92 protein-coding genes and 4 pseudogenes (2 of these 96 cut by a window edge) are annotated in these 115,343 nt (G+C 42.4%); 37 read left to right on the top strand and 59 right to left on the bottom strand.

The annotated features are described in order from the left end of the window. Together B1L02_RS22605 and B1L02_RS22600 are read right to left on the bottom strand one after the other, a co-directional pair. Positions 1 to 853, bottom strand: the start of a protein-coding gene (locus tag B1L02_RS22605; RefSeq protein WP_088532969.1) for an alkaline phosphatase D family protein. It extends 854 nt beyond the left edge of the window; 853 of the gene's 1,707 nt are visible here — the first part of the coding sequence; the start codon lies at positions 851 to 853; the stop codon falls past the left edge of the window. Positions 854 to 1,021: 168 nt separating this feature from the next. Then, positions 1,022 to 1,924, bottom strand: a complete 903-nt coding sequence (locus tag B1L02_RS22600) for a LysR substrate-binding domain-containing protein (RefSeq protein WP_088532968.1) — start codon at positions 1,922 to 1,924, stop codon at positions 1,022 to 1,024. 497 nt (positions 1,925 to 2,421) lie between these two features. Here B1L02_RS22600 and B1L02_RS22595 point away from each other — a divergent pair, with 497 nt between their 5' ends. Continuing rightward, on the top strand, positions 2,422 to 5,010 hold the full coding sequence (locus B1L02_RS22595) for a M1 family metallopeptidase (protein ID WP_088532967.1): 2,589 nt from the start codon (positions 2,422 to 2,424) through the stop codon (positions 5,008 to 5,010). A gap of 63 nt (positions 5,011 to 5,073) precedes the next feature. Beyond that, positions 5,074 to 5,820 (top strand): alpha/beta hydrolase, encoded by a 747-nt coding sequence (locus B1L02_RS22590; protein ID WP_088532966.1) that lies wholly within the window; start codon positions 5,074 to 5,076, stop codon positions 5,818 to 5,820. Between the two features lie 256 nt (positions 5,821 to 6,076). On the opposite strand, the gene B1L02_RS22585 is transcribed toward B1L02_RS22590, so the two are convergent. Beyond that, positions 6,077 to 8,842, bottom strand: a complete 2,766-nt coding sequence (locus tag B1L02_RS22585) for a methyl-accepting chemotaxis protein (protein ID WP_088532965.1) — start codon at positions 8,840 to 8,842, stop codon at positions 6,077 to 6,079. A 229-nt stretch (positions 8,843 to 9,071) separates the two neighbouring features. On the opposite strand from B1L02_RS22585, the gene B1L02_RS22580 reads away from it, so the two are divergent. The 4 genes from B1L02_RS22580 to B1L02_RS22565 all read left to right on the top strand — a co-directional run bounded on the left by B1L02_RS22580 (position 9,072) and on the right by B1L02_RS22565 (position 12,567). After that, positions 9,072 to 10,184 (top strand): sensor histidine kinase, encoded by a 1,113-nt coding sequence (locus B1L02_RS22580; protein ID WP_088532964.1) that lies wholly within the window; start codon positions 9,072 to 9,074, stop codon positions 10,182 to 10,184. Continuing rightward, positions 10,177 to 10,803, top strand: coding sequence for a response regulator (locus B1L02_RS22575; protein ID WP_088532963.1), 627 nt, complete (start codon positions 10,177 to 10,179; stop codon positions 10,801 to 10,803). The genes B1L02_RS22580 and B1L02_RS22575 overlap by 8 nt, the downstream gene beginning before the upstream one ends. Positions 10,804 to 10,842: 39 nt before the next feature. Continuing rightward, a complete protein-coding gene (locus tag B1L02_RS22570) occupies positions 10,843 to 11,748 on the top strand; it encodes a histone deacetylase (RefSeq protein WP_088532962.1) in 906 nt (301 codons plus the stop codon). Between the two features lie 234 nt (positions 11,749 to 11,982). Next, positions 11,983 to 12,567, top strand: a complete 585-nt coding sequence (locus B1L02_RS22565) for a hypothetical protein (protein WP_088532961.1) — start codon at positions 11,983 to 11,985, stop codon at positions 12,565 to 12,567. A 45-nt stretch (positions 12,568 to 12,612) separates the two neighbouring features. On the opposite strand, the gene B1L02_RS22560 is transcribed toward B1L02_RS22565, so the two are convergent. After that, positions 12,613 to 13,350, bottom strand: a complete 738-nt coding sequence (locus tag B1L02_RS22560) for a substrate-binding periplasmic protein (protein ID WP_223192141.1) — start codon at positions 13,348 to 13,350, stop codon at positions 12,613 to 12,615. A gap of 77 nt (positions 13,351 to 13,427) precedes the next feature. Here B1L02_RS22560 and B1L02_RS22555 point away from each other — a divergent pair, with 77 nt between their 5' ends. Continuing rightward, complete coding sequence (locus B1L02_RS22555) at positions 13,428 to 14,306, top strand: TPR end-of-group domain-containing protein (RefSeq protein WP_088532960.1); 879 nt, start codon at positions 13,428 to 13,430, stop codon at positions 14,304 to 14,306. Here B1L02_RS22555 and B1L02_RS22550 read toward each other — a convergent pair. The 5 genes from B1L02_RS22550 to B1L02_RS22530 all read right to left on the bottom strand — a co-directional run bounded on the left by B1L02_RS22550 (position 14,284) and on the right by B1L02_RS22530 (position 19,088). After that, positions 14,284 to 15,246 carry a hypothetical protein gene (locus B1L02_RS22550; protein ID WP_187305601.1) on the bottom strand — a complete coding sequence of 321 codons (963 nt, stop codon included), beginning with the start codon at positions 15,244 to 15,246 and terminating at the stop codon, positions 14,284 to 14,286. The genes B1L02_RS22555 and B1L02_RS22550 overlap by 23 nt on opposite strands. Continuing rightward, a complete protein-coding gene (locus B1L02_RS22545; protein WP_088532958.1) occupies positions 15,191 to 15,931 on the bottom strand; it encodes a ferredoxin--NADP reductase in 741 nt (246 codons plus the stop codon). Before B1L02_RS22545 ends, B1L02_RS22550 begins: the two co-directional genes overlap by 56 nt. Before the next feature lie 69 nt (positions 15,932 to 16,000). Then, positions 16,001 to 16,966, bottom strand: a complete 966-nt coding sequence (locus B1L02_RS22540) for a hypothetical protein (protein ID WP_088532957.1) — start codon at positions 16,964 to 16,966, stop codon at positions 16,001 to 16,003. Positions 16,967 to 17,160: 194 nt separating this feature from the next. Next, positions 17,161 to 17,862 carry a purine-nucleoside phosphorylase gene (deoD, locus tag B1L02_RS22535; protein WP_088532956.1) on the bottom strand — a complete coding sequence of 234 codons (702 nt, stop codon included), beginning with the start codon at positions 17,860 to 17,862 and terminating at the stop codon, positions 17,161 to 17,163. Between the two features lie 14 nt (positions 17,863 to 17,876). Beyond that, positions 17,877 to 19,088, bottom strand: a complete 1,212-nt coding sequence (locus B1L02_RS22530; RefSeq protein WP_088532955.1) for a phosphopentomutase — start codon at positions 19,086 to 19,088, stop codon at positions 17,877 to 17,879. A 308-nt stretch (positions 19,089 to 19,396) separates the two neighbouring features. Between B1L02_RS22530 and udk the strand changes: the two genes are divergently transcribed. Next, on the top strand, positions 19,397 to 20,026 hold the full coding sequence (gene udk / locus B1L02_RS22525) for a uridine kinase (RefSeq protein WP_010603723.1): 630 nt from the start codon (positions 19,397 to 19,399) through the stop codon (positions 20,024 to 20,026). 12 nt (positions 20,027 to 20,038) lie between these two features. After that, the gene (locus B1L02_RS22520; protein WP_010369948.1) at positions 20,039 to 21,262 is read left to right on the top strand and encodes a NupC/NupG family nucleoside CNT transporter; all 1,224 of its coding nucleotides are present in this window, start codon (positions 20,039 to 20,041) and stop codon (positions 21,260 to 21,262) included. Between the two features lie 172 nt (positions 21,263 to 21,434). Here B1L02_RS22520 and B1L02_RS22515 read toward each other — a convergent pair. Next, positions 21,435 to 22,318: pseudogene (locus tag B1L02_RS22515) on the bottom strand (DMT family transporter). Between the two features lie 140 nt (positions 22,319 to 22,458). Here B1L02_RS22515 and B1L02_RS22510 point away from each other — a divergent pair. Together B1L02_RS22510 and B1L02_RS22505 are read left to right on the top strand one after the other, a co-directional pair. Beyond that, entirely contained in the window at positions 22,459 to 23,448 is a 990-nt protein-coding gene (locus tag B1L02_RS22510) for a WD40 repeat domain-containing protein (protein WP_088532954.1), read from the top strand. 50 nt (positions 23,449 to 23,498) lie between these two features. Then, positions 23,499 to 24,257 (top strand): DUF3667 domain-containing protein, encoded by a 759-nt coding sequence (locus B1L02_RS22505; RefSeq protein WP_232003196.1) that lies wholly within the window; start codon positions 23,499 to 23,501, stop codon positions 24,255 to 24,257. 67 nt (positions 24,258 to 24,324) lie between these two features. Here the strand turns inward: B1L02_RS22505 and B1L02_RS22500 are convergent, their stop codons facing one another. The 8 genes and pseudogenes from B1L02_RS22500 to B1L02_RS22465 all read right to left on the bottom strand — a co-directional run bounded on the left by B1L02_RS22500 (position 24,325) and on the right by B1L02_RS22465 (position 34,570). Further along, positions 24,325 to 24,576 (bottom strand): DUF2999 family protein, encoded by a 252-nt coding sequence (locus B1L02_RS22500; RefSeq protein ID WP_039496508.1) that lies wholly within the window; start codon positions 24,574 to 24,576, stop codon positions 24,325 to 24,327. A gap of 8 nt (positions 24,577 to 24,584) precedes the next feature. Then, the gene (locus B1L02_RS22495) at positions 24,585 to 25,784 is read right to left on the bottom strand and encodes an RsmB/NOP family class I SAM-dependent RNA methyltransferase (RefSeq protein WP_223192142.1); all 1,200 of its coding nucleotides are present in this window, start codon (positions 25,782 to 25,784) and stop codon (positions 24,585 to 24,587) included. Between the two features lie 154 nt (positions 25,785 to 25,938). Next, entirely contained in the window at positions 25,939 to 27,492 is a 1,554-nt protein-coding gene (locus B1L02_RS22490) for a hypothetical protein (RefSeq protein ID WP_088532953.1), read from the bottom strand. Between the two features lie 160 nt (positions 27,493 to 27,652). After that, the gene (locus B1L02_RS22485) at positions 27,653 to 29,119 is read right to left on the bottom strand and encodes a hypothetical protein (RefSeq protein WP_088532952.1); all 1,467 of its coding nucleotides are present in this window, start codon (positions 29,117 to 29,119) and stop codon (positions 27,653 to 27,655) included. 58 nt (positions 29,120 to 29,177) lie between these two features. Further along, complete coding sequence (locus B1L02_RS22480; protein ID WP_088532951.1) at positions 29,178 to 29,960, bottom strand: hypothetical protein; 783 nt, start codon at positions 29,958 to 29,960, stop codon at positions 29,178 to 29,180. 347 nt (positions 29,961 to 30,307) lie between these two features. Beyond that, positions 30,308 to 31,087 (bottom strand): Hint domain-containing protein, encoded by a 780-nt coding sequence (locus B1L02_RS22475; protein WP_088532950.1) that lies wholly within the window; start codon positions 31,085 to 31,087, stop codon positions 30,308 to 30,310. A 35-nt stretch (positions 31,088 to 31,122) separates the two neighbouring features. Then, positions 31,123 to 32,634, bottom strand: a complete 1,512-nt coding sequence (locus tag B1L02_RS22470; RefSeq protein ID WP_088532949.1) for a S8 family peptidase — start codon at positions 32,632 to 32,634, stop codon at positions 31,123 to 31,125. Positions 32,635 to 33,131: 497 nt separating this feature from the next. Next, positions 33,132 to 34,570: pseudogene (locus B1L02_RS22465) on the bottom strand (chitinase). Positions 34,571 to 34,784: 214 nt separating this feature from the next. Here B1L02_RS22465 and B1L02_RS22460 point away from each other — a divergent pair. Both B1L02_RS22460 and B1L02_RS22455 read left to right on the top strand, forming a co-directional pair. Further along, positions 34,785 to 35,342 carry a GNAT family N-acetyltransferase gene (locus B1L02_RS22460; RefSeq protein WP_088532948.1) on the top strand — a complete coding sequence of 186 codons (558 nt, stop codon included), beginning with the start codon at positions 34,785 to 34,787 and terminating at the stop codon, positions 35,340 to 35,342. A 1-nt stretch (position 35,343) separates the two neighbouring features. Beyond that, positions 35,344 to 36,677: pseudogene (locus B1L02_RS22455) on the top strand (NAD(P)/FAD-dependent oxidoreductase). Positions 36,678 to 36,782: 105 nt separating this feature from the next. On the opposite strand, the gene B1L02_RS24830 reads toward B1L02_RS22455, so the two are convergent. The 9 genes and pseudogenes from B1L02_RS24830 to B1L02_RS22405 form a co-directional block, all read right to left on the bottom strand. Further along, the gene (locus B1L02_RS24830) at positions 36,783 to 37,469 is read right to left on the bottom strand and encodes a porin (protein ID WP_223192143.1); all 687 of its coding nucleotides are present in this window, start codon (positions 37,467 to 37,469) and stop codon (positions 36,783 to 36,785) included. Between the two features lie 318 nt (positions 37,470 to 37,787). Further along, a complete protein-coding gene (locus B1L02_RS22440; protein WP_223192144.1) occupies positions 37,788 to 38,483 on the bottom strand; it encodes a hypothetical protein in 696 nt (231 codons plus the stop codon). A gap of 162 nt (positions 38,484 to 38,645) precedes the next feature. Then, a pseudogene (locus B1L02_RS22435) lies at positions 38,646 to 39,628 on the bottom strand (response regulator). Then, a complete protein-coding gene (locus B1L02_RS22430) occupies positions 39,628 to 42,906 on the bottom strand; it encodes an MHYT domain-containing protein (protein WP_088532946.1) in 3,279 nt (1,092 codons plus the stop codon). The pseudogene B1L02_RS22435 and the gene B1L02_RS22430 overlap by 1 nt, the downstream one beginning before the upstream one ends. Before the next feature lie 178 nt (positions 42,907 to 43,084). Beyond that, positions 43,085 to 44,152, bottom strand: coding sequence for a lipocalin-like domain-containing protein (locus tag B1L02_RS22425; protein ID WP_088532945.1), 1,068 nt, complete (start codon positions 44,150 to 44,152; stop codon positions 43,085 to 43,087). Continuing rightward, on the bottom strand, positions 44,142 to 46,607 hold the full coding sequence (locus B1L02_RS22420) for an ABC transporter permease (protein ID WP_088532944.1): 2,466 nt from the start codon (positions 46,605 to 46,607) through the stop codon (positions 44,142 to 44,144). Before B1L02_RS22420 ends, B1L02_RS22425 begins: the two co-directional genes overlap by 11 nt. Next, the gene (locus tag B1L02_RS22415) at positions 46,600 to 47,256 is read right to left on the bottom strand and encodes an ABC transporter ATP-binding protein (protein ID WP_088532943.1); all 657 of its coding nucleotides are present in this window, start codon (positions 47,254 to 47,256) and stop codon (positions 46,600 to 46,602) included. Before B1L02_RS22415 ends, B1L02_RS22420 begins: the two co-directional genes overlap by 8 nt. A gap of 100 nt (positions 47,257 to 47,356) precedes the next feature. Continuing rightward, the gene (locus B1L02_RS22410) at positions 47,357 to 48,049 is read right to left on the bottom strand and encodes an SDR family oxidoreductase (protein ID WP_088532942.1); all 693 of its coding nucleotides are present in this window, start codon (positions 48,047 to 48,049) and stop codon (positions 47,357 to 47,359) included. A gap of 142 nt (positions 48,050 to 48,191) precedes the next feature. After that, positions 48,192 to 48,578 (bottom strand): STAS/SEC14 domain-containing protein, encoded by a 387-nt coding sequence (locus B1L02_RS22405; RefSeq protein WP_088532941.1) that lies wholly within the window; start codon positions 48,576 to 48,578, stop codon positions 48,192 to 48,194. Positions 48,579 to 48,748: 170 nt separating this feature from the next. Here B1L02_RS22405 and B1L02_RS22400 point away from each other — a divergent pair, with 170 nt between their 5' ends. The 5 genes from B1L02_RS22400 (at position 48,749) to B1L02_RS22380 (ending at position 57,391) form a co-directional block, all read left to right on the top strand. Further along, complete coding sequence (locus B1L02_RS22400; protein WP_088532940.1) at positions 48,749 to 49,552, top strand: putative porin; 804 nt, start codon at positions 48,749 to 48,751, stop codon at positions 49,550 to 49,552. Positions 49,553 to 49,696: 144 nt separating this feature from the next. Next, positions 49,697 to 52,948 carry a S41 family peptidase gene (locus B1L02_RS22395; protein WP_174694590.1) on the top strand — a complete coding sequence of 1,084 codons (3,252 nt, stop codon included), beginning with the start codon at positions 49,697 to 49,699 and terminating at the stop codon, positions 52,946 to 52,948. A gap of 297 nt (positions 52,949 to 53,245) precedes the next feature. Continuing rightward, positions 53,246 to 55,564 carry a ferritin-like domain-containing protein gene (locus B1L02_RS22390; protein WP_088532938.1) on the top strand — a complete coding sequence of 773 codons (2,319 nt, stop codon included), beginning with the start codon at positions 53,246 to 53,248 and terminating at the stop codon, positions 55,562 to 55,564. A 13-nt stretch (positions 55,565 to 55,577) separates the two neighbouring features. Next, positions 55,578 to 56,528: a DUF692 domain-containing protein gene (locus tag B1L02_RS22385; RefSeq protein WP_088532937.1), complete on the top strand. Its 951-nt coding sequence runs from the start codon at positions 55,578 to 55,580 to the stop codon at positions 56,526 to 56,528. Next, positions 56,528 to 57,391: a DNA-binding domain-containing protein gene (locus tag B1L02_RS22380; RefSeq protein ID WP_088532936.1), complete on the top strand. Its 864-nt coding sequence runs from the start codon at positions 56,528 to 56,530 to the stop codon at positions 57,389 to 57,391. The genes B1L02_RS22385 and B1L02_RS22380 overlap by 1 nt, the downstream gene beginning before the upstream one ends. A 25-nt stretch (positions 57,392 to 57,416) precedes the next feature. Here B1L02_RS22380 and B1L02_RS22375 read toward each other — a convergent pair whose 3' ends face one another. The 3 genes from B1L02_RS22375 to B1L02_RS22365 all read right to left on the bottom strand — a co-directional run bounded on the left by B1L02_RS22375 (position 57,417) and on the right by B1L02_RS22365 (position 61,004). Next, positions 57,417 to 57,818, bottom strand: a complete 402-nt coding sequence (locus tag B1L02_RS22375; RefSeq protein ID WP_088532935.1) for a hypothetical protein — start codon at positions 57,816 to 57,818, stop codon at positions 57,417 to 57,419. 368 nt (positions 57,819 to 58,186) lie between these two features. Then, positions 58,187 to 60,091, bottom strand: a complete 1,905-nt coding sequence (locus B1L02_RS22370) for an alpha/beta hydrolase family protein (RefSeq protein WP_088532934.1) — start codon at positions 60,089 to 60,091, stop codon at positions 58,187 to 58,189. A gap of 121 nt (positions 60,092 to 60,212) precedes the next feature. Then, positions 60,213 to 61,004, bottom strand: a complete 792-nt coding sequence (locus B1L02_RS22365; RefSeq protein ID WP_088532933.1) for a helix-turn-helix transcriptional regulator — start codon at positions 61,002 to 61,004, stop codon at positions 60,213 to 60,215. 98 nt (positions 61,005 to 61,102) lie between these two features. Here B1L02_RS22365 and B1L02_RS22360 point away from each other — a divergent pair, with 98 nt between their 5' ends. Continuing rightward, complete coding sequence (locus tag B1L02_RS22360) at positions 61,103 to 61,819, top strand: type 1 glutamine amidotransferase (protein ID WP_088532932.1); 717 nt, start codon at positions 61,103 to 61,105, stop codon at positions 61,817 to 61,819. 172 nt (positions 61,820 to 61,991) lie between these two features. On the opposite strand, the gene B1L02_RS22355 is transcribed toward B1L02_RS22360, so the two are convergent. The 3 genes from B1L02_RS22355 to B1L02_RS22340 form a co-directional block, all read right to left on the bottom strand. Further along, positions 61,992 to 63,158 (bottom strand): DUF1624 domain-containing protein, encoded by a 1,167-nt coding sequence (locus B1L02_RS22355; RefSeq protein WP_088532931.1) that lies wholly within the window; start codon positions 63,156 to 63,158, stop codon positions 61,992 to 61,994. A gap of 117 nt (positions 63,159 to 63,275) precedes the next feature. Next, positions 63,276 to 65,387 (bottom strand): TonB-dependent siderophore receptor, encoded by a 2,112-nt coding sequence (locus B1L02_RS22350; RefSeq protein WP_088532930.1) that lies wholly within the window; start codon positions 65,385 to 65,387, stop codon positions 63,276 to 63,278. A gap of 673 nt (positions 65,388 to 66,060) precedes the next feature. Next, positions 66,061 to 66,744, bottom strand: coding sequence for a complement resistance protein TraT (locus B1L02_RS22340; RefSeq protein ID WP_088533145.1), 684 nt, complete (start codon positions 66,742 to 66,744; stop codon positions 66,061 to 66,063). Between the two features lie 250 nt (positions 66,745 to 66,994). Here B1L02_RS22340 and B1L02_RS22335 point away from each other — a divergent pair, with 250 nt between their 5' ends. Then, positions 66,995 to 71,095 (top strand): PKD domain-containing protein, encoded by a 4,101-nt coding sequence (locus tag B1L02_RS22335; protein WP_167651285.1) that lies wholly within the window; start codon positions 66,995 to 66,997, stop codon positions 71,093 to 71,095. A gap of 250 nt (positions 71,096 to 71,345) precedes the next feature. Here B1L02_RS22335 and B1L02_RS22330 read toward each other — a convergent pair whose 3' ends face one another. The 10 genes from B1L02_RS22330 to B1L02_RS22285 form a co-directional block, all read right to left on the bottom strand. Beyond that, the gene (locus B1L02_RS22330) at positions 71,346 to 72,368 is read right to left on the bottom strand and encodes an AAA family ATPase (RefSeq protein ID WP_088532927.1); all 1,023 of its coding nucleotides are present in this window, start codon (positions 72,366 to 72,368) and stop codon (positions 71,346 to 71,348) included. Then, positions 72,353 to 73,918, bottom strand: coding sequence for an ATP-dependent nuclease (locus B1L02_RS22325; RefSeq protein ID WP_088532926.1), 1,566 nt, complete (start codon positions 73,916 to 73,918; stop codon positions 72,353 to 72,355). Before B1L02_RS22325 ends, B1L02_RS22330 begins: the two co-directional genes overlap by 16 nt. 333 nt (positions 73,919 to 74,251) lie before the next feature. Beyond that, the gene (locus B1L02_RS22320; protein ID WP_088532925.1) at positions 74,252 to 74,998 is read right to left on the bottom strand and encodes an autoinducer binding domain-containing protein; all 747 of its coding nucleotides are present in this window, start codon (positions 74,996 to 74,998) and stop codon (positions 74,252 to 74,254) included. Between the two features lie 10 nt (positions 74,999 to 75,008). Continuing rightward, on the bottom strand, positions 75,009 to 76,247 hold the full coding sequence (locus B1L02_RS22315; RefSeq protein WP_088532924.1) for a class I SAM-dependent methyltransferase: 1,239 nt from the start codon (positions 76,245 to 76,247) through the stop codon (positions 75,009 to 75,011). 569 nt (positions 76,248 to 76,816) lie between these two features. After that, positions 76,817 to 77,803: a Calx-beta domain-containing protein gene (locus B1L02_RS22310; RefSeq protein WP_088532923.1), complete on the bottom strand. Its 987-nt coding sequence runs from the start codon at positions 77,801 to 77,803 to the stop codon at positions 76,817 to 76,819. Positions 77,804 to 77,812: 9 nt separating this feature from the next. Beyond that, complete coding sequence (locus B1L02_RS22305) at positions 77,813 to 78,301, bottom strand: hypothetical protein (protein ID WP_088532922.1); 489 nt, start codon at positions 78,299 to 78,301, stop codon at positions 77,813 to 77,815. Continuing rightward, positions 78,301 to 78,939, bottom strand: a complete 639-nt coding sequence (locus B1L02_RS22300) for a glycine zipper domain-containing protein (RefSeq protein ID WP_157757277.1) — start codon at positions 78,937 to 78,939, stop codon at positions 78,301 to 78,303. Before B1L02_RS22300 ends, B1L02_RS22305 begins: the two co-directional genes overlap by 1 nt. A 13-nt stretch (positions 78,940 to 78,952) precedes the next feature. Beyond that, entirely contained in the window at positions 78,953 to 81,064 is a 2,112-nt protein-coding gene (locus tag B1L02_RS22295; protein WP_088532920.1) for a hypothetical protein, read from the bottom strand. Next, positions 81,057 to 83,258, bottom strand: coding sequence for a hypothetical protein (locus B1L02_RS22290; RefSeq protein ID WP_088532919.1), 2,202 nt, complete (start codon positions 83,256 to 83,258; stop codon positions 81,057 to 81,059). The genes B1L02_RS22295 and B1L02_RS22290 overlap by 8 nt, the downstream gene beginning before the upstream one ends. Before the next feature lie 139 nt (positions 83,259 to 83,397). Then, the gene (locus B1L02_RS22285) at positions 83,398 to 83,826 is read right to left on the bottom strand and encodes a hypothetical protein (protein ID WP_088532918.1); all 429 of its coding nucleotides are present in this window, start codon (positions 83,824 to 83,826) and stop codon (positions 83,398 to 83,400) included. Between the two features lie 385 nt (positions 83,827 to 84,211). Between B1L02_RS22285 and B1L02_RS22280 the strand changes: the two genes are divergently transcribed. Next, positions 84,212 to 85,288 carry a hypothetical protein gene (locus B1L02_RS22280; protein ID WP_088532917.1) on the top strand — a complete coding sequence of 359 codons (1,077 nt, stop codon included), beginning with the start codon at positions 84,212 to 84,214 and terminating at the stop codon, positions 85,286 to 85,288. A gap of 490 nt (positions 85,289 to 85,778) precedes the next feature. Continuing rightward, positions 85,779 to 86,555: a 2OG-Fe dioxygenase family protein gene (locus B1L02_RS22275; RefSeq protein ID WP_157757276.1), complete on the top strand. Its 777-nt coding sequence runs from the start codon at positions 85,779 to 85,781 to the stop codon at positions 86,553 to 86,555. A gap of 46 nt (positions 86,556 to 86,601) precedes the next feature. On the opposite strand, the gene B1L02_RS22270 is transcribed toward B1L02_RS22275, so the two are convergent. The 5 genes from B1L02_RS22270 to B1L02_RS22250 form a co-directional block, all read right to left on the bottom strand. After that, positions 86,602 to 87,669, bottom strand: coding sequence for a ChuX/HutX family heme-like substrate-binding protein (locus tag B1L02_RS22270; protein ID WP_088532915.1), 1,068 nt, complete (start codon positions 87,667 to 87,669; stop codon positions 86,602 to 86,604). Between the two features lie 9 nt (positions 87,670 to 87,678). Beyond that, entirely contained in the window at positions 87,679 to 89,796 is a 2,118-nt protein-coding gene (locus B1L02_RS22265) for a TonB-dependent receptor domain-containing protein (RefSeq protein ID WP_088532914.1), read from the bottom strand. Between the two features lie 150 nt (positions 89,797 to 89,946). Then, positions 89,947 to 90,354 (bottom strand): biopolymer transporter ExbD, encoded by a 408-nt coding sequence (locus tag B1L02_RS22260; protein WP_088532913.1) that lies wholly within the window; start codon positions 90,352 to 90,354, stop codon positions 89,947 to 89,949. Then, positions 90,347 to 90,850 (bottom strand): MotA/TolQ/ExbB proton channel family protein, encoded by a 504-nt coding sequence (locus tag B1L02_RS22255; protein WP_088532912.1) that lies wholly within the window; start codon positions 90,848 to 90,850, stop codon positions 90,347 to 90,349. Before B1L02_RS22255 ends, B1L02_RS22260 begins: the two co-directional genes overlap by 8 nt. A gap of 14 nt (positions 90,851 to 90,864) precedes the next feature. Beyond that, positions 90,865 to 91,605 (bottom strand): energy transducer TonB, encoded by a 741-nt coding sequence (locus B1L02_RS22250; protein ID WP_088532911.1) that lies wholly within the window; start codon positions 91,603 to 91,605, stop codon positions 90,865 to 90,867. A gap of 63 nt (positions 91,606 to 91,668) precedes the next feature. On the opposite strand from B1L02_RS22250, the gene B1L02_RS22245 reads away from it, so the two are divergent. The 3 genes from B1L02_RS22245 to B1L02_RS22235 are packed head-to-tail and all read left to right on the top strand — an operon-like array spanning position 91,669 to position 94,449. After that, positions 91,669 to 92,586, top strand: coding sequence for a heme/hemin ABC transporter substrate-binding protein (locus tag B1L02_RS22245; protein WP_088532910.1), 918 nt, complete (start codon positions 91,669 to 91,671; stop codon positions 92,584 to 92,586). Further along, positions 92,586 to 93,641: a FecCD family ABC transporter permease gene (locus B1L02_RS22240; RefSeq protein WP_088532909.1), complete on the top strand. Its 1,056-nt coding sequence runs from the start codon at positions 92,586 to 92,588 to the stop codon at positions 93,639 to 93,641. Before B1L02_RS22245 ends, B1L02_RS22240 begins: the two co-directional genes overlap by 1 nt. A 1-nt stretch (position 93,642) precedes the next feature. Continuing rightward, positions 93,643 to 94,449, top strand: a complete 807-nt coding sequence (locus B1L02_RS22235; RefSeq protein WP_088532908.1) for a heme ABC transporter ATP-binding protein — start codon at positions 93,643 to 93,645, stop codon at positions 94,447 to 94,449. A gap of 711 nt (positions 94,450 to 95,160) precedes the next feature. Here B1L02_RS22235 and B1L02_RS22230 read toward each other — a convergent pair. The 5 genes from B1L02_RS22230 to B1L02_RS22205 form a co-directional block, all read right to left on the bottom strand. Continuing rightward, positions 95,161 to 95,820 (bottom strand): YoaK family protein, encoded by a 660-nt coding sequence (locus B1L02_RS22230; RefSeq protein ID WP_088532907.1) that lies wholly within the window; start codon positions 95,818 to 95,820, stop codon positions 95,161 to 95,163. After that, the gene (locus B1L02_RS22225; RefSeq protein ID WP_017217706.1) at positions 95,817 to 96,233 is read right to left on the bottom strand and encodes a VOC family protein; all 417 of its coding nucleotides are present in this window, start codon (positions 96,231 to 96,233) and stop codon (positions 95,817 to 95,819) included. Before B1L02_RS22225 ends, B1L02_RS22230 begins: the two co-directional genes overlap by 4 nt. Then, positions 96,230 to 96,670, bottom strand: a complete 441-nt coding sequence (locus B1L02_RS22220) for a DUF2214 family protein (protein ID WP_088532906.1) — start codon at positions 96,668 to 96,670, stop codon at positions 96,230 to 96,232. Before B1L02_RS22220 ends, B1L02_RS22225 begins: the two co-directional genes overlap by 4 nt. A 20-nt stretch (positions 96,671 to 96,690) precedes the next feature. After that, positions 96,691 to 97,101 (bottom strand): nucleotide triphosphate diphosphatase NUDT15, encoded by a 411-nt coding sequence (locus tag B1L02_RS22215; RefSeq protein ID WP_088532905.1) that lies wholly within the window; start codon positions 97,099 to 97,101, stop codon positions 96,691 to 96,693. A 548-nt stretch (positions 97,102 to 97,649) separates the two neighbouring features. Further along, complete coding sequence (locus tag B1L02_RS22205; RefSeq protein ID WP_088532904.1) at positions 97,650 to 98,642, bottom strand: LLM class flavin-dependent oxidoreductase; 993 nt, start codon at positions 98,640 to 98,642, stop codon at positions 97,650 to 97,652. Positions 98,643 to 98,929: 287 nt separating this feature from the next. On the opposite strand from B1L02_RS22205, the gene B1L02_RS22200 reads away from it, so the two are divergent. Next, positions 98,930 to 99,394 carry a hypothetical protein gene (locus B1L02_RS22200; protein ID WP_088532903.1) on the top strand — a complete coding sequence of 155 codons (465 nt, stop codon included), beginning with the start codon at positions 98,930 to 98,932 and terminating at the stop codon, positions 99,392 to 99,394. A gap of 27 nt (positions 99,395 to 99,421) precedes the next feature. Beyond that, on the top strand, positions 99,422 to 100,297 hold the full coding sequence (locus B1L02_RS22195; protein ID WP_088532902.1) for a LysR family transcriptional regulator: 876 nt from the start codon (positions 99,422 to 99,424) through the stop codon (positions 100,295 to 100,297). Positions 100,298 to 100,314: 17 nt separating this feature from the next. On the opposite strand, the gene B1L02_RS22190 is transcribed toward B1L02_RS22195, so the two are convergent. The 3 genes from B1L02_RS22190 to B1L02_RS22180 form a co-directional block, all read right to left on the bottom strand. Beyond that, entirely contained in the window at positions 100,315 to 100,800 is a 486-nt protein-coding gene (locus tag B1L02_RS22190; protein ID WP_088532901.1) for a GNAT family N-acetyltransferase, read from the bottom strand. 77 nt (positions 100,801 to 100,877) lie between these two features. Then, positions 100,878 to 101,243: a DUF7674 family protein gene (locus tag B1L02_RS22185; protein ID WP_167651284.1), complete on the bottom strand. Its 366-nt coding sequence runs from the start codon at positions 101,241 to 101,243 to the stop codon at positions 100,878 to 100,880. Positions 101,244 to 101,318: 75 nt separating this feature from the next. Then, positions 101,319 to 102,128 (bottom strand): sulfite exporter TauE/SafE family protein, encoded by an 810-nt coding sequence (locus B1L02_RS22180; RefSeq protein WP_088532900.1) that lies wholly within the window; start codon positions 102,126 to 102,128, stop codon positions 101,319 to 101,321. Between the two features lie 465 nt (positions 102,129 to 102,593). On the opposite strand from B1L02_RS22180, the gene B1L02_RS22175 reads away from it, so the two are divergent. The 10 genes from B1L02_RS22175 (at position 102,594) to B1L02_RS22130 (ending at position 113,420) form a co-directional block, all read left to right on the top strand. Next, the gene (locus tag B1L02_RS22175; protein WP_088532899.1) at positions 102,594 to 103,571 is read left to right on the top strand and encodes a DUF1852 domain-containing protein; all 978 of its coding nucleotides are present in this window, start codon (positions 102,594 to 102,596) and stop codon (positions 103,569 to 103,571) included. Positions 103,572 to 103,599: 28 nt separating this feature from the next. Next, the gene (locus tag B1L02_RS22170; protein WP_088532898.1) at positions 103,600 to 104,640 is read left to right on the top strand and encodes a methionine synthase; all 1,041 of its coding nucleotides are present in this window, start codon (positions 103,600 to 103,602) and stop codon (positions 104,638 to 104,640) included. A gap of 167 nt (positions 104,641 to 104,807) precedes the next feature. Then, positions 104,808 to 105,779, top strand: coding sequence for a hypothetical protein (locus tag B1L02_RS22165; RefSeq protein ID WP_088532897.1), 972 nt, complete (start codon positions 104,808 to 104,810; stop codon positions 105,777 to 105,779). A 47-nt stretch (positions 105,780 to 105,826) separates the two neighbouring features. Further along, a complete protein-coding gene (locus B1L02_RS22160) occupies positions 105,827 to 106,012 on the top strand; it encodes a hypothetical protein (RefSeq protein WP_088532896.1) in 186 nt (61 codons plus the stop codon). Between the two features lie 48 nt (positions 106,013 to 106,060). Continuing rightward, entirely contained in the window at positions 106,061 to 107,137 is a 1,077-nt protein-coding gene (locus tag B1L02_RS22155) for a hypothetical protein (protein WP_088532895.1), read from the top strand. Between the two features lie 171 nt (positions 107,138 to 107,308). Continuing rightward, positions 107,309 to 109,342 (top strand): S9 family peptidase, encoded by a 2,034-nt coding sequence (locus B1L02_RS22150; RefSeq protein ID WP_088533143.1) that lies wholly within the window; start codon positions 107,309 to 107,311, stop codon positions 109,340 to 109,342. A 352-nt stretch (positions 109,343 to 109,694) separates the two neighbouring features. Further along, complete coding sequence (locus B1L02_RS22145) at positions 109,695 to 110,780, top strand: 5-methyltetrahydropteroyltriglutamate--homocysteine methyltransferase (RefSeq protein ID WP_088532894.1); 1,086 nt, start codon at positions 109,695 to 109,697, stop codon at positions 110,778 to 110,780. 28 nt (positions 110,781 to 110,808) lie between these two features. Then, positions 110,809 to 111,798 carry a sensor domain-containing diguanylate cyclase gene (locus B1L02_RS22140; protein ID WP_088532893.1) on the top strand — a complete coding sequence of 330 codons (990 nt, stop codon included), beginning with the start codon at positions 110,809 to 110,811 and terminating at the stop codon, positions 111,796 to 111,798. A 148-nt stretch (positions 111,799 to 111,946) separates the two neighbouring features. After that, positions 111,947 to 112,774: an AraC family transcriptional regulator gene (locus B1L02_RS22135; protein ID WP_088532892.1), complete on the top strand. Its 828-nt coding sequence runs from the start codon at positions 111,947 to 111,949 to the stop codon at positions 112,772 to 112,774. Positions 112,775 to 112,811: 37 nt separating this feature from the next. After that, positions 112,812 to 113,420, top strand: coding sequence for a LysE family translocator (locus tag B1L02_RS22130; RefSeq protein WP_088532891.1), 609 nt, complete (start codon positions 112,812 to 112,814; stop codon positions 113,418 to 113,420). Between the two features lie 98 nt (positions 113,421 to 113,518). Here B1L02_RS22130 and B1L02_RS22125 read toward each other — a convergent pair whose 3' ends face one another. From B1L02_RS22125 to B1L02_RS22115, 3 genes are all read right to left on the bottom strand, one after another. After that, the gene (locus B1L02_RS22125) at positions 113,519 to 113,830 is read right to left on the bottom strand and encodes a hypothetical protein (protein WP_088532890.1); all 312 of its coding nucleotides are present in this window, start codon (positions 113,828 to 113,830) and stop codon (positions 113,519 to 113,521) included. Positions 113,831 to 113,992: 162 nt separating this feature from the next. Beyond that, the gene (locus B1L02_RS22120; protein WP_088532889.1) at positions 113,993 to 115,249 is read right to left on the bottom strand and encodes a sensor histidine kinase; all 1,257 of its coding nucleotides are present in this window, start codon (positions 115,247 to 115,249) and stop codon (positions 113,993 to 113,995) included. A gap of 13 nt (positions 115,250 to 115,262) precedes the next feature. Then, positions 115,263 to 115,343, bottom strand: partial view of a sigma-54-dependent transcriptional regulator gene (locus B1L02_RS22115; protein ID WP_088532888.1) — the end only. The gene runs 1,302 nt beyond the window's last position; only the last 81 of its 1,383 coding nucleotides appear in the window; its start codon lies beyond the right edge, outside the window; it ends in the stop codon at positions 115,263 to 115,265.

Below are 115,343 nucleotides of genomic sequence, written 5' to 3'. Positions count from 1 at the left end.
TTGAAAAAGTGGGAGAGCGGAAGTAACGGGCATCCAATGTTATCACATGCGTGGTTTCGCCCGAGCCACCCAGCATTTTGGCTTCGTAAATACCAGCTTGACCATTTTGTCTTGGATCAGCCTTATCGACATCAAAGTGACGCAAGTATTCTTTCTGTGCATTTACTTTCTGTGGGTAATGTTTGCCTTCATTGTTCCAACCAAAATCATGGTCATCCCAAGTCGCCATCACTGGGATCTTAGCCTCTAAAAACTTGCGATACTCACTATTGTTCTTTTTATCATCGTACTTCTGGCGCATCACTGCCATATCGGTGGTATCTGCGTAAATATTGTCCCCTAACCAAAGAAACAGGTCCGGTTGTTGGCCAATAAGCTTAGCGAGCGCTTCGGGCATATCTCCTTTGGTTTTGAAACATGAGCCTAGCGCAACTCTATCTAATCGCTTACTTTGTAAGGGTTGAGTGTGAGCTAATAGCGCAGGCGGAGCTTCTGGTTGACACTCTTCCCAGCCGCCGTCCTCAACATAACACCAAGGTGCGGTGTGATTTCGGGTTGTACAGCCATAAAACTTTTCACCCTGATACTCCGATGGCGTTTTACACGCTTTTCCGGTTACCGTTTTGAACTCTGGGATGGTTTCTGTTCTGACATGACCCCATGTTGCACCTTCAATGCTTTGTTTTAAATAGCACCACTGTGAACCTGAATTATTTTTATCCGTCGTCCCTTGATACTGTGCGGCTAGATAGTTAAAAGTGGACTTACAAGACTCGTAGTGAACTTCGGGCTGCGCCTTGGCGACGCTGCTCATGAGCATCAACACAGCTGGCGTGAGAGTATAGGTTTTCATCGTTTCCTCGGTATTTGAATGTTGGCATCCTTGCTAGTTTTCCTTGCGGGAACGGAGTCTAATTCAGCAATGTTAAATTTTAGTTTAATATTTATTTCAGGTTCACATTTACTCCCGCATTAATGAAATAATACGAAAGTGGCTCAATGAATGAGCCATAACTAGGCTTTATGGCAAGTGGTTAATAAGCCAATCAATAAATACTTGGATCCGAACTCTTTTTGGTGAATAGGGATCAAATAACACATAGCGTTGCCATACCACAGGGTGAGGGATATCAAAAAGCTGCACAATAAGCCCAGCTTGTTGAAAGTCTAAAAATAGCTCTTTGGAAACGATTGCCACACCTTGGCCTTTAAGCGCTGCACTCAGTGCCATATCGTTAGAAGAGACTCGAGTGTGTGGGCCTTTGGCGCAAATACTTGAACCGCATATCCCTTGAGACTCAAACCATTGCTCCCAGCTTACTTTGTCATCGTCATGGTGAATAAGATTGCACCTTGCTAAATCATTCGGAGAGTTAATTTGCAGCGCTGCTTTGTAGCTTGGTGAGCAAACTGGATAGTTGCTATCTTCCCCCAGATATAACTGTTCAAGTCCGGCGGGGCACGCTAAACCTTGTTTGGTAGAAAACCGGATCGCAATATCAATATGGTTTAAACGAATGTCTTCAAAGTGATTCGAGCCAAGCACACGAATTTGGATATCTTCATGGGACTCGTAAAATGAGCATAGGTTAGGCATTAGCCATAAAGAACAAAATGACTGGGTTGACGTGATAGTTAAGCTACCGGCCAATTCTTGGGTTTGAATTTGATTTAATCCCCCAATAATGCGCTTAAACGCACTTTGAGTAGACATTAACAACACGTCTCCTGCCTCAGTTAAGTGCATATTACGGCCTTTTCTTACAAAAAGCTTAACTGCAAGTGCATTTTCCAGTTGCCGCATTTGTTGACTTACTGCCGCTTGCGTAATGTTCAATTCGAGTGCAGCTTGGGTGTAACTTTGGAGTCGAGCAGCACTCTCAAAACAGCGTAGTGCACTTAAGTGCCTTAACCTCTTATCCATAAGCTCAACTTATATTAATTGTAATTAACTATCGTTGGTATCCTGCCATATTTTGACCCAAGATACAGTCATAAATTACTAAACCTAAACTCAGGTTACTTAAAACCTCAGCAGGAGCGGCAATGAACGATTGCAAACCAAAACCAAAGTCACGGTTATTTCACTGGTTAACTATAATAGGGGCTTATCTGAAACTAGAGCACGCAGTAAAACATAAGTAGTTTCAATATGTGTGAACATAATCAAGTACGGTGGAGCCTGTTACAATTTTTGTTACACAAAAAGTCGACTAGCCCACCGCTACAATTTATTGATATTACTTAATATTTTAAATATTGATCGGATAGTAAACCTTTACCCACACTCTTTTTGCAACAAGTTTTGTTAAAGTAAATGGAACATTGCACTCATTATGTTTTGTTCACACCTAGTGACAACATACAGCACATTGATTAGCAATATAAACCAACAATAACAAATATGGATAAAGGATTTTTATGCTATCTAAATCTCTGATATGCAGTGCTATTTTACTAGCTACTAGCGCTTCTGTTGATGCCCAATCTAATGCTGAACTTCATCGTTTAGCCACCGTAGCTAAACCGATAGAACAAGCAGTCACATTTAACTTAGACCCATCTAAGGAGCGTTTTTCAGGACACACGACTATAAAACTTGAGGTGCTCAAAGCCACTCAGTTTATTGAGCTCAACGGATTAGACTATGCAATCAACACTGCAGAGTTAGTCGGAAAAGCGTCGTGTGAGCTCAGAGATAAAATGCTCGAAACCGGTAAAGTGAGATTGAGTTGCGAAAAAACACTGCAACCGGGTCGCTACACGCTTACTATTGACTATACCGCCCCATACAATCGTAATAGCGTCGGTCTATATAAAACCATAGACAATGGCGTGCCTTACTTATTTACCCAGTTTCAGATGAGTGATGCAAGAAGAGCAATACCAACGTTCGATGAACCTGAGTATAAAATTCCATTCCAACTCACTATTACCGCCCCTGACGATCAAAAAGTATTCGCTAACACGCCAGTTTTAGAGACCAAAAAGTCAAATGGCATGACCACCCACTATTTCGACAAGACGCCGCCCCTTCCTTCTTATTTAGTTGCCTTGTCCGTTGGTCCATTCGAAGTACTTGATGTTAAAGGGATGTCGGTTCCGGGTAACATTATTACCCCACAAAAGAAATCAAATCTTGCCGCTTATTCCATCGAAAACACGCCAAAGATACTCAAAGCACTTGAAGACTATTTTGACTTACCCTATGTCTATAAAAAACTAGACCAAGTCGCAGTCCCTGAATTTCCGTTTGGTGCAATGGAGAATGCAGGCCTTGTGACTTACCGAGAAGACATATTACTTATCGATCCAGCAACGTCGACAAGACAAGCCCAAACTTCGCATGTGAACGTTATTGCTCATGAACTTGCACACCAATGGTATGGTAATCTAGTTACGATGAAATGGTGGAATGACCTTTGGTTAAACGAAGCATTTGCCACTTGGATGGCTGCAAAGATCACACTACAGCTGTTTCCTAAGCTAGAGACAAATTTATCCTTATCTCAACACAATGCAATGCCCTATGACGCTCAGGCAACTACCTCACCGATCCGCAAACCGGTTATTACAGAGTCTGATGTAACAGACGGCTTGGGACTTGCGTACAGCAAAGGTAGCTCGGTACTTTACATGGTTGAGCAGTGGCTTGGGGAAGCGGTATTCAAGGAAGGCATGCGCAATTATATCCGTAAATTTGCTTATAAAAATGCAGAAGCCAAAGATCTGTGGAATGAGCTGGGTAAAGTGTCTAATAAAGATGTTGCGACAGTGCTAGACTCATTTGTATCACAAGCTTCATTTCCACTTTTGACGATTAAGTTAGATGGTCAGAATGCCACCGTATCCCAACAGCGTTTTGTAATAAAAGGACAAGAAGCGGCAGCACAAACTTGGCATATCCCCATCACGTTGCGCTATGGTAAAGGTGACAAAACGGCCACTAAGACAATACTTCTAGACTCGAAGAAACAACAGATTAAATTAGACTTTGAGCCAGAGTGGATCTTACCAAACGACAATGCGACAGGTTATTACCGCTGGGATCTTTCTGAATCTCAACTCGCAAGCCTAATATCACATGCCCCAAACAAGCTAAACGAGCGGGAGAGATTAGACCTACTAAGCAATGTTGATGCGCTGATGGAGTCTGGAAAAATAAACGCCAACGCGTTGATGTTAACGCTCAGTGAGTTTATTAATGACAATCACCCCAAGGTAGCAAAGGCTGCTCTTACTCAATTACTATCACAACATAAACAGTATGAAGACGATTCAAATAAGTTACTTTGGAAGAAGCTTTTTACGACTTATGTTGAGCCTGCATTTTCTCGATATGGACTTGAGGCAAATGCAAATGAACCAGCTGCCACATCTGAAATACGTGCAGCATTGGTTAGAGCACTGGCTTTCGAGACAAAGCATCAAACCATTATTACGCATGCAAAAAAACAAGCGAGTTTGTATTTAACGACACCTGATAAAGTTGACCCCTACTTGGCGAGAAGTTTCCTGCAAATTGCCGCTTACTACGGTGATGCTGAGCTGTTGAAGTCGTACAAAAAAGTATTTGAAACTACCAATAACCCAACTCAACGTACTAATCTATTGCTTGCAATGGGTTATTTTGGCCCACAAGAATTGCAACAACAAGTACTAGATTATGCCCTAAGCGAGCACGTAACTGCCTCCGACTTTAATTACATATTAAGCGGGAATGGTAAAGGCGATGAGCGAAAAGCGCTTTATCAAAAGTGGTTTTATCAGCACTTTGAGCGCTTAAAGGAACGCTTCCCTCCTTTTGCAAAACCACAGCTACCTTTTTACTTATTTTCGTACTGTGACGCAGATGCGCTAAAACAAGCGCAGCAGTTTTTTGGACCAATGCAAAACGAGATAGAAGGCCTGAGTAAATCACTCAAGCAGCTGGAACTGGCAACAAATACCTGCATTATGCAAAAGCAAAGAGAGCTGGCTTCAGTTAACCAATTTTTGAATAACTTGTAAAAGACTCCAACCAGTTGTGGCGCTTTTGGCTTTTGCTGAGCGCCACTATTTTTTAGGATAAATATGTTACGTTCATTTTTATTATTGCTATGTCTGCCATTCGCCTTGGCCGCTGAAACCGTGATTGATCCCGCTCGTGATAGAGCAATTCCTATAGAAACTCATCAACCATCCAATACCGATAACTGCTCAACTACAGCGCTTTGCCCCGTTGCACTGCTAAGCGCCGGCTATGGTGTCTCTCATACCGAATATCAATTTTTGGTCAAAACGCTAAACCAAGCAGGATATTTGGTTATTACTGTAGGCCATGAGCTTGCAACTGACCCTCCTCTTTCCGTCGAGGGAAACCTATACGAAACACGCGCAGAAAACTGGCAACGCGGCGCCGATACGCTAGTGTTTATTCGCGATTACTTTAAGCCAAAGTTCACCACCTTTGATTTTGAGCATATCCTTTTGGTTGGCCATTCTAATGGCGGTGATATTTCAGCATGGTTAATCAATCACGGCGCTAAATTTGTAAGTCAGATCATTACGCTAGACCATCGCAGAGTGCCATTACCGAGAAGCCTTGATGTAGCGGTATTGTCGATACGAGCAAGTGACTTTCCAGCGGACAAAGGGGTATTGCCAAGTCGTGCTGAAAAGCAAAAATATCACGATTGTGTTGTCACGATCGCGAACGCAAAACACAACGACATGACTGACGAAGGTCCGAGCTGGCTAACAGACAAAATAGCACAAATTTTGGCTGATCATTTAGCTGGAAAACCTTGCTTAGGGAATGAAAAAGTAAACGACCAATAAAAAAGAATATAAAGTGATACCGAAACCCCAACAGGCAAGCGATGTTGTCTCTATCTGCACGTCTCTTATCTTTGACTAGGTGATACCGAGTAATAACGGGTGGCAAAGTAACAGTATAATGATGATTGGTGTAACCATGGTTTATGCCATATCCCTAAACATTGTTAGCGGTTAAAAAGCCATCTAATTACTCTAACCTGTCACGTGATGTTCCTAAAAGCAATAAAGATCAACAGGCCGCAGATTTTGCTGACCTTTAGCTCACCACTTTCATCAACTCTGCTTTAGTCTTGCCGATATCAAACTGCTCAACCATCTCTCGCAATTCATTGGCTTTACTCAACAATGATAGCCCTGATGCGTTTGTCATCTCTACCAAGGTATTGTTTTGCTGAGTAATACCATCAATTTGTTTAATGGCTAGATTAATTTGCTCAATACCACTCGATTGCGTGTTGCAAGCCTCAGCGATAGTTTGCACTTGCGATGCAAGCCCATACACACTTTCCACGATGGTTTTTAGCGTCTCACCGGATTCTGAGGCCAGTTTAGACCCTTGCTTCACTTTGACGTTACTGGTTCCTAAAAGCTCAGAGATATCTTTTGATGCGCTTGCGCTGCGCAGCGCTAAATTTCTCACCTCAGAGGCGACGACCGCAAAGCCTTTGCCTTTTTCTCCCGCTCTAGCGGCTTCGACAGAGGCGTTCAGCGCCAATAAGTTAGTTTGAAACGCGATAGAATCAATCACCTCAATGACGGTAAGTATTTCTTTAGCACTCTTACTAATTTCGGTCATTGCCTCAATCGTTGACTCAACCACCTTTCCACCTTGCTGTGCTTGCTGGTTTACTTCAATTGCCAACTGATTGGCCGATTGCGCATTACTGGCGTTTGAGTGCACGGTTTCGGTGATTTCACCGACTGATACCCTTGTTTCTTCAATAGATGCAGCTTGAGAAGAGGAGCGTTCGCTTAACTCTTCAATGCCTGTGGTGATCTGCTGTACCGAGACTGTGATGGATTCCGCCATGGCTAGTAGCTTTTGCATCATATTAGCTAAGTTGCCAACACTGGTATTCACCGATTGTTTCAACAGCGCAAAATCACCCGCATAACTTTTTTCAACTTGACGCGTTAAATTGCCTTGAGACAGCCCATCCATCACATTCATGCATTCCTTGAGCGGCGCTTCAATTGAGTCCAACGTTCCATTCATCGCACTGATTATGCTGGCATATGCACCATGGTGTTTGCTGGCATCAGCTCTATGATGCAAATCTCCCTCACTGGCCGCTTCTGCAAGCTCTTCGGCATCTATTAGCATTAATTTAATCGCACTAACACACGCTGAGAGGCTTTGATAAATGCTATCAAATTCTCCCTTATAACCATCATTCGTTAAGGCCGGTAGCTCTCCTTTTGCGATACTTTCTAGATATCCGCTAGTGAGTGCAACAGGTTTAGAGACGGCATCAAGCGTTTCATTGACACCACGAATGATTTTACGAAACTCGCCCTGATGTTTGGCTTCATCCGCCCGAGTAGAGAGCTCCCCTTCTCCTGCGGCAGCAACTAAACTGTAAGTATCATCAATAAGCAATGAAAGCGATGACGTAGCGCGTTGTAAGGCCATATGAATTTGCGCAAATTCGCCTTTGAACTCGCCATTAATCTGCTCAGGAATTTCTCCTTTTGAAAGTGAAATAAGATATTGTTTTGTTTGACTAATGGGTTGCTCAACGGTATCGAGTAGTTTGTTAAGTCCACTGGCTATTAATTGCATGGAGCCAACGTATCCTTCAAGGTTTAGACGTTCACTTAATTTACCATCAGAAGCAGACTTGATAAGCTGTTCAACCTGCTGCTCTGCACGCCTTGTCTGGCTTAAATCTTTAAATTCAAAAACAGTGCCTAACACCTTAGCATTTTGAGCGGAAACCGGGTTTGCGGTTGCCGCTATGATAATGTCACCTTCACACCACTCCCACTCTAGCTGCCGTATTAATTGACCTGCGGCCTGATGCAGTGCTTTAGAGCTATGAAGTAAAGCTTCGGGAATAGGGTGATCGACGATTTCGGCTGGCACGTTTAACGCGGCGCGGTAACGCTCAAATAAAGACTCACATTGCGCATTTACATAGATCACTCGATTATTGTCATCGCATAAAAGCACGGGTACGGCCACGTTATTTAGCGCATAACGGATCCGTAAGTTTTCTTTTGCTTGCGCCTCTAGTTTTTGAGTTGCATCAAGTAAGCTACTTTGCATTTTACGCAAATTTGCCAGCAGGTTACCAATTTCATCGTCGCTGTGTACAACAACGTTGTTGTCTAAGCGGCCACTCGCAATCGCCTTTGCCACATCGGATGCTTGGCGAATTGGACGGGTGATTAAATGCTGCATATACCAAGTCAATAATCCCAAAGTGACAACGGCAACAATGATGAGTCCTAGGGTACTGAAAAAGACAAGTTGATTTTTTGTCGCAACAATTTCGCGGGTTCGCGCTTTAACTAACGCATTAATTTGATCATTAATTTCAAGTAAGTATGTGCTAGCTTGACGATCTATTCCGCTTACAGCTCCATCGGCAAGGTCGACATCAAAGCCAGAGCTTTTAAGTAATTCCACCGCTTCACGGTATTTTTGTCCTAACGTGAGATGCGCTTGTTGGTAATCACGTAACTTACTTTCTAGGGTAGTTGGTAACGCATAGGCAGAAACAATTGAACTGAGCTGCTTTTGCACGTCAGCTTCTTTGCTTTCAAATCTCGACCAATATTTATTTAGCTGGGCAGGATCTCTTCCTCTAATGAGTACATTTTTCCACTCTTGTACTTGGGTTTTAAAGTCTTCAAGCACCATGTTTATTTGCTCGCGAGCAGCCAGTTCATTGGCTATCATGCCATCATATTGCTCCGCTACACGTTTCATCACCAAAACGGTAATCATCGCGCCGATGAGTATTACCACTAAGCCTGCTGTTACCGCTGAAATAAGTTTTGCCTTAACACTTTTCATTCTGAGTATCCCTAATTATGAAAAGATTGTTACATAAAGATAGAACAGGAATGGTGGCGTCACAAATTAACGCACTGCCAAGATTGAAAAGCCTTTATTGCACTTTGATTTATAATGTAAAACTCATGACATTCGTCATCATCACAGAGTCACAAATATCTGTTAGGATAGGTTCGCAAGAGAATAAAGGAATAATACCTGCGTAGCAGGTTTTTAGCGGAGTAAGTAGATGTCGGCGTTTTTTCGCTATCCGACGGCTTGGTTAGTAACAACCATTTTCACTTGGTTAGCCGTTGCAATACCAAGTTTGATTTATGCTCAGCAAAAAGCACAATGGCTGCCCTGGGTACAGCATATCGGTGTTTTGATCCTCGTACTTTTATGTATCAATGAATCCGAAAAATACTATGGCTACAAGGTTAGATATTCAATGCTGTTTTTGCTGGCGCTTTTGATCCAATCAATTAACCTTACCTCCCCCGCCGCAATTCATCTCATTTACAACGTAAAACTCGTTGGGATCCTTGCTTTTTATGTTCCTTTAAGTTTTGCGCTTGGGTATATCCTAGTTACCTCCTGCTTATATGTTGCGTCGCAATACTTTTTTTGGGGACATGGTTTTGAATATCTCAACGCTGTGTTATTTGCTTGTTTTCAGTTGTTTGCGTACGTGGTGTGTAAAAGAATGCAAAAAGAACAAGAAGCCAAAGAAGCGCTACAACTCGCCCACAGTGAGCTATCTGCAACGCAGTCTCTGCTAAGCCAAAGTATTGCTAAACAAGAGCGACTTCAGTTAGCACGAGAATTACATGACGATGTTGGACATCAAATAACCAGCCTTATCGTAAATTTAGACGTCGCAAGGCGAACTGCGGCTGCACCATTAACCGAGCTATTGGATAGCTGCTATTTGCAAGCCAAAGACACGCTAAAGTGTATTCGCGATCTCGTCAGCGACAAGCGTAGCAACGAGCATATCGATCTCCATGATGCATTACTAAGGCTTACTGAATCTATCCCTCGTCTTAATATTGAGCTCGATTATGAACATCATCCGTTACTCGAAAAATTAAGTTATGCCAATTGCATTTTGAAGTGCTGCCAAGAGGCCATCACCAATACCTTAAAACATGCCAAGGCGGATAAAATGCAAGTACGAGTGTATTGTCAACAAGGGTTAAAAGTACAAATAAGTGATAACGGCATTACCTTAAATAGTATTCGATTTGGAAATGGTCTAGCGGGAATGCAGGAACGGATCCAGGAACTTGGCGGCAGTCTTGATGTGTCAACTCATCAAGGTGTGACATTAACTATCCATTTTGGGACTACAAATGGCTAAAATATCGGTTTACCTAGTCGATGATCAGGCGCTTGTGCGCCAGGGTATGCAAGCACTCCTTTCGCTGAGTGGTGACATTATTTGTTCTGGAAGTTGTGGCAGCGGCAGCGAGTTTATCCAACAGGTTCAATTAAACCAAATCACTGCGGACATTGTGCTTTTAGATATGCGTATGCCTGAGCTAGATGGTGTCGATGTACTCACCGAGCTTCTACCTTTGGCAATAAACTTTAAAGTCATTATCCTCACTACCTTCAACGATACTGCAAAGCTAAAATTAGCTTTAGAGCTGGGTGCCAAGGGTTGCCTTCTCAAGGACGTTGAATTAGAAGAGTTAATTGATGCCGTTCGACAAGTTCATCAAGGTGAACTCATCATCCAAGAAGAGCTTGCAGAGACCTTACTGAAACCTGACCCCACTTTAGATAAGCTCACCACACGAGAGAAAGATATTTTGAAACTAATCGCGAAAGGATATTCCAATAAGGAAATCGCCAATACGCTTTACAAAGCGGAAGGTACCATCCGTAACTCAGTCTCTTGCCTGCTTGCAAAACTACAAGTACGGGACAGAACACAAGCAACACTGAAAGCTAAAGCGCTCGGCTTCGGGGATTGATATTGCTACACTGCCATATCGCCACTTCCGGAGCCGTTTTTGAACAACCCAAATTTACCACTAGTTTATCACTCTAATTACTCATTCAATTTTGACCCAAAGCACCGCTTCGTGATGAGTAAGTTTGCACGTCTCTACCAAGAAGTAGATGCATTAGGGCTCATTAACAACAATATTTATAGCCCTAAACCCGGCGACCCATCGCCACTTGAAAGCGTGCACTGCGAGCAATATATTTGGGGCTTATGGCGTAATCAACTCGACGCTAAAATGATGCGTCGTATCGGCTTGCCTTGGTCAGAGCAGCTTATGGCACGTACTTTTACTGCGCCTCTTGGAACGCTTAAAACTGCAGAACTTGCGCTTAAACACGGTATTGCATGCCATTTAGCCGGTGGTACGCACCACGCACACTATGATTTTGGTTCTGGTTTTTGTATGGTTAACGATCTCGCCTTTACAGCCTCGCGTTTGCTCGACAGCAATCAAATCACCAATGCCTTAATCTTTGATTTGGATGTTCATCAAGGCGACGGTACCGCCGCCATGTTAAGGCACAACCCGTATGTCTACACTTGCTCAATCCACTGTGAGAAAAATTTCCCCTTTCGTAAACATGCTAGCGATTTAGATATTGGCTTAGAAGTAGGGATCAGTGACACACACTACCTCGAAATTGTTGCACATACGCTTGAGTCATTATTGGTTGCTCTAAATCCGGATATTGTGCTGTACGACGCTGGTGTCGATGTTTGGCAAGGTGATAACTTAGGTAAATTGGATATCTCATGGCTTGGCATTGCAAAACGCGATGCACTGGTGCTGACGTTATGTCAAAAGCATGGTGTCCCTGTCGCGACCGTGATCGGTGGCGGATACGATAAAGATCACCAAAGATTAGCAAAGCGCCACGCGATTGTGGTGCAACAAGCTGCAAAACTGTAAAAAATGATGATCTTTTTATTTTGCGCATTCGTTTATCATTATGAAGGGTTCAATTGGTGTAACACCTTTAGTTTACTTCCCCTTCACCATGGCACTGATTAGGCGCACCGTTTGGTGCGCTTTTCCCCTTACTCTCCTGAAAACACTTTCATTAATATTTAAAAAACATTTTATTTACGTAAATATCACACCCTGTTAATTTACCCACTTCGCTAACTAAAACAAGGAATTAGTATGAAAACCAAACTGGCGATTATCGCTTCATTGTTCGCAGCAAACTCAGCATACGCTACTGTGGAATTGTACTCAGGTGCAAATAACTGTGCTTTGGACACTAAACTAGAGGCTGCCGCTTTTACTAAGCATGCAAATGCGGTTGGTAACTTAGAAGCGTTAACACAAAAACACAGCGAGCAAGCGGGTGCCACGGGAAATGGCTACTTTATTTTCAACCCTGCCTACTTAAGAACTGAGCGTTACTTCAACTGTAGCGTGCCGCTAAATGCCAATATTGGTCAATTTACGCTAACTGTTCATGGTACAACGAAGGGATTATCAGGCACTAATGCCTTTTGCTTAATTTCAAAGATCCGTAAAGTGAGCGACGGTGGTATAGATAAATGGTTCAAGTTTAGAGAAACAGGCAAGGGATTTGATTGGGCAGACCTGTCAGATCCAACCGTAACAGGCGAGCAATTTGTTACCTACACCACAACGTTAGACAATAACTACGAAAGTAGTGCGGTTTTGGACTTCAAGTGCAGAACAACGTGGGATAAAGGTAGTGTGGCAGTTGGTCAAATTGAGCTTAGTTACTAATTAGTACCTTATCACTATGGGCAATCTTTCCCTGAGGATTGTCCATTATGGTCCAACAAATTTTTGATTATGCTTTGCCAGTGCACGCCTAATTCGGTCTATTAACATAGGTTCTGTATCCTTGCTAAATGCCATACATCCGCGCTGCTGACTTGCCTTAGTGACTTCTAAAAGCGGTGTAACTTCGTCATCGTTAAGTCCAGCCGCCTTAAGTTCTTCACTCATGATATACTCCGTTGACATGACAAGGTCTATCCGCCCTTTGAAAAAGAGTTTGTAAAAGCTTTTTGAATCTGCGGCAACAACCAAGTGCTCTCCCTGAGCGAAGCCATGTTGGATTAAGAAATCATAATAGAGATTCCCCTTCACAACAGCGGACGTGTACTGCTTAGCATCTTCCAATGAAGCAACTTGAATATCCTTACGCGTTTTCAGTTTGAAGAAATAGACGCCTACAGGGCGTATCAAAGGGCATGCCCATTCATAGTCAGCTTCACGCTCAGCCGTACGATAAATCGAATAAATCATTGTATTTGGACGCTCTTTTGCAATTTTCATAGCACGTATCCAAGGGTAGACTTTTATCTCGTAGTCAATCTCAGCTTCTGCTAGCACCTCCCTCACCTTTTTTGTAGCTCTCCCAACAACCTCTCCTTTATCATTGGTGAAGTTGTACGGTTTCCACTCTTCGGTTACCACCAGTAGATCTTTTGCAAAGGCACTCAACCCCATTGAAGAGAGTATGATTAGGCTATAAGCGGCTAATTTAATTACATAAACCAATATTTCCTCCCCGCTTTTTGCAATTCCACCTTAACTCATGCACCATATTACAAATCTAAAGTTTCAAGAACATCAATATGAAAAGCATAGTACTATTTATCCTTCTCGTCGCTTGTAGTTTTACTAGCTTGGCAAATGAACAAGTTACGCAAAAAAAGCCGACTGAAAACCAACAACAACAGGCTTTGTCACAATTACAAGAGCCGATGTATAGACCCTTAATTGAGCGCTATATTCTGGATGAGTTAAGAGCGGTAAGAGAAGATCAAATGCGCTTAAGAGCAGATATAGAGAAAAAAATCAGCCACTCCCAGCTCGATACTGCAGATCGCGCGATTACCTACACCACAGATACCATTAATAATGTGCTCTTTTTGATCACCGCTGCTGCGTCCATCTTAGTTGTCGTTGGTTGGACTTCTTTTAGAGATATTAAGAGTAAAGTTGAAGATATAGTGAGTTTACGCGTTGGCACAATCACCGATGAATATGAAAAGCGCCTTCAGGTTATAGAAGAGAAATTACGCGAACGTTCTGAAGAAATCCTCAATAACCAAAAGAAAATCTCTATAACGAATGAAGTACACTCTCTGTGGATGCGGGCAAATCTTGAAAGTGACATGAATTCTAAAATTGAAATTTACGATGAGATCCTAAATCGCAAACCTGAAGACGTAGAAGCAATTGCCTATAAAGCCGATGCTTTATTAGAACTAGGTCAAACCAACACGGCGATTGCTTTGTGTAATCAAGCGCTAGAAATAGACAGTGATTATGGTTATGCCTATTGGCAACGAGCTTGTGCCTACTCCATGCTTTACAAGCACGCAGATGCAATGGCCGACATCCGTATGGCATTGGAATATGCGCCTAACTTAAAGAACGAGCTACAGCACGAGCCTGCCTTTGCGAGTCTTGCTGACAACCAAAGCTTTAACGAGCTGGTGAATAGTTAAGTTGTTTTAGCAGTTCGATTTGTAATTGAGTGATAATGTCGAGCTGCTTCTTAGAGATAATCAACGGATTTTCAATTTGATGGATCGTAGCTCCTTGCAAATTAAAGTGCTTTTTCAACTCAAGCATCATATTACTGTCATAGAAAAGTGCGGCCAAAGAGCCATCTTCAAGTGCTTGTGTTAAACCATACTCCAGACGTTTATGAAGCTTAATATCATCTTTACGGACATAGAAGTACAGCATTGAGGGGTAGAGCAACAAGTTTTTCTCACAATAAGTAACTTGCTTATTATCAAAAGCATTGAGTTCAGGCACTAACTCGATAATACCTCGTGGAAAAATCTTACCGGCACTATTTGCAAGCACGCGATAACCCGCTAAACCATCGACATATTTTTCTACCGTAAAACCCGCCTTTTCAAAAATAGCAACATCGGGCCAGTCTTTTCCCAAGACAACGTTGAACTGTTGTAGCTCTGCTAACGATAAATGCACATTTAGCTTACCGCTGTCGGCAACATTCATTACCAGTGCTCTTATACCAAAGCTTCCAAATGCAATGGGAATAGCCACAGGCTTCGCCTGAACGTCTCTAGCGGCTGTTGAAACTGTCCAGAACACATCTACATTATGTTTTAGTAATTCCTTAAATTGTCGTGATTGGTTGATGGGTAAATCAATCGGTTCTATCCAATACTCGCCATATCGTTCGCGTGACTTATCTAATGCTAAACGCAAGACTGACAAAAAGTATTGGTTCTGCGGCGTGCCGTTTTCTTTTGCCGCATCCACTACTCTAATGACCTTTGATGCTGCAAAAACAGTATCAGCAGTTACCAGAAGCAACAAGTACAGGACATAGATAACATGAGCCCGCATAATATCACCAATATTGCTCGACTGTGATCTGTCCGGGTTTTGCACGTCTATGACGTTCAAATCCCATACCTTGCAGCTGAGCACTTAGCTCCTTTACCATTTCAGGGTTACCACAGAGCATAAAATGGCTATTATCCGGTAACTGCTCATAGCCAAGGTGAATTAATAACTGCTTGTTTTCTATCAATTCAGTAACTCGCCCTTGGCAACCCAGCTCTGGCTTTTCACGTGTTACGAGCGGTACATAGGTAAAGTCGTCTCTTTGCTGTTGCAACTGTTCAAGCATTTCGCGATAACACAAATCTGCATTTAGTCGCACACCATGAATAAGGATCACCTGTTTAACCTGTTGCCACACTTTGCCTTCTTTGAGCATAGACAAAAATGGGCCTATCGCTGTACCTGTACTTATCATCCAAAGCGTATCGCAGGGTGGTAGTTCATCTAATACAAAAAATCCGTTTGCTTGGTAAGTAACATCAAACTCATCACCGACTTGTAGCTGATGTAAGGGCACAGAAAGGTTGCCGTCGGGTACCTCGACTAACAAGACTTCATGAATTGGCTCTGATGGCGGGTTTACAAAGGAATATGCTCGCGCAATACGCTTATCCCCTTGTTGCAAACTCAATTTAGTATATTGGCCAGCCTTGAAAGGTGCGATGTCCGCATTAAATTTGATACTGAATAATGTTGGCGTCCAATGTGTTATTTCGACGATCTCTCCTTTTACCCACTGCGACATTATTTCTCCGAAACTCACAAGCCGTATTTATTTTACGATAACATAAACATGGCAAAAAACTCGGCTTTGTCAAAGTTTCGGGCACCAGATTTTACCCAATTCAACAGGGAGTGGATCTCTAACGGCGATCTGTGGCGCTACCTTTGGCAGCGACAAATTAAATTTATCGATATGGGCATTCACCATGGACGCATATCCTGTTTTAGCAGCACCAAGTGAATACGCTTTCATAGTTGTAGAAACAGTTACAGCTTGTTTGCCCTGCTCTAGCTGTTGCACCAGTGCTCGCAGCCAACCAAGATAATGCTGATTATCATCTAGCAAAGAGGGCTCTGTTGCGATTTCAGCAAGCGCTTTACGATAGCTAGAAAAATCTGAGTTGAGTACGTATATCCCAAGGCTATTGATTGAGACTTGCTTCACGGCTCTATAGTTTTCGTCTTTTTCGTACTGTGTCGCCGCCTTAATAAAATAGTTAAGTGCCTCATCAGCCTCCCCTTTTGCAAATGTTACATTGCCAAGTGCGGTTAACAGCCCTGCTTGCATAAAATTTGGCAGCCGTCCTTTATCAACACTTTTTAAAAGATTGTATCCGACAGCGGGCTGACCAAGCTGGGTATAGGCAATTGCTATATTCACTTTTAATGCGGACTTATGTTGGGAGCTGACCGAAGCGTTCATTGCACATCGATAGTGCCAAATCGCTTGCTCATTTTGGTTACGACGACGATAACCAACACCTATATTAGTCAAGATTTTTGCTTTATCTTCATCTGCTAGCGCCTGAAAGCGTGGTTCTTTAAGCGTATCTAGTGCCTTAATAAAAATGGCATTATTGAATGTGCTAGCACTTGCTTTAATCGCTTGATAGTGGAGTTGATATAAATCTCGAACCGAAAGGTCCTGCCTAGCAATCTCGTATTGATATACCTTAAGTGCTTCGTCAGGCGCGTTTTTGACCAGTGACTCAAACGCATCTAAGTCAACTTCAGCATTCGCCATCAACGCTAAAAAGCCTATAACAAGAATCGTCATCACCCAACACCAGCACTTTACTATTAGAAAAACTCTACCACCTTTATGCAGTTTAAACTAGTCAAGGTTATTTAAGACGGGGCCAGATCAAAAAAAAAGCCGCTTAAAGCGGCTTTTTTGGGTGTGATTCGCGTTGTTTTAGGCGTGTCTCCAAAACTCTGCGATTACGTTACCAAGGAACTTTTTAAATCGTATTAAATTGACTCTAGTGCAATTTTAACCATCTCATTAAACGTGCTTTGACGCTCTTCTGGTGGTGTTGCTTCACCAGTAATAACATGGTCACTTACTGTGAATAATGCCATCGCTTTTGCACCATACTCAGCCGCTACGCCGTATAAACCTGCTGTTTCCATATCAACAGCCATTACGCCTAGCTTGTCTAATTCTTTATAAAATTCGCCATCGGCTTGATAGAAAGTATCTGTCGTGAAAACATTACCAACTTTTGCATCAATGCCTAGACGGCGAGCAGCGTTTACGCCGCTTTCTAATAAACCAAAATCAGCAATCGCAGCGAAGTCATAACCACGTACACGAGCACGATTAACATTTGAGTCTGTGCTTGCGCCTTGGGCAAAGATCACATCGCGGATCTTGATGTCTTGGCTGATGCCTCCACATGTACCGATGCGGATCAGGTTCTTAACGCCAAAGCTAACAATAAGCTCACGAGCGTAGATTGACATAGATGGAATACCCATGCCTGAACCCATGATGCTAACTGGGTTACCATTGTAAGTACCAGTGAAACCAAACATGTTGCGAACGTCAGTTACTTGACGAGCATCTTCCAGAAAGTTTTCTGCAATGTATTTTGCTCTTAGTGGATCGCCCGGCATTAATACCGTTTCTGCAAAATCACCTGGCTTTGCGCTAATGTGTGGAGTGCTCATATTGTTTCCTTTAGTTAGGCTTTTATCTCGGCCTTAAAGCCTTCACCGTACTGCGTTGCATCTAAATCAAACCACTGGGCAAGCGTTTGACCTATGTCAGCAAAACTTTGTCTTTCTCCTAACGGAGTATTGTTCATACCCGGTGTATATGCCAATACGGGCACGTACTCTCGCGTATGATCTGTACCTTCTGCGGTTGGGTCACAACCATGGTCGGCAGTCACTAAAAGTAAGTCATCAGCTTTTAGTTTGGCAATAATTTCCGGCAAAAATGCGTCAAACTCAGCAAGTGCTTCTGCATATCCCACTGCATTTCTGCGGTGACCAAACTTTTCGTCGAAGTCGACTAAGTTGGTGAAGATAAGGCTGTGGTCCGGCGCTGTGTCCATCACTTCGCTTGTCTTCGCTAGCAGATTCAAAAGACCCGGTGCTTTGTGCTTTTGTGTGATCCCTTGATGCGCATAGATATCTGCAATTTTACCAATACTAATTACTTCGCCACCGTCATTGGCTAGCTTATCTAGCACAGTCGGCGAAGGCGGTAATACCGAATAGTCTCGGCGATTACCTGTACGAATAAAGTCGGCACTTGAAGTGCCTATAAATGGCCGCGCAATCACTCGTCCTATATTCATTTCATCAAGCAGTGCCCGTGCGATTTCACATACTTGATAAAGCTTGTCAAGTCCAAACGATTGTTCATGAGCGGCTATTTGAAAGACGCTATCAACTGAGGTGTAGCAAATCGGCTTACCGCTTTGTACGTGTTCTTCACCCAGCTGTTCTAAAATCGTTGTGCCCGACGCATAACAGTTACCCAAAATGCCAGGTATGTCTGCACGTTTGCACAATTCATCTATAAATTCTTGTGGGAAACAGGGGGTTGTATTTGGGAAGTAACCCCAATCAAACAATACTGGCACCCCTGCCATTTCCCAGTGGCCAGACGGCGTGTCTTTACCACTCGATAATTCTTTTGCAAATCCCCAAGCAGCACTTGGTTCTATAGTTTGCGCCACGGCGCAAGTTTCTTTACCTGCAGCTTCACATGCTGCAATAAGGCCTAGTTTAGAAAGATTCGGTAAGTCTAACGCTTGCCCTTTTTCTTCTTTATACGCCTGCAATAAGTGTGCGAGAGTATTAGCGCCAACATCACCAAACTTTTCTGCGTCCGGTGCTGCGCCAATGCCTAGGCTATCCGCCATTAAAATGATTGCTCTTGCCATAGATACCTCTCTATACTGCTCAGGCTGTTATTTATTCTTAAATACATGGTTACCTGAAGCGATGGTTACTTTATGTTTGGTTAAAAAAATCGTACAGGACATAAGTCCGCTGTCATAAAATAGTCACAAAATTCACGAAAAGCTGCGATCTTGCTAATTTAGCTCTGTCGCACTCAAGCGGACATAAGTCCTGTTTTGAGTCCGCCAAACCCGTTAAATTTGCTCATTAAGCGAGGCAAAAGAGATTAATCGTGTCTTTTTTGCTATTGTGATCTTCCAACATAAACAACTGCTGGGTGTGAACTTTAGTGACACGAACTATTATAGCCATAGCTGGCGCATCTGCGTCTGGTAAGTCTCTTTTTAGTCAAACGATCTACAACGAATTAGTGAATGAGCTTGCCTCAGGCACTATCGCGGTAATCGAAGAGGACGCCTATTATAAAGATCAATCGCATTTACCTATAGAGCATCGTACTCAAACGAATTATGATCATCCTGATGCGTTTGAACACGAGCTGTTACGCGAGCATTTAACTAAGCTTCGCCTAGGTGAATCCGTAGAGGTTCCTACCTACGATTACGGACAGCATACACGTAGTGATAAAACCCGAATAGTAAATCCTGCTAAGATACTAATCGTCGAGGGTATATTACTACTGAGCGATCCTGCATTAAGTGAAGAGTTTGATATCAAGGTGTTTATTGATACACCTTTGGATATTTGTTTGCTGCGTCGCATGCAAAGAGATATAGAGCACAGAGGAAGAAGTCTGTCATCTGTGGTAGAACAATATCAGGCGACGGTAAGACCGATGTTTTATCAGTTTATCGAGCCATCCAAGCATAATGCCGACTTGGTTGTGACCCGTGGCGGTATGAATCGCGTTGCGATTGATATTATTAAAAGTAAAATAAAATATTTGCTACAAGAATAACGGGAAATTGGCATGACAACAATTATGAGCTTAGTGGGCATGATGATGCTCCTAGGCGTAGCATTTGCGTGTTCGACAAATCGCAGTGCTATTAATAAGCGTACCGTAGGCGTTGCATTTTTATTGCAAGTCCTTATTGGTGGCTTTGTACTCTTTATTGAAGCAGGCAAAAATGTATTAGCTTCAATGTCTAGCGCGGTTGCCAAAGTGATTAGCTATGCTAATGACGGTATCGGTTTCTTGTTCGGGCCATTAGCCAAACAAGACTCGCTAGGGTTTATCTTTGCGATTCAGGTATTACCAGTGATCGTGTTCTTCTCGGCACTCGTTGCTGTGTTGTATCACCTTGGTATCATGAACTGGATCATTAAAATTTTAGGTGGTGGCTTGCAAAAGCTGCTGCAAACGTCACGACCAGAGTCGCTTTCAGCTACGGCAAATATTTTTGTCGGCCAAACGGAAGCCCCTTTGATCGTAAAACCGTTTATTCCAAAAATGACGCAATCAGAGTTGTTTGCAGTTATGGTGGGCGGTTTGGCGACGGTAGCAGGTTCCGTTATGGCGGGCTATGTGGCGATTGGTGTTGAGCTTAAATACCTCATTGCCGCGAGCTTTATGGCAGCTCCTGGTGGTTTCTTAATGGCAAAAATGATTGTGCCAGAAACCGAGAAGCCACACGAAAACCTATCTGATGTAGATAGTGGTGATGATAAACCAGTAAACGTAATTGACGCAGCAGCATCAGGTGCATCAAGCGGTATGCACTTAGCACTGAACGTAGGTGCGATGCTACTTGCGTTTGTGGCACTTATTGCGCTACTAAACGGTTTACTAGGCAGTATTGGTGGAATTTTTGATTACCCAACACTGACGCTACAAGAAATTTTAGGCTACGTCTTTGCCCCTGTTGCTTGGCTACTTGGGGTACCTTGGTCGGAAGCCGTGACGGCAGGTAGTTTTATCGGCCAAAAATTGGTAGTTAACGAGTTTGTTGCCTACCTAGATTATATGAATTATCGCGATACGTTGAGCACGCACACTCAAGCGATTGTCACATTTGCTTTATGTGGATTTGCTAACTTATCGTCGATTGCCATCTTACTAGGCGGACTTGGTGGTATGGCCCCAAGTCGTAGAAAGGATATCGCTCGCCTAGGGCTCAGAGCAGTGTTAGCAGGGTCTATGGCTAACCTCATGAGTGCAGCAATTGCAGGTTTCTTCCTCTCGCTAGCTTAGAAACTTATTGAGATAAGCCGCAGTTGCAAAACAATTGGTTGGTTGCTTTAAGGGGTTAAAGTGACCACACTAACTTGAACGATACTTCACCAAAGGGCCTTTAGGCCCTTTTATCGTTTCTGAGGAGCGCTTTTTTGGCCGCACCATGTTAAAGGGCCACCACTTTTCTCACCTACAATTTCTTTATCGCTTTTGGCGGGAATATCTTTTCATGTAGTCCAGTTACTAGGCTGACTCCAAGCAAGACTAAAATACTGCCAAGGATTGTGTTAGCACCTATTTGCTCTTGTAAAAAGAGATGTCCCCATAAAATCCCAAACACGGGAATTAAAAAGGTAACGGATAAAGCAGACGCAGCGCCAAGATCTTCAACTAACTTAAAATAGAGAATATAGGCAACGCCCGTGCATAATACGCCAAGACCGACTACCGCACTTATCACTGTAGAGTCAGGCATTTCCCTCATTGGCATAAACCAAATAAACGGCAACACCAATAGCGCAGAGCCCATAAGTTACCATGGGCATGATTAAATGCGCTCATTTTTGGTGCCGTTTTGGTGTAATGAGAGGCCACCGCATAGCTCAAAGTCGCACACAAGGTTGCAATAATAGGCAGCCATACGCCCTCATCCAGTACGGTGCTATCCAACCCGACTAGCGTGATAACACCTGCAATCCCAAACCCACAACCTAGCCACACCGACTTTTGAGTCGGCACTTTTAGCCAAAACACACTGATTAGCACACCCCAAAATGGTGCAGTTGAATTTAAAATTGAGAGCATAGAAGCATCAAGCGTTTGCACGGCATAAGCGAATAGCATAAAAGGTAACGCTGAGTTAAACAGTCCAAGGATTAAAAAGTGCTTTTTATATTGCCAAAAATGTAAATTGCGCTTTAATACTAAAGCAACCGCGGCGAGCGTTAGCGCACCAAATAAGACTCTAAATTCAATGAGTACAGCTGGGCCAAGGACACCGGCAGCCACCTTCATAAATAAAAATGAGCCACCCCAAATTGCGGCAAGTAACATTAAACCAAGAAACCCTTTCATTCCCTACTCCAAGGTTAATATTAATGGAGCTTTACCTTACGCCGATATATAAATACAGCACAAGCCATTTTTGGTACTGTCATTAGAATGTGTTTAACTTTCTTTAAGAAAGAGGGAAAGGCTAAAACTTAAGGTATAGAATGAGACTCGCTTTTTACGCAATGATAGTCGCTTTGCTTATCCTCACAGGATGTAGCAAAAGGCAAACTCTAGAGCCAACAGAGCAAATACAATTGACTCAGTTGCCGGTTAGCCTCGCCCAACTTTCTAGTGACGCGGCGCTAACCTTGTTACTCATTGACGATCATTTACTACAAGTATGGGATAACCAAAGCCAACAGCTCATTAAACAAATCGAAGGAAGTAAATACCAACTTACTTTTCGTGACGCTTTAATAGCGCCGAGCAAGCGCAGTATTCTGAGTATTTCGGACACCCAACTCAACATCTGGCAATTGCACTCAAACGAAGTTGTCAGTTATCCATTACCTGAGTTTGACTCGTTTATCCGCGTTACCAAGGCCCAGTGGTCCAGCGACGAGCAGTTTATCGCCCTTGGCTACAATGACGGCAGCGTACTACTTTTGAGTTTAGATGAGCAAATCATCACCACAATAAACCTTCACGAAAGTAGCATTACACATTTGATTTTTAATCGTAACTTGACCTCGCTCTACTCGGCCTCTTTAGATGGCCACGCTAAAAGGCTTGAGTTAACTAGTAAAGAAGTCACTGTAGACTATGAGCTGCCTCATCGTATTACCAGTTTGGCATTATCACAAAATGAAAACTGGCTGTTCGTATCTGACGCCCTGCAAGACCAAAAATTCATTGATACGCGCACAGGTCAAGCAGTGTTATCTCTATCCTATCCTCAGCGCTTCAAGTTTTTCCGAAGTGCACAATTCGTAGCTGACGACAAGTTTCTGCTAACCACCTCTTCCAAGGAATATATTTCGCTATGGGAATTAACGTCGGGAAAAGAGATTGTCAGTTGGCCAATTGCACAACTGAATTTGGGCAGCACCGTTTATGATGTGCACATCTCCGATAACAATGTGCTCACTACGATAAGTTCAGATGGGGTACTGGAAAAGTGGGCCTTAACAGCTATTTTGTTTGATTATTAGAGACAAAAAAAGGTAGCATTCATCGATATTAAAAAATAATAAATGCATCTATGGATCACGCAAATTTTGACAATCAATCGCACTGTTTAAATTGTCACACTCAACTTGTTGGCGAGTACTGCTCAGGTTGCGGACAGAAAAAAGCGTCGAGATTGACCTTTAAACACTTACGCATTTTGCTTCAAAGCGCACTGCTTGAACTCGAATCCCCTTTTTTTAAATTACTTTTTGGATTATTGCTTCGACCTTTTAAGACCATTCTTGGATATCTGAATGGACAGAGAAGTCGCTTTGGTAATCCCTTCAAGTTTAGTTTTATTCTACTCACAGTGATCGTGCTTGCCTCGCATCTACTTGAAATCAGTTTCATGCCCAGCAGTCAACTTTTGGAATCGAAAGATCAGCTCAAATGGCAATCTGAAATCGCACTTTATGAGGCAACTCATGTTTATCGCGTCTTTATTCTGGCATTTTTACTCGGATTAGCCTCTAAGCTAGTATATCGTTCTGCGCCCTACACAATGCTGGAGTACACGATAGGACACCTACTCATTTTAACCCTAAGCGTCCTGCTATTCTCAATTCCACTAATGTTGGGTATATTCGGCGAGCAGCTGTTCGCAATTCTTTCGCTCTTATTTTCTGGTTTGTACAGCATAGTACTTAACTATAAAATGGCGGAACATGGGCTTGTAAAGTGGAAAAATTGGGGTAAGGCAGCACTTGCCTACGCGATAGGCTCGTCACTATTTTCTGTTATTTTCGCATTTTTGTTTGGGGTATACAGTGGTTTTACTCACAAAATTTGATCTGTATGTGAGCTATTTAGCTAGACCCTAGACAAGGCTGAGCTTGTCTAGGGCCTAGCCATTAATGCTACTGTTTTAGCTGTGCTTTTGCAGCCTCAACCTTTTCAAAATCAAGACCTAATTCGTTAACTGCTTCTTTGATCAATGCAGGATTTTGCATTACCAAAGCCATCAACTGTTGAAGCTTTTCGGGTGGAATACCTAGTTGCTGAATAGTCGCCATCGCCATCATTGGATTTTCAGTCAGCTGGGTAAATACCGCTTGGATCTGTTCATCCGAAATATTGTGCTCTTTAAGTAATGCAATGATTGGATTCATCTTGTTTCCTAACTATTTTTTACTAATCGTGCGGCATAAAAACCGTCAAATTCCGAATTTACTCCTGGAAGTAAACGTAGAGAATCTTCTAACTGCCAATTGGGGTTATTTGCCAAAAAGCGTTCAACCTGCTGCTCATTTTCAGAAGGTAGAATTGAGCAAGTTGCATACACCAGTTTGCCGCCCACCTTACACATTTGGCTGTAACGCGCTAGCACATCGGTTTGCAAAGCAATAAGTGTGTCCAAATTTTGCGAATTCAAGTGCCACTTTGCATCTGGATTACGCTTTAATACGCCAAGACCTGAGCACGGCACATCCAGTAGCACCCGATCAAACTTCTCTTTTTGGCGCTTAATAGTTTTATTGTTTTGAATAACGCGTGTTTCAGCCACATGCACGCCCGCACGTTTCGCTCGTTGTTTCAGTGTTTCAAGCTTATGTTCATGGATATCCATAGATAACAAGCGCCCTTTATTCTCCATCAGCGCAGCAATATGCAAACTCTTGCCACCGGCGCCTGCACAGGCATCAACCACCTTATGACCAGGCTGTATTTCTAAAAAAGGCACGATTTGCTGAGAGCCTGCATCTTGCATTTCAAACCAACCAGACTGAAATGCTTGAGAGCGGAACAGATGGCTATTGGACTCAACTTTTAGCGCGATATGAGAATCAAGCGCAACGTGTGAAACCTTGATCCCTTCTTTTGCCAGAGACTCTGTCACTGTCGCAATATCGCTTTTTAGGCTATTGACTCGCAAATATTGCTGAGCACTCTGATTTAGCGCGGATGCAACCGCAGGCCACTGCTCGCCCAGTTGTTCAGATGCAACCTCATGCAACCAATCAGGTAAAGATAGACGAACGGCCTGAGGTGCCTGCTCAATTAAGCTTTGTAGCTGTTCCTGATTATAACGCTCAGTATCCACCCACTCCGGCAGCGGCTGCCCTGTAACAACTTGGCAAGTTAACCAGTAGCCAAAACCATCTAGCGGCATTTCTTCATGCTCAAGTAGGTAAGCCAGTAACCGTTTAAAACGGAAAATATGATAATAGTTGCTCACCACATACTGCCTTTCATCAAGGTTCCACTGAGGGTTATTCTGGAGCAGTTGAGTTAATGCTTTATCGGCATGAAGAGAAGTATCTAGCACATGTTCAATGCACTCAGACAGAGTTTGGACTAACGAGCGAGTTACAGACACAATATGGTCTCGATTATTGCTAAAACACTATTTTAGCGCGCATATAGAAGAGCATCAATTGAAGTTTATGATCTTCAGCGGAAATAAGGTAATGAATCGAAGCACACAACAACATGCGACTTCGATTCATTTTTACATTATTACAGCGGGTCGATTACCGGCTCAAATATCCGATACGATTCAGCTCATCAGCTCGGTGACGCAATGGGTCCTGAATACGACACATCCCCTGCCCTTGCTCAATAAACTTAGCGAGCGCCTCATTTCCTTGATAGCCGCCAGAATCATTACAAGAGTCTGGTAGTAGTCTTGTTTTTAACACCTGAGGGTTAAAGGTACTCACACCCGTTTCAGTAGCAAGCTTTACCTGCTCATTTATCGCGTATGATGTTGCAACTGGTGTTGTCCAAGAGGAGCCATACAAGGCTTGCTCTACACCATAGCGCATACCAAGCACATCAGGTTCCATTTTAGGCGTACTATTTTTTTCCGTGCTGTCGTATGGGTCATAACCAACATTAATATACAAATCGATGCTTTCATTGCCGACAAAACTGTCTGGCTGCTCGACATAAACCTGTTGCCACTCAGACTTTCCAAATGGCTGAATTGTCGTGTTTTTTGCTGAAGTAGAATACTGATAAACCCGAACTCGATTGCTAAATGGCATGAGATCCAATTCATCATTGCTTGTCACAGCATCAATATTGCCTGCATGAAATGCAAGCGCTCTGGGTGAGCCAAATATTGCCTCATAAACAGGCTTTAAAGCATATAAAAATTCAGTAGCTTTTGCGTTATTCAGCTCTCCCGCACACGCATTTTGCTCCCATGCGATATACACATCTTGTAGCGTAAAGCCGCCCGAATAGTTAATAAATTCAACTTCGTTCGCTTCAATAATATCTGCAGTTAACGAGCTTGCTGCACTTGTCATGAAACGAGAAAATTCACTGACATCTTGCGCACAGAGCGCGTTTTTATGCTGAATAAAAGGTGAGAAAGACTCAGTATCAATAGCAACAAACTCTGCCTCAGGGTTATGCTGAGCAAGATAACCAAATACCTTAGTGCCATGACTATTAAAATTGCGCTTCGTGACTCTATCTGCTTTATCAGCAGGCACTACCGCCCTATATTTAATAGCGAGATCAGATAACCACGCGGCGGGTAGAAATGCTGGCTGCGGAGAGTCAAATTTTTCATTCGTAAAGGTAAACTGATTGACCTCTGTTAAAAGTTTAACTCCCAGCTTTGAAAGGTTTACCTCTGGGTTATCCGCGATAAAAGTTTTGGATTGAGGGTCATATTTAAACGCAGCTTTAACTCGAGATCGGTATCTAAGCGCCGTATGAAAGTCCATTCCGTAATCTAAAACTAGCAATGTTTGCGATGGTTTTGTCCGAGATTGGTCAAACACCCCATCGTTAAACTTTACGTTAACGATATCGCACATCTCATGAGTCGCTGTCGTATTTGCACAGTTTATGCCTTCCGACGTTATTACTTCAATTGCATCAGCGACATACTGCTTTCCCTGCAGCTCAATTGCGTCCATAAACACGCTGGGATCGGGCTCAACTATAACTGGATCTGGCGGCGGTTTAATCGGATCCGGTACAGGGTCATTTGAATCACTCCCACCACCGCAACCAGAAACAAATAACAAAGACGAAACGGCAAATAAAGTACCTGTTATTTTAACCATAAAACCTATCCTTAGAATGGTGCTCGATACATTATATTTTGCCTACTAAGCAAAATATTCAAACACAACAAATTAACAAAAAATTTTCTTAGAGACTATATCATGGATTGTCAAACAGGCACCATAAAGTAACAAATTAGTACAAAGTCCTAATTAGCTACTAGTTTAGATACTTTTGACGATTAAGTTCATCAATACGATGCTTCAACGGATCTTGAATTCTACACACTCCTTCACCATTTTGAATGAATTGAGATAACTTAAAGTTGATGAAGTAGCCACCATTGTCAAAACACTGAGTTGGTAACAAAGTCTGTTTTAACAGCACAGGGTCAAACCAAGTTATTTGCCTATCATGCTCAAGTTGAGTTTGTGTCGAAATCGCATAAGAAGTGGCAATCGGCGCAGCCCAAGAGGATGATGGAAACTCCCAATCAGCTCCGTAGCGCATTCCATAAACATCGGAAGCCATTTTCGGCGTACTATTTTGTTCCCAGAAGTCGCTTCTACCATAGCCAAAGTTTATATACAGATCGATATACTTATCTCCATTAAACTCAGAAGTGTGATCTACAAACACCTTTTGCCAATTTAAATCGCCTGTAGCCGTTATATTGGTGTCCACCGAGCCGGTGGTGTAGGACATTACACGTACCCGGTTAGGGTAATCAGTTACATCTAAGGGGTTCTCACTGCTACTAGCACCAATCGCACCGGCATGAAGGCCTAGTACTCCGTGGGTGTTAAACAGAACATCATAAATAGGCTGGATACTCTTAACAAATTCGGTAGCGGTACTATTGCTCAATTGACCATTACATGAGCTAGCAGACCAAGCATTACGGACATCGGTTCTTTCAAAACCGCCTGAATAGTTTATATACTCAACACCATGCTGCTCAATAACATCGGCCCGTAAGGAATTTGCAGCCTTTTGCATTTTGGTATGTAGCTCTTCTATATTACGGCTACAAAGTGCATCTTTATGGTTGATAAATGGAGAAAAGCTCTCAGTATCAACAATGACAAACTCGGCATCGGGATTGTGTTGTGCTAAGTAACCAAAAACCTTAGTTCCATGACTAAAGTGCGGCTTTCCAGTTATATGATCGTATTTATCGTGTTTCGCTATCGAAACATATTTAGCCGCTAATTCTCCAAGCCAAGCCGCAGGCAAAAAGCCACTTTCGGTATACCCTGTCTCGCCATTGAGATAAGTAAATCCGTCAAGCTCAGTTAACAACTTTTTCCCTAATTTTGAGATAGTCACCGATGGATTATCAGCCACAAAAGACTGGCTCTGATGATCATATTTATACGTCGCGATGACTCGGCTTCGATAACGCAATACCGTTTGCAAATCCATACCGTAATCTAATACCAATACAGTCTGCTGCGATTTAGTCCTTTGCGGATCATAATTACCGTCATTAAAATGAACAGTGACAGAATCACACATCGGGTGTGATTGTTCGGCCAAATCACAGGCAATATTTTGCTCCGTCATCCAGTTAATTGAATCTGAAATATATTGCTGAGCAAATGGTTTAACAGGGTGCATACTGGCATGACTTGATGCTACATATAAAGCACTCAATAAAAAAACAGCTTTTGTGGAGTTACCCATTACAAAGTCCTTCTTTTAAATCTCTTGATTTTTGATGATGTAAGTTAAAACACTATTTTTATGACTGCTTTTTAAATAACTTCTGTACTATTAATATTGTTTCATCTACGCTTTTCTTACGATTGATAATTGCACCAAATTGATTGGCATAAATCTTCCTGATGTCAGTATGAAAGTCGTCATAATATCCGAGTTCCATCATTACAGTCTCTGGAGAGTCAATCACTTGTTTATCTCCATAGGTAGCAATGGAAGCATAAACCAAATCTTCAAGATCTAGGTCTCTGCGCTTTTCAATCGTCTCACCGTTTACCAATTTCGCATTTAATGCGTGTGCAACTTGGCCAGTAGCCTCATACAAAGGCCCCGGCTCTCCCGCTTTGGCAAGTTCGTCTAACAAACGAATTGAAAACACTCTAACCAGCGCTTGTTGTTCCCCAAATGTTTTTTCAGCGTGCTCATAATCCACAAGGCTTTGTTTTGCAATTTCAATCATCTTGGCGTCATGCAATAAGTCTTGCATCTCTTCGCTAATAAAAGAGGCAGAATTAAACTTACCCACTGACAATTGCATTCTCTCAAAAGCCGTTAATAATCGAACCTCAGGGGTGGCAAGTTTAGGATCGGCTTTAGGTAACTTAGTATTGATTTCATTGATAAGCTTTTTATCTAACTCATCGAGTTTACTTAATTCCACTTCCTCACTTTTAGTGAGCGCTGTTGTTGAATTATTTCCTACCTCATTTCCCGCCCCAACTTCTGCAACAGAAAACAAGTTAAACTTAAAAGCTGCCAGTGCTATCACAGCGACCACAACTGTGATCAAAATACTTTTTTTCATAAAAATAAAACCTAAAAATTAAACCGATAGATAATTTGAAGATAAAAACCTGCTCGTGTTCGAACTGGAAAATAGTGCCAACTTCATTATAAAAAATAGTTACAGCAGCTTTTCAAAAGCCTATGCAGTATCAGGGCTGCGCTACTCATAATGGCAACTTTACTCATTGCTACCCCAGCGCTTCAAGCATCCTATAAACACCACCGATATTTGCAGCGTTTGCGACTGAACGACTCAACTGATTAAAATACAATCACGAGTAAAGACTGCTGTCTCAAATAACAACCCAACTTCAAATCAAACAGATAGAAAAAGGGAAGGAATAACCTTCCCGATTGAAGAATTATTTACTGGCGTACTACAACTTGGCCTAATTCAGCTTGTAGCTGATTCTGCCAAGTCAAATCACCAACTAAAATGTCGTTTGCAATAATGATGTGATTTACTACTTCCGCACCATTGGTTTCAAAGTTGTATACATCCAGCTCGGTAGCCTCACGAGTGATTGAAGCAACTGAAAGCTCAACGCCATCTGCACGCAACATCGTTTGGCCTAACTCAACATCTTTAGCAGCAACCATCGCGCCATTGCCTAAAAGCATACCGTGGTGCTGAGTCACTTTAAGTTCAGAGCCATCTTCTAAAGTAAACACGTAAAGATCTGATTCTTCAGCACCTTTAGTACGCGCTCTCATTTCAAACGTGTTTGTCGATAGCAAGCTCAAAGAAGCATCCTTTGCCAGGCCAACCAAACCATAGCTATCATCTATATGTTTTGCTGCTACATCGACAATATCACCACCTTTGGTGACACGGATTAATGTATTGGCTTCAAAACAACCACACTTACATACTGCACCAACCGTTCTGTCATAAAAGTCAACAACTGGATAGAAACCATTTGCTTTACCCCACTCACCAGCTCTAGCAGTGATATAGCCTTCACGAACAGCCCAATCTATACGTTTAACACACTCAGTCGCTGAAATAGCCTTTTTCGCACAGCGTCCATGAGCGGCATTATCGGTAGTCGCTTGACTTTGGTAAGCAGCAATATCCATTGTTGCTTCTGATTTGAATGCGACAAGTGCAAACAACGTAGTGAATAAAATCATCAAAGATCTCATAGAAAAATTTCCTTGTAATTAATGTAAATTGAAGTTTATTTCACAGCTTCAGCTTTAAGGGTGACATTATTAAAAGCGCTATACCCATAGGCTGATAGGTACCAAGTGCCATTTGCAGGGTTAGTGATGACACATGATTCGTTTGAAGTATCTGGATTTTCTGAAGCGCAGTCGTTATCGATAGGATAAGGTTCTTGACCATGCTTGATATAAAGATCAGCATCACCCGTTCCACCGGATAAACTAACTACCAATTTGGTCGTACCTGAAGCAACATTGAAAGGGAATACTTTAGATTGGCCTTTGTTACCACTGACTATTTCAACTAAGCCATCCCCTGGTTGGTCTTCAAATTTGGCATAGACCAATTTGTTTGGCGAACCAACGACATCCGAAATTTTGTTTTTTGAGGCGTTATTACTCATTGCCGTAGTCACCTGAGCTGGATTTAGGTTTGGTGATTTAGACAAATGTAGCGCAGCTACACCAGCAACGTGAGGCGATGCCATTGATGTACCGCTAATCGTTTTCGTTGCACTATTAGAACCAATCCATGCAGACGTTATTGAAGATCCAGGTGCGAATACGTCGACACACTTCCCGTAGTTAGAAAAACCCGATCTTGCGTCATTAATATCCGAAGAGGCAACTGTGATTGCAGAAGGCTCGCTTGCTGGTGATTTAGAACAAGCATCACCACGGTCATTGCCCGCAGCCACAACAAAAGTAATGCCACGATTTACCGCATTTGCTACTGCGTTATTAACAGCTTGAGATTTACCGCCTCCCAAACTCATATTTGCAACAGATGGTCCAGAAGCATTACCTGCTACCCAGTCGATCCCTGCGATTACGCCAGCATACGATCCCGAACCACTACAGTTAAGAACTCGCACACCAACTAAATCTACGGCTTTGGCAACCCCATATTGCGAACCACCGATCGTACCTGCAACGTGTGTACCGTGACCATTACAATCCTGAGAAACAGCGTCGTTATCAACGAAATCATATCCATTTCTTGCACGGCCACCGAAATCATTATGGCTGTTTAACACCCCAGTATCGATTATGTAAGCAGTTACACCTTGACCGTTGTTCGCACCTACATATTTCTTATCTAATGGACGATCTCTTTGATCGATGCGATCCAAACCCCATGTAGGGTTATTTTGTAACGCGTGGAAATCAGAGAACTGTGGATCAATGCTAAAAGTCGCATTTTGCTCAATGAACTTAATATCTGGATGAGAGAGCAGCTTCAATAATTGCTCGGAGCTTGCTTTAACAGCAACACCGGCTAAGTTATCATATTGATACTCAACATCTAAGCCAAACTCAGCGCTTAACTTCGTCGTTAACGATTCCGTAAATGCCGCTTTGGTGGTGATATCCGCATTAATTAGAGCAGCCGGTGTGTTGTACACAATAATATAGCTGTCTTTAATCGCCTGTGATCCCGACGAGTTACTGTAAAACTCAGCTGCTTGAACTGTAGACCCAAGCATAAGGCTCAATAACAAGGGAGTTATTTTCCTTTTTTTCATGATTTTTCCTTTTTTATTTTAAAAATCAAAGTAAATTCTGATTTATACCGACTAAAAAAGTAATGCAAACTACAACTTAAACTACAGATATACATATAAACACATTTTAGACACAGCAAATTTACACATAAAAAACAAAAAAACAACAAAGCAAAAATCAGATGAAAAATTCAAGAAAACGAAACAAAAAAATACAAATTAGCAATATTTTCATTAAGTTAAAAAAACCTCTCCCAAAACCATCGGAAAACAAAACAAAATAAAAAACACAACAAGCAGCTTTTTTAAATATTAAAAAAATAAAAATAAACTAAAAACCACCATAAAAATGATAAACAAGCGTTTAAAACCCTTAAATAAATAACTATAAAATAAGATTACAATTGTAATAAAGTGGGGTATTTTGAAAAAATCAATAGAACTAAAAGTAATACAAGGCGAGTTTTAGGAGAAAATAAATCTAATAAGAATAGAGGCGGGAAACCCGCCAACACTATTTAGTTAACAGCCAACCAAGGACTGGAGCCATCGGCAGTAGGTATATTACCTTTGGTCCACCATTTTGCTTCGTAGATCACGCCGTTATAACTCGCTCTATCACCCTTTAGGTAAACCTTGTCCGCATCCCAAGCAGGCACTCCATCCACTGGCGGTTCAGTAGGGTTGGTTGGTAAGTCATCAACGACTCGAACTTCGGGCCAACTTGCGTGTGATTGATAAAAGTTTGTCACGCATTTCTCGTAATCTCCCGGAACCAGCGCTGAATAAGCTGTTTGATACCCCACGAGTTTACACTCAAATGAATACCCTCCGGGACGATCTGCATAATAAGCCCAATCCCCTTCCCAGTTGGTGTAAAGGACGTCAGTCGCCCCATCGAGGTTTAAGCTACCGTATGGTGTTTGCTGCCAACAGGTATTTTCTTCATCAGCTTCAATGGTGATGTTGTAATAATGCGAGAGCCCTTCCCAATAACGAATGCGGTTAACGGGCTGACCTTTGTCTTTATTTTGCGCGCCACACTCAATCCCACCGTTAATAATATTAATGGTGGTACCAAAGCCATAACCAATCCCTGCCTCACTCTCACGTTGTGACGGCGTCCAAGTCCTATCAATAACGTGTAACATTGCAGGTTTTGGCGCTTGCGGAGTTAAGAAAAACCAAATTGCAGACGCTAAATTTAGCCAAGAGTCTGCCACTAAACCAGGGTTATTTAATAGCACCGTTGCATCACCATTAAACATGACTTCACTAAATGCGCCATAGTTGAAGTGATATGAGAGCTGCTTAGCGCCTCGGCCAAAATATCCTTGTCCAGTTCCACATGGCCAACGGCGATTCTGCCAGTCATTTTGTCCACACCCCGTGGTATAGCCAACTTGCCCTTCTGACCAATCCATTTCGCGCACATGAACCAAGGCTTGTTGCCATTCTTCTAACCCGAGAGGGTTATCAGAAGTATTGTCTTTGGCAATATGCCCCCCGTTTCTTGAGCAAAATGCGCAAATGCAGTCACGATTGAGCGTTTACAGATTGCGTCGGCGTCTCTGCCATCAGTATAGTCGCCACAAAATGCGGGAAACTTGCCAATAGCACGCAAAAAGCGCGTATAGGTGTATTCAGGTGCCGCCATTTGCGTCAGAAATTGCCACTGGGTTTGACCAAATACCCGTTCAGCTCTTTTTACATTATCAGGATTACTGGCAAGGCCCGGCGCAATTGCTTCTACAACTGTATTGTCTCTTGTTTCGAGTGCTTTAGACCAAATAGCATACATCGGGTTGTTGGTTTTCGCGCTTTCGGCATTATTCAATTCTATTCGAGAAACAATATAACCATTGGGGTTTTGTGGATCGGGTTGCGGACTCATGGCCATCACCTGACTTGCAGTTATGGCAAGCGAAACTGCGGTCGCTAATTTTAGACTGTTCATACTTTTCCTTTACATGTTGTTGTTAATAGTAAAACCCATCAATTCAACAATTATTAACAAAATGACATCGCTGTCAAATTTTGTTCACTTTTTATTCTTACAACATATGTAGTAACGTCCTCCAAAATCGATGAGTCTTAGCGTTTTTAGTACATGATCCAACGTGGTATGCTAGTCAAAATGCCTCACAGTAAATAACAACAACAGAGAGCCTATGAAAATTATTCCTTTACAACCAGAACATTTCGAACGTGTTATCGCACTTGGCAATCTCGTTCATGGTGATAATTATCTTGATTACGCAGGCATTGAACAAATGCGCCAAAAAGGCTGTAAAGATGGTATAAATGCTTCCTTTGTTGCCTTAAGCGATGACGATGAGTTACTCGGTTTTAGAACATCATATAGTGCCGGACAATGGGCTATAGATAAGTGGAGTTCACCGTCTTTGTGGCCTGTCGATCAAAATGACATGGCCTATTTTAAATGTATCGCGGTGTCACCGAACGCACAGGGCCAAGGTATTGGGCCCCAATTACTAAAACACGCAATAACAGCACTAAAACAACAAGGCGCAAGAGCTGGCGTTGCTCATCTTTGGAAACAAAGCCCAGGTAACGGTGCCGTTAAATACTTCACCAAAGCCGGTGGCAAACTGATCAAAGTCCATGATGATAAGTGGCTAGATGACTGTATCTATCACGGCTATGTTTGTACTATTTGTGGGTCTGAATGCCACTGCCAAGCAGCAGAAATGGTATTGGAGTTTTAAGATGTCAGGGTTTGATCCACTCACTCAGCCACATTGCCAAGGCCAAGCTTTTGCCAACAGCTACTGGGCTGCAACCTGCCCTTTAGGTCCCCTAACCCTTCTCTAGATAAACCATTACAGGTAGATATCGCAGTGATCGGTGGTGGCTTTACGGGCTTACTTACCGCCTACCATTTGGCAGCCACTCATCATCAAAGCGTTGCCCTATTTGAAGCAAATCAAGTTGGCTTTGGCGCGAGCGCGAGAAATGCGGGTTTTGTGCTACCAAGTACGGGCCGGCTTGGTTATGCGCAACTGGCTAAAAAGTATGGTTTGGATGTCAGTAAAGCCATATATCAAGAGTACAATAACGCCGTTGCTTTAGTACGAGAACATATTGACGCTAATTACATTGACTGCAACGTGCAGGGATCCGGGTATTTAAAAGTTGCACACAATCAGCAAGCATTTTCGCAACTAAAGGCACAGTCAGAATTTCTCACTGCAACCATGGGTAGCAAGAGCCATCAGTTACTATCTCAGCAACAACTAACCGAAACCTATATGCACAATCAGCAAGGGTTTGGCGCATTGCGATTTGACAACGCGTTTGGTGTTCACCCTTTGAAGCTGTTGCTAGGTTACAAGGCATTAGCTCAGCAAGCTGGCGTACAAATTTATGAAAACAGTTTGGTCACCCACCACCAGAATCAAAATGGCAACCACCAGCTAGAAGTGAATGGCCACAAAGTCTCGGCGAACAAAGTCGTGATCGCAGCAAATGCCTACAGCCAACGACAATTTTCTCCGTTAACTCAAGGGCGTTATCTACCGATTTTAAGTAGTATCATCGTAACTGAGCCACTCAGCGATGAACAACTTGCTGTCAGTGGCTTAATGACGGAGCAAGTCGTCATGGATACTAGGCGGCTTAAGTATTACTATCGTCGTCTTCCCGATAATCGCATTCTGTTTGGTGGGCGAGGCGCAGTGTTTGGATACGATCAAGACAATCCAAAATATCAACAAAACCTACGCTCAGCGCTTAACGATTGCTTTTTTAACCTCGATGTTAAAGTTGATTACTTTTGGAGTGGCTATATTGCTGCCGCGCTTGATGACCTTCCCCATATCTACAGTGAAAACAACATCGGATATGTGCTTGGATATTGTGGCTCGGGAGTGGCGTTTAGTGCACAGGCAAGTATCCGACTTGCTGAAAAATTAATGGGCTTTAAAGTGCCTGATTTACCCATCTATACCAAGCCACTGCCCAAATTTCCAATGCCACAATTAAGAAGAATGGGGCAACTAGCTTATTACCAATATGCGCAGTTGATGGATAAATACGCTTAGCAAACAAACTAAGCATCTGAGAATTAACGCCTTTCTATCAGAAAGGTTAGCTCTTACCCTTGGGTAAATAAAAAGGTGCGCCCATCAAGCACCTTTTTTCAACGACTAATAGCTATAGCGCAGATTAAAACCAACGTTGTTGTACACATCAGCATTTCTATAATTTAGATTTGCCGAAATATGATCAGTAAAATGATAGCCAATCTCAGCCAGGTACACAAAACTACTTTCTCCTTCCTCACCATTGATGCGTTCAAAACCTATACCCGCCCTCGCATCAAATGAGTCTACCGAGAATGCATAAGCCAATTCGAGATGATAAAGATCGGCATCATTATTAGCTGAGACGTCAACTTCATTTCTATAACGATATTTGCCATTGATAATATATTCCACTTCCGCAATTGCATCCATTTGCAACTTGAGTCGAGAGTAACCACCATATAGATCTAGCCATGATTGCTCTGATAGTTGAAATTCGTGACCCACTAGCACAGTAAATTGTTTCCAGTCCGTATCAACTTTCGTTTCAATGATTCGGGCGCCAACGCCACTAGCGATATCATTTTGCTGACTGTTTTTATCACTCGATATTATATAGGTACCTTGCAGGTAAAATTGCTCGAAGGATTTTTTTGCGCTCAGCGCCACCCCAGTTGGTTTTATTTCGCTCAGCTCTTTGATTGAGATTTTCCCATAACCTATCTCAACATAGTCTTTTGATTGTGCGCAGCAACTTGAGCTTACCAAAGCTACTGAAAGGCAAGCAGCTAACTTAACTGTAGAATCCATGATCATCTCCTTATCCATCTACATATTGAAGGTGAAAGCATAACAAGGTTTTGTTACACGTTTAAGTGTTTCTAGAATAAAAACACTTTTAATATCAGTTTGTTTAATTAACAATTAAATTTCGGATGCGATACAGAAAACTCAATTTGGCAGGAAAGTTCAAAGAGGTGAACACGAATGCCAGAAGAACTGTTACTTGAGTATGTAGAGCAAAGTTTAGTTTAAAAATCAGGTAGGTATACATTCCGTTGTAGATACGATTTCTATTTTAAGAAATCGTATCTTGCCTAGGGCCTGCCGACCTTAGCAACTGTGATATCAGAAGCTATACCTCAAATTCAGACTGAGGGTATTGTAGACCTCAGCATTTCTATAGCTCACATTTGCGGAAATATTATTGGTAAAACGATATCCAACCTCAGCCAGATACACTAAATTATTCTCACTTTCATCATCCTGGATCCGCTCAAAGCCAACACCTACCCTAAAATTAAGGTCTACATGTGTATAGTCATAAGCAGCTTCTAAATGATAATGATCACTTGACTCATTTTCCCCTTGGTCAAGAAATAATATAAGCTCTTTATTGGTGTAACCATCATAGTACGTCGTATTGACTAAGCCTGAATAAGCTACCTCCAATCTATGCCTAGAATAACCGCCATAAATATCAATAAGGCTATTATCATTCAAATCAAACTGCTTACCGGCCAATAGGGTATAAGCTCTAGAGTCAACATCGAAATCTAATGTAGTTAATACGTCTTCTTCTGCACCATAAACTACTCCGGTAACCGCGACGTCATCAGCCATCAGAGCAGAAGAACCTTCTAGGTAAAGCCCACCGAACTCTATATTTGCTGTAATGACAAAGCCTTTAGGCTCAATTTCACTAACTCTATCGAACGCTAACCGACCAAATCCAAGCTCCATAAAATTTGTTGAGCTGGCGATGCTAGGTAGTGACGCTAACATGGCGGTAAGACTTATTGCCATAGTTGAAACTGAATTCACAATCGTATCCTTGTTGATAGTTCCATGGTTAGAACCCAATATAGATACAAATTATTCGTATAGCAAATGCTTTACAATATGAGAACTTAAAAATGCCTTACTACTCCCTCTCTCTACGCTCACAAGCATTAATCTTCAATTAGCCAGCGAAGATCAACTCCCTCAGTCATACTGCGCTTTAATCTTTAGGATTTCTGGTAGGTTTTCATCGAGTAATTCAACTAATTTTGGGTCAAAGTGCTTACCACTTTCAGAATGAATGAAGGCTAATGCCTTTTCAATAGGCCAAGCCTCTTTGTATGGGCGCTTTGAAGTAAGTGCATCAAACACGTCCGCAAGCGCACAGATCCTCCCTTCAAGTGAGATTTCTTCCCCCTTTAATCCTTTTGGATAACCGCTTCCATCAAATTTTTCGTGGTGCTCCATGGCCATTAAATATGCAAGCTTGACGAGTTTTGAATCAGAGTCCGCGAGTATATTTGCACCCAGCTCAGCGTGTTGTTTCATCACCTCATACTCTTCGGCATCTAAACGGCCGGGTTTCAGCAAAATGCTGTCGGCAATACCAACCTTACCAATATCATGCATCGGGCGGCGAGCATCAAATCTTCCGCATACGCTTCCGGTAAACTACAAGCTTTAGCAAGCACAAAGCAGTAGCGGCTCATTCTTGCAATATGTTGGCCTGTTTCATTGTCTTTGTATTCCGCTGCCTGACCGAGCCGCTGCATCAATTCAACGTATGCACTTTTAAGCTCAGTAGCACTAACTAAAGACAAGTGCGTCTTCACTCGGGCTCTAGTTATCGCAGGGCTGATAGGCTTTGTGATGTAATCAACACCACCTAACTCAAAGCCTCGAGCTTCGTCAAACTCTTCACTCAAGGCGGTCACAAAAATCACCGGGATCCTCGCCGTGGTAGGGTCTTCTTTTAATTTGGAGCAGACTTCAAAACCTGTCATTTCTGGCATCATAACATCGAGTAAAATTAAGTTAGGTAGTTCTTTATCTACTAGCTCCAGCGCCAACTTTCCTGACTTTGCAAACTTCATACGATATTGATTGCCCAGCGTTTGCTTTAGAATTTGCAAATTTGTCGCTTCATCGTCAACAGCTAGGATCAGAGGCTTGTGGTCATTTATCATTACACATCAGTACTCATTAATTGTGCGAGAATTTCCTCCGCACGTTCAAATTCAAAATCATCCAATGCATGTTTCAACGCCTCTACCTGGCTTCGGTAAGTAAGGGGCGCACTCTCTAACAATGCGTCAAGCACATCATCCTCGACTTGCGCCTCATCTATCATTTCTTTTACTTGTGGCAAGTTTTGCTTAAACAAAAAAACGTCGCCCTCACTCAACGCGTTGGTCACGACTTCTTCATCACTCAGTCCAACCACGTCGTCTAGTTTTTCAATAATGAGCGCCATTTTGGCTCTCAGCCGCTCGTCAACTTCCTTTTTACGCTCTATTTGCTCTAGCAGAGCAAATAGCGTCTCTAACGCCAAGTTTCCGGCAACGCCTTTGATAGTATGAATACTCTGTAGCACATCATTCGTAAACTGACCTTCGTGAGCAAAGAGCGCTACCACTTCCTCTCTTTTACCATCCCAAAAACGCGCCAACTCTTTTAAAAACCGAGCCTCACTGCCCCACAGGTTGATTGCTCTAGCTCTATTTATAAGCTGTTTGTTGCTGGTTTGCCTTACTTCAATCGCCGTATGAGTAATATTGATATTGAGTGTTTCAGCAATAGTGCGGGTTAAGTCTTCTATCACCACCGGTTTTGAGGCAAATGCAGCCATTCCAGCTGCTTTTGCAGCCGCTCTATCCTCGCCTAACACACTCGCGGTGAGTGCTATTACCGGTGTCTCTTGTTGCCTATTTTCTCGTTCATATGCTTTGATAGCGCGCGTCGCCTCAAGTCCATCACAACCCGGCATATGAATATCCATTAGAATAAGATCGTATTGTTGCGCTTTTGCTTTTTCGATGGCCTCAAGCCCATCTCCCGCGACCTCTATACTATGACCTTGCTTTTCAAGTAATAAGCTCAACAATTCGGTATTTTGTTGAATATCATCAGCAACCAAGATATTTAACGGGGGAAGCTCGACATGAACATCTTGCGCTATTGTGAATGCCGCTATTTTCTTAAGTGGCACAGTAAAGTAGAAAGTAGACCCTTTTCCAAGCTCACTGTGAGCCCATATTTTTCCACCCATTAACTCGACTAACTGGCGACTAATGGTCGTCCCAAGGCCTGTGCCACCAAAGCGGCGACTCATACTCTCATCGGCCTGCTCAAAGGGGTTGAAAATAGAGTCTAGTCTATCGTTGGCAATCCCTATCCCTGTGTCCGCAATTTTAAACAGTACATAATCGTCTTGATATGACTCAACGCTAAGCTCCACACCGCCCTGCGCCGTAAACTTAATGGCATTACCCAATAAATTAACTAATACCTGCCGTAACCGATCAGAAGCACCATGATAAGTTTGATGCAAACTGTGGCTCATCGTGAGCTCAAGTTTTAAGCCCTTTTTCTTTGCTTGATACCAAAACGTCGATACCACATTGTCGAGTAACTCAGAAATACAGAAATCATTTTCAATTAGGTCGAGCTTGCCTTGGTCTAGCTTAGCCGAGTCTAAAATATCGTTAAGTAAGTGCAGCAGCGCCTTTGCACTGGTAAGTATAGTATTTACATGCTTACTTTGATCTTGCTTCAGCTCAGACTCTCTAAGTACTTCACTAAATCCTAAAATGGCATTCATCGGGGTACGAATTTCATGACTCATGTTCGCCAAAAACGCCTGCTTGGAAGCCGCCGCACTCTCAGCAACGCTTTTCGCGGTACGTAGTTCGTCTTCCATGTTCTTGCGTTCGCTAATATCGAGTAATACGCCTGCAATGCCCTCAACTTTACCCGCTTGATCGTATTCAAATGAGCCTTTATCGAGTACCCACTTGGTATGCCCAGATTTGTGTAATATTCGATATTCCTGTGAATAACTCGCTTTGCCGCATTGCAGTGCTTGTTCAACCACATCGTGCGTTAAGCTTTTGTCATCTTCAATAATCAAGCTGGCAAAATGAACTTGCCCAGACATAAATTCTTCTGCTCGATAGCCAGTAAGCTGCTCGACAATGGGGCTTACGAACGACATTGTCCATTCGCTATCAATCCGGCAACGAAACGCCACGCCAGGCATGTTATTTAATAGTGTCCGATAACGCGTTTCCTGCTCAATCAGCGCTTTTTCCATTTGCTTTTGGGCAGTTAAATCAGTAATAAAACCCACATAAAACCCACTTTGATCTTTTAACTCAACCTCTCCTATTCCCAACCGGATAGGCACCAAGTGCCCTTGCTTGTGTAGCGCCTTGATTTCACGGCCAACCCCTTTAAATTGTTCAAGGTAAGCGCTGTCGAATGATACTTTCGTTTGCGTTTCTTTAGGTAAAAACACAGCTACATTGCGACCAAGTGTCTCTCGCTCAGGCCATCCTAAAATTCGTTCAACTAACGGGTTACAGCTCTTGATAATACCGTCACCATTGATAGTGATGATCCCATCAACGGCTGTTTCTAGAATTGCCGCCAGCCTAGATTCATTCGCGGCTTTATCTGCTGCTACCGAACGGTACTTGCTCGCGGTATGAATAAGCGCAGATAAAGCGCTAATGATCATACTGACAGCAGCAATAAACAATGCGAGTGACTGTGTGTGCTGATCTTGCATTTCTTGGCTGATAACGGGTGAGTCAGATACAAATTTTGCTGCCTGCATGCCCGTGTAATGCATTCCCGACACTGATGCCCCGAGCGCCAAAGCACCTAGCCACCTAACGACACTGATATTGTTGTCGCTGACATAATCGCGTAGTTTACTTCTCGTTTGAATTGCAATGAAGGCGAGTGACACTGCAACAACAATTGATAAACCAAAAAGTGCAGGGTCATAACCCAGCATAGGGCCAAGCTGCATGGCTTCCATACCGCTATAGTGCATGGTGCCAATGCCCGCACCCAAAATGACGGCAGCGAGTCCCTTGACTGCGAGTGTGGCATTTGCTCGAGTTATCAAATCAAATGCAGCCCAACAGCCTAAGAAAGCGGGGAAGATGGACGCCGCAGTAAGCCAAGGATCGTAATCCACCTCTACACAGAGTGAGAACGCCAGCATGCCAATAAAGTGCATACTCCAAATACCACCAGCCATGGCCACAGCACCGCCAAATTTTGCGAGTCGATTTATACGGCTATTTTGATTTTGCTCAGCAAAGTCGATCTGGATAAGCGTAAAAAATGAGGCAATAACAGCCACAAGCACAGATAACGCCACAAGCGTAGCATCATAAGTTCCGTTGAGTAGTAACTCTGGTGCGGGATCGGTTACAAAAAACGTATTTAACATAGCAACACAGATAGTAAGATATTCTTAGAGTCTAGCTTTCTAGGACTGAGTTTGACAGAAAAAAGCGCTGTCAAAACAAGATTTCAGGATAAATTCATGTTTATTGTGGGCTAGTACTATCTCACTAGGAAGTTTAAAGACAATATAGGTACAAGTTAATCGGTATAGCCAATGCGGGCTATTCATATCCGACTAGCTCAGCGTACCCTTCACCGGTATAGCCGCCGGACACTTTTACTCTTCCTTCCCAATACGGGAGCATCAGCTGATTTCTCGCATCACGATTGATACTTTCTATCAGAATAACAGGATTGTGCTTTAGTCGTAGTTGCCATTTAAATGGATAGCTTACTCCGTCTAACGAAACCTGCTCCAAAACACTTAATTGAATATCTTTATGCGCTATTTCTGTCGCTCTACCCTCAGCTGTAATCTCAGTGCCTCGGCAATCTTTGTAGACTTGTTGGCTATCACGAATGCAAAATACCATTAGTGCACCATTCGACCTGTCTTGACCCCGAATGCTAAACCAGTCCCAGCCGCGTTGTGATTTACTGATAAACGACGAAGACCATTCTCTATCGAGCCACGCGTCACCGCTGACTTGATGTGTTGCACCTTGAAAAGTAAGCTCACCCGAGACGCTTAAAAAAGGATAGCTGTAGTACATGGAGGCATGGCCGTCGGACGTTTTTTCACTGTAGCCATTCTTCCCATGTAGCACCATTGGGCTTGTGTTAAATGCTAAACTAACACGGCTGTTTTCTTCCTCAGCATGAAGCGTTAACGGAAAAAATGTTTCCGTCTCACTGCGCAAATACCAATTATCTAATTGCGTGACAAATGGGTCAGCTTGAATTTTTACTTGCCCTGCTCTGCCATAACGTTCGAAGGCTTGGTGCCTTGTATTATCTTGAATTGCAAAATGCGCAAAGTATAACTCACCATCCCACCATGGACTGGCATATTGACCGCTGACAACTGAGGTTCTAAATAACGTCCATTGAACACCAAACTCTTGTCCCGAATCACTTTTTAAGTTTGCAGTAACATACCACCATTCAATACCTTGGTCCGGATGACTGCCGTGATCAAGTGGAAAACTTAACTGATATGAGGGAGAGACCGGATCGCCCAACTGAAGGTTGAAAAAATCATTTTTTGAATTAGGGACTTCTGATAGCTCCGGTGTGCAGCCGACTCCCACAATTAATAGTAATAAAACGATAAAATAATTAGTCTTCATACAACAGATCCGCAGTATCGTAACGACTCAGTTTGAGTAGAGGAAGTACACTAACCAGCAAAGCTAAACCAAAAATTAGGGTGATAAAGACTGCGATCTCAAGATAAGGTAATAGAAAAGGGATCGTCCAACCGAAGCCAATTGGCATCACAAATTTAAGCAAGATCCACCCGAGCATTCCCCCAAGTATTGTCGCCAGCACTAAACTCACAAGCAGAATAACGGCGCTTTGCCCTAATTTAATGGCAAATGCTTGCCAAGTTGTAACGCCTAGTGTTTTTAAGATGGCCAATGGTTGAATTTGCTTAGCGCCGAGTGTCAGTAATGATACCCATAGCCCAAATAACGCGATAGCAACTATCATTAAATTTAACGCGTGTGTTGCGTAAAACGTATGTTCAAACAAACGCGTAGCGTATTGTTTAAAACGCTGATTTTGAACCACTTGAGAGTCGTTTAAATGGAATTGCTGCATGACCTTTTGCTTAAATAAAGCGGTATCAATATCTGGCTTCAAAACAATTGAAAAACCATATGCTTCATAGTTAAACCCAGCGTTTTCAATTGCGTCATTCACGGCGACGAATACCGCACGCTGCTCGCCATAATCGTAATAAAAACCCGTTATCTCACAGTTAATATGCTTTTTGCCTTGCTGCAACCGAATACGCTGACCCAACTTTACGCCATACAATAATTTGCTTGGCTCGTTTGCAAGGCACCCAATCACGTTCTTATTCACATCATAGTAAAGCACTTCATTATTAGGAGGCGATCTCGAAAGTAGCGTAAGATTGTAGTGATGTTCACCAGAGCGACCGAAGCTAATCAAACTCGCAGGTTGGGGATCTCGTTGATGTGAGCTCAGACCGTAACTTATCTCTGCACGCCAGAATACACCGACCTTGTCGATATCCTGTTGGCTTAAAAGCCATTGATATTGCACATCAGAAACTTCACTAGGCCTCACATATAGATCTGCGCTAAGGCGGCCATCTAAATGGATCTGCAAAGCTGAACTAAAACTACTCACCATAATTTGTAACCCTACGGAAGTACCAACCGCAAGCAATACGGCATAAACACTGATTGCAAGTACTCTGATCTGCTCGCCACTATCTGCTTTCATCCATTTAACTAATGGATGCTGAGTTGGAATACCTTTAAACGCGGCTCGTAGTACCACTGGTGTTATCATAAAAAAGAGCAACAGTAAGCAAACGCACAACCCAAGCGCATGAAATGGCGCTTCGCTACCAAGATAAAAATACCCAGCGGCCACAGCCAGTAGACTTCCACTCACTATTTTACTCTGCCAAGATTTATAAAAAGTAAGAGGCTTTACTTGGCAATAGGCCACACTGGCAAGTACCAAAAGGTTTAACACAAATGCTTGCAGCACGACCAACCAACTGAAATGAACCGGTAAACGCCTATCTAACGCGAACAAGCTCTCTAACGCCATAGAGATCTCGCTCACCAATAAGTTCGCCCCCAAGAAAGCCACACCTGCGCCCACCAGTGCAGCAATCAAGCTTAAGACGAGCACCTCAATAATTACCGCTGCGATCACATTTGCTTGAATACATCCAAGTAGTGTAAGTTGCTGATGTAGTTTTGTTCTCGCATGCAGACAAAGCTTTATGGCATTAAAACTTAAAAAAGCGCCAACCACGTAGCCTAGAAATGCGAGTGCTTGCAGGTTGAAGAAAAACGCTTTCGACAACGAGTCGAATGACTGCGCTTGTGCACTTTGCAACTGTCCGTTGTCACCAATAATCTGCCTAACTTTTGCCTCGTCTAATGCTGCATTTGAGATCTCTATATAACTTATTCGACCCACTGAATTCAGTAAATGGTCAACTAATGCAATATCTGCTAATGCGGTATCACCAGTCAGTTCCGATAAAACAACGAAGTGTACATCCGTATCTAGAAGCTTGGTCACTTCATGCCTTCTGAGCGACAACTGTTGAGCCATCGTGTCTGATACGTAAATTGTGCTAAATCCAAATTGTAATGATGCAGTTTGGTTGCCTGACTTGTCACCCTGTGATTGCACTTTAGGCACAGACAGCCATTGCAAAGTATTAACCCCTTTGATGCGAAGACTATTCCCGCTCGGCAGGGTCAGCACGCCTTCCAAAACCGGCTCTGCTGATACCACTCCTGCGCTTCGAAGCGCAGTCCACACATCGGCAGTTAACATCTCGCGGCCTACGCTTGGCCGAACAAAATGACTAATTGGATTGTTAATAAGCGCGCTGGTTTGCTGATAGCGATCTGTTGCTTCTTGATTTAGTCCTCGAATTGAGCCAAGCAAAGCGCTACCCAAGGACAAGCCAAAAACGAATAGCAAAAACAACCAAAGATGCCTTTTGTAGAACTGGATAAAAACAGTAAGTATCAGCCTAATTTCTGATAACGCGCTCAGCCGTTCCATTGCTTTAGCCATAGGCACGGTTATTTTGAATGGTGATTTTTCTATCGAGGCTGTCAGCAAGGTGTTGGCTGTGCGTAACCATAAGCAAGTTAACGCCTTGCTCTTCGCACAGCTCACGCAGAAGCGATACCACTTCTTCGCTTTTCGCAGCATCTAAGTTGCCCGTCGGCTCATCGGCCAGCAATAACTTAGGCTTGTTGATCATGGCACGTGCGATACCAACTCGCTGCTGCTCACCACCTGACAATTGCTGAGGCAAGGCTGTTAATTTATGCAAAATCCCCAAGCGTTCTGCCAGCGCATTGACGTCGCTTTGCTTGGGATTCATTTGATTTAGCTGTGCTTGAAAGACAATATTGTCGTAGACAGATAGAGGTGCAAGTAATTGATAGTGCTGAAATATCATCCCCAAACCGCGACGATAGAGCGCCAGCTCGGTATCATTAAATTGCGTAATGTTTTGGCCATCAATAACAATGCTGCCGCTATCGGGCTTTAACAAACCACCAATAAGATGGATCAATGTGGTTTTACCCGATCCACTATCTCCAACAATCGCGACCTGCTCTTTAGCAGCAATACTGAGACTAAGCTTATCTAATACAGCTCGATTCACCTCACCATCACGACGCGTGAAGACCAAGTTTTGAACTTCTACCACTGTATGCACATTCCTATGTGGGCGCTACTCAATTTATCAGTTTCATTAAGTAGCCAGAGTATCTTATTTCTCGTGTCAGCGCAGATTAGCTATCTGTTTATTACCATGGAATAGCATCGCCGCTATAGTCGTAAAAGCCTCCGCTTTGTGCATCCACGAAATGAGATAACACGGAATAGATCCCACTTGCAGACTCATCTGGGGAAATTAAGGCGTTAGGGCCACCCATTTCCGTTTGAACCCAGCCAGGGTGAAGCGCAACGGTGCGGATCCCTTCACCCAGTAAATCATTTGATAGGCTTTTTACCACTGAGTTTAGCGCTGCCTTGGAGCTGCGATAGATATAACCGCCACCTTTGGTATTCATGGTGTGGCTGCCTACCTTAGAGGAAATGGCCGCAAAAATCTTTTCGTTGCCATTACAAAGGTGGGTGTAAAACAGCTCTGCGAGTCGCATGGTGGAAAATACATTAACCTCCATCACTTCTCGCCACGCTTCTATATCGGTTTCACCAAATGCATAGTCTTTCGGCCCATAAATACCCGCATTGTTGATAACAATATCGATGGCAACAGGGGCCAGCTTCTCGCTTAATTCTTCCATCTGGTCGTAATTGGTCACATCTAGGGCAAATACTTGGAGCTCAGGAAAAGTTGGCGCAAGAGAATTTAATTCTGAAGCAATAAGCGGGTCTCGACACGTTGCTAACACGTGCCAACCAGCCTGCAGATAGGTTTTAGTTAACGCAAGTCCAATACCGCGGTTTGCACCAGTGATCAGTATTTTTTTCACAGTTGGAGCTCCTAAGCCGTTATGACAAAAGCCAATGGTGTTACTTCACTATACTGATGATAGGTTGAATAATCCACTTTTTGCACACGTAGCTAGCGCTTTAAGCCATACAGCATAGGTCATGAATTTAATTCAACTTTGATCAATCTCGTTCATTAAGCCAATTCAGCGCATCTCCTTTATCATCAAAATACTTCACTTTCCCAGTAACAAACCAATTACCTATTGTTGCAGCAAGTCGATGCCAATTTTTGCCACCATATATTGCTACTTTGGCAAATTCAGTGCTATGCTCAAAGGCGAGTCGGAAGTCATCCCACATGGCCCTTGGCTCCCAGCCTTCAAAATCAGTCGCATCAAGAAATGCATAGATTTTAGGCGTTGTTACGGCTTTCAGTGCACTCTCGATTATTGGTGTAATAACAACATAATCTTCATGAGTGAGTTTACCTGTAGGCTTAAGTGTGAGATAAATATCATCTCCAAAGCGCTCAGTGCCTATTGATATACCATGGAATGAATTCGTCATGTTCTCTTCCTTTATGTTTATCTCATAGACAAAAAGCATAATTAAGTCTCAGCTTTTTTGCCAATATCCAAACTTTTTTCATTATTGTCAGCTTCCGTTCAGATTTCTAATACTACCATGCGCGCCGTTGAGTCGATGTAGCTCAATATATGGAAATTAAAGGGATGACTATGAAAAAACTACTATCTATCGCAGCTGTTTCACTACTTGTTTCAGCAGCAGCTCAGGCTAACACTGGTAACGTACAAAAAGAGTGGTTCAACACCGCTAGTTACACAGATTATGACTATGATGGCTCTGACAACCGCGCACTGATGCTTTCTTCTCGCTATTTCTTCGCACCTCAAGAATCAGTAGGCGTATGGGATGACTTTGGCTACCTTGATACGGACAGCAATGTAGGCGTAAGTTACTTTAACGATGATTATTCAAATGCTTTCTCAGCTCGTGGTGAAGGCTTTATCACTAAAGAATGGTTTGTAACTGCTAGCATCGCAGATCTTGGCGAAGCTGACGACCATTACTCTTTCGGTTTTGGTTACCTTTACAACGACAATCTAAAGCTAAGCATTCGCCAAGAAGAGTTTGAAAACGGTGATACTACTTGGTTCAAAGCTGAGTACAACCACGAACTCAATTCTACAGATTACATCGGTTTCACAGTTGAAACTGAAGACGAATTTGATTACCTAAACCTAAGTGCACGTTACTTCATGCATGTAGGTGGTGAAAGCTACTTCACAATCGATGTAGAGCACAACCGCATTGATACAGATTTTGCAGACGACTCTGTAACAAACGTGCTTGCAAATTACTATTTCACTCGCAACTTTGCGCTTGGTCTAGGTTCATATGATTCAGACTTAGCGGTAGAAGCTAAATACTTCTTCAACGACACTTACTACCTTAAAGGCAGTGTAGTTGACACAGACGGCGGTGAAACAAGCAACCTAACTTTTGTTGCTCAGTTCTAAATCAACACATGATTGAGGTACATCTGTACCTCCCCCAACTACTCAACACCTCTTCGCGACCACACTCCGCGTTGGGGTGTTTTTTCACATTTTGAAACAAGCTACTCATCTAAATTGGGTGCATTTCACTTATCAATCGTTATTATGTATCAAAATAATAACGGAAATACCTATATTATGATGAAGATAAAAACACTCGTGCTCGCCATTGCTGCGGCGGCCGCGCCTTTTGTTTCAGCGTATCAGACAGAAGATACTCGCCTACTCCGCTTTCCAGATATTCACAAAGATAAAGTCACTTTTGTGTATGCTGGCGACATTTATATTGCCAATACCAACACAGGTAAAAGTCAGCGTCTGACTGACCATATTGGTTTTGAGACCTTCCCTAAGTTCTCTCCAGATGGCAGCAAAATCGCTTTTGCCGCCGAGTATAATGGCAGCCGCCAAATCTATGTGATCAATGCTGACGGCTCGGGATTAAAGCAACTCACTTATTACAACGATGTTGGGCAAATGCCACCACGTGGTGGGTTCGACTATCGAGTGATGGACTGGACACCAGACGGTAAACATATCGTGTTTAGAGCAAATCGCACACCATGGGGTAAACGTATGGGTCGTCCATATATGGTACCGGTAGAAGGTGGACTTGAACAGCCGATGGCTATCCCTGAAACTGGCGGTGGTATGCTTTCCCCTGATGGTAGCAAGTATGTTTACACGCCAATCGACAGAGAGTTTAGAACCTGGAAGCGCTCCCGTGGTGGTCGAGCACAGGATGTTTGGATTTACGACCTTAAAAACAATACGTCCAAACAACTCACCACTGACAAAGCCACCGATCAACAACCAACTTGGGTGAATGACAGTATTTACTTTGTGTCTGACCGTGAATACACGCTCAACCTTTATAAATATCGCGATGGTAAGTCACCGATAAAAATGACTGACCACAAAGACTTTGACGTGCTTTGGCCATCAGCTGGGCCAGATGCCATTGTCTACGAAAATGGCGGTTACTTATATCGCTTTGAGGAAGCGACAAAGACCGCTAAGAAGCTACAAATCGATGTAGCAGGTGTGCGTCAATATGCCATGCCATATAGTAAAAACGTTAGCGACTTTATTGATTCTATGGATATATCACACGATGGTAAGCGTGCATTGTTTACTGCCCGTGGTGAGTTATTCTCAGTCCCAGTAAAACAGGGCCCAACTCGCAACCTTTCTTACACGCCAGAAGGCCGTGAAATTGAAGCTAGCTGGTCACCGAATGGCCGTTATATTGCCTACATGAGCGATAAAACAGGTGAATATGAGATCTATCTCAAAGATAGAGCAAATAACAACAAAACCATCCAGTTAACCGACAATGGTACCATCTGGCGCTTTACACCAATTTGGTCCGCTGATAACAGCAAACTACTCTTCGCAGATAAAAACCACACGCTATGGTGGGTTGATGCGAAATCTGGCGATATGCATAAAATTGACACCGCCAAATACGACGAAGATGGTCTAACTGAATATACTTGGTCGCCAAACAGTGAAGATATTGTTTTTGTTAAAAACAATGAAAACCGCTACGCCTCGCTTTGGCACTATAACACTGAGGATAAAAAGGTCACTCGACTGACTGACAACATGACCAGTGAGCGTAACCCGACTTTCTCTCCTGACGGTAACTACATTTATTTCACTTCTGAGCGCGACTATAACCTTACCTTTAGCAGCTATGAATTTGATTATATGTTTAATAATGCCACGCGCATTTATAGCGTTGCGGTGAATAGTCAGATCAAGCCGCTTAATGCCTTTGAAAGTGATGAGTTAAGCATTCAATCAGACGAAGAAACGAAAAAGGACAGCGACAAACAAGAAAATCACATTGAGGCCAACGGCTTTATGTCACGGGTTGTATCACTCTCAGCCCCAGCTGGTAACTACAGTTCACTCACAGGTGTTGAAGGCGGCGTACTGACCTTAACTGGCGGTGCGTTAAAGCTCCTCGGCACCGAGCCAGATAGCAAACTAGAAACCGTCGCCGAAGGCGTAAGCAGCTATAAAGTTGCCGCAGGCGGTAAACACCTGATCGCTCGCGCTGGTAACAACTTCAGTGTCATTGCACCAAAGCCAAAGCAAGATTTAAAAGCCAGTCAGCTTGATTTATCTAAGATGACACTGAAAATCGACCCGCAAGTTGAGTGGCAACAAATGTATGTAGAAGGCTGGCGTACCTTACGCGACTGGTTCTACGACGAGCATCACCACGGTCAAGATTGGGATGCTATCTTGGAGAAGTATCAACCACTTGCCAGCGCTGTCGCACACCGTAGCGACTTAGACTATGTACTTAGCGAAATTGCAGGTGAAATCAACGCAGGTCACATTTACGTACAATCTGGTGATGCCCCAACAGCCGAGCGCAAAAAGCATGGTTTACTTGGCGCAGAAATAAGCGCTCATCAGTCTGGCTACGTAAAAATTGAGCGTATCTACAAAGGTGAGAACTGGCATGAAGACTACCGTTCACCACTCGATGAAACTGGCGTGAATGCCAATGCGGGTGATTACATCATCTCGGTAAATGGCCGCTCGGTAAAAGACGTGGTTAACTTTTACGAGCTACTTGAAAACACCCTAGGCGAGCAAGTTGAGCTGGTATTGAGTAAATCACCAAGCGCTGATGATAGCTGGAAAACCACGGTAAAACCTGTCGCCAGCGAGCAAGGCTTACGTTACATGGCATGGGTTCAATCACGCGCAGACTACGTGGATAAACTATCAAACGGTAAGATTGGCTATGTTCACCTGCCAAATACTCATTATGATGGTAACCGTTCATTATTTAAGAACTTTATGCCACAAACGAGCAAAGATGCGCTGATCATCGACGACCGTTATAACGGCGGCGGCTTTATCCCTGAGCACATGATCACTTGGCTTGCTCGTAAGCCACTTAACTATTGGAAACGCCGTGGTGTTGAACCAACAAAAACACCTTCGTTTGCACACGATGGTCCAAAAGCCATGCTTATCAATGGTTATTCAAGTTCCGGTGGTGATGCTCTACCTTACTACTTCCGTCAGGCGGGTCTTGGCAAACTGATTGGTACTCGCACTTGGGGTGGTCTAATTGGTATCTCAGGTAACCCGAGTCTAGTTGACGGTGGTCAGGTGATCGCAGCGACCTTCCGAATTCTAGATAACGATGGTAATTGGATAATCGAGAACGAAGGCGTAAGCCCTGATATCGAAGTGATCGATAGACCTGAGCTTGTTCATGCAGGTAAAGATCCTTCAGTCGAGCGTGCGGTGCAAGAGCTATTGCAAGAGTTAAAAGATAGCCCGAAGAAAACACTGACTGTGCCTCCTGCACCATCTAAGTTCTGAGCGCGTAACTAGCTCCTCAAAGTGGTTTAAGGCTCTGGACTTTAAACCACTTCTTTTATCCTTTCAGCTTATTCGCTTTGTGCCCCTTAAATAGGTTATAAAAAAGTTACCAGCATGTAATATCTCGTAATCGATCTTATCTCTTTTTACGACTACTTTGTATAACGAGTGTTCATCGCTCACCTACATCAACTTGCTTAAATTTTGAGTTGCCTTGGATAAATAACCTAAATCCTAACTTATTTTTATTTAAGCCAGTGGTATTGCATAACGTTCACCGTCACAAAGGAGCAAACCATGAATGTGCAGAACAAAACAGGCCCATCGGTAGAAGTAGATAAAGAGATTGATGCCAACATCCTCTTAAGCAGTGCACAAAAACAACAAATTAAAGCGCGCAGTAGCGAGTATAAGGCTGCTGATTTATCTTGTCTGAAAGCAATTGCACAAGCTGCGATTAACGTGGAGTTATTCACAATCCCACTTTATATGACCGGCCTCTACTCAATTCAAGGCACACACCAGATTGCGGACTCTTCAAATCTCTATCCTGGCCGTTACTGGCCAGGGCTTGGTCCGACTGCGGGATACATTCCTTCAGAACGACTGTCTCCTTACGACAACGATTTAAAAGACAGGTTTATTGGTATTAGTAATTCTGAACTTAATGTCAATGAACAGGTTTTTAACGGCGTTTATAGCGTATTTATTGAAGAGATGCTGCATCTGCAACTCGCTTCAAATATGGCGAGTAAACTAGGGCTCACACCGAGCTTTACCAGTCAGGCGTTAATTGACGAAAAATTTGGTTGGAAGTGCTACAACAATCAAAGTGGTATTCCACATATTTTAGACTTTGCAGACTGTACTACAGACTTATCTAAGCTAAGCCCAGAAGTTCAAGCTTATTTCGAACAAATTTTTCCTGGTAAAACATTACAAGACCTGCGCGTTAATGCGACAGAGCTAAATAAAGAACAGACTTTACTCTTTATGCTAATAGAAGAGACTGAAGAAAACGCTAAAAAAATTATTCAGCCGCAGTTTTTAGAGCCAGACGCAAAAACAAAACAGCCAAAATATTTTGAACAAGCCCCATACGACTGGTGGAAACCGGATTACACCGAAAGTGATTTGCCACTATTTGGCTCAATTGGACATATGTACTTGAGTTATTGGGACTATATTCAAATTGAATACGATGATAACACGAGTCTACTAGACTATGCGCTCTCAAAGGCTGAAGCAAACGATGCTAGAGCGCAAAGAAACTACTTTAATGAACGTCCCGGTGATACTTCATATGATGCCCAATTTCCTAAAATAAAAGGTTCTCTTGAGAAATATAATGAACATAATTTGTTAAAAAAAGCACTCATAAATAATGTCAATGCAATCACAGATCAAGGTGAAGGTGACGGCGTTGCAAAAATGATATGTTTACGCTGGGCAGAAGAGCCTTGGGCCCAAAGTGTCTTGGGTAAATTACAAAGTGCGGCTAAGCCTGCTCACCCGAGCACTGTAGATGCACGTTTTCAACCAGATGAACCTGCCTTAGAGCATGACTATCCGAGCACAGATGACAAACCGTTATCCGGTTCAGCCTGTGCCCGAATAGCCAACAAATATAAAGACCACTTTCAAATTTTCACCGATACGATGAAGCTCATTGTTAGTTATGAAAAACCAACAACGGCTCATAAAGAACGCTACCTGACTTGGCCAACTTGGTTTGCTGAGGGTAATAGTTGGACTGAGGCATTATTGGATCCCAACGGCGGTGATGAAGCACACGGACGTCACCCACAACTTCCACCAGTGGATAGCGTAGTGCACGCACTCAATAATCTTAGGGAAACAGACAAAAAAACGCAGGAAACAAACAAGCTATTTAGTCAATCTGCAGTAGGCACAATTAAAGGTCTAACTTCAGCACTTGATCGTTACTGGTCAGGTAAAACCACTGAATTTCCGGGCCCTGCAATGGGTGGCTCTGGCGATAGGATCTCGATTTGCTGGGCAACTACGGGAATTGCGCCAGATTTAGTAACGGGTATCGCCCCACAAAATCCGAACACCCTTTATCATGCCTGCCAAGGAATGAGCTATACCAACATCGGCTCGGATGACTTACCACCTCCTGAGGTCTATCACAGCTGTAAGGGTAGTAACGACTGTAAAGCACAAGGTGGCTGTGGTTTTGTTCATAGTACAACGCCAGGTGGTAGCTGTGGTGGTAGTGTATCAACAGGGCCAAAGAGTGCCCCTGCTGATAATAAGTGTAATAACTTGGGTGGGTGTGCAGTGCCTATCTCAGCCTCTCAACTCTTCCCAAAACTTTCCGGTGAAGACAAAAAATGCTTTATGCAATTATTTAAGTTTAATCTTAAAGATAACAGCTTCTCTGCTATTGATTACACTTATCCGAAAGATCAAGAAGTTCAAACAGACGAACCTACAGATCACGTGCTCATGCCTTATGAAACAGGAGATGCCGTATACAATATTGCTTGGCAAGCATACTGCAACGCCAATGGTTTATTGAACGAAGAAGGCAAACCTAAAGAGAAGCCAAAACCTTCAGATATTCGTCTAGCTCTTCCTCCATCAACTTGATAGGAAAGATAGCATGACAAATCCAATTCGGACGCAGCAGCTTGCTGCGTCCGCTATCGAAAAACTAACCGACTTGGGGTTTGGTATTGGCCTAAGAAGCCAGCACTATCCCTTTATTATGTCCCATTTAGAGCGCGGTACATCACTTGGTGTCGACTGGTTTGAAATCATCAGTGAAAACTATATAGATAATCACGGATATGGCCGGCATATGCTCGCTCAGTTAAAGGAACAATACCCGCTAGTGATGCATGGTGTGTCAATGAATATTGGTAGCAGTGACCCACTTAACTTTGAATACTTAGGCAAGCTCAAGGAGTTAAGTGAATTCGTTAAACCACAGCTTATTTCTGATCATTTGTGTTGGACAGGCGTTGCTGGTTTGAATAGTCACGATCTCCTACCTATGCCGTTAACCGACGAAAGCCTACAGCACGTTATCAACCGTGTTGATCAAGTGCAGGATTTTTTAGAACGGCCTTTAGTGCTTGAGAATCCTTCAACTTATCTTGAGTTTCAACATTCAACTCTCACCGAAAGCGAGTTCTTTAGTGAATTAGTCACCGCAACAGGCTGCGGTATGCTGTTGGATGTAAACAATGTTTTTGTCAGTAGCTTTAACCATGGTTTTGACGCCGAGGCATTTATTCGCCAACTCCCCCATAAACACATCGTTCAAATACATCTAGCCGGTCCTAGCGACTGCGGTGATTGTTTGATAGACACCCATGACCAACCGGTGCCCGCCAAAGTTTGGCAACTTTACCAACTGGCGCAGCAGTTAACGGGTGGCGTGTCTACCCTACTTGAATGGGATGCCAATATCCCCAGTTTTCCTGAACTCGTTGATGAGTTAAGCAAAGCAAAACTGGTACTGACAGGGCATATTCCAAAGCAAGATACAGTTACTAGCACCAACGCGCTGTCAACTCCAATCGTTAAAGAGCGAGCAGAATTAACATAATGAAAACGCCAGACTTAACGCAAACTCAGCAGTGGCTTAGCACCGTTTTAATGGTACGAGGCGACCTACCACAAAAACTCAATACCGCTGCAAATCCCCATGGTTTAACGCTGCATGACTGTGTAAAAAGTAGTAAAACACTCGGAGCCATGAGAAGAGTAGACATCTATGCTGCAGGCTATGTGATGCGTTTAGTAGAATGTCTTCGGGGAGAGTTTGCATTACTTTGCCAGTTTATGGGCGACGAAGTATTCGACACCTTCGCCAAAGCCTTTATCGTCACCTTACCCTCAGAGTCTTGGACACTACATCAACTAGGCTCGCGCTTCGCTGACTTTTTAGCAAACACTAAACCTACCGGCGATTTTAATGCCCACCAGCAAACGATGTTTAGTTTGCCTTCAGAGCTCGCTAAGTTTGAAAGAGCCAAAGCGCTTGCACTGTTAAAGCCTGGGCCTGAAGCACAGCAATCAACCGCGGCAATAAACGAGATTGAGCTCCTTTGTGGTGTCGCAGAAAACTTTGTCATGTCGGTGCCAGAATCCGTACAACTGATTCAAACCGATTACCCTTTGCTGCCGCTTATAACCCAGCTTGAACAAGCAAAGCCGTACACCTTGCCAACGCCTGAGCAAACGTATATTGCAATATCGCGCCAACAATATCGCATCAAAATGAGTGTCTTAAATGACTGGCAAGCAGATTTATTGCTTCATTTGAGAGAAAAGCCGCTACGCTATCAAGAAGCAATAACCTACTGTGCTAAGCGCATGAATATGGAGACTCAAGTATTGAGATCGCAGTTAGCAGTTTGGCTGCCAAGCGCGATTAACAGGGGGCTGTTTACGTTACAGAAAGCATAAGTGTTCTTTTGGGTCGAATGTTAGATTAATTACGCGTATACACGTTAAGCAACGGAAACTTATTCTCACCGAAAGCCAATGTGAGGGAAAGCGTTTCACCGCCATCAAAACTTTCAGAAAGCTTCATCGGCGCGATCCTTTGACCGTTCGCCGTTAGTGCCAACAGATGTTTTTGTGTTAACGTACGGCGGCCACTCGATTGGTTTTTAATCGTGATCATTGCCCAGCGCTCACCGCTTTCATTACTCATCAACACCGCGTTAAGTACTTTGAAGTCACTGATATCTGGGTAAATATTGGCATCATTAGGAAAAGCCAGCTCAATACTGTTAGGCACTACACTATCAATCGTTAACGCTTCTTCAGCTGCCTGTGTATTGACAGCCAACATAAGTAACCAAAAACCACTTATTATCCTTTTAATCATTTAATTTTCCCTCTAGTTTCCTTTGACTAATTTAGTATGGCGCCAATTTTCGGGCCAAACAATACTTGCGCAGTACCAAGGCTACACTACAAAACAAAAATGCCAGACAACATACTGTGCGATCTGGCATTTTCTTAACTAACCTGAACTCGGGATAAGAAGTTAGTTAATTCACTAAAATACCTAAGTTCAAAAGCGTAATATCACTCTAGCCAGAAGTTATTTCTTAATACAAGGCAAATTTGTGCGTCAATAGCTGGCCTATTGCAAGCAAATTTAACGCAGTAGTAAGGGATAACAGCTGCTAGAGAACAAGTTGTTATCCCGAGTTCAGGTTAACTACTCATTGCTGATAGTAGTGACATCAATTATAGAGTTTCTTCTAACCACTTGAAGAATTCACGCTGCCATACTATCCCGTTTTGCGGTGTCAGTACCCAGTGGTTTTCTTCAGGGAAATAAAGGAAACGGCTCTTTAAGCCACGTAGTTTAGCAGCTTGAAAAGCTTGCATCCCTTGGCTCAGTGGTACACGGTAGTCTTTACCACCATGGATCACGAACATCGGCGCATCCCACTTATCGACATAGCTGATTGGGTTAAACTGATTGTATGCCTTGCTGATGGCCGCATTGTTTTGCTCCCAGTACGCGCCACCCAATTCGTTGTTCACAAAGAACATTTCTTCGGTTGTGCCGTACATACTACGCAAATCAAAAATGCCACAGTGCGCGATAAAAGTTTTGAAACGACCATCGTGGTTGCCAGCTAAGTAAAACGCAGAGTAACCACCAAAGCTCGCACCAACTGCTGCGATACGTTTGTTGTCAACGTATGACTCTTTCGCAACATCGTCGATTGCGTCTAGGTAATCTTGCATTACCTTACCACCCCAATCTTGGCTGATGTCTTTGTTCCATTTCACACCGTGTCCAGGCATACCACGACGATTTGGCGCAACCACAATGTACCCTTGTGAAGCCATCACTTGGAAGTTCCAGCGGAAGGAGTAAAACTGTGATAACGGCGACTGTGGGCCACCTTGAAGGTATAACAGCGTTGGGTATTGCTTACGCTTATCAAAATTAGGTGGGTAGATAACCCACGTTAGCATGTCTTCGCCGTCTTTTGTCTTCACCATTCGCTTTTCAACGTTCGGTAAATCCAAATCAGCATAAAACGCCTCGTTAACATTTGTCAGCGCAACAAGCTTTTTACTATTCAGATCAAAGCGGAAGATCTCTTTTGCTTGATTCATGCTATTACGAGTAACAACTAACTGGTCGTCTAGGGCGGCAACAATGCTATTTACATCAAACATGCCCTTAGTCAGCTGCTTAATTTTTGGATTGGCTTTGGTTTTGGTGTTCACCGCAACTTGAAATAGCTGGATTGTCCCGTCAATTGGTGCAATAAAATAAATATGCTTACCATCATAACTCCACTCAAAACTGCTTACCGTGCCGTCCCAGTGCGCAGTTAGATTGATTTCTCTGTCACCCTGCTTAACGATAATGTCATTTTTATCCGCCTCGTTACCCGCTTCATCCATACGTAAGAAAGCCAGCAGCCCTGTGGATGAGAACTCTGGGCTTTTATCATAACCCAAGTTTTGCTCGGTTAGATTGGTGGTTTTCTTGCTCGCTAAGTTATAACGATAAATATCTGTGTTGGTGCTGCTCGCATATTCTGCGCCAGTCAACTTTTTACTGACGTAGTAGATATTTTCACCTTTTGGACCCCAAACATAGTCGCTTGAACCACCAAATGGTGACGTCGGGCTATCAAAAGGCATACCTTTCATGATGTCGACTTTTTCTTCTGTGATTAGATCCTGATAGAACACATGTTTAACACTGCCGTCTTTCCAGGTATCCCAATGGCGGTAGTTTAAGTCGTCAAACACGTAAGCATCTGCTTGCGTAAGTGCTTTATGTCTATCTGTGGCCAGCACAGCTTCAACATTGACGGTGTCATGAAATAGTTTTTTGCTGCCATCAGGCGAAATATTATCGTCTGATAATATCCCTTGATACGCGCTTAAAAGTTGAGACGCCCCACCCTTTAACGGCACTTGATAAACTTTGCTATCAAAGTCATTGTTTTCAACACTAGGCGTTGTAACTCGATAAATTACATGGGTGTTGTCTTTAGATAACCCAAGCGCACTCACGCGCTTTACTTGCCAAAGCTTGTCTGGGGTCATTACCTCTTTGGCAACTAATCCAAAACTTGGTGCTAATCCTAAGCTAGCACATAAAAGAATTCGCAACATCGCGAAATGCCTCCAATAATCAAAACTAGAATAGACTACATAAACCCAGAAGAACTTAAAAGCATTCGCGATAAGATATTTGCGCCTATAGCGCGAGTCACGTGCAAGTAGCAGAAGTTGCTCAAAATGAATTTACGTTATGCTGTAGGTTGGCAATACGGTACTTTCTCGGTGTTTGGTTAAACAATTTCTTAAACGCTTGTACAAATGCAGAGTCAGAAGCGTATCCCAACTCGATAGCAATTTCCTGTATGCTCTTTTGCGACTCTAACAATTGCAAAGATAAAACTAACCTCACATTTTGTCTCCACCGTGAAAATGATTGAGAAAACTCCCTTGAGCACAATCGCGACAAAGTACGCTCAGAAGCGCCCACTTTTGTTGCCCATTCCTTTAACGTAAATGGTAAATCCGGTTGCTCTTTAAGCTGTAAGAAAATGGATAAAAGACGTTTATCGGTAGGTATGAGCAAAGGTATTTCATAACGGTTTGCGATCTCAATTTGATCTCGCAATACCGTTAGCAAATGTGTGATATTGGACTCTGCTTGAGTGAGCGTCTCGTTTTCAAATAACAGCAGTATTAACGCTTTAATAAATGGCGTTACCAGACAGGATTTTGGTTGGTCTCCATACTGAACATATTTGTCGGGATTAAGGTAAATCGCCAAAAACTGTGTGTCTGTAATCGCTATGGATTTATGCACTGTATTTGCGGGTATGAAGAGCATGCCATTGTGAGGTACGATCCCGCTTTTATCGCCGATACTCGATTGCAGCAGCCCCTGCAAAGGAAACACAATTTGATGCCACAAATGTGAGTGAAAGTCATCAACATAGCCAGAAGCCATATTCGTCGTTTTAGTTATGATTTGTTTATTAGGAGAACCTTTGATGAGGTCATTAGCTTGCATCTTGGCGACTTATCAACATTAAACGTCTGCTAGTATAAATTACGCCATCCAAATTTAATATACCATCTACAGCCTATCGTTAATTAAAAGGCACAAAGATGCATATTCACTTTATCGTTCATGAACATTTTGAAGCGCCCGGTGCCTATGAATCGTGGGCAAATAAACGCGACCATACCATTACCTACTCGCGAGTTTATCAAGGAGAACCGCTCCCAAAAAATATCGATGACTTAGATTTTTTGATTGTAATGGGAGGACCTCAAGATCCATCAACAACAATTGAGCAATGCCCGCACTTCGATGCAACAGGTGAGCAAGAAGTCATCTTGAACTCGATTACCGCCGGAAAAGTTGTGCTTGGTATATGCCTTGGGTCGCAACTAATCGGTGAAGCGTTAGGTGCAGCATTTCAACCTAGCCCTGAACGTGAAATAGGAAAATACCCGATAACCTTGACGGAAGCCGGGATGACACACCCACTATTTAGTCATTTTGGAAAAGTGTTGGATGTCGGTCATTGGCATAATGATATGCCGGGGCTCACCAATGGATCACAAGTGATTGCATATAGCGCGGGGTGCCCAAGGCAAATTGTCGCCTATCGCGATCTCGTATATGGTTTTCAGTGCCATATGGAATTTACCAAAGATATCGTCGCATTACTGATTGAAAATGACGACCTCAGTGACGCGTTACAGTATCGATTTGTAGATGAGCCAGACGTTTTACTGAGTCATAACTATGACGAAATGAACCAAAAACTGCACGACTTTTTAGATAAGTTAGAAAGCTTCTATAAATCAAAACGCTGAGTGTTAATTATACTATTTAACCTGAGGTTTGGATAAGGCATGCGCTCGAGGCTAATACAAACACCCACCATAATTCGCATCCATGTTATGGTGAGTGTCTGCCATTTGCTTACCAGCTCCGCCTTAAATGTTTTTCATTTTAAAAACAACAACTTAAACAGTATTTTGATATTTAAAAATACTTTACCCATCGCGCTGATGTTTTCCGTTTATAACCTGCAAACCATTTACATAATGGGTATAAAAGCACGCTTAAAACCATTGCGAATAGCCATATCTGCCAAACATGGTAAAAGCCAAAATATGCTGTTTTGCTGCTACCATAGTGTTGATTCGCACCAAATAGCCATTGTGCCAATATACTAAGGACAAGTAGCGCGTATAGGTGCGTAATGTAGAAAAACATCGGTGCTGACCCTAGTACTCGAACCGGCTCTAATACTCTGAGCGCATTAGTCTCTAAAAACGCTAATACGAATGCACCAACTCCCAAGGTAAGTAAAATAAAGTCGAGAGATGGTGGATATTTGGTAAAGTTAAAAAAGTCCATTGTGGTGAGAAGTATTGTTGCCTGTTGAGACCAATCAAGCGTTTCTCCGTATAGATTTAATCCTCTTAGGATCACTAAACCAATTAACAGAGCTGTGCCACTTTGCAATAAAATGGTTTTACGTGCCTGCGATGACACTGAGCCTGAAAATAAAGGCCCTACCGCATAGCCGCACAAGATAACGCCAATCCAAGGTAAAACCGGATAAGACGCTTTTACGTTAACAACAGCATCTGCGACTAAATAACCTCGGTCATGCAGAATCGTCCAAACGGTATAGCCTATTTCATTCGGTGCAAACTCGATGGGCGACAATAAATTATGACCAGCCACAATACTTACACCCAATATTGCTATCACACTACGAGGTAAAGCGACCATCAGTGCCAATACCACCATACTGACGCCAATTGCCCAAATAACTTGCAAGTACAGTGTTTGATACGCGCCAAACCAAGAAAAATTAACCAGTGTCATTTCAAGTAAAATTAAAAATAGGCCACGCTTTAAAAGAAATGACTGGGCCGATCGCTTCGCGCCATTTGCGGGGTTTTCATACAACCAAGCCGATAAACCTGTCAAAAAGACAAAAATAGGCGCACAAAAATGGGCACTTAAACGGGTAAAATACAGATCTGGACTCGTAGTATGAATGTCCATTGGATCAAGAACTGGTACATGCAAGAAAAAACGCTCTCTCACATGGTCAACCAACATAAATAACATCACGATGCCACGCAGTATATCGATAGAAGACAACCGTGTTTTACTGTTTTGCAGATTATTCATTACACTCTTTCTCGTGTTAAAAGCGAAAAAACAGTCCAAGTAAAATGACTCAGACTGTTACTCTCTCGACAAGCAGAAGACTTAAAATATGCTAAGACTTTACGCTCGTATTAGGGATCAAAACTGATACTTCACACTTGCGCTGTATGTTGTAGGTGATCCCGGCATGGTCCATAGTTTGTGATAGGAGTTTTCAAAATAAGTCTTATCAAACAGGTTGTTGATGTCCAGTTTCACACTTACCTTGTCATTTAATTCAACCGATGCCGATAAATTAACTAGCGTATAGGATGGCAAAATGAAGTTTGCGTCTGTTGTTTCGCCCAGACGATCACCCACATAATTCACGGTTGCCCCAAGATAGGATTCTTTTCCTAAAAAAGTGGTGTAATGCTTTAGTGAAACATGACCAATATGATCTGCAATATTGATCAAACGTGAGCCCTTGGGAATAGGCACGCCCCAGTCTGCATTAATCACATCATTTGCGGTTTTTGCGTCGGTATAAGTATAAGCAAGCGCGAGTACAGTCTCGTCTGTTAACTCAGTCGTTAATTGAAATTCAATACCTTGGCTTTCTACTTCGCCCAAGGTTGCCGATAAGCCGGTATCAGGTTCAGCGGTAAGCATATTGGTTTTTTGCGCATCAAAAAGTGCAATGCTACCCGAGAAACGATCCGCAACACCTTGCCATTTAGCGCCGATTTCAAAAGATTTAGTTTCCTCTGGTTCAAACGCATTACGATTAGAATCTAAACCTGGGTTTGGCCTAAACCCTTCTGCGTAACTTGTGTACAGATTAACTTTGTCATTCGCGTTATAAATAAAACCCAAGCGTGGCGTAAACTCGGTTTGCTCTTGGCTTTGCGCTTCATCACTACGAAGGTTAAGAATGTCTTGCTCAAATTTATCAACACGGACACCCACTAATACTCTCGATTTTTCGGTCAGTTCGATCAAGTTTTGAGCATAAATACCGAGACCTTTTTGGTTTTCTTCGGTCAACGTTTTTAATACAGGTTCTGGTTGTGTTTGCGTGTAGTCTGGGTTATTTGGCTTAATGCTATAGGTGGTATCACCCGCCCCCCATGCCGTACGCCATACTTTATAGTCAGTATCAATATCAAAATTATAGTGATCGATGCCCACTAGAATGTTGTGCTTTACACTGCCAAATTCAATTTCACCACTGAGTTCAATACGCGCAGAAATATCCAAAGCTTGATAGTCTCTAGCACGTCTTTGACGAGAAAGTAGGCTCGCGTCTGTGTATATCAGCTGTCGACCATCTGATAATTCGGTATCTGAAGATACACCTTCAAATGAAGAATCTCGGTAAGCAAACCCGGTGAGTATGTGCCAATCATCGCTTAACCTATGATTTAACACTAACTGATGCCCTAAGGCTTCAACTTGGTGCGCACCATCACGAATATCACCGTAAAAAGCGTCCGTGTTAACGTCATCAAAGTCATTATTTAGAATATACACACCTCTATCCAGCGGCTTTTTCTGATCGAGTACTTCCATTTCATAGCTCAGACTCGTGTCATCAGAAATATTCCATAGTATCGACGGCGATAAGTGCAAGCTTTTGATTGAAACATGATCTCTATGTGTGTCTGAATCTTCATATGCGCCATTTAGTCGATAGGCAGCTTCTTTGGTCACTGAGTTTGTGTAATCAAATTCAAACTGTTTTTTACTGTAATTACCAAACGTTGCTTGAATATAGCCTTGCTCTTCGAACTGAGGCTTTTTGGTAATGATATTGATAGTGCCACCAGGCTCCCCTTGCCCATATAACGCAGAGCCAGGGCCTTTCATGACTTCAATGCTTTCGATATTGACTGTACTTCTATTGCCGTTGTAGCCTCGAGAATTAAAGCCATTGACAAGATAACCTGATGGATTATTTTCATCACCAGAGAAACCACGGATAGCAAAGCTATCAAACATGCCTCCAGAGTTATTTTGCCTAACAACACTCGGGGTGAGTTCTAACGCTTCCATAAAGCGAGTAATACTTTCGCTTTCAAGCAGTTCTGAGCTAATGGTATCGACTGCTTGAGGCGTTTGAACTAAGGGTACATTACCACGATAGGGCTGCCGAAACTGTTTAATCTCTATACGTTCGATTTCCCCGCTTGGGCTATGATTTGAAGCTGATTCTTGCGCAGTGGTGCCATTAGCCACCAAAATAAGTGAGAGTAGTAATTTTTTGTTCACTGGCATCTCTATTTTCTGGAATTTAAATTTCGATACACTATAACATATCACCACGTATTATTGTTATTTGATAAATTGTCAATTAACGCTTTTTTTGTGTATTTGGTCGAAAAGCTTTCACTGGCTTGAGAGCGGGCAGCACTAATACTTGGTAGTATTTGCATCGTGCTATTTACGCTATTACAAGGCGGTAATATTTATGGTGACACGGTGGAATGGCGAAACTTTGACTCAACGATGCTAAAAGAAAGGTCAGTATTTAATATGACAACCCCCTCCTTTACTTCACTTTATTCTCATTATACTCGCTGCAGTGAGCTTAAGTTTGACTATGCTAGAAAAGGCACGCAATAACGTAATCCGTACACTGCGAGAATCTGGATCTGTCCCCAGAGCTCTTTTATTTTCTGCATTTGTATGCGCTACTTTTACTATACACACTAGCAAAATTATTAGTGAGCACAAATCATGGAGAATATTTAGGCGTTGACCACTTTGGTTGGGGTATTATATTGGCCTAAAAAATGATTTAGCCACTAAAAACACGCTAATCCATCGCCTTGGTTGCAGTATTTGTAAAAAGCGACTGATAACACTTATAACTAGCTGAAAATATAGTATTAGCGCCTCACTTCCATGCTAATACTATATTCCAATATTACCGCACACCTCGCTACAACAGGCCCGAAATAGAATTTACTAAACCTTGGACTAGCTTAGGTCGAGCCTCAACGAACTCCAGATTTACTTTATTCGCTGTAGAAACGATCCGTGTTTGATACTTTTTACGATCGGTCACCTCGTTTGAAGTTACTGATTTATAGCCTGAGTTACCTTGCTTTAGTTTAGCTCTATTTCCTTCTTGTACTTCGACACCCGATTTCGCGCGCTCAGAAACCTGTAAGTCAGTAACAATATTAAAATAAACATCTTCAACCATTGCATCGGCAACAAAGCCTGCAGCTGCACCAAGTAAGCCTGCAGCAGCTTGTCCTCGACCACTACCAAACTGAACACCAACAATAGCACCCGCTACTGCACCACCATAGCCTTGGGCTAAAATTCCTCGATTCTCATCAGCGGTTGTTCTGCCTGCTTTGAGAATATTCGCTTGGATCCAAAAGTGCGCTGCATCTGGGTCATTTACAACCTTGTAGCCTTTTGAAAGTAATGCAGTTTGTATCTCGTTAGCGATGACCAAATCCTGCTTATCCGATGTGTTCCTTAGTTGTAAAAACACTGTGCGCTTGTCCTGACTGACAGGGTCAAGAAATATCGAGTCACTCATTTTTGTTTCTACCCTTAAATCTCGCTTTTTCACCGCAGTGTGCATCGCATTACAACCAATTAGTTGCATCACTAGAAAAAGTGAGCATAGCGTAAAAACAAATTTCCAAGCACCGAATTTAGGTGTCGATATAAAATGTTGTGATATAGCTCCGTGTTCCATGTCCATAAACCCTTCAATTTTGTTAACACTCAACTAATTTATTCAATGAATTAATGCTGAACAAGGTGGAAATTTCGACCCTGTTTCATGCTGCTTTTTTCGCGCATTCTTATTTTTTCAATCCAACTTGCTCTCGCTCAAATACATAAGGATGGTTATGGATTTGCATAAATACATTCCTCTACGCACAACCCTAATTACGTTGTTAGCAGGCGCTTTAGCCGCATGCGGTGGGGACTCAGATAACAATATAAATAAGCCAACGAACAGCCTACCGATTGCTCAAGCAGGAGAACATCAAACGGTCGATGAAAAGGTAACCGTCACGTTACACGGTAGTGGCACGGATAACGATGGGGTGATTCAAAGCTACCAGTGGCAGCAACTTTCAGGCCCCCCTGTTTTGTTATCGGACCAAAGCAACGCAATTTCGTCATTTGTGGCGCCGGATGTCACAGAGAACGAAGAATTAAGCTTCGAATTAACAGTTATTGATGATGAAGGAGGAAGTGCTACTGATCAGGTGGTTGTCACCGTAAATAACCTGAACAACATAACGATTCAATTGCAAGTACCTCAGAGCATCGCGAAAGGATCATGGGCACAATTAAAAGCAGATATATCGAGTGCCGTTGAAATTGACAGCATCGTATGGGAAGAATCAACAGATATAGAGCTTAACATTGATAACGATAAACCTGATTTTGCTTCACTAAAAATCCCTGAAGACTACACTGGAGATAACCTTGAGTTTACGGTCACAGTCTCAGATAAATCAGGCTACTCTACCTCAGCAAGCGCCAATGTGGCAGTTGCTGAAGCAATGGATTTTATTGACTACACAGGTGACCATGACGAGCAACCGCTTGAAGATGCTGAAGTCATCGCTACATTAGACCCGAGCAGCGAATTGAAGCCAGCAACAAGAGCCGTTGACGGTTACACAACCTTCATCGTTGATGGCCAATCGGGAGTAGAAATTACCCCAGAGATGGGGAGACTCACAATCACTACAGGTGCGTTAAGCGACATACAAGTCGGTGATATTATAGTCGGTGTCACCGCTGATGGTGACACCGGGTTTATGCGTGAGGTTCTTGATATTAATGGTAATATTTTAACTACCTCGCACGCACCATTGCACAAAGCTTTTCCAGATGCTGACGTTAAACTAGACCTTGTCATAACGAACCAAGCAGCGACACTTAATCAGTCGGTTTCAACTGCTAATAATACGGTACAGTCGAGTGTAGATGTTCCTATCTTAACGTTCTCACGCACACTGCAACAAAAGCTAAGCCCTGAGGTCACGTCTGTTGTAGAACTAAAGATGAACTCAAGCGCTACAATTGGGATAGAGTTTTCAATTATTCGTGGTGAGGTAACTCACTTTTCTACAATTGCTCGAGCAGATTATCTAACCAAGACCTACCTTAATGCTGACTATGAGTATCAAGGCAGTCTGAGCAAAAGCAAAGTATTCAACCCTATAGTCAACAAGAACGTGAAGCTGTTCGTCGGACCAATACCTTTATTCTTGAACGTTAAACTACATCCGCAACTAGGCGCTTATTTGGGCGTCGCAGGTGAAGCCCATCTAAAAATGGGGATTAGTGCTTCAGGAGAGTACAAAACCGGATTCAAATATCAAAACGACAAACTGAGCCCAGTTAACAGCTTTGTGCCTGTCATCTCTCAAATTGGACCTGAATACCAACTATCAGGTGAAACATCAGCAAAAGTAGAAGCCGAACTACAGTTTATGCTTTCTGCTTATGAGTTATCTGTCGCATTACCTTTTGGAAATAAAATAGAGTTAGATGGCCCTGGAGCAGGGTTAGCAATGGGGCCATATGCCGAATATATTGCAACAGCAGAACTTAACAATACACAACAGACAGTCGAATGCAGCTTAGCTCTATCATTAGGTTTAGGTGTTGATGCAAATTTAGATTATGGCTTTGTTGGAGATATTCTTGGCTTAAGCAACGAAGAAAAAAACAAAAATATCCCTCTTTACGATTTTAATCGACCAATTTGGAGCTCTGAAGTTTGCCCATTTGAGACTCAATTCAATACGCTTACAGGTGCTATCTCCGACGTTGACGGCAATCCCATATCGGGTGCTCATGTTTCACTAACAAGCGTAAGCACTGGGCTTTCTCAACAATTATCATCCGATACCAGTGGCACTTTTAGTTCTTCATCACTCGCGGTTGGTGACTATCATGTGATCGCTTCTAAATCGGGTTTTCAACCAGAGCGTATTGCTGTCACCGTAACCGAGGACACCAATCAACCAGTTCAATTAATTCTGCTCAGTGGTGAGCCTGTAGATGATAACAATCCAATTGACGACAACCTAGGCAACCCACGCAAACAGGCTCGTGTCACAGGAGACCCAAATTTACGTACATTTGACGGCCTAAACTATGGATTTAACGGCGTTGGTGAATATATTTTAGCCAAGTCAAATATCGACTCTTTTGAGATTCAGGGCCGTTATGTCGCAGTTCCCGGCAATCAACACGTGTCTTTCAATGCCGCTGTCGCCGCAAATGTAGCAGGGACAAGAGTCACTTTTTACCCCAATGATGAAGGCCTTGCCATGCTTATTGATGGTCAATTACAAACATTGAATAACGGTGCTCGTGAGCTTTCTAATCAAGCAAGTATTTTTAAACAAAATAATCGTCATTACGAAATAACTTGGCCAGACACCTCATTACTAAAAGTGTATCGACGGGGTGAGTTTGTCGAGACAGAAGTGCTTTTACCAAACTCCCGTGCGGGCAGCGTTAATGGGTTACTTGGATACTTTGATGGCAACGTCGACAATGACTTAACGGATGCTAACGGCAAGCAAATTGAAGACAAAGGTAACTTCAATCAACTTTATGATATTTACGGCAATAGTTGGCGTGTAACATCCGAATCCTCTTTGTTCGACTACTTCAATGATGAGACTCCTGAAAGCTTCGTTGATCTCAACTTTCCACGAACATTGTTAACTCAAGCGAGGTTAGAGGCACAAATTGGTAGTGCGGAATATCAACGGGTTAAAGAATTGTGCCAAAAGTATGTAAGCATAAAAAGCAGGCTTGAAGCATGCATCATAGATGTTGCTTTAACAGGAAACGAAAGCGATTTAAGCGCTTATCGCGCAATTTCGGAGCCAACATCTGAGTTAATATTAAAAGTTCCACCACAAATCACAATATTATCACCAACACCTGGCGCAATTTTGAGTAGTAACATCTTAATAGAAGGCAAGATTGAAACAGTTCAATCAAGTATCGCCAAATTATTTATTTCTATAAATGGAGAGGCTAAAAGAGACATTAGCTTTGCGCTTAATAGTGGCAGTTTCGCACTCACTCAACCTGCGGAGTCTTTTGTTCAAGGTGAAAACAACATAATACTCTATGCGACAGATAGTATGGGGAGCCGAGCAAATTCAATTATTGGCTTTACGTTTGACAGTAACGTCGCACCGGCAGCTGGCGGAGATTTAATCGTATTCAATGATGTCAACATTCTAGATAATGAGCGGATTTACAAAGCTGATAACACACAGTTTGCGAAAAACCTAGCCAGTTTTTCAGGAAACAGCCTCCGTGCTCAAGGTTCTAAAATAGTCCTAGATCGATCTCATGATTCTCGCTGCAGTTGGTCATGCCGACCTATTAATTACCTGTACAGTACTTGGGAAGATTTAGGCTTTGAAGTTATCACATATCAATCTCTAGAAGATTGGGACCTTGATGACCCACAAGTAAAACTTATCGTACTCTGGACTCCACTTAACTCATATTCTCCGGATAAAGTTAGCCGCTTAAAACAATTTGCTGCGCAAGGGGGAAGAATTGTATTTGTCGGTGAGCACGAGCTTTTCTATGGGCTAAAAGGCATTGAAGTTGAAAACAACTTCCTAATCAGTATGGGGGCATTTATGCGTAACATTGGAAAGGATGTATACCGCGGAGACCATTATTTTGATGTCAATGAAGATAACCAACATCAAACGGTACAGAATGTAGAAACTTTAGTGTTCAACAGGGTATCACTACTCTCTCTCGGTCCAAACGACTACCCTTTGGTGAAAAGTGCCGATGGTTTAGACGTAATAGCAGGAGTTGCACGTATTGATATCAATAATCAACCCAATGAACGCCAACCATATTACTTTATGCTACACCAGAGTAATAAGCCCAAAAACCCGCCATCACCTATCGTAAGTGATCGCTCAACAAACTAAAAATAAAGCAGGCCCACTCATGCACAATTTGATGAGTGGGCCATAAACTCTAGCCCGAGTTGACTTAATTAGAGACCACAGCTAAACCACCTGACGTTAATAAACCAGAATAACAGGGCTAAATTAAACTTGGCTGTTGTATGTGTGTCAAAAAGCGAATGCTTGGTACTAACTCGCATTTGCCCCATTATAAGCTAACGTAAATACTCTATAGGTTGGCTTTAAGCGAAAAGCGGATATAAAGTCTAACTTATTTCTTGTGCCCGTCTAGTAATCGCTGTGAGACAAAATACACACTACCTTTAGCTCTTGTACAAGCTACGTATAGCTTATTTAACGTCGATGGTGCCAAAGTAGCCAATCGCCCTTTTGTATAGGCTGTGAATGTGGTCGGGTTTAGAACTATGCAGATGTCAGCGAAGTCATCCAAGCCTTTTGTATTTCCCCAATTGTCAGTCCTTCCAACGTACTTGTAGCTTTCTTTAAAAAACAATTTAACGATGGAATCGTCCGAGAATAACCTCTCAATTTGTTCAGTATCGTCAATTAGGGCAATATTGACCTCATCTTGTCGATGGGAGCTTATTGTGATGCCAATTTGCTCGGTAACAAATCTGCAAACTGTTGGGCTACACCTATGACTGTGGGAAAGTGTATCTAAGTCGATTGTATATCCTGCATCTTTGAGCTTGGTAAGATACGCTTCATAGTTGTTATGTAGATTTTTTTGAATATTACCATCTCGGCTAGTATCAAAAGTATGTTGGAAAAAGTCACCAACGAATAATACCTCCACATCCATTTTCGATAACTGACAAAGTAAGTTGAAATCACTAGCTGCGAAATCTTGAATTTCATCTACGCAGAAGAAATCAAAGTACTTTTCAATACGCCTAGTAATGTCAGACACACGATCATAATCAATCATCATCTTCGCAATACGATTATGATAAAGTCGGTCTCCTTGACTAGCGTAATGCCCATGAGTGTTGCGTTTCGCAAATCTAGGTGGTTCACTATAGATAACCCCCTTTATCTTCATGTCGTTACCAACTATTGGTCGCACGCAAAATGACAAGAGGAATGAGAAATAGGTATAAACACGTACACCTTTAGGCATAACCCCAAACTTGTTTAAAATTCGTTTCTTAAGATTAGCAGTATTATTAACTGTGTAAGTAACAATCAGCGCACGACTATTTATGTCCAATTTATCAATTATATGTTGTGTTTTGCCCGATCCTGCGACAGCTAGTACTACTCGCTTATCCATTCAATAGCCTCTCTAATGTAAGGAGGCACCGTGATTTCATTCGCCTTCTCGTCAAGTAACCTAAATGCTGCGGTAGTTTTGTTCTTCAGCATATACTCTTCCGGTTTTAATTGAATCTTTCCTCCTGAGAACAAGTCGTCGCAGATTTTTTTATTATCTTGATACATGCATATTTCAAAAGTTGTTCTTGTGTTATCTGTGTCAGCGAATACAGCTATGCAGTCTGCCTGATAATCATGGTAATTATCTATACAGTTTTTCTGATAGTCACTGTCATTATCACGGATCACCGCTGTCCTAATGCTCAGCAGCTTAGAAACTTCCATATATCGTTTAAAGCTAGTACCACCGACTGAGATGATATGGACGCCATCTTCGCTTGGTGGATGACCTTTAGTACGCTCGTATAAGCACTCCATTAGAATATATTCCGCATCACCCTCAACAAGAATGACTTTTTCAGAAAGGACATGCTCTAGGATGTTATGATTAGGGGCTTTAGCAAAAAACTTAGCAGTGTCCCTAGTGAGGTCTGTCAGGGTAGCAGGTTTGGTTGCTGCACTATTCAGTAAGATCGACTTTCTTAAGTCTAACCTTGAGCTGATTAGGCTGCTATGGGTAGCAATTATTACCTGATTATCATGAGCCTTCTCTACCTGACCAATTAGTTTATACATGCTGGTGTGGCTAAGGTGGTTCTCAGGTTCTTCTAGTAATAAGACATCTATTGTCTTGCCTTCATCACGCTCTCTCAATGCGAATGCGGTCTTAATAAAGCATTGTTTTCCCTTACCACGGTTTTCAATGGGTATCCCTTCTTCTGTGAGGGTGAGGTCAGTTTCCAAATTAAACTTTGAGCCGGAGCGGATAGCAAAATCGTACCCTTCTAAATCATCATTAATCACATTTAGTTGAGTATCCCTGAAAGCATTTTTTTGCTGTCTATATTCATTCATTAGACTGTAACGGACAGGTTGATCCACGGTCGCTTCATACATGGCTTTTACATACTGACTGTTTGCGTACTCGTTGTTTATTTGAGTGCTGTCAATAGACAAAAAGCGCAAAAACTTCCCATAACTGGAGTATGCGTCCCCATTGAACGTAATAAACTTGGCGATGTAAAATTCGAATGGAAAGTTATCACCTTCAGTATCCAAAACTTGCCGTATCTCCGTGCTTAACTCTTCGTTCGGCTCACAGATCAATTGAAGCCCGTCAGCATAAGCTCCATCACTGTTGTTTCTACCGTTGAGGTCTGGGTTACCTGCGTCGTTTAGAAATAATTCAATATGAAAACTTGGAAGGCTGTTTATATTTTTCTCACCCGCTAGAAATTCTGAAACAGCACTGGCATTAAGCAAAGCTTCAATCCCCAAGCTTTCTATCTTGCTTCTACTGCCACTCAATACAAGCTCAATAGCCGTTAATATAGTGCTCTTTCCTGCTTCATTATCCCCAACCAGAATGTTTCTTTTTCGATCAAAATAGATCTCATACTCTCGGAATTTCTTAAAGTTTTTGATTTTTGCCTTCAAAATATGTGTCATTGTAATACTCACCAGCCTTGGAGGTTTTTAACTAAAATACTATACAGTACTCAAAGTTATAAGAGTGCTATTGCTATTGCTATTGCTATTGCTATTGTAATTGTGAAAGAGAATGAAGCTATTCAGGAAACTCGAATGACTTATTGCACGAAGAGCTAAAAGCGAATTACACCAAGATGTTTTTTGGCACGGAGCTTTAGCTTTAGCTCTAAAGCGTTCCTGTCCAAAAATAAGTTAGCATTAATATCCACTCCTCGCTCAAAGTAGCCTGCCATATTGAAGATAAACTCGTCCGTTAGTACGATAAATCAGATATGAAATACTAGCGTTAAATCAACTAAAGTAGTGCCCTAACGAATAGAGCAATTTGTCTTTTGGCACATTTCCATGCTTTTTTCTAAATTTATCAATTACTTTTGCAGCGTAGCGATAGGTTATTCCAATATGATCTTCAATTTGCTTCATCGGTTTCCCCGAAACCAAATATCGCATCACTTGGCGCTCTGTATCACTCATTTTTATATAATTGTCGTATAACTCAGCGACTAAGTTTGGATCTGAGAAGATTTTGCTGTTCAACGCTGAGCAAAATAACCCGATTTGTTCTTCATTTTCCTGTACAAGGGAATTAAAGTCTTTATCACTTAAATTGCTATACAAAGTAACACAAGCGTAGCCTCGGTGGTCGCACATGAGCGGGACGACAAAACCGTTATTGAGACTAAATTCGTTTTTTGCATGGGTCAAGGTAGCAACCTGTAACTCAGTGGGGTTGAAACCATGTAGGTCCCGCCACCAGTTTATTGGATCTCGATGCCCTGCCAGTATTTTAGCTACGAAGATATCTGTCTCTGGCTTAAAAATTTCATTTTCTTGATAGTACTTTAAATACTCCAGTGGGGCGTTTTCGGTGGCTAGTATGATAGGCATTTGGTTCAAGTGTTTAACAAATTCATGGCTTGGCAAAAAACCATAAATTGCGCTATCAAATCCGATATGTGAGATGGCACGATAAAAACTTGCAGTGTATTCTGCTTGATTCGAGGCATTCAACAAATCGACTAGATCTTGATAGCGCATTTTTATTTTCCTACTTTTTAGCTACGATTAAATTCATTGCACCATGAAAGTGAGTGCAGTCTCGGTTTGTTACAGACAGCCCAGCTTGTTCTAGCCAACCTTCGATTTTATCTAAAGTATAAAACGAATGTTGGTATTGTGTGACAAATTGTAAATTCAATCTCTTAAAGTCTGCAACAGCAGGATTGTCACTAAATTGCGCTTCATACAGCTCAATCATCATTTCCATGTGAGATTTTGTCATGTTTTCATTGGGGTTTGCGATAATTAACAGGCCACCCGGAGCAAGTAAGTTATAGCAGTGTTTAAAAACTAAAGAAGGATTATCCATCGCATAAACACTGTTTATTAATGTAATCACGTCGTATTGATGTGTATTTACAAATTCTTCGAGTTGAACATGAAATGCTTGAAACCGCTGTGGTTCTTTCAGTCTCTGCAGATTGGCGTTGGCTTTTTGCACCATATCAAGAGACGTATCGACGCCGTGATAAGTAGAAACCTCACCATTAACAAAAGCGGCTAAGTTTCCATTTCCACATCCTGCATCCAGTACAGCTCCTGACAACAGCGGAGCAATTGTATTATAAAGTTCAACCTGTGGTGGAGTAATAATAGAGTCAAATGCACTACTATATTCATCCCAATGAGATTTATTCATAATTTCCCTTTTAATTAGACTATCGCTCTTATTAAAGCAAGATGATAAGTTTCGATTTAGGAAGCGAAGTCCCCTTTTTTTTATTTCTTTCGTTTCAACAACTAGAGCAGATATTTTTCTATCAACACCAATATCATAGTTGCAATCACTCTTAATCAGTATAGCGTTAAATAACTTTTTATAAAAATCAACATTTCCTCTTAGGATAAAAAACAACCGCTCATAACCCATCTGTTGTGCTTTATCTAATAACAGGCCATAAACTACTCTGGTAATTGCGACATCTTTACTCGATATACTAAGCTGGCCGACAACGGCATCCTTTTTAGGGTCAAAGTCATCGCTTAATGATGCCCTTACTTCTTTCCAAACATCTTCATCTTCATACGCGCTGCTCAGTCCAAAAGTGGCTATTGGATTATGTGGAACTTGGCTTATATCACTAAGTAGGTATAGAGAAATACCTTTACCTAATATTTTATCTTTAGTAACTCTGATAGCTGGAAAGTTTTCCACATAGTTTTCTTTCAACGTTTTAACTGCGACATCAATATTATTTAAATTACATGCTTCAATTTTAAAAGACATAGTAAATTCCTCTCATTCTGTTTTTAAAGGAGAGGTAAAATCTGTCTGCAGCCAGAGTTCACCTTGCATCAGGCGTTTGCTTGTTTGCCCGATAGAAATAAGGTTAAGGCGATAATGGCAGATGCCAGAGGCCAATATTTGGAAAATTCACAAACCAATAAGCTATTTAATATCAACAAGTTAAAAGCATCGGAAAGAAATAGGAAATAGATTGGAAGTAAAGTAAGGTGCTACTTGTAGCATTTGATATAAAACGATTTCAAACTAGCTCTGTATTTTTACAAACGTCAGTTACAGACAACCCACTCTGCCAGCTCTTTAGTCAGCAATCGTTTTGTTTGAAAGTTTTGCAGGTAAATATTGTAGTTCGATGTGATGGCTGAACTTTAACACCATAAGCCGAAGGTTCGCGGTATTTGAGGGTGCTTGGATGAGCTATCGCTAACTCATCGAATAATGAACAAAAGTTTTCTCGATTTTCACTTCTGTTGATAGGAAGTATGCAGTAGTGCTAAGTGAGCAGCCCATTGGCTTAGCTGAAAATTAGACCAATACACAAGCAACTTAGATTAAATAACACTTCCATTGTTATTTGCTTTCACTTCAAGTTTTACTACCTCACCTAACTCCTCAAGCCACTTAGGCGAGTTAGAAACTCTGGAACTCAAGTAGTCAAGTAACTGAGCTTTCATCACTGTCGTTGCTTCATATTGAGTATGAAACTGTTGTTTTTTCAGCGCTTCAAGGTGGGAATCCAATGTATTTCTCAAAACATTAGGGTCCAAATCTAAAGCTTCATTAAACAGAACAATGTATTTTTCTCTCGCTCTTTGAATATTATCTTGAGTATCACGGTAATTTTTGACCAAGTTAGCCTTTGGATTTTCTTTGGTTGACAAATAGTTACCAAGGATCTCTAGCTGCTTCAAGTCATTCGACAGATCCGCTGCAAGTGCTGAAAGGTTACTTACCAACAGGCTGCTTTTTTCCACTAAGTCTTTGTTTACTCCAGCTTCGACAATCATCACGATATGTGACGGCTGTCCTTTCACATTTTTCAGCTTAATGTAAAACATTTCATTGTTTTCATAGACATCAGAGTCCGGAATAATAGGAATATTTATTGATTTTTGCACTTCACCTGGCTGGAACTGTAAAGCAATATCAAGGGCCCGATAGTCCTCAGCTGCTTTTGCAGTACCATCCTCTGTTATCAACTCTATCTGTTGTACTAAATCAATGTTGGTTGTTCGATGAAGAGTAACTTCCACGACAGCATTAGACTCTTGAACTTCAGTCTTCACACTAGAAAAAGTAATATTTTCATATTCTTTAGGAAAAAAATATGGATAAGACAGCGCAGCTAATGTTGATAAACAAAGTACCCAACTAAAGGAAGTAACAAACGAAAAATGCCAACGCGCAAACAATAACGGCTGAGCACAAACACCACACTTGTTGGCATATGATTTAGTAAATAACTTATGCGCCCGAGCATTACTACAGTGTTCTATATTGTTGCAATAATATTGTGCTTTTATAGGTTTAATCGACATCTACATCACTCAAAGTATCATATCTATTTCTTGTGCTAGTGATTCAAGCTCACTCTCTAGGCGGTTTAGCATTTGCTGCTGTCGTGACTCGCTTGCCGCTTCGTGAAATTGTCTCAATACCTCCTCTCGGCTCAGGCCGAGCCATGGGTAACGCGTTTTCAGCTGGCTAATTTTTGTCTGATTGATACGCTCAAGACCTTTGTATGTTTCTATCTTATCCAGCAATGCATCGTGGCTTGTAATTAAAGCGTTTAACTTCTCACTTTGTATTGCTATCAACTGTGTTAGTTGTAGCTTATCACTTTCAAGCTCTTGATTTTCTTTTTCAATTGCATTCATTTGAGCTTCGATATCCATCACCCTTCGGTTTAGCTGTGCCTGTCGTTGCTTTGCTTTTTCTTCGCTCCATCCATACAACCCACCAGTCGTTGGATCACCTGTCGTCTCACAACCGGCTAGCAAAGATAAAAACAAGCAACACATAACTCGCTTCAGCATTAGTATAATTTCCGTCTATCTAATGAAGCTAACTGGGCTTGCATGAGTTCTAGCTCTTTCTTTTCAGCAAGAAGTTGTTGAATTACCGTTTCACTATGCGAGGCTAATTGAACAGAAACTGCTGCTCTTTCTTGTGCCAGCACGTCCTTTTGGTACTGAATTTCTTCAGTCAATATCTCGACTAACTTAGCTGACTTGGAAACCGCTTTGGACAGGCTATCTTTTTGCACTTCTAAGCCACTATACTCAGCACTGCGTTTTTGAGACTCTGCCTCAATGCTTTCTAACTGAGCAGTATAACTTTCTATTTCCAAATGAATTTTTTCTCTTTCATTTTTGGCTGCGATAAGTTTGTCTTGCGCCCCTTTAATCACATCTTGCATATATAACTCAGTATTGGCGTAATCCTGCTTCTTCTTAACCACACTCTTGGCATAAAGATCTCCGGCAACAGCACCAATCAATGCACCAATCATAGCGGCTTGCTTATTGTCACCTAACACCAAACCAAGCGCACCACCAATTAGCGCACCTGTAGATGCTCCCTCAGCTCTAGTTTTAGTGTCGTCAGTCATTGCACACCCGGATAGCAAAGCAGTCATGATTGAAGCAGCAACAAGGTTTTTTCTACTTTTCATCGTTCGTTTCCCATTATTTATTGGATTTAGTAAGTACATCAGCTAATTCTTCGATATCGCTCGAGGAATGGCTGTTAGGGGCAGGCAGTAATTCTTCTATGGTCGACTCTTTAGTATTTAAATGACGGTAATCATTTTCGATACGCTCTTTTTCGTCTAGTAAGTCTTCAAAATCATCGCTGTCGCGAAGGAAGCTCAACCTTCTTTCAGTCACTTCGTCTGCCAGCTTTTGCTTTTCGTCTTTGCTTTGTTTTAAATCAACTAAACGCTGCTCTAAACGCATGCTATCGACATCGGCAATTGATTTGAGCTTACGATCTCGACTATCAAGCTGCGCTTGGATCAGGCTTTCGTCTTTAATTTCTAGTCTCTCAATCAGTAGCTCCATTCCTCGGCTGCGCCTCAACAGAGCCGATACCTCACTGAGTAATTCATCTTGTAACTTTGCGTTATATTCGCGTTTGTTTACCCAAAGCGTAATGGAAGGGATAAGTAATGTTGATGCTTTGAAAAGCCTAATAACTTCTTGTTTTATATCTTCTAGTTCATTCTCAATCGCCAATTTTTTACAGACTCTATCGTCATTCCCTTTCAGAGCTGTGTTGGTATGGCGCTCAGGAGAATCAATTCGGTAACCAAAATCCCATTTTTCAAACGTTTCCCAACTATGTTCACCACCGGCGTCACTGACAACTAGACCGAGCACTTCAAATGCACCACTGAATGAATACTCGGCACCAATCCCGTCTTGTCCACCAAAAAAATGCTTAAATTGGATTGGTATTTTTTTACCTCTCAGCTCCTCAAGCCTCATGGCATCTTCAGATTCAACTGCCATAAGTGACTTAATACTTACCACCAAACCATGTTGTTCACTTAATCGTTTGCTAATTTCAGCTTCAAGTTGAGGCCGGATTAATTCTTCAAACTGACTTAATGCTTTGTAATGATTAAACTTGTCGTTCAGCATGACTTCTTTGCAAATGTCGTGTATTAGTACTTTTATTCTGTCGAGAATTTGCGCTTGCGTTATCGCTAACAAATCTATCTGATTGTCGTTTTCACTACTTGCAAATAAGTGACGGTATTTTTCAAACTCTCCTTCTTTCGCCTTAACTTCCATGCGAATATTTAACCGTACACGGCTACCAAACATCCCCGTTTTAAATGCGCCATCTTCTTTATCAAACGTGAGCATCAACCCATTTAATAACCTCAGCGGAGCAATGTTTGGCAATGTATGAAATGAGTTAAGTTCATAACCGATTGCAGTAGCTTGTTGCTTAACACTATTTTTAACCTGATCGGAGATAGAGACGTCTTGACTTGTTGCCGTTTTGAAATTGCTCAGCAAATCCATTTCAGATTTGCCCAAAATATGCTGGCGGATTGCTCTATCAATACCCGCCTTCATGTGTGCTACCACCCCCTCGATATCGCTAATTTCCGACTTGCGATAGGCTTGGTAGTTATTCAATGTCATTTGACATTCGGACGTTACTTCTAAACCCGTTTCTTTAATCTTGGTACTATATTTAAATTCGGCATATCGCTCTGGTGCGTTACGCAGCGTAAAGCCAATATTAAAATCCATTCCTTTTAATTCTTGCTGCATTTGCTCGCACACCGAAGTGTTTAATTCACTGCTTTCTCCACGCTGTAGCTCTTGCTGATAAAACTCATCCAATAAGTTGCTATTTTGTGAGTCCAAGCATTTCTTATACATTTTCGACATGCAGTGATGTAGGTGCTTATCTATTAAATTAAATAATCCTTTTTCCGGCGTGCCCGACATACTTAAGATTTCGACTAACTTATGCGCTTCAGTTTGATCGGTAATTTTAAGCTGAAAGGTAGCGTAAAACTCTAGTGCAATCTCACTTGCACCTTCATGCCATTCAAATGGAATTTTGCTAATGACAATTGGTTTTGTATGAGATTTAACAAAGAAATATTCATAATGTTTCTTATTAAATAAATCAGATAGCAACCCTTGCTTGGTCACGATCTGGTTGGTTTTCTTATTCCAGGTGACAACAAACCCTTCTCCATGAACTCTCGGATTGTGAAAGTTAGTATCGACTTTTCTGATTAAGTTGCTCAAATTAGAGATGCTTTCATGCATGGTAGGATTCTCTTCTTGGTTTTTTAAATTGTTTAATAGCTTCGCTTAACACGCCTTTTTTTAGCTTTAGTAGCATCCTCAGCTCTTTATCTGATCTACAATTTCTGTACTGCTCTAACGCCTGATCTCGCTGAAATCTTAAATCCGCTTTAATTTGCTCATACTGTTTTCTAGTGCAAGCAATGGCAAACAATTGATTTAATCGTTTGAATTTTTCATCTAACTCCGTAAGCATCATGTCGTAATGCTCATATTCGCTTTCATCAGTGACATATTGCGCTTGGATCAGCGTCTGTTTTATATAAATCGATGCGGTTAAAAATGCAGTGATATTTCTCTTCTTAAGACTTTCATTCAAACTAGGCATCGCTAGCAGTTGGTAAATTAACTCTTCCGCTCCCTCTTCAAACATTAACGTAATCAAGTAAGAGGTTGCCTTATCATCAAGTTGATTATTTCCCTCTAATACACGGTGCATAAGACTAAAAACAAAAATCCTCACAATCATTAAAGTTAAAACACACTTCTCACTATCGGAAGGTATGCTTTTTAGTATTTTTAATAAGTGAGAGGCATCGCTATATAAATACCCAGAAAAATAGTAGCGAAGCACCGCAAAGCTAGGACACTTCTTACTCTTATCCAACCCAAGCTCATAGCTTTTAGAAAATATATACTCCAATGACAAAACTTCTGACTCACTTTCAAATTCAATTGAATAGGCTAGAGTATTAAACAAAAAATAGAGGTGATTTTTGAAATCACACACCATCTCTTTAAGCTTGTTTTCATAGGTTGATTTAAATGCTGGCACCCAGTTTTCAATATGAATTTCTAAGTCTGAAATAGATATTAAATCTTTCTCTTTTTTTTCCACTTGCCCTAGCAGTTGATAAATAAATTCATCAATGGCTATTTTGAACCTATCTTGATAAGAGAGCGCCCTAACAAATGAAATAAAATGAATTATTTTTGAATTTGGACACAGACGATAACGTTCAAATACCGTTAATAGGTAATCACTGTTAATGCTAACTACCCCGACTTCAGAAAGTTTTAAGTAGAAGTAGGCGAGGTCTGAAAAAAGCGCATCTATGTCAATGAGTTCATTTGTTATATCCTGATCAAAAATGACTTCCTCAATAATTGCTGAGAGTACAGCTAGTTGGAATGGATTGTTTGTAAGCAACTTTTCTCGATATACGCTTGCCTGCTTAATCGAACTTAGCCTGATACAACAAATACCTAAGCCTGACGGTGATGTGAGCTCAAGCCCAGCTAATTTTAAAAATGCATCAGGATCTTGCTGCCAACGAGCATAAGCATGAGTTAACGCTTCTACTCCCTCCCCCATTTCTTTGGCTTGATCTAATTTACAGTCAAATGCCTTAGCAATTGCATTTTGAAATAACACCAGTGGCATGTTGTTAAACCAACAAGTTAGCGTAATAACTAAACACCCCAACCAGTCATCGTTATCTATTGCCGACGCAGGTAATGGGTCATGTGTAAAGTGAACTGCAGGCTGCCAATAACCTTGCATAGCACTTATAGAGTTGAAACGCAGGTATTCCTGGATCCTTCTAGGACAATCACTATCGCCTTTACTATCCAATACCATAAGCAACGTCGCCTTACGGGCTTTTAGTTTAGACGTCAGTGCATTTAGGTTTTCACGGGTTTCGATAAAGCGCTCGAAACTTTCTAAATCTTCTATTGGTTGCCTAATAACATAAGCGTGTTGACTTTCTATGTAAGGAAATCTCGATTCCAAGTACTCAGTCATTCGACATGAGTTGTGACGTATGTAGTAAGATGATATTTCGGTGTGCTGTAAAGCAGCTGCAATAGCCTCTGAGAGATAAAAAGCATTCTCGTTGTTTTTTTCAATAATCAGCCAGTTGTGACAAATGAGGAAATTGTTAAGTTCGGCTAACTTGACGTCATCTAAAATGACCTCATTACTGGCAATTTTTGGAAACGTTCTTAGCTGAAGTGCTTCATACTTCAATGGTTTCTTATCAGCGTTTGAGAAATAGTTATTGACCTGAACATCTCTGTTCCCTTGGATCACAGCTTCTTCAAACGTACTACTGTCAAACTGGCTAAGTTGCTGAGGAACATCATTCTCATATGCATTGGTTTCGATCCCAATGCTTGAACCAGCTTCTGCTTCCTTTGGATCAGCACTCATATAAAATCACTTTTAAATTTTTAAAAACGGGAACAATTAAGCCTTAAGAGCTTCAAATAGCGAGCACTTCGTTATAGAGATACAAGCTTCCTAACTAGCTTAAATTTACAGGGTCAAACCACAGCATTTAGTGCTACCTTTAATCTTTAGCACCAAAGTTAAGCGTAATGTCCCTATTACCAGTGATAACATTGGGACCATTCGCCCCGCCGTTAAAGGTGCACCCTTGAAACTGAGTATTGCTTTGCTGGCCATTTTGATTTGTAGGATCTGAGTGGTGGTTGTTTTGTTGATTTTCTATTCGCTTTTGGTGGAATTCCAAGGCTTCTTCAGGCTCAATATTAAGCGCTGTCAAAAGATTTTTTAGCTTACTTACCGTCGATGACGAGAGTGGCGCTAAACTAGCTAAGTAGCCTTCCGTCTTATAATTGCGAAGACTTCTATCACTCATATAAGCACTGTCTGTAACTTGCTGCTCGGACAGTCCTTTCTGATTAATCTTCTCAACAATCAGCTGCCTTAAAGACTCTAATTGCACCTCATCCGCAAAGTTATAAACTTGTTCCATTTCGCGCTCCTTACCCTTAGGCATACAAAAAAAATCTCACTGACAGATCTAAAAAACATTTAGGTTACATTTCTATACAATTAGAGCACAATTTTCAAATCTAATTTTACTTTGTTACTTAAATATAAATTATGATGCGAACAATAATTCACTAACTTGCATCATTGAGAACTTCACACAGCCTTGCTCATAAAAATAAAAAAGTAATTAAAATCAATAAAATAGGGGTTGCAAGTATAAAAAGAAATATCAAACGCTCTGATCTAACGAGTAAAAATTTGCACTACCCCTAGTTCAAACAGATGCGTCAAGGTAGAAATAACCACCCTTAACGGAATTTTTAAAAGACAATAAAGTTAAGAAAAATTAACAAAAGGAGTTAAATATGAAATTTCTACCAATACTGAGTGTTATCGCTTTATCTAGTTACTCACTCAAATCAGAAGCTAACTTCACACTACCTACTCATGAAGCTATGACTAGCGCCCCTGTTAATGCCGTCAATTATCAAACCTTTAGCAATACTGATGGCATTATTGGGTCCGGTGTTGATGTGTATAAAATCAGTTATAGCGGCGGGGCAGACGATTACGTAATAATTGTTAACTTAGATAGAGGCGGACACCCACTAATAATTAGCTCTGAAAAGCATTCTGTAACCAATTCCTGGATGATGGGAGGAAATTCAAACCAAGATAGTACCCCGTATTATTACTTCAAAGCAGCCAGCGGAAACGGATTTCATAATACTTTAAAAGCTTTAGATTCTGATCTGACTCAATCATATGTCGGTTTCACTAACTTAAGTTACTTTGGGCCTGTTAGTTCAAACATAGGTGAAAAGAGAGGGATATTATTTCCTAGCCGCTCGCATTCAATTTGGATGGACGGAGGAGAATTAAAACATTCCTTTTATCATGAAGATTCTGGATATTACGAGGATAGTATTGACCAAAGCTGGGGCTACACGCTTAGTAATTTAGCTAAGCTTGAAATCGGTGGCGGTAAAGCATTTGTAGGGCGTGTTGATGAATTTGATGATGTCACTTCCTTCCAACCCAATGATTCAAGAAATTATTTTGCAGCATTGACTGACCTTGATAATGCAACATATCGGCGCAGTAATTTAGTATCTTACGCATATGCCTTTACCACTAATCATTTGAGCTCCACTAAAGGGTACAACTGCAGCTTTGGAGGTGGTTATCCAAGAGGATTTGTCGGCACAGTTGATGCTGATAATAACCCAGGAAACAAGCATGAAAAGCTAGTTATTCTGGTAAGCCAGTGTCAAAACTATGGATACGCAAAGGATGTGCTAGAGATGTATGGACTCAATATGTCTAACGTGATGACTCTAGACAGTGGAGGCTCTTTAAAGTTGTATCTCAATGATTCGAATAGTAAGAAAATAGATTATGGCCGTACAATTCCTAATATACTTGCATTTTTTGAGGATTAACAAGGTAGCCGCTCAATTGCTAGTGTAAATTGAGAAAATCGCTCTCTACACAAGTAGTTTCGTGGGCTAATTAGCTCCTACCGATGACTACTTGTTCCTGCTCACTTTTACTAATAGCCTTTCCCCATAGCGCAAGAGAAAATCTGAATCCTCGTTGTGCTAGCCAATTTGTACTGTCCACTGCCCTTTAAGAATCACAGATAAGCATGGATTGATATTAATTCGAGTTACCCAGTTCAATTAATCGCCACTAAGTTAAAACTGAATGGAGCATACGGTACAGCAACCATTCGTTCGAACAGACCTTTCACAATAAATCCCACTATAGAATTCTGTTTTCATTCCCTTTAGATTCCTATCATTTCCTTCAAAATCAATAAATTAAATGCAAATCTATAAACACCAAAACACATCAGATGAGGTGAATATGAAAAAGCTTATTGAAATTTTTATGAAAACAAATCAAGAAAGTCAGATAGGAGAATCAAAAATGACTAAAACTACATTGTTAAGAAATGGTTTCTGCCAATATTCTTTGCCAAATTTCAACGTTGGCTCACTAAAAGATATTGAGCTGCTACTTAAACAAGTGGAACCTGAATTAGGCTTGGACACCTATATTCCATCCGGCCAAAATGCAAGAGGTATAGTGCGTTATACCGTCAAGGACGCTAACACACACCTTATCTCTCCCGAGAATAGACAGGGGGGCCAATACTATGTTTACGGCTTGTCTCAACAACTAAACCCTGACGCAGGAGGTAAACAAAGGTGGTTCAAAGCAATCACACATTGCACTGACGGCACATTGATTTGCAACCACCCTGTGATCAAAGCATTGACTGAATTTTTGATCCAACATTCAATTTCGGCACCGTCGTACCATGTTGAGCACCAGTTTATTGGCTATTATCCAACACCTTACGCGGATTGCTTGGTAACTCCAAATACGCTTCATTTCGACGGGTTAAGTCATCAAACGATTACCTCAATCCTTACGCTGGCCAGAGAGAATGTATCTGGCGGAGAGTTTGTGATAGCTAACGGTGTCGCGGTAAACACCCCGATAGATAATGTCAGTACCCAAGATCTTCGGCTCTTTACTGAATTACCAGTGGGGTCAGGAGTGATTATGGACGAATGTCAACGTGGTACATCCCGCCCACTTTGCCATAGTGCAATGGCGACGAGAATGGAGAGTGCGCAGCAAAATAGCGTCTCTAAACGGATAATCTTGGTCTCAGAAGTTACGCCTATTTGGCACTAGAAAATCAAAGGGCTCTTCGATTGAGCCCTTTTCTATAGCTCAGGTATTACGCCGCAACGTGTCCTTTATGGATCAATCGCTCACACAGGGCTTGCCATTCGCTGGTTTGCTTTTTGCCTTCAATTCGACGGCCAAACAATGTTAATACCGTTTCGCGATTGGCATCAAAAAACTCAATAGAGGTAACCACTGTATTGCCATTATCCGTTGGCTTTCTGACCACAAACGCACGGGTTAGATCGTCTGCTTTTATATGTAGGTTAAACTCAGGATCTAAGACGTTAAACCAAGGACCAACTTGTTTGAGGTTTTCAACCTTTCCAGAGAAGATCTGTACCGCACTTGAGTTGCCAACGAATACCATAATCTCTTGCTTAAACGTTTTTGCTTGCTGAAAAATATCAGCAAGGTCAAAGCTCTGTAGCTCAAAGTTCCATGGTGAGCCGACGAGCTCAAGGGCCTGCAAGCGTTCAAGCTTGTATGTCTCTAATAGCTTTGGAAAATGGTGCACATCTTCAAGCTCACCCCACTGACTCCTAAAGCTATCTAGTTGCTCAGCGCTCGGCGGGGTTATTGTAGGCTCCACCAGTTCAAATGGCTTCACGCTAAATGGGCGCTGTGATGTCAGTTGGTAACGTGCTTTTATATTCACCAGTTCGTTAAAGTCCGACTCAGCCGTGGTATAAACCTTATGTACCGCACGGCCATTTTCATCAAAAAACTGCAAGCTCGTGTGGCTTTCGGTTTCAACTAAAAATACGCTTTGCCAACGATACAAAAATAGCCGTAGGTCGATACCGCCGGGATTGATTGCAATACCACTAAGCTTGCCATTATTGTCTGAAACATAGAGCTTTTCGTATAACCCTTTAATTTCATTTACCACGCTGCCGTTACGCGTCAACGCCATCACTTTACCCAGCTTTTTCAGGCTCTTAAGGATATCGGCAAGCTGCGTTTCATCTAAGCGCGTTACTGTGGCAGTCACCGCCTCTTCGAGTTGAGCATTCAATAATTCGGCTTCACTCACACCCAGCTGCATCGCTGCGTCAACGGGTCGTAGTCTTGGCTCACCCGCTAGCAAGGTTTTATAGTCTTGAATTAGTTGCTTCATGATCTCTCCTTAAAAACGCCAGCTGATCTGGGTTTTAATGTTGCGGCCAAAACCGTAATCGCCTATTCCACCACCGGTACCAGCCATCAGTTTGTATTCTTTGTTAAAGACATTATCGACAGCAACTCTTAAATTAAACGCAGCATTAATATCCCAACTCGCGTATAAATCGGTCAGGGTGTAGCTTTTTTGTGTTTGCGTTGAGTATTGTCTTGTTGCACTGTCCATCACCTGCACATCACGATCGCCACGCCTTACTATTTGCGCACCAACTTGAACGGCTTGATCAAATAACGAGGCGCCTACATCCAAAGCCATTTTATCTGCAGGTAAATACCATAAAGGCTTGTTGTCTTGATCTTTACCGTCTACGTCACTGTAAGAAAAGTTGCTGTAAAAGCGTGGTGTTGCAAAGTTTACTTCCAGCTCAACGCCATCTCTATCATTGCTAGCGCGATTCGCATAACGCGGTGCAGGTACGGGATTGGTCACATTGCTGGTGACCGACGTGATTTCATCGTCTACCGAGATATCAAAGTAGATAAAACGCGCCGTTAATGTGTCGTTGTCAGTGAGTATGTTGTTTGCCTGATAGGTCACGCCAACTTCGGTGTTATTACTATATTCAACATCTAACGCTAATCCCGGTTGTCTGCCACCATATTGATCGTATAGCTCGTCAATGAGTGGTGCACGGAAACCTTCTTGGCGGTTTGCAAACACCGCCCATTGTGGTGTTAGTTGGTAATTTACACTCAAGGCACCTGCCCAATCACTGTGTGTCACTTTACTATCTAATGCTGCAAACGCCTGTTGGAACTTAGCCGTTGGTGAGGTGCTATAGCGTTCATAGCGAAGCCCTGCGACCACAGTAAGTTGCTGCCAAGTAAATTCATCTTGGATATACACACCGGAGCGCTTTTGTGTACCACCCGGTTGGGATGTCATCTCAGCGGTGGTTGGAGTCGGGCCGTATTGCTCACAAGCATAGGTCTCGTAGTTAAGTTTTAAGCAAGGTAATGCTGTCTTTTCACCAATTCGCTCTTTGTCGGTATATTGCACACCATAGGTCAAAGTATGTGAGTCCAATACGCTGGTATTCATCACATCCAGAGTGGTGATGTTGTATTCATAGTTTGATTCAATACCGATGTAGTCCTCAAGCATGCCGACACCATCGGATTCAGTGACTTGACTGCTGGTATAACCGGCCTTAGCGCTTAGGTTCAGATAAGGATTATTCGCAGGGTTGAGTTCATAACTCAGATTAGTAACGGACTGCTCTACCTCACGGTACACCGTCCCCCATGCACCCGGATCTGTTGTATTAAACTCGGTTCGCTGGTTATCTGTGGTTTCGGTGTAGCTTGCCCCCACAATGGCATCATCACTTAAGAAATATTCCCCTTTTAACAGAATAGAACTGTTTTCGATTGCCGAGTTATCCAAAGTTTCATCGTTAGAAAGTTCCCAATCATTGCTGTCACGCTTTACCACACCAGCAAGCAAGTCGAGCGAATCGTTTGGCCTTGCAAACGCGATCACTGACGCATTTTTTTGAGCATTGTTGCTGTCATAACCGAGTTTAATTTTAGCGCCAGCGACTTCACCATCCTGTAAAAAATCAGCGGCGTCTTTTAGCTCAAACTGAACAACACCGCCGAGCGCACCACCGCCATGAAGTACGGTGCTCGTGCCTCGTTTAATACTCATTGAACGATATAATTCAGGATCAGTGAACAAGCTACCCATACGATATTTTTCAAAGGTTTGTAGCATGCCATCAATCGTCACCATCACGTCTTCTGCATCACTAAAGCCGCGAATATTGAACTTATGTCCTGTCGTTCTTGGCCCACCATTAGCGGAAACATTAGGAATGGTATCTAAGGTATCAAAGACACTGCTATCTAATTTGCGTTCAATTTGTTCAGCCGAAATAACATTCACTGCTTGTGATGATTGCAATGCGGTTTTTGCGGTACGCGTTGCCGTTACAGTCACTGCATCTAAGTCTGTTTTTACCACTGTCGACTGAGCTACATCCTCATTGGCAGAAGAGGCGGCTTGTACCCAGGTGGCAGAAGTGGCAAGCGCGATGAAAAGGGTTAATTTAGATAAACGCATAAGAATACTCCGAGTGTCGTTATTTTTTACACGCATTTCAACTTTGCCCCTGATCTTCCCTGGTCCTGTATTATTTAAACAGGCTCTCCAAGATGAAATGCGATTGTCGCGGCGCAATATAACACACACCAATCTAAATGGTAATTATTTTTATTCGCTTTTAACGATTAAATTAGCCACTTGAATATTGAGTGTACTTAGCTGTGCAAAAAGTGATACCAGTGCTTCACTGGGTACTTGTTTGTCCACAGCGATGTAGATCACCTCTGAATTGTCTAGATGATTAAGCGCTTGTATCAGCGTATTTTCTGCACTAAACGGCTGCTCGTCCAAGGCATAGGCTATTTGACCATGATTGAACATGACACTCACAACCTTAGGTGTTTTCTCAAGCACAACCTCGCCATTTTTTCCCACTGTTGGTAGGTTCACCTCCAAGACGTTAAGTTTAACCGCCACACTGAGCAGCAAAAATACAAGGACGATAAAAAGTACATCGAGTAACGCGGTTAAATCAGCGCCTAGGTGTTGAGGTTTGGGTGTCGGCAGCTCAAGCATTATCCGTCTCCACTAAGGCAAACTGGGTATTCATATAAAGCACAAGCTCGCTTTGAAACCGCTCAACCATCGCTTGCAAAACGCCATAAATAAGTAAACATGGCATGGCTATCGCCAGTCCTGCCATGGTTGAATACATGGCTTCCCATAATCCATCCGCTAATAACGCAGGCGTCACCGCTTGCTGAGTTTCGGCAATGGTTTTAAACATCAAGACCAGCCCCCAGACGGTGCCAAAGAGTCCCATTAATGGGCTTAGCGTGCCGATAATGCTTAAGATCACTAACCGCTTACGCCACTCAAAAACATACCCTTGTAACCGCAAAGCGCCAACTGCTTTGCTACGAAAAAAATGGGGTTTACGCTTGATTTCATGAACGGTAAACCAAGCGCGGCTAAGCACCCAAAGCCGCTCAATGATCACCGCAAGCGCAATAACCGACAAACATAAAAATGGCCATTGCATTGGGCCAAGTTGGGAAAACCAAGACTGCATCGTAGTATTACTCTCTAAGAAAGGGAAAATTTAATGGGTACGGTAAACAAGGCTTTTACAGCATTACCGTCACGAAAAACTGGATGAAACTGCCATTGCTCAACGTTCTTGCGAGCCGCAATGTCCAAAGATTGATGACCGCTACTTTTAACCAAAGTTAAATTCACGATCTCACCTTTTTGATCCAACTCAATTTCAAAAATTGTCACGCCTTCAAACCCTCTTCGCTTGGCACGCAGTGGGTAGCTAAGCGCAGGCCTTGGTGCTTTGAATAAAGGTAAAGCATCTAATTTAACAGGAGAGTCATCGGTACTATTTGCTTCACTGAGATGCCTCGCTGAGGCCATTTGCGTCGCTTCTTGCTGCGACGTATTTTCTCGTTTTAAAGCTGGTTCTTTCGCTTCTGGTTCCTTTTTATTCTCAGTCACAGCTGCTTTGTTAAGCTTGTTAGGTCGTGGTCGTTCATTGGGCTGTTGTCTAGCGTTAGGTTCTGGCTTGGTTGCCTGCTCTTGCTTTTGTGGTTTTCTAAGTAAGTGCGTGGTGCCATTAAAATCAGATGGCGCTTGCTCTGCTACCACTTTTGGAGCCGGCTCTTGGGAGGGTTGTGCCGCAAACGAAATCATGAGTGGTTTGGTGACTTTACTCACTTCATTTGCAGCAACGCCTGATTGCCACACCAGCGCAGAGCTTGCAGGAAATAACCAACACAAGCCATGTAGCAAAACGGAGACAGTGATGCAGATAATTAATTTCATATTGATAAAGACAAATGATAACTGTTACTATTCGCAATAAATACTAACAAGTTTGGATTTGTAATGAAAGCTCAAATTACGACACTGCTAACTTCATGTTTGCTACTACTCACTTCCCTCCTACAATCTACCTATGCTAATCAAGGCGACAAAAATATCGTGGTTTCTGGGGGCTCTATTACCGAAATTATTTATGCACTTGGGGAGGAAAATCGTATTGTTGGCGTGGACAGTACTAGCGTATTTCCTGTTGCTGCCACACATAAACCACAAATCGGTTATGTTAGAAAAATCAACGTTGAAGGGATCCTTTCCCTTAATCCTGATTTGTTACTCGGCGAGGCTGATACAGGCCCTGATAAGGTATTAAAACAGCTTCAAGAGACCGGATTACCCACCTATATTTTCAGCGACAACGATAACCTCGCTGGCGTCGAAGATAAAATAACTAAAATCGCCGAGTTACTGGCAGTCAAAGAAAAAGGCCAAGCGCTAATCAATTATATTCAAGCAGACAGAAAAGCCTTAACTCATGTTCTGAAACAAGCAGACGACAAGCCTAAGGTATTATTTGTCTTGAGCCTTCGTAGTGGCCAACCAATTGTTGCGGGTGCTGGAAATTCTGCAGATGAGGTTATCAACGCGGCTGGCGGCGTTAATGTTGCTGCACAGCATTTTGACGGTTGGAAGCCGCTCGCAACCGAAGCGGCCATCGCCATGAACCCTGATGTCATCATTAGTATGGGCCGCCATGGCGAGCAAAAAGCAACGGATTTAAGCCAAGTTCCCCACTTTAAATTCTCAAATGCCGTCAAAAACAACCGAGTTATACTTATCGATGGGACATATTTGCTTGGCATGGGCCCACGCACGCCACAAGCCGTGGTTGAGCTCGCAACCTTACTCCACCCAAACGCCACGCTGCCCAGGGGTTATCGATTTAGAGCAGCCCAGTCTGCACCAAAAAATGAGTCTCTATAATGCTAGCACTCGAGCAATCTCTAATTCCCGCTGAAGTTGCCAGAAAATGGATGTTGTTGGGACTGATTATCGGCTGTATCGTGGTGAGTTTTATTGGCCTTACCAGCGGCGGAGTGAGTATTAGCTACGCTCGCTTGATGGATATTCTCTTTGCAGGCCAATCAAATAACTTAGAACACGCGGTGATCTGGCAAATTAGATTACCAAGATTAGTGCTAGCAATTGTGGTGGGTGCTGGACTTGGTGCATGCGGCGCTGCAATGCAAGCAGTCTTTAGAAACCCGCTGGCAGATCCAGGGTTAATTGGGATTTCTAGTGGCGCCGCACTTGGGGCGATTAGTACCATCGTATTGGGCTCCACGTTACTCAGTGGATTTTCGGATTATTATGGAATTTACGCCGTGCCAATCGGTGCTTTTCTGGGCTGTCTTGGTGTGTGTAGTTTAATCTACCGTTTATCCAGCCAAGGAAATCGCTTCACAATTGTCAGTTTGTTGTTAGCAGGCATAGCAGTAAACGCTATTGTTGGTGCAGTCATCGGAATACTGACGTTGATCAGCTCAGATCAACAGTTACGCGACCTAACCTTTTGGAGTATGGGATCACTTGCAGGCAATAGTTTCACAACTATCATCCCATCGCTGTGTTTAATGTTGGCATGCTGCTTTGGTTTTAGCCGCTTAGCTCAACCGCTCAACCTCTATTTACTTGGCGAGCAACAAGCTAGACACCTCGGGGTCGATGTCGTAGGTTTAAAAAAGAAGGTATTTGTTTATACGGCATTGTGCACCGGTGCGGCGGTTGCGCTAACTGGTATTATTGGTTTCGTTGGCTTTATTGTTCCTCATATAGTGCGCTTATTAATCGGCCCAGATCACCGCTATTTGTTACCTGCTTCGATGTTGGGTGGGGCAATTTTACTGTGTTTGGCAGACTTACTCGCTCGCATACTCATTCTCCCATCAGAATTACCGATAGGCCTTATCACCAGCGCTCTAGGTGGCCCTTTTTTCCTGATCATGCTGGTGAAAACGTATCGTATAAAGGAGCTTTAGTATGTTAGAAGCGCATAACATCAGTGTCCAAGTGGGGCAAAAATTGTTGCTCAAAGACATTGATTTTTCAATCAACCCGGGGGAGTTTGCCGTTGTTCTTGGCCCCAACGGTGCAGGCAAGTCTACCCTACTCAAAGCGCTGTGCGGCGATATCTCGCTAACACAGGGCGATGTCACCTATCATCAACAACGAGTGCAAGACTTAAGTGCCTTGGCACTCTCTCATATTCGTGCCGTACTCACGCAGCAATATGATTGCGAGTTCCCATTTAGCGTGCAAGAGATAGTGGATATGTCGCACTATGTACACCAGCACATTTGTACACTGGACTCGCTTCGTGAGTATTCACAGCAAGCGATGCAAACTTTATCAGTCGAGCATTTAGCAAAGCGGTGCTTTACTCAGCTATCAGGGGGAGAAAAGCAAAGGGTTCAGTTTGCGCGGGTGCTTTGCCAGCTGCTACCTACCTTAGATGCGAACAAACCCTGCTACCTGATGATTGACGAGCCTACCGCAAGTCTAGACTTATATCATCAGTATCAAGTCATGAAGCTAGCTCAGCAAATAGCTAAACAGGGAGCGGGCGTAGTCGCAGTGGTACATGACTTAGCCCTCGCTGCAAGCTTTGCCGATAAGGTATATCTACTGCAACAGGGCGAATTGGTTGCCACCGGATCCCCAGAGGAAGTACTCAGTAACGCTCAATTAATGAGTACCTATGGGATTGATGCAGAGATCACGCTTTCAGATATGTTTTTACCAACCCTTGGTGTTGCAAAGGCGTTTGGACTTTCAGCAGAAAAATAATCTGCGCGAAAACAGGCTGGCATACACCAGCCTGTTTAATCAGCTCGCTTAACTCAGCTCCAAACTTTGAAACTAAAACTAAGTAACCTGAGTTTTGGATAAGGAATGAGCTAACTCATTGTTTTTTAATCACCTTAAACTATCTTCTTATCTAGCCAGAGAGTTTTGGGGATAACTCCGCTCTCGCGTCCTGCTACCGCCCTGCTACCTACATCCTTGTAGGCAAGGCGAATTTACGCACCAATAGCTGGCTATTGGAAGTGGATTCAACGCAATTAGCGCTAAAACTGGTTGCTAGAAGGGCGTTAATTATCCGAAGTTCAGGTTAAATTACATCCATAAAAAAACGGGAGATCGACAGTTATGCCGACCTCCCGTTTCAAAAAATTTTGAAAACGTGTGCCACTGAATTTCGGGCACAAAAAACCCGGCGATGAAGTATCATCGCCGGGTTCGTCTTTCCAATCATCAGATACACTGCCGCCATCCACATTGATTCAGGGAATCACCAATGTCTCTGATGAATATTTAGAAAGTAAGCTCCGAGCAACACTTCATCGTGTTAATGCACGGAGCAAAGCCTTCTAACAAAATTCTTAAATAGGATGTAAAACATCGTGGAAAGATCCAAATTAAAATCGCGCGCCAATTTATACGATGTCGATTAAGTAGTCAATAATCCAAACTAAGATACGTCAACACAACGGTGTACTATCCCTTATCCCTAAGCGCAAAGCGGTAAACACCTGCGATCAGCAAACAAATGGTTATAGGCAACCACAGCGCCTGAAAGTAAAACTTGTTATAAAGCCAAGCGCCCAACAGGCCACCTGCCACAAACCCTGAGATTATCAACACAAACAGTTTTGCTTTTCTGGTATCCAGTGGCTCGCCTCTACATAGCGCCCCAATCATTAGTCCTAAGTCGGTGAATATTCCTGTTACATGGGTTGTCCTCACCACAGCTCCACTGTACGTGGTGGCTAATGCGTTTTGTAGTCCACAAGCGGCTGAGGCAAAAAAGTGACCATAAAATGAGCCTTGCATCAGTAATACGAGAGACACGGTAAGCAATATAGCTTCGATCACCAACGCGGTATCGTAATGTTTGCCAAGCCTTAACGCGGTGCCATGCAGCAAAAATCCCGCAAGTACAGAGCCAAGCAAGAACGCGAGTAACACACCAAATAAGTGCAGGGTTTCTTTAAGATTACCACCTAAAAAACTGGTTCCGAGCATAGTCGCAGTGCCGGATAAATGAGAAACGGATTGGTGCTCGAAGCTAAGTAGGCCAATTGCATTCACAAATCCTGCGACGAGCGCCAATATAAAAGCGCCGATCTCAACCCATTTTGGTAACTTTGAGATCATCTCTTCGCCATGGGATGATCAGGGTTTAATTGCAATAAGTCCCAGCGGTTGCCATAGAGATCTTCAAATACAGCAACCGTGCCATAATCTTGCTCTTGTGGCTCGCGAATAAATCGAATGCCAATAGACTTCATGCGCTCATAATCACGCCAGAAATCATCGGTATTTAAAAATAAAAATACCCGCCCACCAGCTTGATCACCAATAAACTTCTGCTGCTCTGGCGTAGAAGCTCTGGCAAGTAGTAACGCGGTACCATGAGAATTAGGCGGTGCCACCACCACCCAGCGTTTATCTTGCTCGGGTTGATAGGTGTCTTCTATTAATTCAAAACCTAGTTTATTGACGTAGAAGTCAATGGCTTCATCGTAGTCTTTAACGACGAGCGCAATATTGACAATATTTTGTTTCATGATGAGGGCAACCCATAGCCTCTTGCCATGAGTGCAGCAAGTAGCGGTAAAACTAAAAGTAACAGCATTTCTAGCCTTTTAATGACGATGATGCGCTGGGGCACAAACAAATTAGCTGCTGTTGTATTACGGTGCTTCAATAAAAACACAGTCGGAATGATAGATAACAAAGCGATTAACAAAAATAGTCCCACTTTGGCATGGAAAATCGGGTTTTTAGTATAGAATTCACTGGGCTTGCCAACTGCAAACCATAGCGTTAATCCTGCGCCAAGGGTTACAAGCGCACTAACACCATACAAGCCATCAATTACAGCTAATCGCTTAATGCTCTGACTACTCATTGATTTGGAGAGTAGTATGTTTTCAATCGCGAGCGTTGATGCCAAAAATAAAATACCGATAAAGTGAATATATCTAACGACTATCTCTTCCATGCTATGCCCCAATTGTTATTTTAGTTCTGATAAAGTGTGTTGTTTTCTTCTAAAAAGTTCACCAAAGGTAAAAACAGAGGCTGCGGCAATTTATCAAGCGAAAACCACTGCCATTGTTTGCATTTATTTGGCTCTTTAACTTCTGCATTATGAGTATCGCACCTTGCCATGACAAACAGAGTGACATAATGTTTCTGCTCATCGGCAAAATAATCATTAGTAAAACCCAGCTTTTCAACGTTTACAACATCTAGCCCCGTTTCTTCATGCACCTCTCTTATTGCGCATGCCTCAATGTCCTCTCCATACTCTAAATGGCCACCCGGCGTTGCCCAAGTATGTGCGCCATGAGCACCGATGCGCTCACCAAGCAAAATTTTATTATCGTGCATTATGACCACGCCAACCCCGACGCGCACAACTTGATCCATCATTTTTCCTTTAGGGCCTGTTTACCTTTCAAGTTTGTTTTTGCAGCAGTTTGATTGGTATTTGTACAAGGCAGAGCCTGCGTAGCATAGTTATTCTATGTGAGTCAGGCGAGAACACAGTAGAAATGCTAATCAAGCGCTGCCCTTTGGGTTCACCTGAGTGCGCTCTGTTCATTGTTGCTCAACTTTTGCCTAGATTACTAGGCGGCAAGTCGAGCGTCGCGACCAAAACACACTCAGAAGAACAAAAATCAAACAGCAAAGATCAACAGGCCCTAGTTGTTACTGCAAATATTGTCTCGCTAAACTTATTATTCAGGGTGATTTAAACACCTCTAGCTCAGCAAGTTTAGCTTCTAGTACCTTAGTGTTTTCATTTTCATGACGGAGCGTTATTTCTTTCGCCCGACATAAAAGGCAGAATAAGTAGAGAAAGGATACGCAACCAAATCGTTTCCAACTTTCGTTCCTTGTAAATTTTTAACTCACAGTGTACCGCAAACCTTCTCTTAAGTACTCTCTTAAGTACTACCTTCACACTCCGACTTTTACGTTAAGCTCGCCACGATTTCAAGCGCATGTTTTCTATCACTTAGCTCGTATAAATCGTTGGTAAAAATAAACTCATCGACCGCTAACTCACGTTTAATCATGCTGAGTTTATGATGAACCGTCGCGGGACTACCAACAACAGATAGCCCTAAAAAGCTTTCGACTTGCATTTGCTCTTGGGCATTCCATAGACCCTCCATCGAGTCAACAGGGGGTTTCAACCATAACGCCTGACCTCGCATCAATGCTAGGATACGTTGCTTTGACGTGGTAGCTAAATACTGCGCTTGCTCGTCGGTATCCGCTGCAACTACCGGTAAACCAAGCATTACATAAGGTTTATCTAATACCTCTGATGGTTGAAAATCGCGACGGTAAAGCGCGATAGCATCATGCACGAATCGTGGCGCAAAGTGGCCCGCAAATGCATAAGGTAAACCTCGCTTTGCGGCGAGCTGGGCACTGTATAAACTTGAACCTAGCAACCAGATCGGTACCTTAGTGTTTTCGCCCGGAATGGCACGCACCGAGGAGCGACCATCATAAGGCCCGAGCAAGGTTTGTAATTCAGCGACTTCGTCATCAAATTGTTCTGCACGTCTGTCATCGCGACGCAATGCTCGGCTGGTAATAGGATCGCTACCAGGCGCGCGCCCTAATCCCAAATCAATACGCCCTGGATAGAGGCTTTCTAAGGTGCCAAACTGCTCAGCGACAACTAACGGTGGATGATTTGGCAACATCACGCCACCCGCGCCCACCCGAATACTGTGAGTGTGTCCGGCAATATGCCCTATCAATACAGAGGTTGCTGCGCAGACAATGCCACGCATATTATGATGTTCAGCCATCCAAAAGCGTTTAAAACCGAGTTCATCCGCTTTTTGCGCATAAGCTACGCTGTTAGCGAGGGTTTGTGAAACGGTATCTTGCTCTTTCATCGGGCTTAATTCGAGCAAAGAAAATGGCATGTTAGCAAGTGAAGTCATAACAATCCTTAACGGTTTGAGTTACACCATAGAGTAAGGGTTGCAGCATCCATTTCAATCCGAAATCCCGCACTACATTGTTGCTGATTTTCGACTATCGCTATGTTGCAGATATCATCAGTGATTTGCTGACTCGGCAATTAGGCTAACCCTGTATTTGAAAAGGCTAAAGGTAAAATTCTTTAGTTTCATGGTGCGTAAGCGCAACATCGTCAGCACATAATAATCCACATAAAACTGGTTATTGCCTGCTAGACTCATAAAAAACTGACTTGGAGCAATATCTTATGAGAGCAGCCATCTTGTTTATTTTATTTACTTTTAGTAGCCAGTTATTGGCAGAAACGGACACAACTAAAATCAATATACTGTTCGACAGCTACATGAGTAAATACAACCATTATCTACAAACTGGTGATTTACCTACCAGCCCTCAATTGTACACAGATACGCTCATGCTAATGTCATCAAGTTCAAAACCGAGCGTGATCACGCAAACGCAAATGAATAAACAGGTGCAAGTATTCTTAACACGCCTAAAAGAAGATGGTGTCAGTTACGTAAAATGGAGCAAGGTCAGTATTCATTTTCTTGATAAAAATATTGCGTTAGTGAGCAACATCGCTGAGCGATACACCCAATCAGGCGCACTTTTTAATAAAGTAGGCGCAAGCTACTACGTCTATTTAGTTGATGGTGAATGGAAAATATCTGCGTTCGCTGTACATGATGCGAAAAACACTTTACTTTAATTACATCTAAACTTTGGTGTTGTAGGCATGGAAAACTGGGATGACTTTCAATTACTGCTTGCCTTAAAGCGCGCCAATACACTCAGAGGTGCGGCCAAAGTTCTCGGCGTAAACCACACGACAGTATCTCGTAGGCTACATGTTTTAAATCAACGCTTTAGTCTTGATATATGCATGCTTTCGCAAGGCAAAGTCACGTTTTCTGAATTGGGACTGCAGCTGCTCAGTGCCGCTGAAAATATGGAAGCCTGCCTTGCCCCTCACTTAAGCCAAATTAACACTTCGGTTAAGCAGTTAAAACAACAAATAAACCTATCTATCCCCCCAGCAATTTTGCAGTTTGTCTTGTTAGACGAATTACATGAATTTCAGCAAAACAATCCTTATCTCACGCTGTCGATAAATACTACTTATGCACTTTCCGATCTAGAGAAATCAGAGGCCGACGTTGTGATCCGAGCTTCTCACGTTCCGGATGAGCACTTAGTTGGTCACCGGCTATTTCCGATTTCACTTGGCTACTTCATGCATAAAGACTATCTCGATAAACGCACGAGTGAAAACGTTTCTTGGATAACCGCCAGCGTAACAGAAAGACCGACTTGGCTACTTGATACGCCCTATCCAAACGCCCCAATTTCTCTATCAATCGAAGATTTAGTGCTGCGTCATCAGGCTGCATCCAAAGGGCTTGGTATGATCAGAGGGGCGCATTATATTGCAAGGCATTTTCCTAATTTAATCGAATTTGCACCAGCGAGTGAACACTATGCAGATTTATGGATCTTAACCCATCCAACAAAAAAATCCTTACCCAACGTCAAGCGGCTTATCAGCTTTTTACTTAAGGCTATGCGCAGTAAACAAATACTGATCGACTGCGCAAAACATTCGCCACGTTAGTTTAGAGCCTGTCCACTTTAATCAGCCAACCATTTGTACATAACATAGCTATCGACCAAACCCTGCCTAGGATGCTTGTAAGCCTTGGGAATAGTGCCCACAATGGTAAAACCAAGATTTTGCCAAAGTTTAATCGCCAGTTCATTGGTCGATACCACGCTATTAAATTGCATGGCTTCGAACCCCAGCGCTAACGCTTGTTGCTGGGAATGTTCACACATCAGCCGTGCAATTCCTTTACCACGAGCCAAACTCGACACCATGTAACCACAGTTACATATATGACTGCTCGGGCCCTGTGCATTTTGTTTTAAATAGTAAGTGCCAAGTACCTCACCGTGTTCAACAAATACATAGGCTTTGAGCGGCGTTTCGCACCAAAGTAAAAATGCCTGCTCCATACTCATGGTTGAGTCAAATGCATACGTTTCTTGCGCTTGGATAACTTCTGAAAATGTTGGCCAAAACGACTCAAAATCACCCCGAGTTATCTCTCTTATCATCTCTTTACCCGTGTATTCGACTATATGTGGATCACGATTGAATATACCCACTCAATTGAACTTGCGCCAGTTTTGAATTAAGTCCTCGGGGTAGGTATGTTTCCATGAAAGTCGAGATATAAGGCTTTTAAGTTGGTTGGGAGCAGCGGCCACCCTAAATCTATACCTCGTTGTGTTGCACGCCAAAAGAGATGCTCCACATAATACGCATCAATAAAATTGCACAGTGGCGGACTTGCGTTAGTTAGCTTGTTGTTTATATAGTCTAGATATGCCGCTGCGACCTCTAATTCACCGTTGTTAAAGGCGTAAGTAGTCAGGTTTGCAAACGCTTCCATGCGAAAGCTTGTTGCGCACTTTTCATGCTCGGCCATCAAAGGAACAACTTCAGGGAATAAGAGTTGGATCTCTTTGATAAGCCTTTTAATTTCAATTTTTGTCAAAGGTCGATAACGCTTAATAAAACAAAACTCGAACAAATTTACCCAAAAAAAGAGCGCATTAACAGCGCTAGCTTTCTAATTCACCGCCATATTCACCGCCATCACTAGTAGCAGCACCGCAAATACCTTTTTAATCGTGGCAACAGGCAAGTGATGTGTGGCTTTGGCCCCCATCGGAGCGGTAAACCAAGACGTGCACACAATCCCAAAAAGGGCAGGTAAATAAACAAATCCGGCGAAACCATCCGAGAGTGCAAAGTGCGCACTACCCGAGCTAATGTAGCCAACAGAGCCAAAAAGTGCGATAACAATGCCACATGCAGAAGCGCAGCCAATGGCCTTTTTCATATCGACAGAGAAAAACGTCAACAACGGTACCAACAGCGCTCCACCGCCAATGCCTATCATGGCAGATAAACCACCGGTGATCGTCGTTAATACCGTGAGTACACCTTTATTCGGTAACTGTCTTTGGGTTGTGCTCTCATTTTTACTGCTATAAAACATTTTTATTGCTATCAATACTACGCTTACTGCAAATACAATACGCACTGCGGTTTCGGGTAATAGCGCTGCCAAAAAACCACTAATAAGCGCACCCAGTGCAACGCCTGTCATTATCCACGGCGCTAAATCCCACGGTACATTGCCATTTTTATGATGCGCGATTGCCGAAGAGGTAGAAGTAAATAAAATGGATGCCAGCGATGTCGCTACAGCGGCTATGACCACTTGCTCCGGTGGTAACACGTTAAAGTTCAGTAAAATACTGCTCAGCACCGGAACAATAACCAGCCCACCGCCAATACCCAACAGTCCTGCTAAAAAGCCGACAACACTACCGAGTAGTGCACAATACACAAACAACAATATCAACTCACTCATTCCACTTATCTCTTCTTTTCATTGAGGCGCAATCACCTAAGTAAGTAATATAGGCGTTGCTTTTCGCCTTTCTGTCACCTAAGCGCTGGCGAGTATAACAACATAACGCTTTGCCATTGGTGCTTTTGACTCAGATAGGCCTTGAATATTCCTCACGTTTTACTTGAAACAAATGCAACCTAGACATTTAGCAGTCTAGACTTTCAGATTCCCACCAGGTTTTACTCTGCAATTGCTCATATTTTCTGCACATGCGACTCAATAAGCGGCATCTATTTTTGTAACTCATGAATCAGACTCATGTTTTATGTGAAATAAAACCGTTTTTCTTCATCTTATGATCCACGTATAAATCTCACATCACTTAATGTTCGGCACTCTCACTGCGTCCCCGTGGATACCTGTTTACCGCAGTGAAACGTAATTGCCGAGCGCGTTAGCATTAGAATTGGATACCTGAAGAACATGAATAACGAGTTTACTTTCACTATTAAGAGCATTCGTCTTGACGAAAATTACCATCCGTCAAACAGCACGCGGATCACCACCAACTTTGCTAACTTAGCAAGAGGCGAAAGCCGCCAGCAGAACTTACGCAATGCCTTAAAGATGATTGATAATCGCTTTAACGCATTGGCTAACTGGGATAACCCAAAAGGCGACCGTTACTCTGTTGAGCTTGAGATAGTCTCAGTAGATATGGATATTGCCGGTAGTGGACAAACTTTCCCGTCAATTGAGGTGTTAAAAACCAATATCGTTGACCACAAAACTAATGAACGCATTGAGGGAATTGTTGGTAACAACTTCTCATCTTACGTACGTGACTACGACTTTAGCGTGCTATTGCTTGATCATAATAAAGATCAACCTAAATTCAGCATCCCAGCTAACTTTGGCGACTTGCATGGGAAGCTATTTAAATACTTTGTCGATTCAGATACTTACAAAACTCATTTTAGTAAGACACCGGTGATTTGCCTAAGCGTATCAGATAACAAAACCTATCACCGCACTGAAAATCAGCACCCAGTGCTTGGCTTTGAATATCAGCCAAATGAGTCATCATTAACTGAGCAATATTTTAAAAAGATGGGCTTACAGGTGCGCTACTTTATGCCACCAAATAGCGTTGCACCTTTGGCTTTTTACTTCTTTGGTGACTTACTGAATGACTACACCAATCTGGAGTTGATCAGCACCATCAGCACCATGGAAACATTCCAAAAGATCTACCGCCCTGAGATTTACAACGCCAATGCGGTTGCGGGCAAGTGCTATCAGCCAAACTTGAAAAACCTAGATCACTCATTAACACAGATTGTTTATGACCGCGAAGAGCGCAGCCAGTTGGCGATTGCACAAGGTCGATTTGCCGAAGAGCATTTTATCAAGCCTTACCAAACCGTGCTTGAACAGTGGTCTGCAAATTACGCTTTATAATCAACGGGAATATGGAACAGCATTTATTATGAAAACACTATTACCAACGTCTACTGCTGGCAGTTTACCTAAGCCCGCTTGGCTTGCTCAGCCAGAAACCCTGTGGTCACCTTGGAAACTAGAGGGCGACGAGCTTATTGATGGCAAAAACGATGCGCTACGTATTGCTTTGCAAGAGCAACAACTTGCAGGGATTGATATCGTGAGTGACGGCGAGCAAACCCGTCAACACTTTGTAACCACTTTTATTGAACACCTAAGCGGTGTGGACTTTGAGAAGCGTCAAACGGTAAAAATTCGCGACCGCTATGATGCCAGTGTTCCGACCGTGGTTGGCCCAGTATCTCGCCAAAAGCCAGTTTTTGTTGAAGATGCCAAATTTTTACGCAGCCAAACAGACAAACCTATCAAATGGGCGTTGCCAGGTCCTATGACGATGATAGATACGCTGTATGATGACCACTACAAAAGCCGTGAAAAGCTAGCGTGGGAATTTGCGAAGATCCTGAACCAAGAAGCCAAAGAGCTGGAAGCCGCTGGAGTCGATATCATTCAGTTCGACGAACCTGCTTTTAATGTATTTTTTGATGAGGTCAACGACTGGGGCATTGCGGCGCTTGAACGGGCTATTGAAGGACTCAAATGCGAAACCGCAGTGCATATTTGCTACGGCTACGGCATTAAAGCCAACACCGATTGGAAAAAGACCTTAGGATCAGAATGGCGTCAATATGAAGAGGCGTTTCCTAAGCTACAAAAATCCAATATCGATATTATCTCTTTAGAGTGCCATAACTCTCACGTGCCAATCGACTTGTTAGCGTTGATCCGTGGTAAAAAAGTGATGGTTGGTGCAATTGATGTTGCAACCAACACCATCGAAACGCCAGAAGAAGTTGCCAACACGCTACGCAAAGCGCTTGAGTTTGTTGACGCCGACAAACTCTACCCATGCACTAACTGCGGTATGGCACCACTTTCTCGTGATGTGGCAAGAGGTAAGCTAGCTGCATTGAGCGCAGGGGCTGAACTCGTGCGCCAAGAGCTATTAGCCAAAAAATCAGCTTGATAAAAACTGAATTAACAACAGTTTTAGTTGCTAGAATGTAACCTAAATCACGTGCCTCTTTTAGGGATGATAGTGGCACAACACAGCCAGTTTATTGACAATCAAAAAAAAAGTCATAGGCTTGTATTATATTTTTTACTTTTAACTCACATTAAAAAGGAAGTTTAATGATACTAGTAATTGGTGCAAAAAAAGATCCGTCAGTCTCAAGAGTTGTAGGAAAGCTAAACGACAAAGGTATTGAGACCGTTATTTTCGATCCATTTCAACCTCAACTTTACACTATTGAACAAGATAGTAACGGCCTTTTCAGTCTTTTCCACAACAATAAAAAAATACCTGAAAGAAGTATTATATGGAATCGAAAGAAAATTTTCGAAGGAACAGGGTTTTACTTTGATATTGAAGATAAAAGGGCTGCAAAAGTATTAGAAAATGAATGGAATGGATTCTATCAGAACCTACTCGCTTTATATGAAGGAAAGACATTTAACTCAGTATCTTCTCTTCGAAACCGTTCAAAAATAAAACAATGCATATTGGCAAAGCAAGCGGGACTTAATATTGCACCGTCTATAGTGAGTAATAATAAATCACATTTAGTTGATTTCAGTTATCAGCAGCAATGCGTTATCAAAACCTTATCAGGAAGGAAGATCCCACCAAAAAGCAACGAAGCTGATATCCCTTACAATTTTATGACTCTAAGACTTGAGCAAGAGCATTTACTGGATTCAGATCAAGAAGAACTGTCGATTGCGCCTACTTTTTTGATGCCCGAGATAGTCAAAGAATTTGAGCTTAGGATCGTTGTAACTGGACATGATTTGCTAGCATTTAAAGTGGATTCTCAACAATACAATTCTACGGAAACTGATTGGCGCTTTGGTAACTTATCTCTAGATTTTACTTGCTATCAACTTCCTGACTATATTAAACATTCTATTTTGAAATACATGGAGCTAGCTGAGTTAACTTTTGGAAGTATTGACATGATAGTAGATAAACAGGGTAATTTTGTATTTTTAGAATGTAATCAGGACGGTATTTGGGAGTGGTTGGAACCAGTATGTGGATTTCAAATATCTACAAATTATGCAAACACGTTGGCTAACATATACTCCCATATAGTGAAGTAGCACTTGAGCGCTTAGACTCAAATTAAAAATTCATAAGGAAATTTCATATGAAATCTGTGACTCCTTTCATCCTAAAACACCGAGATCAGGTTGAACCTAAAGTAAGAGACATTAGAGACTCGGAGCTCTCCTCTATTGCTGGGGGTGGTATTAGACAGCCTGACAATCCATGCGGGTGCGATACAATGACGAGTACACCTGATAGTGACGGCGGAGACGATGGTCAAGATTAATGTTCATTATTGAGATCAGAGCAATCTGATCTCATTTCGGTGAAAAATATGAAACTCTTAACTCTTCTCCTTATGTTTTTTTACGCTCCATTAAGTGCCAACGAAATTTGGCAATTATCTCAAAATATTCCAAGTAGCAAAGAAACGATAGAAAAACTCCCGAAACAATTACAGGCACAGTATTACGGATTATCTGGGCATAATGGAATGGCACTTGAATTACTTTTTCAAGGTTCGCTTCCCAACAACGATATAACTCTTTCTCAAAGTAGCTGGAAAAAGATTGTGACTCATCTAAAAAGCCCGAAAGTAAAAGTGTTAGCGATCAATGATAATCACGCATTACATGAACCAAGAGCATTCTTAAAAAGTAAATTACTGGAATTAAAGGCATTAGGTTTTACTCATATCAGCTTTGAAGCCTTTTCAGATACAGAAAAAGAGTTTATGGCTGTTAATGGAGTTTACACGACAGAGCCTGTGTTTGCAGCCCTCATAAGGTATGCAAAAGCATTAGGGTTTACATTGTATGGACACGAACCTGTTTCCGTTAACAAAAGCGAATTACCTTGGCCAGAAAAACAGCAGGCTAGGAAGGAGGCAATGGCTGCACGTTTGGCAAGTATTACTGATAAGCTTAACCATAGAGAAAAACTTATTGTATTTGTAGGCCATAATCACGTTTTTGAGCGAAACCGTAAGAATAATAAAGAATATACAATACAGATGCTATCCAACCATCTAGCAGAAACATCTCAGGGAGAGGTCATTAGTATTTCTATTGTTGTAAGAAACCTTATACAACCAGAAGTGGCTACGTTTGACGTCTCCCAAAATGACAATTTCAATACTGATTACCTAATCCAACTAGGTAGCCGAAATAAGGCCTATGGTGCGAGAGTAGAGCTAGGAGATAAATGGATGCCCGTCAAGATCAGTAAATGCGAGGGCCAAACGCTACTTGTTGCCTTTTTAATTGAAAATCACACCCGTTATTTATACGATCGGAGCACAATGCACTGTACCACCCCTGAACCTCTCTTTTTAGGTCCGGGAGAGTATGAAGTAGAACAGTATTCAGAGCAAGGTAAGATACTAACTACTTACCGGTTGTCTAAAAAGTGATAATTAAGTTGGGTTATGCATGAATGAACGCATGAGTCTAAAAAACAACACTCACTCCCATTTTATTTGACACATCGAGTTTTTATTTCGTTCTATCGCGTATTAGGTGACATTGAATTGCGCCTGAATAACTATGAAGCCCTAAATAAAAATTATATAGAAGGTGGCATTATGCCTTTTGGATTGAAACGGACGCTCATTTGCACTTTACTGGCTTGCGCTGCATTGCCAACAGTCGCGCAGACTGAGGTGGGATTAAAGGCTCAAGACATTTTTGAGCTGGAATATGCAAACGACCCGCAAATATCACCAGATGGTACTCAAGTGGTATATGTGCGTAACAGCAATGATGTAATGAAGGATGCTAAGCGACAAAACCTGTGGCTTGTCGATACAAAATCTGGCGCACAATCGCCACTCTTCTCTGATGAAAACAATTACAGTCAACCTCGCTGGTCGCCAGATGGTGGCAAAATCGCCTTTGTGAGCAATGTATCTGGCAGCACACAAATTCATGTACATTATCTTGCTCAAAACCGTACGGCACTACTTACACAGTTGCAATCTGGGATCAGTGGCTTAACTTGGTCACCAGATGGCAAATGGCTGGCTTTTAGCCAAAAGGTTGCTGAAAAGCCTGCGGTCATCGCCAAAATGCCAGAAAAACCAAAAGGCGCGAAGTGGTCCGACTCTGCCATTGTTATCGACAAAGCCTACTACCAAGCTGATGGCCGAGGCCTTATCAAACCCGGCTATCGCCATATTTTCGTGTTACCGAGTGAAGGCGGCACGCCACGCCAATTAACCTCTGGTAATTATCACCATAGTGGGAAACTCGCGTGGCGAGCAGACGCACAGGCGATTGTGTTTTCAGCAAACCGTATCGCAGACTGGGAATACAAGCGCCTAGAAGGCGACTTATTCGAAGTTGATTTTAACCGTAATATCACCCAACTTACATCTGCTCCAGGTCGTGAGTACGCGCCTAGTTTTTCCGAAAATGGTAAAAAGCTGGCTTACCTTAGTGCATCGAACGCGCTAAACCCTTACCGTAATAGCAAACTGAATATTATGGATTGGCAGGACAAAACCTCTCACATGATTGCCAAAGACTTCGACCGCTCAATCCAAGACCCAACTTGGATTAGCAGTGATAGACTGGCGATGACGTACGACGACCACGGCAAGCGAAAGCTCGCGAGCATTACCACAAAAGGCAACATTACCGACATCACAGATACGCTCTCAGGCACAACCCTTGGTCGCCCTTATCTAAGCGGTGAGTTTAGTGCTAATTTTGATGGGGAAATTGCCTTTACTCAAGGGTCGAGTGAGCGCCCGGCAGACATCGCAATAACAACAAGAAAAGGTAAAGTAACGCAACTAACCCGCCTTAACGAAGACCTACTTGCACATAAAACCCTAGGTAAAGTGCATGAGATCACGTATAGGTCGTCGTTCGACGGGGAGAAAATTCAGGGCTGGTATATTACGCCACCAAACTTTGACCCGAAAAAACAATACCCATTACTACTAGAAATTCACGGTGGCCCACACTTAGCCTACGGCCCGCATTTCTCAGCAGAATTACAGCGTTATGCCGCTGAAGGTTACGTGGTATTTTACGACAATCACAGAGGCAGCAGCTCTTACGGCGAGCGCTTCGCTATGTTGCTCAAATACAAATACAGCTCGAAAGAAGACTTTGCCGATCATAACTCAGGGGTAGACGCTATGCTTGAGAAAGGCTTTATCGACAAAGATAATCTGTTTATTGCTGGCGGTTCTGCAGGTGGTATCGCAACAGCCTACGCAATTGGCTTAACTAACCGTTTTAACGCAGCGGTTGTCGTAAAGCCTGTGATCAACTGGCTGAGTAAAGTGCTTACCGCTGACAGTGGCCTTGGTCAAATTCCAACGCAATTTCCTGGTATGCCATGGGAGCATATGGAACACTATTGGCAACGCTCACCGCTTTCGCTCGTTGGCAACGTAACCACCCCAACCATGCTAATGACGGGTGAAGAAGACTTGCGCACGCCAATGGCCGAAACTGAGCAGTTCTACCAAGCGCTTAAGCTACGTAAAATTGACTCTGTACTGGTCAAAATTCCAGGTGCGCCACATGGAATTGCCGGCCGTCCTTCTCGGATGATCAGCAAAATCGAGCACACGCTAGCTTGGTTTGAAAAATACAAGAAGTAAAGAGAAAAGCCGCACAAAGCGGCTTTTTTCATAAATCGACTTGTTTTTAATCTAAAATTTAGAGAAGTAGCGAACTCACTACTTTTAAAGTTCGCATTTAAAATTAGCATTTCAAGTTAGCTTTAAAACACCACCTAACCTCGCTTAAAAGTTTCCGCTAACGGTTATCTCATTAAGTAAAATCCCATGTAATCAAGGCAATTATATCTATCTGATCCTATACTCACAGAGGCACTTGTGTGTTTGCAAAACAGATAAAATATATGGGTTAGTATAAGCACACATTTGTTTGACTGTTTATGGCCTTTTTATGGCGTTAATTAGAATAAGCAACACGATAAGGTAGACTACGATGACGCGGCTCCAGATCCCCAGTGAACAAATCGGATCAATTCCTCGAAATCCCTGTTTAATAAATGCTTACAGGAACTATAAGCAAGGAAAGATAAGTTACGCGGTTTTAAACGAAATCGCAGAGCGTGAAACACAACTGGTGATAAAAGAGCTCGAAGCGATTGGCTGTAAGGTCGTCAGTGATGGCGAGCAAAGAAAGTTTGATGGTTTTGCTCACTACTGCTTACACGACTCACCTTGTTACTCAGATCAGGGCCTGCTCGTTGATTTTGACGATGGTCACTCTCGGGTTTTTGCTCCACATCTCAAAGTTCCGCCATTTCGCTATCAACATACCGCGGATGAATTTCTCGCTTTTGCACTCAAGCATGCAACCGTGCCAGTCAAGCAAGCCGTTATTTCTCCTTCAATGTTGAGCTTAGTTTATCCATCTCACGGGATTGAAAATTATGATCATGAAAGCTTTATTAGTGATTTGATAAACGAGCATGTTGGCGAAGTAAAACGCTGCTTAGCACTAGGTGCGCACAAGGTACAAATTGACTTTACTGAAGCGAGGCTTTCTTTAAAGCTAGATCCTTCAGGTCAGACCCTCAAGTCCTTTGTTGAACTGATCAATAAATGTCTCGCCCAATTTAGTGATAGCGAAAGGCAACGCATTGGTATTCACACCTGTCCGGGTGCCGATATTGATGCAACCCATAGCGCAGACATAGACTATAAATATCTATTACCTACGCTTTTCGACATTAATGCAGGAAGCTTCTACGTTGCACTTAGAGGTGAAGAGAATCCCAAGAAAACCCTGAAGCTGATAGGCAGCATCCTCAAGCCCTTCCAACGTGTATTTATTGGCGTGATTAACCCGAACAGTCGCGAAATAGAGAGCCCTGAATCTGTAAGAGATCTCGTATTACTCGCAAGTGAGTTTATTCCCATTCCGCAGCTAGGCACTTGTGATGATTGCGGTTTTTCGCCATTCGCTGATGATTGTTCAACAACCAGAGAAATAGTGTATGAAAAAATAAAATCGCGACTGGTCGGCACAAAAATGGCCGAAGAAGCACTTAATTCACGTTCGTAGAAAAATTGAATTAGCCAATGGATTATGCATGAGCGAAGTATTTCCACCTAAATCGGATAACGCAGAGCGAATTACCAAACTAGAAGATGAAGTTCTGGCATTAGAAATAGAAAACCACAAGCTGCAACAAAGGTTACGTGAGAATGAGTACGACAGAAAAGCCCTGCTAGATATTCAAAAACTTGCCAATGTAGGTATCTGGCGGCTAAACCACCTTACCTACAGCGTTAAGATGAGTGATAAGCTTGCCGCAATGCTCGGTATTGATGGCGAAACCATCACACAGTGGGACGCCTTTATCAATACGCTAGACCCAAGCGCCGAGTTAGCAATAAAACAACAGCTCCATAATGTCTTTGTTCACGGTGGAAGCACCACATTTGAGCATGTTGTAACTAGAGCTGACGGCTCAACACTCTATGTAAGACACCACTGTGAAACACTGCTAAACGGTATTGGCCAGCCACTTAACTCAATAGGCCTAATGCTGGATGTCACACAAGATAAAGTCAAGGCGGAACAATTGGAGGTACTTTCGAATAAGGATGAACTAACCAATTTATATAACCGTAGAAAAATGAATCAGGCATTAAACGAGGAAACAGCAAAGTGTTTAAGTAACGGCCTCCCCCTCAGCACGATTATTCTGGACTTGGATCTGTTTAAGCAAGTGAACGATAGGTTTGGCCACCATATTGGCGATGAAGTGCTGATGCTCGTGTCGAGAGAAATTCAAGATAGTCTAAGGTCAACCGACATAGCATCTCGCTGGGGAGGTGAAGAGTTTCTTATCTTATGCCCCAACACCAGTCTCAATGATGCACAGAAAGTAGCAGAGCGGATCCGTAAAGCGATTGAAGCCATTCAATTATCCTGCCGACACAAGATCACAGCCAGTTTCGGCGTAGGTAGTTTACAACATGGTCAAGACCTATCAGAGATGCTAAAACGAGTTGACTCTGCCCTATATCAAGCGAAAAAAGCAGGTAGAAACTGCATACGAGTAGAGCCTGAATAACACAAATGCATACTTAATTAACCTGAGCTTCGGATAATTAGCAAACTGTACAGTGGATACATCAGCAATTTCGTTCAAGTTTTTTATTGATAGCTTGAATATATTGACTTGGTAGTTTTGCAAAAGTGCTCAAACAGAAGGAGGGAGTGTGAGTAAAAATAATCACTTTATATATACCCATAGTGCTCAGCAGGATGATGTGTCCATGCTGTGCGCAACCATGAGTGATTTCACCTACACCAAACATGCTCATGAAGAGTACTCGATCGGGCTCACTCTAAAAGGCAGACAAGACTTTTTCTGTCGCAGTGCTTTTTATAAAAGTCAGCCTGGCTGCGTAATGCTTTTCAATCCCGAAGATATCCATGACGGCCACTCTGGAGGCGAACACAGCTTAGAATATGTGATGCTTTACGTGCACCCAAGAGAATTGCAACCACTGTTTCGCGCTCTTGGTTATAAACAAGAAACAGTACTAAGACTTAACAACACCTTGTTCAATGACGCACTGTTGCGCTATCAAGTCCTTACTATATCTCAGCAACTTTTGGGACGATCCTACTCCAAAATTGAGCATGAAGCCGCTTTGTTTCAGTTGGCTCAATCATTGGTTCGTTTGCATGGCTGTTTAGAATTACCACTTCGTAAAACAAGGACTGAAACCTTAGTACTAAGAGCTAAAGACTATATATTGGCTAATCTTGCCAACGATATTTCAGTTGATGATATCGCTGCTGTTGCCAATATGTCTAAATATCACTTTATTCGAGCTTTTCGAGAACACTTTTGCATTACTCCACACCAGTATGTTTTGAATTGTCGCATCAACTATGCTCGCAAACAGCTGCTTGTAGGCCGTAGCGCCACCACCGCAGCAGTAGAGTCCGGCTTTGCTGATGCCAGTCACTTAAATCGTAACTTTAAACGCGTATTTGGCATGACACCAAAACAATTTCAGTTGCAGTTGGGCCGTTAAGTTAGCTCGTCGACTGCTTATATCGGAGTAGTAAATCATGTCAGAAATTTTCGCCTATGCTATCGGGGTAATGTATACCCCTGGGCCCATCAACTTGCTAGGTCTACATAGTGGTCTAAACAAACAGACGCGTGTTCACCTCGGTTTTTTCGCCGGCGTTGGAGTGGCAATGTTCATCTTGTTCGTTATCTTAGGGATTGTTGGGCTCAAGTTTATCAATCCACACGTACTGCCTTTTATCAGCTTGGCTGGGTGCCTTTATATTCTATATATTGCTTGGAAAGTAGCGCATGCTAACGTCGAGCTCTCTGATAAGCAAAGTACGGCCAAATCGTTGAGCTTTCGAGACGGACTTTTCATGCAGCTACTCAACCCCAAAGCGCTAATCGCAACGTTGCCGGTTTCTACCATTCAGTTTCCAAGCGTTGGCATTACGGGCAATGCAGTTGTCATATGGTCAATGCTCCTTGCCGCACTTGCATTCGGTGCCCCCACTAGCTACTCGATAGTGGGTTCTATGATGGGTAAACAGATTTCTGCTCCCAAGTATTTTAAAGCTTTTAACTTAATAATGGCTGCGCTATTAGTCTATGTGTCTTTAAGCATTGGTTATGACCATGTCATAGTGCCGTGGATAGTGAAATAACAAATGATAATGGCTGACACCCACAACAAACTTGAACCGTTTTTACTGTATCTTTGAGGTGGGTGTCTTGTCATTTTGTTGTTCTTTTGGTGGTTTTGTCATTCTTGGTGTTCAATGACATGCCTAAAAGAGACTTTTATAGGGTTAAAAAAGGAGTATACCCAAAGCCCTAGAGTTATAGCTACCCATGACATACATGATAAAATAGCACCGAATATTGGTCCCATTAAGACACCATAAAAAACACCCTCAATACCTGTTTTATATTCACCAAACCACTCTATTGTATTAAAACCAAATAATGCTGCGATCCCAAAACAAGTAGTTAAAATGCTCATACTAATGGTGAAGCCAATGAATAAAATCTTTAATAGAGATATTTTTGAGATCCTTTTTGCGACTACTTCCATTCCTTTCCTTCTCCTAGATTGTATAGAAATAATGACTTCCATATGCGGCTAGTCATTTCATTTTTTAACACATAGCCCTAGGGCCTGTTTATCTTTCAAGTTTGTTTTTGCAGCAAAGGTCAACAGGCCCTAATGTAATTTCAATTTGCGCGCCACCTTTACTCAACTCCCACTGCACTCTACGCTAAAACTGACTTTTGCACCACCGCTTGGATTATTGCCTAGTTTAAGTTGCCCGCCGTGGTTTTCAATAATGATGCGAGAGAGCATTAGACCTATGCCGTTGCCATCAGCTTTGGTGGTGTAAAATGCTTCAGCGGCTTCGTTTAGGTTAGAAAAACCGGGGCCAGTGTCTGTGACCGAAAACGCTAATTTGTAAGCATCTGGGGTGATGTTGAGTGTGACTTCTGGCGAAGGCGTGCACGCTTCTTGGGCATTATTAATAAGATGACAAAGTACCTGTTTGATTTGGCTTGTATCAAAAAAACCGAGCAGATCGGCGGTGCTTTCTACCTTTAGTTGAGGGTAGATACTTTGTAGTTGAGCGCAAAACTCGCTAAGCGCGACAATTTGCTTGTGCGCAGGAGGCAGTTTGGCAAGAGAGGCATAGTTGCCCATAAAAGATTTAAGGTAATTGGCACGCTCATTGATGAGTGACAGACCACTGTTAAACCTTTCGATATCTAACTCACCGTTTAAGCGCTTGGTAAGGCTGCGCGCTACCGTGCCGATTGGCGCTAGAGTGTTATTGATCTCGTGACTTAAAATACGAACAAAACGCTGTAAGGCGTCTTTTTCTTGCTGATATAGAATACTATCGAGCTGTTTTAAAACCAGTAAGGTATGAGGTTTATTGGCAATGTAGCAGCTGTCGTGTTCAAGCAAAAAAGCATGCTCGGTGCCGTCGAGCATCACCGATACCTTTCCTTGTTTTTGCTGAGCATGTAATGACTGAAACCAGCGCCAAGCATCGTCTTTATAGCAGTCAAAAAAGGTGCGCTCAGCGTAGCTGTTGGCAAATGCAACGCTTTGACTGTCAAACACGATAAGTGCACAATCAAGCTTTTCAATGATTTGCTTTAGCAAGTTGCTTTGCTCTGCCAGCGCGCGCTGATCGGCTTGCATGGTTTGCGCTAGTGCATTTAAGTGTTCCACCGTTGAACGTAATTGTGTGTCTTTGCCGTGTACCGCTCGTAGCGCATAATCGCCTTGGCGAAGTGATATCAACAAGGTATCAATGAGATTAATGGTGTTTTGTCTAGTCGCACCATATTGATAAGCAAGCAATGCAAAACATAGGGCGAATACTAAGTCTATCAACATAATAAGTGTTGCTGGGTAGTCGTGCACAAGGAGTAAAACGTTAACAATTACAAGTAGTAATGCACTTAACAACCAGTGTCCAAATTGATAAAACAAGTTTGCTTATCTCCTACTCATATTTGTCCATTTTGCGATACCACGCACTGCGCGATAGTCCCAAGCTCTTCGCCGCTTTTGATACGTTACCACC

The organism is Pseudoalteromonas piscicida, assembly GCF_002208135.1.
GTDB classification, from domain to species: domain Bacteria; phylum Pseudomonadota; class Gammaproteobacteria; order Enterobacterales; family Alteromonadaceae; genus Pseudoalteromonas; species Pseudoalteromonas piscicida_A.
This window is presented reverse-complemented; position numbering and strand designations above follow the sequence as displayed.

Excerpts from the sequence above, each read along its gene's own strand:
- B1L02_RS22215 (WP_088532905.1), bottom strand. The coding sequence starts at position 97,101 with ATGGATCAAGTTGTGCGCGTCGGGGTTGGCGTGGTCATAATGCACGAT.
- B1L02_RS22370 (WP_088532934.1), bottom strand. The coding sequence starts at position 60,091 with ATGTTGCGAATTCTTTTATGTGCTAGCTTAGGATTAGCACCAAGTTTT.
- B1L02_RS22250 (WP_088532911.1), bottom strand. The coding sequence starts at position 91,605 with ATGAAATTAATTATCTGCATCACTGTCTCCGTTTTGCTACATGGCTTG.
- B1L02_RS22280 (WP_088532917.1), top strand. The coding sequence starts at position 84,212 with ATGAAATTTCTACCAATACTGAGTGTTATCGCTTTATCTAGTTACTCA.
- B1L02_RS22385 (WP_088532937.1), top strand. The coding sequence starts at position 55,578 with ATGACAAATCCAATTCGGACGCAGCAGCTTGCTGCGTCCGCTATCGAA.
- B1L02_RS22540 (WP_088532957.1), bottom strand. The coding sequence starts at position 16,966 with ATGACGATTCTTGTTATAGGCTTTTTAGCGTTGATGGCGAATGCTGAA.
- B1L02_RS22315 (WP_088532924.1), bottom strand. The coding sequence starts at position 76,247 with ATGTCTTTTAAAATTGAAGCATGTAATTTAAATAATATTGATGTCGCA.
- B1L02_RS22200 (WP_088532903.1), top strand. The coding sequence starts at position 98,930 with ATGAGAGCAGCCATCTTGTTTATTTTATTTACTTTTAGTAGCCAGTTA.
- B1L02_RS22400 (WP_088532940.1), top strand. The coding sequence starts at position 48,749 with ATGAAAAAACTACTATCTATCGCAGCTGTTTCACTACTTGTTTCAGCA.
- B1L02_RS22205 (WP_088532904.1), bottom strand. The coding sequence starts at position 98,642 with ATGACTTCACTTGCTAACATGCCATTTTCTTTGCTCGAATTAAGCCCG.
- B1L02_RS22405 (WP_088532941.1), bottom strand. The coding sequence starts at position 48,578 with ATGACGAATTCATTCCATGGTATATCAATAGGCACTGAGCGCTTTGGA.
- B1L02_RS22390 (WP_088532938.1), top strand. The coding sequence starts at position 53,246 with ATGAATGTGCAGAACAAAACAGGCCCATCGGTAGAAGTAGATAAAGAG.
- B1L02_RS22150 (WP_088533143.1), top strand. The coding sequence starts at position 107,309 with ATGCCTTTTGGATTGAAACGGACGCTCATTTGCACTTTACTGGCTTGC.
- B1L02_RS22125 (WP_088532890.1), bottom strand. The coding sequence starts at position 113,830 with ATGGAAGTAGTCGCAAAAAGGATCTCAAAAATATCTCTATTAAAGATT.
- B1L02_RS22480 (WP_088532951.1), bottom strand. The coding sequence starts at position 29,960 with ATGAAAAAAAGTATTTTGATCACAGTTGTGGTCGCTGTGATAGCACTG.
- B1L02_RS22490 (WP_088532953.1), bottom strand. The coding sequence starts at position 27,492 with ATGGTTAAAATAACAGGTACTTTATTTGCCGTTTCGTCTTTGTTATTT.
- B1L02_RS22505 (WP_232003196.1), top strand. The coding sequence starts at position 23,499 with ATGGATCACGCAAATTTTGACAATCAATCGCACTGTTTAAATTGTCAC.
- B1L02_RS22530 (WP_088532955.1), bottom strand. The coding sequence starts at position 19,088 with ATGGCAAGAGCAATCATTTTAATGGCGGATAGCCTAGGCATTGGCGCA.
- B1L02_RS22180 (WP_088532900.1), bottom strand. The coding sequence starts at position 102,128 with ATGAGTGAGTTGATATTGTTGTTTGTGTATTGTGCACTACTCGGTAGT.
- B1L02_RS22300 (WP_157757277.1), bottom strand. The coding sequence starts at position 78,939 with ATGAAAAGTAGAAAAAACCTTGTTGCTGCTTCAATCATGACTGCTTTG.
- B1L02_RS22575 (WP_088532963.1), top strand. The coding sequence starts at position 10,177 with ATGGCTAAAATATCGGTTTACCTAGTCGATGATCAGGCGCTTGTGCGC.
- B1L02_RS22265 (WP_088532914.1), bottom strand. The coding sequence starts at position 89,796 with ATGCGTTTATCTAAATTAACCCTTTTCATCGCGCTTGCCACTTCTGCC.
- B1L02_RS22305 (WP_088532922.1), bottom strand. The coding sequence starts at position 78,301 with ATGCTGAAGCGAGTTATGTGTTGCTTGTTTTTATCTTTGCTAGCCGGT.
- B1L02_RS22320 (WP_088532925.1), bottom strand. The coding sequence starts at position 74,998 with ATGCGCTATCAAGATCTAGTCGATTTGTTGAATGCCTCGAATCAAGCA.
- B1L02_RS22595 (WP_088532967.1), top strand. The coding sequence starts at position 2,422 with ATGCTATCTAAATCTCTGATATGCAGTGCTATTTTACTAGCTACTAGC.
- B1L02_RS22325 (WP_088532926.1), bottom strand. The coding sequence starts at position 73,918 with ATGACACATATTTTGAAGGCAAAAATCAAAAACTTTAAGAAATTCCGA.
- B1L02_RS22425 (WP_088532945.1), bottom strand. The coding sequence starts at position 44,152 with ATGAAGACTAATTATTTTATCGTTTTATTACTATTAATTGTGGGAGTC.
- B1L02_RS22340 (WP_088533145.1), bottom strand. The coding sequence starts at position 66,744 with ATGCAACTAATTGGTTGTAATGCGATGCACACTGCGGTGAAAAAGCGA.
- B1L02_RS22580 (WP_088532964.1), top strand. The coding sequence starts at position 9,072 with ATGTCGGCGTTTTTTCGCTATCCGACGGCTTGGTTAGTAACAACCATT.
- B1L02_RS22275 (WP_157757276.1), top strand. The coding sequence starts at position 85,779 with ATGACTAAAACTACATTGTTAAGAAATGGTTTCTGCCAATATTCTTTG.
- B1L02_RS22585 (WP_088532965.1), bottom strand. The coding sequence starts at position 8,842 with ATGAAAAGTGTTAAGGCAAAACTTATTTCAGCGGTAACAGCAGGCTTA.
- B1L02_RS22475 (WP_088532950.1), bottom strand. The coding sequence starts at position 31,087 with ATGAGATCTTTGATGATTTTATTCACTACGTTGTTTGCACTTGTCGCA.
- B1L02_RS22365 (WP_088532933.1), bottom strand. The coding sequence starts at position 61,004 with ATGCAAGCTAATGACCTCATCAAAGGTTCTCCTAATAAACAAATCATA.
- B1L02_RS22395 (WP_174694590.1), top strand. The coding sequence starts at position 49,697 with ATGTATCAAAATAATAACGGAAATACCTATATTATGATGAAGATAAAA.
- B1L02_RS22290 (WP_088532919.1), bottom strand. The coding sequence starts at position 83,258 with ATGAGTGCTGATCCAAAGGAAGCAGAAGCTGGTTCAAGCATTGGGATC.
- B1L02_RS22285 (WP_088532918.1), bottom strand. The coding sequence starts at position 83,826 with ATGGAACAAGTTTATAACTTTGCGGATGAGGTGCAATTAGAGTCTTTA.
- B1L02_RS22140 (WP_088532893.1), top strand. The coding sequence starts at position 110,809 with ATGAGCGAAGTATTTCCACCTAAATCGGATAACGCAGAGCGAATTACC.
- B1L02_RS22295 (WP_088532920.1), bottom strand. The coding sequence starts at position 81,064 with ATGCATGAAAGCATCTCTAATTTGAGCAACTTAATCAGAAAAGTCGAT.
- B1L02_RS22235 (WP_088532908.1), top strand. The coding sequence starts at position 93,643 with ATGTTAGAAGCGCATAACATCAGTGTCCAAGTGGGGCAAAAATTGTTG.
- B1L02_RS22460 (WP_088532948.1), top strand. The coding sequence starts at position 34,785 with ATGAAAATTATTCCTTTACAACCAGAACATTTCGAACGTGTTATCGCA.
- B1L02_RS22520 (WP_010369948.1), top strand. The coding sequence starts at position 20,039 with ATGACAACAATTATGAGCTTAGTGGGCATGATGATGCTCCTAGGCGTA.
- B1L02_RS22335 (WP_167651285.1), top strand. The coding sequence starts at position 66,995 with ATGGATTTGCATAAATACATTCCTCTACGCACAACCCTAATTACGTTG.
- B1L02_RS22245 (WP_088532910.1), top strand. The coding sequence starts at position 91,669 with ATGAAAGCTCAAATTACGACACTGCTAACTTCATGTTTGCTACTACTC.
- B1L02_RS22330 (WP_088532927.1), bottom strand. The coding sequence starts at position 72,368 with ATGGATAAGCGAGTAGTACTAGCTGTCGCAGGATCGGGCAAAACACAA.
- B1L02_RS22555 (WP_088532960.1), top strand. The coding sequence starts at position 13,428 with ATGAAAAGCATAGTACTATTTATCCTTCTCGTCGCTTGTAGTTTTACT.
- B1L02_RS22590 (WP_088532966.1), top strand. The coding sequence starts at position 5,074 with ATGTTACGTTCATTTTTATTATTGCTATGTCTGCCATTCGCCTTGGCC.
- deoD (WP_088532956.1), bottom strand. The coding sequence starts at position 17,862 with ATGAGCACTCCACACATTAGCGCAAAGCCAGGTGATTTTGCAGAAACG.
- B1L02_RS22165 (WP_088532897.1), top strand. The coding sequence starts at position 104,808 with ATGATACTAGTAATTGGTGCAAAAAAAGATCCGTCAGTCTCAAGAGTT.
- B1L02_RS22470 (WP_088532949.1), bottom strand. The coding sequence starts at position 32,634 with ATGAAAAAAAGGAAAATAACTCCCTTGTTATTGAGCCTTATGCTTGGG.
- B1L02_RS22220 (WP_088532906.1), bottom strand. The coding sequence starts at position 96,670 with ATGGAAGAGATAGTCGTTAGATATATTCACTTTATCGGTATTTTATTT.
- B1L02_RS22355 (WP_088532931.1), bottom strand. The coding sequence starts at position 63,158 with ATGAATAATCTGCAAAACAGTAAAACACGGTTGTCTTCTATCGATATA.
- B1L02_RS22500 (WP_039496508.1), bottom strand. The coding sequence starts at position 24,576 with ATGAATCCAATCATTGCATTACTTAAAGAGCACAATATTTCGGATGAA.
- B1L02_RS22510 (WP_088532954.1), top strand. The coding sequence starts at position 22,459 with ATGAGACTCGCTTTTTACGCAATGATAGTCGCTTTGCTTATCCTCACA.
- B1L02_RS22255 (WP_088532912.1), bottom strand. The coding sequence starts at position 90,850 with ATGCAGTCTTGGTTTTCCCAACTTGGCCCAATGCAATGGCCATTTTTA.
- B1L02_RS22270 (WP_088532915.1), bottom strand. The coding sequence starts at position 87,669 with ATGAAGCAACTAATTCAAGACTATAAAACCTTGCTAGCGGGTGAGCCA.
- B1L02_RS22175 (WP_088532899.1), top strand. The coding sequence starts at position 102,594 with ATGAATAACGAGTTTACTTTCACTATTAAGAGCATTCGTCTTGACGAA.
- B1L02_RS22260 (WP_088532913.1), bottom strand. The coding sequence starts at position 90,354 with ATGCTTGAGCTGCCGACACCCAAACCTCAACACCTAGGCGCTGATTTA.
- B1L02_RS22230 (WP_088532907.1), bottom strand. The coding sequence starts at position 95,820 with ATGATCTCAAAGTTACCAAAATGGGTTGAGATCGGCGCTTTTATATTG.
- B1L02_RS22240 (WP_088532909.1), top strand. The coding sequence starts at position 92,586 with ATGCTAGCACTCGAGCAATCTCTAATTCCCGCTGAAGTTGCCAGAAAA.
- B1L02_RS22190 (WP_088532901.1), bottom strand. The coding sequence starts at position 100,800 with ATGATAAGAGAGATAACTCGGGGTGATTTTGAGTCGTTTTGGCCAACA.
- B1L02_RS22485 (WP_088532952.1), bottom strand. The coding sequence starts at position 29,119 with ATGGGTAACTCCACAAAAGCTGTTTTTTTATTGAGTGCTTTATATGTA.
- B1L02_RS22225 (WP_017217706.1), bottom strand. The coding sequence starts at position 96,233 with ATGAAACAAAATATTGTCAATATTGCGCTCGTCGTTAAAGACTACGAT.
- B1L02_RS22195 (WP_088532902.1), top strand. The coding sequence starts at position 99,422 with ATGGAAAACTGGGATGACTTTCAATTACTGCTTGCCTTAAAGCGCGCC.
- B1L02_RS22545 (WP_088532958.1), bottom strand. The coding sequence starts at position 15,931 with ATGTCGCAGTGGGTAAAAGGAGAGATCGTCGAAATAACACATTGGACG.
- B1L02_RS22565 (WP_088532961.1), top strand. The coding sequence starts at position 11,983 with ATGAAAACCAAACTGGCGATTATCGCTTCATTGTTCGCAGCAAACTCA.
- B1L02_RS22430 (WP_088532946.1), bottom strand. The coding sequence starts at position 42,906 with ATGTTAAATACGTTTTTTGTAACCGATCCCGCACCAGAGTTACTACTC.
- B1L02_RS22155 (WP_088532895.1), top strand. The coding sequence starts at position 106,061 with ATGAAACTCTTAACTCTTCTCCTTATGTTTTTTTACGCTCCATTAAGT.
- B1L02_RS22310 (WP_088532923.1), bottom strand. The coding sequence starts at position 77,803 with ATGTCGATTAAACCTATAAAAGCACAATATTATTGCAACAATATAGAA.
- B1L02_RS22170 (WP_088532898.1), top strand. The coding sequence starts at position 103,600 with ATGAAAACACTATTACCAACGTCTACTGCTGGCAGTTTACCTAAGCCC.
- B1L02_RS22145 (WP_088532894.1), top strand. The coding sequence starts at position 109,695 with ATGACGCGGCTCCAGATCCCCAGTGAACAAATCGGATCAATTCCTCGA.
- B1L02_RS22360 (WP_088532932.1), top strand. The coding sequence starts at position 61,103 with ATGCATATTCACTTTATCGTTCATGAACATTTTGAAGCGCCCGGTGCC.
- B1L02_RS24830 (WP_223192143.1), bottom strand. The coding sequence starts at position 37,469 with ATGGATTCTACAGTTAAGTTAGCTGCTTGCCTTTCAGTAGCTTTGGTA.
- B1L02_RS22375 (WP_088532935.1), bottom strand. The coding sequence starts at position 57,818 with ATGATTAAAAGGATAATAAGTGGTTTTTGGTTACTTATGTTGGCTGTC.
- B1L02_RS22380 (WP_088532936.1), top strand. The coding sequence starts at position 56,528 with ATGAAAACGCCAGACTTAACGCAAACTCAGCAGTGGCTTAGCACCGTT.
- B1L02_RS22600 (WP_088532968.1), bottom strand. The coding sequence starts at position 1,924 with ATGGATAAGAGGTTAAGGCACTTAAGTGCACTACGCTGTTTTGAGAGT.
- B1L02_RS22130 (WP_088532891.1), top strand. The coding sequence starts at position 112,812 with ATGTCAGAAATTTTCGCCTATGCTATCGGGGTAATGTATACCCCTGGG.
- B1L02_RS22420 (WP_088532944.1), bottom strand. The coding sequence starts at position 46,607 with ATGGCTAAAGCAATGGAACGGCTGAGCGCGTTATCAGAAATTAGGCTG.
- B1L02_RS22160 (WP_088532896.1), top strand. The coding sequence starts at position 105,827 with ATGAAATCTGTGACTCCTTTCATCCTAAAACACCGAGATCAGGTTGAA.